Below are 112,773 nucleotides of genomic sequence, written 5' to 3' on the forward strand. Positions count from 1 at the left end.
CGTAATGAAAATGTGCTGATGAGGGCTCTGTTCGGCTACTCCGTGCGCAGTGCCGTCGCGGTGCGGGCCCGCGCCGCCCAGCTCGCCGGGAGCAGCGCGCCTAGTGCGGCGATGAGGAGGCCGGCGCAGCCGAGCAGGAGCAGTTCCGGGGTGTCGTACACGTCGAGGACGGCCTTCGGCAGTCCGGTGTCGGCGGTCTCCGCCATCTTCGGCAGGATGTACCCGTGCAGCGCGTACCCGAGTGGCACCCCGATGAGTCCGCCGACCACGCCGATCCCGGCCACCGAGGCCAGCACCAGGCTCACGGTCTGCCGGGGTGACATGCCGAGCGCCTTGCACACGCCCAGGTCGTGGACGCGTTCGCGGGTGTCGAGGACGACGGAGTTGAGCACGCCGAGTCCGGCAACGGAGACCAGCATCAGGGTGAGCAGCGCCGCCATCGCGTCCAGGACGAGGATCAGGTTGTCCTGCCGGGAAGAGGAGTTGGCGAATGCCTCGCCGCCGAGCGCGCTCACCGTCTCGCCGAGCGTGGTGGCGTACTGCGTGGCCTGGACGCCCGACTTGAGTTCGACGAGGAACATCTGCGGCTCGGCTTCGGGGAAGTCGGCGAGGCTCGCGTGGAAGCGGAGTCCGTCGTCGGAGGTGTCGAAGGCCTCACCGACGATCGTCAGGGTCCGCGTCTGCTTGCCGACCGTCACCCGTAGCGTGTCGCCGACCTCGGTCTCGGTGGTGTTCAGGAAGTGGGTGGAGACCACGACCTGGCCGGGGCCGGTGATCCAGTGGCCGGAGATCATCTCGTAGGAGGCGGAGCGCAGGTCGCCGTCGTAGAGCACCGCCTGCACGGCACCCGAGACGCCGACCGCGGTGCCGTCCGCCTGGGTCCTGCCGTAGTACGTGTCGGTGCCCGACTGCTGCGCGATGGCGGCGGCCACCCGCGCCGGATCGGCCGTGGCGGTCCCACCGCCGCCGGGTCCGGAGCGGGCCTGACCGGTGAACACGGTGACCGGGGCGCGGTCCTCCGGGTCCTGGGCCGACCCGACCGCGTTGAGGGACGCGGTCAGCCCGAGGGCGAAGGTCGCCGCGACGGTGCCGAAGGCCACCGCGAGCAGCATCGCGAGGGTGCGCACCGGATGCGCGAAGGGACCGGCGAGGCCGTAGGTCACCGCGCGCGGCAGCGGCAGCCGCCCCGCCGCCCGGTGGGCCCACTGCCCGCGCCCGGTGCGCGGCGCCCGGCCGACCGCGATCGCCTCCACGGTCGGCAGCCGTCCGGCCCGCAGCGCGGGCACCAGCGCGGCGACCGCGACGACGAACAGCGCGGCCCCGGCCACCAGGACGTCCACCCACCAGGCCACCGACAGGGACGCGCTCCCGTAGACCGTCTCGGTGTCCTCCAGGAGCGGCATGGCCATCAGGTTTCCCAGTACGACGCCCAGCGCGATCCCGGCTCCGGCGGGGACCAGCGCCTGGGCGACGTAGGCGCGCACCACCTCGCGCGGGGTGAAGCCGAGGGCCTTGAGGATGCCGATCCTGCGCAGGCTGGTGCCGACGGCGCCGCTGATGACGCTGCCGACGATGATGACCGACATGACGATGCCGAGGACGCCGAACGCCATGAGGAAGGGGATGGTCGGCGCCGCGTTCTGGTCGGCGGCACGCTTGGTGTCCAGCCAGGACTCGGTGCCCATCAGCGCGCCGGAGGGCAGGGCGGCGGTGAGCTTGCGGCGGTCGGCGGCGAGCTGTGCCTTGGTGTCCGCGGAGTCGAAGCGGTAGAGCATCTGGCTGCTGACCCGGGTCTCGTCGGAGGCGAGTGAGGTGACCTGCGCGGGGGTCGCCCAGGCGTCGGCGCTCTCGCCGACCGAGTGGGCGAAACCGACGACCGTCAGGGCCGTGCTGTCCGCGGCGTCCGAGGTGTTGAGCGTGGCGCCGAGCCGGAGGGCCGGGCCGTCGAACTCGCTGGAGAGCACGACCTCGCCCGCCTTCGTCGGCCACCGGCCGGACTTCAGGTTCAGCCGGTCGACGTCGGTGTCCGGTGCGGACCGTCCCACCAGCGTCACCGGCGGCAGGTGGCCGCCTCCCTCGTCCACCGGACGGATCGTAGTGACGGGGTACGGTCCCGCGCTCCCCGTGACCCCGTCCAGCCGTCCGGTGGCCTTCAGTTGGGCGGCGCTCGCCTTGGCCGGGTCGAACTGCGCGACGAGGTGCGCCCCGTTCTGCGCGGCGAAGGCGTGGTCGAAGGGCGCGTTGGAGGCGACCATCAGCGATCCGGCGACCACGGCCGAGGCCACGGCCATCATGGTGGCGAGGGCGATGACGATCGTCTGCACCCGCCGCCGGCCCACCCCGGACCGTACGACGCGGCTCAGCGCGCTCATCGGACCGCCTCCGCCTGGGTGTCGAGGGCGAGATGGCCGTCGACCAGATGGATGGTGCGGCTCGCGACCGCCTCGGCGAGGGCCGGGTCATGGGTGACCAGCACGATGGTCTGCCCTCCCCGGTGCAGGTCCACCAGCAGTTCCCGTACGTCATGGCCCGAGGCGCTGTCGAGGGCGCCGGTCGGTTCGTCGGCGAGGAGGAGTGCGGGACGGTTCACCAATGCCCGTGCCACCGCGACCCGTTGGCGCTCACCGCCGGACAGGCGGCCCGGGTAGGCGCGGGCGTGCTTCTGGATGCCCAGCAGCTCCATGAGCTCACCGGCCCGGGCCGCGGCCTTGCGCCGTGCGGTGCCGGTCAGTTGGGCGGGGAGCTGGATGTTGTCGGCGACGGTGAGGTCGTCGAGCAGGTTGAAGAACTGGAAGACCATACCGATCCGTTCGCGGCGGAACCGTGCCGAGGCGTGCTCGCTCAGCTGGTCGACGCGCTCACCGGCGACGGTCACGGTGCCGGTGGTCGGCCGGTCCAGGCCCGCGACGAGGTTCAGCAGCGTGGACTTGCCGCTGCCGGACGGGCCGGTGACGGCGAGGGCCTCGCCCTGGGCGACACCGAGGTCGATCGGTCCGAGCGCGGGTGCGCCGGAACTGTCGTAGCGCTTGGCCACGCCCGCCAGTTCGATCACTTGAGTCATGGGAGTCGTCCGTCCTTGTGAGTGGAGTGGGCCTGTGCTGTGCACCGGCCCAGCGAACGTAGGGGCGGGCTCGGGTGCGGCGCGTCGGCCGGGGCACCGACTTGCCGCCCTTCGCGCGGACGATCCGGGTGCGGGGTCCTCCCTGCGGAGTACGCCTCGGGGACGGTCCCGTGGTCGTCGGGACGGACGCGGGCCGGGAGGAGTGGGTCGCACAATGTGCGGATGGAGACGGAGGGCGTGCCGCGACAGCGCACGGAGGACGGGCGTGGTTGGCGTCGGCAGTTGCGTCAGGCGCTGCGGCCGGAGCCGAGGCGGGAGCCGTTGTCCCGGCGGGCCGTGTGGGCGGACGTGGTGCTGGCGGTGCTGCTGACCGCCGTCGCGGTGTTCGTCGCGGCGCGCTATCCCGGCGACGGGCCGATCAACGTGGCGCCGGTCGACCCCGGCGCGCCGATCCCGCCCCGGCCGCCGGAACCGGGCCGGTGGATGGTGGCGGAGGAGCCCGCCGCCCCGCCCTTCGTCCTGGTCGTGCTCTCCGCGCTGCCGCTGGCCCTCCGGCGGCGGTATCCGTTCCTGGTGTTCGCCGTGGTGATGGCCGCGGTCCTGGCCATCGGCGACAACGCCTCCTGGATCAATGTGCTGACCTGTGTCGTCGGCGCGTACAGCGCCGTCATGTACAGCAGGCACCGGGCGGGGTCGCTGGCCGGCCTGTTCGTCGCGGCGGTCCTCGCCGGGCTGGCGTTCCGGGACACCGACCCCGTCCTGCCGGGCTGGTCGAGTCCGGCGGTGGTGCTGCTGATCGCCGGGGTGCTGGCCGGGCTGGCCCGGGTGTGGCAGCGGCAGTTGGCGGCGGGGCGGGAGCGGCTGGCCCGCCTGGAGCGCGACCAGGAGGAGGCGACGCGCCGGGCGGTGGAGGAGGAACGGGCCCGCATAGCCGCCGAGTTGCACGACGTCGTGACCCACAATGTGAGCGTGATGGTGATCCAGGCGGGGGCGGCACGCAAGGTGATGGACGCGGCGCCGGAGCGGTCGAAGGAGGCGCTGCTGGCCGTGGAGGCGGGCGGCAGGGCCGCGATGGCCGAACTACGGCATGTCATGGGGCTGTTGGCGGCTCCGGACCCGGACCAGCCCGAGGCGCTGGAGCCGCAGCCGGGGCTCGCACAGCTCGACGCGCTGATCGTCCGCGTGCGGGCCGCCGGTACACCGGTCGGCGTCGCGGTCTCCCTGCCGCCCGAACCCCTCATGCCCGGCGTCGACCTGACGGCGTACCGCGTGGTGCAGGAGGCATTGACCAACACGATCAAGCACGCGCCCGGCGCGGAGGCCTCCGTCACGATCGGCTACACCGGCGACCGGCTGGAGATCGAGGTGGTCGACACCGGCGCCGTCCGCGACGCCCCGCCGGCGGACGGCAACGGCCGCGGGCTGATCGGGCTGCGCGAGCGGCTCGCCGTCTACGGCGGTGAGGTGACGGCCGGTCCGACGCCGGCCGGAGGCTACCGCGTCCGAGCCGGCATCCCGTGGCGGACGGCGTGAGCGGGCCGGCGCTGCGCGCCGTCATCGCCGACGACCAGGCCCTCGTACGCACCGGCTTCGGCATGATCCTCGCCGCCGACGGCATCGAGGTGACCGCCGAGGCCGCCGACGGCGCCGAGGCGGTCGCCGCGGTCCGGCGCACCCGCCCCGACGTGGTGCTGATGGACATCCGGATGCCCGGCATGGACGGCATCGAGGCCACCCGGCGCATCCTCGCCGACGACGCGGCCGAGGGCACCCGCGTCCTCATCCTCACCACCTACGACCTCGACCACTATGTGTACGCGGCGCTCACCGCGGGCGCCTCCGGCTTCCTGCTCAAGGACGTCACCCCCGAGCACCTGGTCGCCTCCGTCCGTCTGGTGCAGTCCGGCGACGCCCTGCTCGCACCGGCGATCACCCGCCGGCTGATCGAGCGGTTCGCCCAGCGTGAGGAGCCCCGCCCGGCCCCTCCCCTGCACCGCGACCTCTCCGGCCTCACCCCGCGCGAGCTGGAGGTGCTGCGCCTGCTCGCCACCGGCCTGAGCAACGCCGAACTCGCGGAGCGCCTCTTCCTCAGCCCCACCACGGTGAAGACGCACATCGGCCGCATCCTGTCGAAGCTGGACCTGCGCGACCGGGTCCAGGCGGTCGTCCTCGCCTACGAGTCGGGGCTGATCACCCCGGGAAATCCGGAAGACGTGCCGGACGTCGATCGTTACCGTTGACCCATGGAGGTCACCCAGCACACTCACACCGCAGCCGCGCGAGCGACCAGCTCCCCGGCTGCCACCGTCTGACCTCACCACTCCACTCCCCGGCGGCCGGAAACGGACCGCCGGTGCAGTGGGCTCCACCTCCCTGCGCCCCGTCGCGGTTCTTTCCGGTCGCCCGACCCGAAGGAAGACCGTCATGGACACGGACCGGACCCTGCGCACCTTCACCGACTTCTACGTCGAGCGCGGCCACCACCTGATCACCGGCAGCACCCTGCTCCCGCCCCCTTCGGACCCGGTGCTGTTCACCACGTCCGGCATGCACCCCCTCACCCCGTACCTGGAGGGCCGCCCGCACCCGCGGGGCCGGCGCCTGGTCAACGTCCAGCGCTGTCTGCGCACCACCGACCTCGACGAGGTCGGGGACTCCACGCATCTGACGGTCTTCGAGATGCTCGGCTCGTGGTCGCTGGGCGACTACGGCCATTCACAGAGCCTGCGCTGGGGGTTCGAGCTGCTGCGCGACGGATTCGGCATCCCCGAGGGGCAGTTGTACGTGACCGTCTTCGGCGGCGACGACCAGGTCGGCCCGGACACCGAATCGCTGTGCACCTGGGAGGAGTCGGGGGTGCCGGTGGAGCCGACGGTGGAGGACAACTGGTGGTCCAACGGTCCCGTCGGGCCGTGCGGTCCCGACTCGGAGATCTTCGTCTGGACGGGCGGCGACGACACTCCGCCGGAGGGCACGCCGACCACCGATCCGCGCTGGGTGGAGGTCTGGAACCACGTCAGCATGCGCTACCGCCGTCACGAGGACGGCAGCCTCACCCCGCTCTCCCAGCCGAACATCGACACGGGCATGGGCCTGGAGCGTCTGCTGACCGTCCTCCAGGGCCGTGACTCGGTCTACGAGACGGATCTGTTCGAACCCTGGACACGGCTGCTCCCGCGCCTGTGGGACCTGGACGAGCCGTCGTTCCGCGTCGTCTGCGACCATCTGCGCTCCGGCGTCGTCGTCATCGGCGAGGGCGTACGGCCGACCAACACCGGACGCGGCTACGTCCTGCGCCGCCTCGTCCGCCGGCTGCTCACCACCCTCTGGCAGCGGGACCCCACCCGCACCCTCTCCGACCTGCCGCGGGAGCTCGTCGAGCACACCCTGGACCACTTCCGGCTGTCCGGCGGCACCGACCCGGTCCTCGGCGTCCTCCTGGACGAAGAGGACCGCTTCGGCAAGCTGCTCGACCGGGGCCACCGTGTCCTCTCCCAGCCGCGGTACCGGGGGCGGCTGACGGAGGAGGACTACCACTACCTCCACGACACCCACGGCCTGCCCCGCGATCTCGTCGTCGGAATGCGGAGCCTGCGCCGGTGAGCCGCCGTACATGATCGTGACCAGGTCCCGGCCGCGTTAACCCTCGTGCGGCCGGGGCACTCGGGGGCCGCGGCGGCTTCCCTTCCGGAGTCGCCCGGTCCAGTCGGAGGTGGAGAGCATGGGGCACGGTGGAAACGTGATCGACGAGCTGGTCGCCGATCACCGCGAGGTCGAGGAGTTCTTCGGTCGCATCGAGGCGCTGCCCCCCGGTGACAAGAACCGCAAGGTCCATGCCGACCAGGCCACCATCGAGCTGGTCCGGCACTCGGTAGCCGAGGAGGCCTATCTGTACCCCGCCGTGCGGGAACATCTGGCGAACGGGAACACCCTCGCCGACCGGGAGATCGAGGACCACTCCAAGGCGGAGCAGCTCATGAAGGACCTTGAGTCCTGTGAGGCGGACGATCCGGAGTTCGACCGGATCGTCGGCGAGCTGATGACCGAGGTGCGCTCGCACATCGCCGACGAGGAGGAGAACCTCTTCCCCCAGCTCCGCGCGGTCTGCCCCGCGGAGCGGCTGGACGAGCTGGGCGAGAAGATCCGTATGGCCAAGAAGGTGGCGCCGACCCGGCCGCACCCGTCCACCCCGAGCGAGCCCCCGGCGAACAAGCTGCTCGCGCCGGGCCTGGGTCTCGTCGACCGGATGCGCGACGCGCTGACGGGCCGCGGCAAGGAGGACTGACCCCAACCTTCCTCAGGCGACCAGCGGCTCTCGTTGGTCGAGAACGTCCAGGAGCCGCGCACGATGCAGTTCCGCCACGGGCGCGACCAGGTCGGGATGGCGCAGCAGAGCCGCCGCCCCCTGGTCGCGCCCGTCCGGCGCGACCAGCCGCCTGAACTCCACCGGCGCCCCGGCCAGGTGCTCCCCCTCCCCGACCGCGGCCGCGGCGAGCCGGGCCAGCTCCGGGTCGGCGAGCAGACAGGCGGCCCAGCTCGCGACGACCTCGTCCACCCAGGTACGCCAGGCGTCCTCCTCCCGGTACGGCCCCGCGCCGGCGACCCCGTCGAGCCGCGCCGAACCACCCGGTCCCGCCAGCTCGACCAGCCCGGCGTCCATCGACGTCGGGTAGCACAGCCATGCCGCCACCGTGACGGCCTGCCGCGCCTGCGCCTCGCACAGCGCCGAGGCCAGAGCGCCGCCCGGCGCGGGATAGGCGCGGGTCAGCCACTGGGCGGTCGCCGCGATGACCGGGGAGAGATCTGCCTGCACTGCGGGACCGTCCGAACTGCCGTGTGTGTGGGGGGGTGCGGAAACGGTAGCCCGCGCGGCGACGCCACGGGGAAGTTGTGACCTCCGTGAAATCTCCAGCCCATGTCTTGACATACGAATGAAACGATTCGTAGCTTGGGCGATCATTTAGATTCGTGAAGCCAGTTCACGGATATGAACGGAGACAGTTCATGGGCGATCGCCGACGAAGTCGCCGCCTGGCCGCCGTGCTCGCCGTCACGGCGCTCGGGTTCGGGGCCGCCGCCTGCGGAGCCGGTTCCGACAGCGCGGGCAGCGGCGATCCGAACACGCTGGAGGTGTGGACCCGGAGCAACCCGGACCCCGCCGCCACCTACGAGCGCGTTTTCACCGCCTTCACCAAGAAGACCGGGATAAAGATCGACTACCAGCCGGTCATCAACTTCGACCAGCAGCTCCAGAGCCGCGCGTCCACCAAGGACCTGCCGGACGTCATGATCAACGACACGGCCCTGATGGGCAGTTACCAGCGCCAGGGCCTGCTCAAGCCCATCGACCGCGCCTCGATCACGGGCGGCGACCAGATCACCGACAAGACCTGGTCGTCCACCGTAGGCGTCGACGGCAAGCACTACGGCATCCCGTACTCCCGCCAGGCCCAGACCCTGATGATCCGCACGGACTGGCTCAAGAAGCTGGGCCTCGAGGCGCCCACGACCTGGCAGGAGATGCTCAGCGTCGCCAAGGCCTTCGCCACCCGCGACCCGGACGGCGACGGCAAGGCCGACACCTACGGCATGGTCGTGCCCGGCAGCGCCCAGAACGGTTACGCCGCCTGGTGGGGCGCGAGCTTCCTCTGGCAGGGCGGCGCGCAGATCATCGAGCCGGACGGCAAGGGCACCTACACCCCGGCCATGGACTCGACGGCCGCCGTGCAGACCGTGACCTGGCTGAAGGACAACCTGTTCTGCGGTGACAACGCTGTCATCCAGCCCGGCGCCGTCACCGCGATCACCGGCACGGCCACCAACTTCCAGGACGGCAACGCCGGGATGTACCTGACCGGCCCGTACAACATCGCCACCTACGACACGACCCTCGGCAAGGACAAGTACGAGGTCGTCCCGGCCCCGGCCGGGCCCGCGAGCGGTGATGTCCTCGCGGATGGCGAGAACATCTACTTCGGCGCCAAGACCGGCAAGACGAAGCAGGAGCAGGCACTCGCCGCGTTCCTGATCTCGCCGCAGGGCCAGAAGCTGGCCATGACCGGCAAGAACCAGCCCGTGGTCCGCATCCCGGTGAACTCCACCCTGGACGCGGCGAAGGTCCGCGGCGACGCCCGCTGGAGCGTGGTGCAGAAGGCCTACGAAGACGCCTCCGAGCAGTTCCCCAACGCCCCGGACTTCGCGCCGATCAAGCAGGACACCGCCGACGCCCTCAACTCGATCTTCACCTACTGCGGCGGTGACGTCCGCTCCCAGCTGAAGGAGCTCAACGAGACCCTCGCCGGCGACCTCAAGGACCAGGACCTGCTGAAATGACCGCTACCGTGACCCCGCCCGCGGCACGCAGGGCCTTCGACCGGCGGGCCGTGATCCCGTGGCTGTTCCTGGCCCCCGGACTGCTGCTCGCCCTGGTCTTCAAGTTCTGGCCGATGGCCAAGGGCATCTGGCTCAGCTTCTTCGACGTACGGCCCTTCCTCGGCGACCGGTGGATCGGCCTCGACAACTACACCCGGGTCCTGACCGACCACCGCTTCCAGGACGCCATCGGGCACACCCTGATCCTGGGGCTCGGCCAGGCGGTCGGCGCGATCCTGCTCGGGTTCGCCCTCGCCCTGCTCCTGGAGGGCCAGGCCCGCTCGCTGAAGATCCTGCGGACCGCCGTCTTCCTGCCCGCCGTCACCGCCACCGCGGTCGTCGGCGAGCTGTGGCGGCTCCTGTACTACCCGACCTCCGACGGCCTGCTCAACAGCGGACTGCACTTCTTCGGCCTCGGCACCGTCCAGTTCCTCGACAACCCGAACATCGCGCTCTACTCCACGATGGTGATGGGCATCTGGATCTGGGCCCCGTACAACATGGTGATCTTCCTCGCCGGCCTCGCGGGCGTCGACCGCTCGCTGTACGAGGCGGCGGCGATGGACGGCGTCTCGCTGTGGCAGCGGCTGCGGTACGTCACGCTGCCCGCGATCCGGCCCGCCCTGATGATCGTGCTCACCCTCGCCACCATCCGCGGGCTGCGCGTCTTCACCGAGGTCTACGTCCTCACCGGCGGCGGCCCCGCCGGGTCGACGGACGTCTGGATGACCCGCGCCTACACCCTCGGCTTCACCCGCAACGACATCGGCGGCGCCTCCGCGGCCTCCGTCGTGCTGCTGTGCGTGACGCTGATGCTCACCGTCCTGGTCAACCACCTCCGCAAGAGGGGAGAAGCGCGATGAGCGCCCCCGCGATCGACCCCGTCCGGCCGGCGGCCCCTGACACCCCGGCCGGACGGAGCTCCAAGGCGCAGCGGGCCACCCCGGCCCGCTTCGACACCGCCCTCGGCTGGAACGACAGGCCCGGTCCCGCCTGGGTTCTGCGCGTCCTGCTCTGTCTGCTCGCCCTCGGCATCTTCGCCGCGCCCTTCCTGACGATCTTCTCGGGCGCCTTCACCACCAACCCCAGCGGCTCCTCGCTGTCGTTCCTGCCGCACGACAGCACGCTGACCAACTTCACGGTGGCGGGCGAGCGCGGCATCTGGGACTACCTCGGCAACTCGCTGGTCATAGCGGGCGGCGGGCTGCTGCTCCAGCTCGTGGTGTGCACGCTCGCCGCGTACGCGCTGGCCCGGCACCGGTTCCGCGGCCAGGCGCTGATCATGATGCTGTTCATGATGACGCTGATGCTCCCCGAGGAGGTCATCGCCATCCCGCTGTCCCTGGTCCTCGGTGATGTCCCCGTCGTCCACCTGGATCTCAAGGGCACGGTGTGGGGTGTCATCCTGCCGCTGGGCGCCTGGGGCTTCTCGGTGATGATGCTGACCGAGTTCATGCGGGACATCCCCACCGAGATCGAGGAGGCGGCCCGTCTCGACGGTGTCGGTGAGCTGCGGATGCTCTGGCAGGTCGTCCTGCCGCTGTGCAAGCCCGCCCTCGGCGTGGCGGGCGTGCTCGGTTTCATCATGATCTGGGACCAGTACCTGCTGCCCCTGATCGCCGCCAAGGACCCCACCGACTACACGGTCACCGTCGCCCTGTCCGTCCTGCGCACCGACCCCGAGGTCGGCTCCGGGGTGGTCCTCGCCGGTGCGGTCATCGCCCTGATACCCAGCCTGATCGTCTATCTGCTCCTCCAGCGCTCGCTGGTCACCGGCATCGCCGCCGGTGCCACCAAGGGCTGAGCACACCGTAGTTACGAGGGAGACATGAAGTTCCAAGGAGTGCTGTTCTTCCCGGTGACCCCGTTCGCCGCGGACGGGTCACTGGACGAGGAACGACTCGCCCGGCACATCGAGTCGGGTGTCTCGGCGGGCGCGGGCGGCGTGTTCGTCGCCTGCGGCACCGGCGAGTTCCACGCGCTGACGTCCGACGAGCTGGAGCGGGCGACCCGGGTCGCGGTCGAGACGACCGGGGGCCGGGTGCCCGTCCTCGCCGCGGCGGGCGGTCCGACACCGGTCGCCCGGGACCAGGCCGAGCGGGTGGCCCGCGCGGGCGCCGACGGCATTCTGCTGCTGCCGCCCTATCTGGTGACGGCCCCTCAGCGGGGCCTGGTGCGGTACGTCGAGGAGGTCACCGCCGCCACCGACCTCCCGGTGATCTTCTATCAGCGGGGCACCGCCCGGCTGACGGAGGAGACGGCAGCCGAGATCGCGTCCCTGCCGAGGGTCGTCGGCCTCAAGGACGGCCTCGGTGACATCGAGCGGATGCACCGCATCGTCCGGGCGGTGCGCGCGGTGCCCGAGGGCCGGGACTTCCAGTTCTTCAACGGCCTGCCCACAGCCGAGATGACCGCGCCCGCCTACCAGGGCATCGGCGTCGACCTGTACTCCTCGGCGGTGTTCGCCTTCGCCCCCGAGATCGCCCTGGCCTTCCACGGCGCGCTCGCCGAGGGCAACCGGTCCCTGCTCGACAGGCTCCTCGACGAGTTCTACGGCCCGCTCGTCCGCCTGCGCGACGAGGTACCCGGATACGCGGTGTCCCTGGTCAAGGCCGGGGTGACACACCGCGGCCTGGATGTCGGAGGCGTCCGCGCACCCCTCGTCGACCCCACCCCCGACCATGTGGCCCGCCTCGCGAAGCTCATCGACCACGGCCTGGAGGTGGTCCACGCATGAACCCCACCCGGATCAGGGAGCTGATCGTCACCCCGATCGCCTTCCGCGACCCGCCGCTGCTGAACTCCAACGGCGTCCACGAGCCGCTGGCCCTCCGAGTCATCCTCCAACTCGTCCTGGAAGACGGCACGGTGGGCCTCGGCGAGTCGCCGGGCGGCACGGCCCGCCTGGAACGACTTGAGGCCGCCGCGAAGGCGGTCCCGGGCATGGACATCTTCGACACGACGTCCATCGCGGCGGCGATCGACGCGGCCCTCCTGCCCACCGTGCCGAGCTCCCATGAGCGCGGCTGGACCACCTCCGCCGTGGAGGTGGCGTGCCTGGACGCACAGGGCAAGCTGCTCGGCCGCCCGGTCAGCGACCTGCTCGGCGGCACGGTCCGTGACACCGTACCCTTCGCGGCGTACCTCTTCTACAAGTGGGCGGAGCACCCGGCGCTCGACGGCCGGGCGGCGATCGGCGACGACTGGGGCGAGGCCCTCGACCCCGCCGGGATCGTCGAGCAGGCCCGGCTGATGCAACAGCGGTACGGCTTCAGCTCGTTCAAGCTCAAGGGCGGCGTCTTCCCGCCCGACGAGGAGATCGCCGCGATCAGGGCACTCGCGGAGGCGTTCCCCGGCCGGCCGCTGCGCCTGGACCCCAACACGGCCTGGACGCCGGAGACGTCGCGATACGTCGCCCGCGAACTGGACGGCGTACTCGAGTACTTGGAGGACCCGACCAAGGGCATCGAGGGCATGGCGGCGGTGGCGGCGGACTCGCCACTCCCCCTCGCGACGAACATGTGTGTGATCGCCTGGGAGCATCTTCGGCCCGCGATCGAGCAGAACGCGATCCAGGTCCTCCTCACCGACCACCACTACTGGGGCGGCCTGCGCCGCACCCGTGAACTCGCCGCCGTCTGCGAGGCGTTCGGCATCGCCCTGTCCATGCACTCCAACTCCCACCTGGGCATCAGCCTGGCCGCCATGACGCATGTCGCCGCGGCCATCCCCCACCTCGACCACTCCTGCGACACGCACTACCCGTGGAACTCCGCCGACGACGTCATCCGCCCCGGCGTGCTGGAGCTGCGGGACGGCGAGGTGAAGGTCCCCACCGGCCCCGGCCTGGGCGTCGAGCTCGACCACGACGCCCTGGACCGGCTCCACCGCCTGTACGTGGACTCCGGTGTGCGCACCCGTGACGACACCGGCTACATGCGACGCTTCGACCCGTCCTACGAGTCGATGCTGCCGCGCTGGTGACGTCAGGTCCGCTCCTGGAGGCGCACGAACAGTGGTTCCGCCTCCGGGAGCGTGCCGTCGACGGGGGTGACCTGGCGGGCGATGCGTTCCGCCGCTTCCGGGACGAAGGGCCGCAGTTCGTCGCCCAGGACCCGGCACGCCCCGACCAGCGCGGCGAGCACCGCGTCCAGGCGTTCTCCCGCGTCGGTGTTGCCCTGCCGTTCCGCCCGGGCCAGTTCCCAGGGCCGGGTGGTGTCGATACAGCGGTTGGCCTCTTCCACGATGTCCCAGGCGGCGTCGACGGCCCGCCGGAAGTCGAAGTCGGCCAGCGCGGTGTCGATCCGTCCGGGTGCCGCCCGGCACACGTCGAGCAGTGGCGTCACCGCGAACCGGTCGGTGCCGAGCGCCGGTACGGTCCCGTCGCGATAGCGGTGGACCATGGTCACGATCCGGTGGACCAGGTTCCCGAGGCCCCCGGCGAAGTCGGCGTCGGCGCGGGCGGTCAGCCGCTCGACGGTGAAGTCGGCGTCCCCGACCCGGGGTACGTCACGCAGCAGCCACCACCGCACCGCGTCGGTGCCGTACGCGGTGGTCAGGGCGACCGGGTCGACGGTGGTCCCGTTTCCGGACTTGCTGATCTTCCGTCCGGCGACGGTGAGGTAGTCGTGGACGAGGATGTCGGTCGGCAGCGGCAGGCCCGCCGACAGCAGCATGGCCGGCCAGTACACGGCGTGGAACCGTACGACGCCCTTGCCGACGAGGTGGACGCGGCGGTCCCCGGCGGCCCACCATCGCGCGTACGCGGGGTCGTCGGTGCCGTAGCCGAGGCTGGTGACGTAGTTGCCGAGGGCGTCCCACCAGACGTAGACGACCTGCTGGGGGTCGTCGGGGACGGGGATGCCCCAGCCGCGGGCGCGGGTGTGGGAGCGGGAGACGGAGAAGTCGTGCAGGCCGCTGTCGATGAGCGCGAGGACCTCGTTGCGGCGGGCGGCGGGCTCGATGCGCAGCCCGCCGCTGGTGATCAGATCGCGGAGCCGGTCGGCATGGCGGGAGAGTCTGAAGAACCAGTTCTCCTCGGCGACGCGCTGCGGCTCGGTGCCGTGTTCGACGCAGCGCCCGTCGACCAGTTCGTCCGGCGTGTAGAACTGCTCGCAGCCCACGCAGTACAGCCCCTCGTACTCCTTGCGGTACAGGTCGCCGGCCGCCGCGCACCGGCGCCACAGCCGTTCCACTCCCGCACGGTGCCGGGGGTCGCTGCTGGTGCGGATGAAGTCGTCGAAGGAGAGCGCCAGCGGGTCGCGCAGGGCGGCGAACGCGTCGGCGTTGCGGTCCACGAACTCCCGCACACCGACGCCCTCTGCCTCCGCGGCAAGCACGTTCTTGAGCGAGTTGTCGTCGGTACCGCTCAACAGGCGCACATCGTCGCCCCGCCCGCGTCGATGCCGGGCGAGTGTGTCGGCCTGCACCAGCTCCAGGGCGAAGCCCAGGTGCGGGCGGGCGTTGACGTACGGAATGGTCGTGGTGATGTAGTGGCGTGATGCGGTCATCGGTCCTCCCGCCGGTACCGGGACCTGCTCCGCACAACGCGACGAGGCCCCGTCCCGGGGCCTCGGATTCGGTACGCGTCCGTGCTCAGCAGCCCCAGTGCGGGGGCATCATCCGGTGCTGAGTCGAAGGCGTGATCATGGGGCGAGCGTAGCAAGCGGATCCGGCGGCGGGCATCTGCTTTGTTCTGCGCGTCCCCTAGGGTCGATCGCCAGCGGGCGCGTGCTGACGGGGCCGACGGCAGGCCGGACGAGGTGCAGTTGATCGAGTTCGCCGCGCGGGCCGGATACGAGGACTTCATGGCCGACCCGCGCCGAACGGCTCTGGCGGACGAGCGCGACGCGGCGATCGCCCGCACCGAGCTCTATCCGGTCGAGCTCGTCTGACCTCATCCCCGTCAGCTGCTGACGTGCGGGAGACGGCCGGTCAGTGGCCGTCTCTGTGGGTGTGCGCCTCGGCCAGCAGCAGATAGCTGGCTGCGGTCCAGGTGTAGGCGCGGTCCCGCAGGCCCGTTCCGGTGACGGCGTCGAAGTTCTCGGCGAAGCCGTGCGTCTCGCAGAGGGTGCGGAAGCGGGCGCTGATGTCGTCGGCGAGCCGGTGATGGCCGGCGCGGCGCAGACCGTCCTCGATGAGGATGGTGGCGGGGGCCCAGATGGGGCCGCGCCAGTAGCCGTCGGCGAGGTAGTGCGGGGAGGTGGTGAGCTCGGTGGCCAGGCCGTACGGCGTGAGGTGGGCCTTGATGTGGTCGGCCAGCGTACTGCCGATCTCCGCGGGCAGATGCTCGCCCAGCACGACGGGCATCAGGTCGAGGAGACTGGCGGTGCTCCAGGTGTCCCCCGAGGCGGCGCCCCGGGTGACGAACCGGTCGCCGGTCCAGAGCTGCTCCAGGAGCGTGGCCTGCATCTCCTCGGCCGCCCCGGTCCACCGGAGTACGTCGTCATGTTCGTCCAACTCCGCTGCGAGGGCGGCGAGTTCACGCATCTGGAGGATCAGGAAGGCGGCCAGGTCGGCGGTGACGACCACCCGCTCGGGGTCGAAGGTGGTGGCGTTGTCCCAGCCGCTGTCGTTGCCGTGCTGGTAGTACGGCAGTGCGGTGCCGGGGGCGCGGCGGGCGGTGAGCCAGAAGTCGGTCCAGCGCTCCAACCGCTCGTAGACCTCGGCCAGTTCGGCCCGGCTCGGCGGCGTCGGCAGGCGGCGGCGAAGGTGGCCGAAGGCCCAGCCGTGGATGGGCGGTTTGACGAAGTTGTGGAGCACCTCGGAGTGGGTGACCGAGTCGGGCAGGGCTCCGCTGCCGTCCTGGTGGTCGAACGGCAGCTGGAACTGGTCGAGACCGAGCTCGGGACAACCCGGCGCCAGGGCGAGGGCGTTGAAGCAGTGGTCCCAGCTCCACACCTTGTCCATCCAGTGCTTGGACATCAGCACGCCGGGCCGGGTGACCAGACCGGCCGGGCGGACGGTCGCCGACCAGATGACGTATGCGGCGAGTTCGGCGGCCGGGGTGTCGGCCGATCGCCAGGGGGCCACCGCGTCGACGAAGTCGGCGAAGGCGTCTCGCGCGGACTCCACGACGTCGTCGAAGGCGGTCGAGGCCGTGTACGGCGGGCGGGCGGTGTCGAGTTCCTCGACCGCGATCTCCCAGCCGCCGTACCCCTCGCCGCCCACGGTGAGACCGCGGTCGTCGCTGCCCAGGACCTGGTCCCCGGTGGTGTCCGTGATCGTGCCGGACAGCACGGTGACGCGGTACCGGCGTCCGGTCTCGTACGACGTGAACACATACGCGTCCGCCGCGGGGTCGTGGAAGAAGTACGTGCCGCTGAACGGGGTCAGGGCCCGCGCCGCGGCGAACACCCCCATGTCCAGGCCGCTGCCCCGCAGCCGTACGGTGTCGGGCGACTCGTAGGCGAGATCGACGTGGCCCTGTTCGCCCGCCCAGGTGAGGAGTCCGGGGGTGGCCTGCCAGGTGGTCCGGGCCCGCTCGCCCTGTGTCAGGGGGGCCAGACGCAGGACGGCGTGCATGCCGTTCTGGTGCGAGACGAGGTGGAGATCGTCGGCGTACGTCTTCTCGGCCACGACGGGCGAGATGTCGAACCAGGATCCGTACGTGCTGAAAGGGATGTCGGAGAGGGAGAAGGCCGGGCCGGTTCGGGCGACGGTCATGAAGGGGCTACTCGTTTCTTCAGCAAGGGCGTTTCTTCAGCGAGGGCATGTCTTCGGCAAGGGCGTGTCTTTGGCAAGCGCGTGCGGAGGTGGCGTCAGTCCTTGACCGCACCGGCGGTCACGCCGGCGGCGACATAGCGCTGGGCGAGGACGAGGATGACCGCGGCGGGCAGGGAGGCCACGACGGCGGTGGCCATGATGGCGTTCCACTCCTGGTTGTTGTTGCCGATGTAGTGGTAGATGCCGAGCGTGATCGGCTCGTGGGCACCGCCGTTGACGAGGGTGCTGGCCAGCACGAAGTCGGACCAGGACCACAGGAACGCGAACAGCGACACCGTGACGACGGCGTTGCGGCTCATCGGCAGCACGACGGACCAGAAGGTGCGCAGCGGTCCGGCGCCGTCGGTCCGGGCGGCCTGGAGGAGTTCGCCGGGGATGCCGGACATGAAGGCGGTGAAGATGAGCACCGCGAAGGGCACGGCCAGGGTGGAGTCGGCGACGATCAGGCCGGGGACGGACTGGAGCAGGTCGAGCTGGAGGTAGATGGCGTAGAAGCCCATCGCCATGATGATGCCGGGGATCATCTGGGCGGCCAGCAGGACGAAGCTCAGCACGCCGCCCCCGCGCGGGCGCAGCTTGGCCAGGGCGTAACCGGCGGGCGCGGCCAGGGCCACGGTCAGCAGGACGGTGCCGAGTCCGACGACGAGGCTGGTGCCGAGGTAGGGCAACTGGTCGTCGAGGACGGCTCGGTAGCCGTCGAGTGTGCCGTGGAGCGGGAACAGGTCGGGCGGGCTCTTGCGCATGTCCTCGTCGCGGGTGAAGGACACGTTGACCATCCAGTAGACCGGGAAGAGCATGATTCCCGTCAGCAGCACACCGAGGGCCGTCTTCCAACCTGTCTTCATGACAGCGCCTGCTTTCTCTGCACCCGGACGTAGACCAGGCCGAAGACCAGCGCGGCGACCACGAGGAGGTTCCCGACGGCCGCGCCCGGGCCGAAGGCGGGCACCAGGTTGCCGAAGCCGAGCTGGTAGGACCAGGTGGCGAAGGTGGTGGACGAGTCCGCGGGACCGCCCTTGGTCATGATCCAGATGATGTCGAAGACCTTGAGCGTGTAGACGAGGCCCAGCAGCAGGGTGATCGCGGAGACCGGGCGCAGCAGCGGGAAGGTGATCCGCCAGAACCGCTGCCAGGCGCCCGCGCCGTCGAGGGCGGCGGCCTCGTACAGCGAGGTCGGGATGGACTGGAGGCCGCTGTAGAGCACGACCAGGTTGAAGGGGACGCCGATCCAGACGTTGGCGATGATCACCGAGGTCAGTGACCAGTCCGGCGAGGTCAGCCAGTTGACCGGGTCGATGCCGACGGCGCTCAAGAGGGCGTTCACGATGCCCGATTCGCTGTTGAGCATCCAGGACCAGGTGGAGGCCGACACGATCAGCGGCAGCAGCCACGGCACCAGGAACAGGGCGCGCAGGGTGGCCGAGAGCCGGAAGTGCTGGTTGAAGAAGACCGCGAGGGCCAGACCGAATGCGTACTGGAAGACCAGGCACACGGCGGTGAAGACCACGGTGTGCAGCAGGGCGGGGGCGAAGGTCGGGTCGTCCAGGACCGTGCGGTAGTTGGCGAGGCCGGTGAAGGGCGCGTCACCCTGGACGAAGGAGCGGACGGTGTAGTTGCGCAGGCTCAGGTCGAGGTTGCGGTAGAGCGGATAGGCGTAGAAGAGGACGAGGTAGAGCGTGACCGGGGTGAGGAACGCCCAGGCGGCCCACTGCTGGGAGGTGGGGCGGCGGCGCGGTGCGGCGGGGGCCGGGCCGCCGAGCGTGGCCCGGTGGTCCGACTTCTGGAGGGTGGCACTCATCAGATCGCCCTGACGTGGGGTCACTTGACGGCGGACTGGGCGGCGGACAGTGCGTCCTTCGGGGAGTTCGAGCCGCTGAGGGCGGACTGGACGGCCTTCCACAACTGCTCGGAGATCTTCGGGTACTTGGTGCCCAGGTCGTCACTGGTCCGCCCCCGGGCCGCCTTGACCGCGTCGACCCACGGCTTCAACTCGGCGTTCGCCGCGACCTGCTTGGCCTGGACCTCGCTGGTGGGGGCCACGTAGGACAGGGTGGTGTCGGTGTCGTAGAGGTGGTCGGTGTTGGTCAGACAGGCGACGAGCTTCTGCGTGGTGGCGTAGCGGCCGGTGTCGCTCTGGACCGGGAGGGTGACGAACTCGCCGCCGGTCGGGGCCGCCGCGTTGCCGCCCTTGGCGCCGGGTATCGGCAGGACGCCGTACGCGAATCCGGCCTTCTTGGCGTTGGCGAGCTGCCAGGTGCCGTTCTCGGCGAAGGCGTAGTCGCCGCTGGCGAACTCCTGCCAGCTGGTGGTCTGGGTGTTGTTGATGACCGAGTTGGGCGCGTACCCCTTCTTCAGCCAGTCGCTCCACAGCGCGAGCGCCGAAACGCCTTCGGCGGAGTCGAGTTGGGTCAGCTGGGCGCCCGATCCCCAGAACCAGGGCAGGAACTGGAAGCTGCCCTCCTCGGTGCCGATCGCGGAGAAGGTGATGCCCTTCTTGCCGGCCTTGTCGACCTTGGCCAGGGCCGCCGTCAGCGAGGCCCAGTCCTTGATCGAGGTGATGTCGACGCCGGCCTTCTTCAGGATGTCCTTGTTGTAGTAGAGGGCGAGGGTGTTGGCGCCGATCGGGGTGCCGTATGTCTTGCCGCCGGTCTGGCCGGCCGCCAGCAGGTTGGGGTCGACCTTGGAGGTGTCCAGCTTGTTGTCGTCGGTCGTGGTGAGCACACCCGCCTCGGCGAGGGTCGACACCACCGGGTTGTCGACGATGAGGACGTCCGCGGAGTTGTCCTGCTGGGCCGCGAGCAGCGCCTTGTTCGACAGGTCGCTGGTGTCGAAGGCGGTCCGCTTGACCTTCACACCGGCCTCGGTGCCACAGGAGTCCAACAGCTTCGACCAGGCCGAGCTCTTGTCGAACTGGGGGTAGGGGTCCCAGATCGTGTACGTCCCGCTGTCCGCCGTGTTCGATCCACCGTCCGAGCCGGAGCCACAGGCGGTGGAGGTGACGGCGACGGCCAGGGCGGTGAGGGCGGCGGCGGTCAGGCGACGGCGCCTTGAGGTGCTGTTCATCGCGGGTTCCTTCGATTCTGGGCATGCGGGTGCCGAGGCACGGGCGTTTCGGGCAGGGAGGTGCCGAGGCAGTGGGGTGCCGGGCGAAAGAGGGCACGGCGAACGGCGCCGTGGTGCGGTTGCGCTGAGAAGGGATTTCGGGAGGGGCGGGGTCAGACGGTGGCGCTCCCCGCGGGCCCGGTGCTGGCCCGCAGCGAGATCGGCGGCGTGAGCAGATGATGGCGGGGCGGCGCGTCAGGATGGTCGAGCCGCTCCACCAGCAACTCGACGGCGAGACGGCCCAGTTCGGCCGCCGGTACGTCCGCCGCGGTGAGCGGCGGGGTCACCGTCTCCGCCCAGCGGCCGGCCACGACGCCGGTGACGGAGAAGTCGCGGGGGACGTGGCGGCCCGCCTGGGCGAGCCCCCGGTAGATACCGCCGAGGGCGGCCTCGTTCAGGGTGACCAGGGCGGTGGTCTCCGGGTCGTCGCGCAGGATGCGTTCCACACAGGTCTGGCCCGAGGCCGCGTCGTCCCCGCAGCAGTACGTCCGGACCGTCAGCCCGCGCTCGGCGGCGGCCTTGGTGAAGCCGTCCAGGCCGCGGTGGGCGGACTCGTACCCGGCCCGCAGCAGCTGTTCGGGCCGGTTGACGAAGGCGACCCGGCGGTGGCCGAGGTCCGCCAGGTGGTGGACGCACGCCGCCGCGAGGGCGGTGTGGTCCAGGGCCACCCACCAGCCGCCCTCGGGGTGGGCGGTGCGGCCGATGGCGACGGAGGGGAAGTCCAGCTCGGCCAGGTGGTCGACCCGGTCGTCCGCCAGCCTGATCTCCATCAGGATCGCGCCGTCCACCCGCCGCTCCCCCAGCAGCCGCTGGAAGGAACGGTCGCTGTCGACGCCGCTGGGCGACAGCAGCACGTCGTAGTCGTAGGCCGCGGCGGCCTCCACCACGCTGCCGATGAAGTCGAGCTGCATGCCCGTGTAGTGGTTCCCGGCCGGCGGGAAGACCAGCCCGATGGTGCTGGTCCGCCCGTTGGCCAGGGCGCGGGCGCTGGCGCTGGGCCGGTAGCCCAGTTCGTCGACGACCTGCTGGATCTTGCGGCGGGTGTCCTCCGAGACCGGGCGCTTGCCGCTCAGCGCGTAGGACACGGTGCTGCGCGAGACACCGGCCCGCCGGGCGATCTCACCGATGTTCACGGGGGACTCCTTCGTCGCGTACGCCGTACCGGTTCGCTTGCGGACCGCTGTCGAACCGGTTCGCGTGAAGTGACGGTAAGAACGGCCGGAGCGGCTGTCAACACCTGCGTCGGTATCGAGATTTCCTGGTGTCGAGGGGATTGCCCGCCTGATGCCCCGGTGCTAGCTTGCCGAACCGGTTCGACAGGAAGATCCGAAGGGACGGCTGGGCCTCCTCCTTGGCGCTGTCGAACCGGTTCGCCTTGCTGTTACTCAAGGATTGAGGACGCAATCCATGGCATCCCCCGAAAGACCAGCCCTGCGCCGCGCCCCCGCCGCCGTCGCCCTGACCCTCGGCGCGGGCCTGCTGGCCGCACCCGCCGTGCCCGCGCAGGCGGCCGACACCCCGCAGCCCACCGCCCACTACACCTTCGACCAGGACGACCTGGCCTCCGGCCGGATCACCGACAGCTCCGGCAACGGCCTCACCGCGACCCTGGTCAACGGCTCCACCGCCCGGTCCGTCGACGGCACGGGCGGCGGCAAGGCCCTCTCCCTGCCCGGCGGAGCGCCCACCTCCGACGGCGCCTACGTCCGCCTCCCCCGTGACGTGGTCGGCGACTCCAGTGACCTGACCGTCTCCGCCCGCGTGAAATGGAGCGGCGAGAAGTCGTCCTGGCAGCGCCTCTTCGACCTGGGCACCGACACCACGAAGTACCTGTTCAGCACCCCCTACAACGGCAACGGACTGTTCCAGACCTCCGTGACCACCGGCGGGGGCGGCGCGGAGACCCAGGTCCGCGGCTATGCGATGCTCCCGGCGGACGAGTGGCGCACGGTCACCGTCACCCTCGACACCGCGGCCGGCCGGCTCACCACGTACCTCGACGGTGTCGCCGTCTCCTCCTCCGCGACCGGCATCAAGGCCAAGGAACTGCTGGACAGCTCGGCCACGGCCGCCGGGTACATCGGCAAGTCCTTCTGGCCCGACCCCCTCCTCAAGGGCGCGATCGACGACTTCACGGTCTGGCACGCGGCGTTGAACGCCGACCAGGTGGCCGGCCTGGTCGACGCGGTCCCGACCGTCGGCGAGCTCGCGCAGTCCTCCTTCGACGTCCGTACGACCACCGGCACCGCCCCGTCCCTCCCCGCGGCCGTGCGTTCCGCCTACTCCGACGGCTACGACCGCGACACCCCGATCGCCTGGGACGCCGTGCCGTCCGAGAAGTACGCGCGGCCCGGCACCTTCAGCGTGGCGGGCAAGGCGGCCGGACGCGCCGTCGAGGCGAAGGTCACCGTGGTCCGCGAGGGCGCCCTCACCGTCGACCTCGGCTCGGACACCGGGGCGTTCCACGGCGGTGCCTCCGGCACCCTCTACGGGGTGTACGGACCGGACGTCCCGACGAACAACCTGATCGAGGGCATGGGCCTGCGCACGGTCTCCACCAAGGCGCAGGACGGCCCCCAGCACCCGGGTGCCGATGCCCTGGAGGTGGTGAAGCCGCTGGCCGACTCCACCGACGGCGATGTGTACATCTACATGACGGACATCCACCGCGGCTTCCCCTACGAGTGGCCCGGCGACACCCCGGCCGAGAAGCTGAAGCTCTACGAGGAGAAGCTGGCCAAGCAGGTCGACCAGGTGCTCCAACTCCCCGAGGAGTACCGGGACAACATCGTCTTCGTGCCGTTCAACGAGCCCGAGGGCAATATGTTCGGTACCGGTCAGTGGAGTTACGACAAGGTCAGCTGGCTCAACGACCCCGCCGCCTTCTTCGCCGCCTGGGACTCCGCGTACAAGCTCATCAAGGGCAGGATGCCGGACGCCCGCATAGCCGGCCCCAACACCAGTGTCCTGTACGACCAGGTGAAGGGCTTCCTCACCCACACCCTGGCCGCCGACACCCTCCCCGACGTCATCACCTGGCACGAGCTGAGCCACCCGGAGGCGGTGCGCGAGAGCGTCGCCAAGTACCGGACCTGGGAGAAGGACCTGTTCAAGGGCACGGCCCGCGAAGGGACCCAACTCCCCGTCAACATCAACGAGTACGCCTTCAACTACCACACCTCGGTGCCGGGCCAGATGATCCAGTGGGTGTCCGCGATCGAGGAGTCCAAGGTCGACGCCGACATCGCCTACTGGAACATCGACGGCAACCTCTCCGACTCCGCGGTGCAGTCCAACCGCGGCAACGGCCAGTGGTGGCTGCTCAATTCGTACGCCTCGATGACCGGGCACACGGTGTCGGTGACCCCGCCGTTCCCCGGCGAGAACTACACCATGCAGGGCGTCGCCACCGTCGACGCGAAGAAGAAGCAGGCCCGGCTGCTCTTCGGCGGCTCCACCGGCAAGGGCCACATCACCTTCGACAACGTCCCGAAGAAGGTCTTCGGCTCTCAAGTACACGCCTGGGTACGGGAGATCGAGTGGAGCGGCCAGGTCGGCGACAACTCCGGCCCGAAGCTGCTCACCGAGACGAACCTCAAGGTCGGTGACGACGGCAAGGTGGTCGTCGACTTCGGCGACGGCACACTGCCGACGCTGAAGGAGTCCTCGGCGTACGAGATCGTCCTCAGTCCGGCGGGCAAAGCCAAGGCCACGCAGAGCGCACCCGTCCGCTGGCAGGGTTCGTACGAGGCGGAGGACGCGGCCCACACCGGGTCCGGCTGGTCCAAGAACGGGCCCGAGGGCTCACCGCGTGACGTGTCGAAGTTCTACACCTCCGGCGGTTACGACGTCGGCGGTCTGCGCACCGGCTCGGACGTCACGCTCGACTTCACCGTGGACGTGCCCGAGGACGGCACCTACGACCTGAGCGTCTTCGCCAACTCCCTCAACACCTACGACAAGGTGAAGGAGCAGGGTCCCACCAACGTCTTCCTGCGGGTCGACGGCAAGGCGGACGGCGAGCAGGAGGTGAACCTGCCCCTCGGCTACAAGTGGGTGGTCTGGGACCACACCGACACCCAGGTCCACCTCACCAAGGGCAAGCACACCCTGACACTCGCCGCGAAGAGCCTCGACGGCAAGCGGGTCACCAAGGGCGACGCCATCGTCGACCGCCTCACCCTGACGCTGCCGGCGGCCTCGGCGGGAACGCGGGTGTACGAGGGCGAGCTGGCCTGGCTGGGCGGTGGAGCGCAGCCCGTGTACGACCTGCCGAAGCGCGCGGCCACGGGCTCGGGCGCGGCCCGGCTCGCGAAGGGCCAGACGGCCACGTTCTGGGTCTACTCCCCCGCCGAGGGCGAGGCCACCCTCAAGGTCGACAGCCTCGGCGGCACCGGCGCCCGCCTCGCCGTCAACGGCCACGACGTCCTGCGCCTCGCCAAGGACCGGACCAGTGTCGCGGTCTCCCTCTCCGGCGGCCTCAACAAGGTGACGCTGACCGGAAGTTCGTCCCCCGTGCTGGTCGACCGCCTCTCGGTCACGCCCACCGAGGGCACCCTGCCGGTGCGGACGTACGAGGCCAAGGACGCCGTCCTCGCCGGCTCGACCACGCTGACCCCGCTGTCCCTGGCCACCGACGGAACGGCGATCACCGGGATCGGCGGCGCCCCGGGCAACGCCAACACCGCGAGGTTCACCGTCTCCGCGGACCGGGCCGGCCTCTACGCCCTCCGTGTCCGCTACTCCAACCCCGAGCAGTCGGAGGCCACCCACTACAACCCGGACCCGCTCGCCCGCCACGCGGACATCAGCGTCAACGGCGGCGATGCCCGGCGGGTCGGTTTCCCGCACAGCTTCCACCAGAACAACTTCTGGGAGCTGACCGTCCCGGTCCAGTTGAAGAAGGGCGAGAACACCGTCACCTTCCGCTCCGAGGAGCTGCCGAACTTCGACGGCACGACCTACGCCTCGGACACCTTCCCCGGCGTACTGCTCCGCTCCCGCTACGCCCCGCTGATCGACCGGATCACGGTCGCGCCGTACGCGAGGGAGGTCCGGTGAGCTGATCAGCGCGGGCGCACGGCACCGGGCGTACGGCCGTAGTGGTCGCGGTGGACCCGGGTGAAGTGCGCCTGGCCGGCGAATCCCCAGCGGTGGGCGATCTCGGCGACCGTCATATGGCGGGAGCCGGGGTCGCCCAACTGCTCGTGGGCCCGGGCCAGTCGCCGTGCGAGGAGGTACCGGGCCGGGCTGACGCCGCTCGGTGCGAACACGCGGCTCAGGTGCCGGGGGGACACCCCGACGGCCGCCGCGACTCGCTCGGCGCTCAGCCCGGGGTCGGTCAGATGCCGGTCGATGTACGAGCGGGCCATCGCCAGCAGGGCGGACCGGCCGCCCGCGCGGGGCGCCGTCAGCGTGCGGACCAGGTCCAGCACCGTCTCCTCGGTGGGCGCCGGGTCCTCGCCCGCGGCTCCGGCCGCCCAGTCGGACAGCGCCGACTCCAGGGCGGTTGCCGCGGCTCCCCGGTCGAACAGCAGGGGCGCCGACACCTCCCGGTCGGCACATCGTTCGGCGAACAGCTCGCGCGGGATGTCCATGAGGAGCTGGCGCATCCGGGTGGGGAAGCCGAACAGGTACGAGCGCCGGGTGTCGTAGAGGACGATGTCGCCCGCCCGGACGGTGAGACAGCCGCCCTCGTGGAAGAAGACCGCCTGGCCGTCGGTCAGCAGGCTGACGAACACCGCGTCCTTGGGGAGGTCCTCGCAGGTCCGCCGGGTGCGCTGGATGACATGTTCGTTGCCGCTGATCTCGGCGAGCCGCAGGCCGCCCAGCCGGTAGTTGGTCTGCGTGGCCAGCAGGCCGTCCTCGGAGTACGACGAGCAGGTCAGGCCGACCAGTTCCCGCCGGTTGTACTCCTCCCAGAAGGCGATCCGGTCGGCGCAGTCCATGGCGAGCGTGGACACCCGGGAGACGAGGGGCACGCTCACCCGGTCCTCCTGCCCCTCGCCGACCGGACTAGCGGAACAGCGAGTTCACGTATGCGGCTCCGATGCCGACCTTGTCGTAGTGCGTGCGGCACATCTCGATGTAGTCGTGGACGTCGAAGTATCCGTCCGGCTCGCCGTTCTCGTCCAGCCAGATCAGCGGCCCCTTCACGATGAAGAACGTCTTCATCGGCTCGTCGCTCTCATAGGCCACGAGCGTGTGCCCCTCGCCCGGAGCCTCGTAGACGAAGTCACCGGCGTGTGCGGTCCAGGGCCGCTCCAGATAGCGGTGAAGGGCACGTAGTACCGGTCGTCGTCGGTGGCCGCCTGGGACAGATGGACCTCGGGCAGGGCGTCGGGCTTGAAGGAGTTCGTGATCGGCTTGAGGTTCTTCCAGAACTCTCCGCCGGCGACTTCGGGCATGGTCGGCTCCCTCGGGGCGCGGGTGAATGGCCGCCAGTGAACCCGCGCGACGGGGTCAGGTCTTCTCCCTGGCGGCCATGCCCTTTGCCTGTTCGGGACCTACACCCCGGCCGTCGCGTAGAAGTGCGCGCGCACCCGCCGCAGCCATGCCTCGACCGGCGCCTCGTCGGGCTGCTCCGGCAGTGCCGGGCGGGACTCGGCGAAGGCCGACTCGTAGTGCGCGAGGAGCGGGCGCGCGGCCGTCGGGTCGGCCTTGACGCGCTCGCCGAACTCGACGTACTCCGCCGGGTTCTCGACGCGGATAGTGAGGTTTCCGGTGGTGTACAGCTCCAGGCCCTGGTGGCACAGCCGTTTGAGGTGGCGGGCGTGCTTCGCCGTGCGGGCGTCGGGCTCGCGGTTCTCCAGACGGCGGAACTGCTGGGTGGCGTACCCGAGATAGGCGTCCCGGACCCGCCTGGCGCTCAGGAACGCGGTGCGCAGGCCGATGAGTTCGTCGCCGAGCAGGGTGCGGACCTCGTACAACTCCGGCGGCAGCCAGGCGAGTTCCATCGCGGTGGGGTTGCCGCCCAGGGCGAGCCGGCACCACTTCGCGGCCTCGTGCAGGGTCCGGTCGGGGGCGGTGCTGACGTGTGACTCCTTCGGCGGGTGCAGGCCGTGCAGGGCTTCGGTGGGGGCGGCGAACATGCCGAGGCGGTCCACGTCGGAGTCCGCGTGGGCGAGGCCGTAGGCGGTGGAGCCGACGATGCCGGACAGCAGTACGTTCGGGACGGTCATGGCCGGTCACCTCTCCTCGGGGCGGGGTCGTCCGCCTCATTCTGGTGACCTGCGAGGATGCGGTCATCAGATTTATTCGGGGCAGGGATCCGAGGGAGTCGGCGCGGTGCTGGTCGGGGTGGGGAAGGCTTGGTGGCGGACGGCTGGAGCGGCCGTGCTGGTGAGCGTGTTGGCAGGCTGCTCCGGGACCGCGGAGACGGACGCCGGGTCGTCCCCGAGCCCGACTGCGAGCCCGTCCGTGAGCCCTGCCGAGGAGGTCAGGAGCGGTGGCAGGGTCGGCGCGGCCGGCTCCGCCTGTCTTCTGCCGGTCGGCTTCGACCTCGCCGCCGAGTGGAAGGCGGACGCCATCGACGGCTCGGCGGCGGACGCCGAGGCGGACGGCGGCGATGCGGCCGAGGTCGACGAGGACTTGGCGTCCCTGCTGCGCCAGGGGCCGGTCACGCTGGTGTGCGAGATCGACGCCAAGCCCGCCGGGCACCTCGGCTTCCTCCGCGTCTACACCGGCGAGTCCGGAAAGGGCGGCGACGCCCGGGCCGTACTCCAGGCGTTCGTCACGGCGCAGGACGGGGCGAAGAAGGCGCGGTACAGCACGTTCGAGGCGGGCGGCCTCCCCGGTGTCGCGGTCGAGTACCTCGCCACCAGCGAACTCCTGGACGGGACCAAGCAGGAGAGCGCCTTCGCCGTCGTCACCCCGGACGGCCCCGTCGTCGTCCACCTCGGCGGCGCGGACACCGAGGAGCACCAGGACATGCTCCCGGCGTTCGAGCTGGCGAGGAAGACGCTGCGCACCGGCTGAGCCGACGGCCCGGCGCGGTGGACTCGCCTGCCGCGCCGGGCCGTCGGTGATCGCGCGTCGGTCAGGACGCCGTACAGGATCCGACCGCGGGTGCCGCGGTGCTGCCGTTCTTCATGACGGTGAAGCCGAAGCTCGTGGAGGCTCCGGCGGCGAGGCTGCCGTTGCCGTTCGGCTTCATGGTCATGACGTTGCCGCTGCTGTCCCAGGTGGGGGTCCCGTTCCAGGTCGCGGAGATCTTCTGCGGGGAGGTCAGGGTGACGGTCGTGGTCCAGGCGCTGATCGCGGTGCTGCCCGCGGTGACGGTCACCTTGCCGTTGTAGCGGTCGCTCCACTCCTCCTGCTTGCTGTAGGAGACGCTGCAGGACGCCGTACCCCCGCCACCTCCGCCACCGCCACCGCCGGATCCGCTGCCGCCGAGTGCGGTCAGTACGGCGGTGTAGGCGGCCTTCTTGGTGTAGTTGCCGTCGAAGAGCAGCGGGGTGCCGCTGGCGCGCCAGGAGTACTTGTCGGTGATGCCCCACACGGTGATGCCGGTGCAGCGCGAGACGGCGAGGCAGGCCTTGACGACGTTGCTGTAACTGGTGGCCTGGGAGCTGCCGGAGCCCTCGATGTCCAGCTCGGTGATCTGGACGTCGACGCCGAGGTCGGCGAAGCGCTGGAGGTTGGCCTGGTAGTCGGAGGGGACCGGGGAGGCGCTGTTGAAGTGGGACTGGAAGCCCACGCAGTCGATGGGGACGCCGCGCGCCTTGAAGTCCTTGACCATGTTGTAGACGGCGGTGCTCTTCGCGTTGACACCGTCGGTGTTGTAGTCGTTGTAACAGAGCTTGGCCGCGGGGTCGGTGGCGCGGGCGGTGCGGAACGCCTCCTCGATGAAGCCGTTGCCGAGCTTGTCCTGGAAGGGCGAGCTGCGCCGGGCGCCGCTGCTGCCGTCCTGGAACGCCTCGTTGACCACGTCCCAGGAGTGGATCTTGCCCTTGTAGTGGGTCATGACCTGGGTGATGTGGTTGTTCATGGCCGTTCTGAGGTCGGACGCGGCGAGACCCGACACCCAGCCGGGCAGCTGGGAGTGCCAGACCAGGGTGTGGCCACGGACCTTCATGCCCTTGCTCTGCGCATGGCTGACGATCTGGTCGGCGGCGCTGAAGTTGAACGAGTTGCGGGTGCTCTCGACGGCGTCCCACTTCATCTCGTTCTCGGGCGTGACCGAGTTGAACTCGGTGTCGAGCGTGGAGGCGTACGCCGATTCGCCCAGATGACTCGCGGCGACCGCGGTGCCGAAATAGCGGCCCTGCTCGGCGGCCGAGGCCCCCAGCGTGGAGGCCGCGTCCGCCGTGCCCGAGAGCACGGCGACGCCGGCCATCGCCAGTACGGTCAGGAGGATGGGTGTGCGGGTGACCATCTCGCCCCTTCCATTCGAAAGTTTCGATGACTTTCCGGAATTTCGCCGAGACGGTAGGGGCCAGCTGTCACAGCGTCAACAGGGTGCGCACCCACCTCTCGCGATTGGCCGAAGACCGCCCCCTGCCGCTCAGGCATGCGATCGGGAACTCGAATGTTTCGGAAAGTTGTACCGGGACAAGGTGCAACCTTTTCGCGAACCGGGTTGTCTCATCAGATAACAGACACATGAATCCCGGGGGACATCATGCGACGCAGCAGAACGACATGGGCCACCGTCGCCCTCATGAGTGCGACGCTCGGCGTGGCCGCGGTACCCGCACAGGCCACCACCAGCTGCCCCACCGGCTGGGGCAGCCTCGACAAGAGCCGCGCGGTCGGCTCCACGGACTCGGTGACGAACGCCAGGACCGGCCACCACACCTGCTACGACCGGCTCGTCGTCGACATACCCGGCGCCGAGAAGGCCGGCCTCGGCTATTCCGTCCGGTACGTCGACCAGGTCCACCAGGACGGCTCGGGCCGGCTCGTCCCGGTCGCGGGCGGAGCGGTCCTGGAGGTGCGGGTGGCGGCACCCGCGTACGACATCGACACCGGCGCCCCCACCTATCCCGGCCGGGTGGGCCGCCCGCTGCCCGGCGTGGACCTGGACGGGTACCGCACCTTCCGGGACGCCCGCTTCGTGGGCAGCTTCGAGGGCGACACCCAGTTCGGCCTCGGCGTCCGCGCCCGGCTGCCGTTCCGGGTCCTGCGCGTCGACGACCGGGTGGTGGTGGACGTCGCCCATAGCTGGAGGTGAGTTACTGAGCGCCTGTGTAGAAGGCGATCGTCGCCGCGGTCGTGGACTCGACGGTCCCGGTGTCCGCGCCCGACGCGCGGTACGCCGCGCCCCAGGCCTCGCCGGAGCGGGTCGCGCATTCCTTGCCCTCGTCGGAGAGCTGCCAGGCCACCGCCTCCTCCTGGGTCATGGCGCCACCGGCGAGGTGCAGGGCGAGACCGAGGGACATCAGGTCCCAGCCGACGCCGGTGGCGCCCGGGCCGTACTGGCCCCAGAACGCGTCCGGTACGACGGCCACGTGCTCCAGCACGAACACGGTCCGCCCCTCGCCCTCGGCGGTCAGCCGGACCTCGACCTCGCTGAAACCCGGGTCAGGCCCGAACAGCCAGCTCACCCTGAGCCGCTCCGGCGCCACGCACTCCAGGATCTCGCCGCCTGCCTGGCCCTCCAGCTGATAGCGGCCGCCGACCTTGAACTCACCGCTGACCGGCAGGAACCAGCGGCTGATGCGCTCGGGCGAGGTCACCGCGTCCCACACGTCGGCGATGTCGGCCTCATAGGTGCGCCGCAACAGCACGGTGCGGGCGTCGCCCGCGTCGACCTCGCGCGTGCCGACCTCCCGGTGCAGCCGCTTGATCTCCTCGACGAAGTCAGTCATCTCCGCTCGTTTCCTCTCTCGGTCTGCGCTCACGCTTGCCTCGCGCGAGCTCCGTCCCCAGCGCGTCGAGGCGCTGCTCCCAGAACCCCCGGAACCGGTCCAGCCAGGCGTCCACCTCACGGAGGGGCTCGGCCTGGACGGCGTACAACCGTCGCGTTCCCTCGGCCCGCACGGACGCGAATCCGCTCTCCCGCAGCACCCGCAGATGCTGTGAGACGGCCGGTTGGGAGATCCCGAACTCGCTCCGGATCACCGCGCTGACCTCGCCCGACGTCTGCTCACCCGAGGCGAGCAGCTCCAATATCCGGCGTCTGACCGGATCTCCCAGTACGTCGAAGGCGTGCACGTTCCCGACTATGCCATGAGCCACTTATATAAGGCAACACTTAAATAAATCCCCTGGGCATGCCCCACCGGTCCGCCGATCAGGTCGTCGTGGCGAGGGCGATCGCCGTGTCGAAGGCGGGGTCGTCGTCCGCCGCCCGCACCTCATGTGCGGTCATCACCGTGAAGGCGCCCAGCAGGACGGCGCCCGTCCCCCACACCCGACGCCACCCGGCCCGTCGGCGGCGGTGGATCTCCTGGTGCGTCAGCCCCTCCGCACGGCGCCGCTCGGCATGCTCCCGCGAGCGCCTGGCAGCCCGCACCCGGGCCCGGCGCATCCGGATCTCGTGCCGCCTGCGCCGTTCGGCCGTGTCACCCCAAGGTCCGGGCATCATCGGACTCCCCCCGTCGTCCCCTGGGGAGGAGCGTTCGGGGCGGCCGGTGATTCAGGCCGGGACGCGCACGAACCGGTCCAGCGCCCGGGTCAGCTCCTCCGGCTTCTCGACCGGGAGTTCATGACCGGCGTCGAGGATGCGGACCTCGGCGTCCCGATAGGCCTTCGCCATCCGCAGCATCTGCCGTACCGGCAGCTGGATGTCGTGGTAGCCGTGGATCATCAGGGTGGGAACGCCGATCTCGCCGACCCGGTCCAGGACGTCGAAGGCGCGCATGGCGCCGTACAGGGTCATGACGACCTCGCGCGGGGTGTCCGCCGAGGCCCTGACGTAGGCGCGGATCTCGTCGCGCGGGTAGCCGGGAGCGAACGCGCGCTGGATGTTGGTGGCGACGAACAGCTTGAAGGGGACGAGCGTCGAGACGCCCAGCAGCAGTCCCCTGCCCCGGCTGTAGGTCATGCGGCCGATCGAGTTGACCAGCACCAGGCGCTCGACGCGGTCAGGGTGGGCCAGCGTGATGGTCTGCGCGATCATGCCGCCCATCGAGTGGCCGACCAGGACACAGCGCTCGATCTCCAGATGGTCCAGGAGCGCGAGGACGTCGTCCGCCAGCTCCGCGATCGTGCGCACCCCTGCGCCGCCGCTCTCACCGTGGCCTCGCAGGTCGAGGCGGATCACCCGGCGCTTCTCGGCGAAGTGCGCGAGCTGGTGGTCCCAGCGGTGCCGGTTGGCCGTCCAGCCGTGCACGAACACCAGGGGCACGCCCTCGCCGTCGCGGGGGCCCTCGTCGTCGTACGTCAGTGCTGCGCCGTCGACTTCGAGCTGCGGCATGGCGGCCTCCCTGCGGTCCCGTGGGTTACTGACCGGTACGGTAGCCGCCCGCGGGGCCGGCGTCACCGTGCGGTGGGCCACTGCGCCGACCGCCCGGGTACGCCCATGACGAGGCGCCCGGCCGGTTGATCCGTGCCGGGCGCCGCCGTGGGCCGGGGTCAGCCGCCGTTCAGTCGCGCGCGCAGCAGGCCCTTGCCGATCTCGGCACCCTTGCGGCTGTCCGCCTGGGCCTTGCGGAAGAGGTCCGCGACCTCGCTGTCCTTCTCGCGTTCGGCGTCCTGGATGTACGACTCCAGACGCAGCGCGTTGTTGAGGCACGCCTCGACGTACCAGATGAGGTTGTAGTCCTTGTCCGGCGTACCGGTCACGCCGCCGGTCTCCGTGCTGCTGGTCATGGGGCTCCCTCCAGCGGTTGTCGTTCCGGGACTGGCCGGGTACCCGCTCCGCGCGGCTCAATCAGCTTCCGCGCGGGTCTGTCAGCCGACGTCCCACAGGAAGCGGTGCGTGTGGATGCCGAAGTAGGGGAACGAGCGGACCTCGCGGACCCCCTCGACGGCCCGTACGACGTCGTTGACGAAGTCCAGCAGGTCGCGCGGTCCGGGGGCGACGACCTCGACGAACAGGTCGAAGCCGCCGGAGGTGAGCACCGAGTAGATCACCTCGGTGCGCCCGGCGAGTTCGTCGGCGACGGCACGGGGGTCGCCGTCCACGCCGATGCCGAGCAGGGCCATGGCCTGGCCGCCCATCGCCATCGGGTCGGTGACCCCGACGACCTGAACGGCCTTGGCGTCCAGGAGGCGTTGCAGGCGCTGCCGGGCGGCGGAGGCCGAGAGGCCGACCTTGGGGCCGAGGTCGGCGTAGGCGATACGGCCGTCGGTCTGCAGTTCGCGCAGGATGGCTCGGTCGATCTCGTCCATGCTCAGCCCGCCAGTTCGGTGAGCGCGGCGGCGAAGACCTCGGTGTGGGTGTCGACGTCGCGTTCGGTGGTGTCGGGGCACATGAGCGCCATGTTGTGGAACGGGGTCAGCAGGATGCCCCGGTTGGCGAGGTAGAGGTGGAGGAGGTCTTCCAGCTCCTCGTCGCCGGCCGCCGCGGACTCGGTGCCGGTGCGGGGCGCCGGTGAGGCGAAGCGGTACTCGGTACGGGCGCCGAGCCTGCTCACCGACCAGGGCAGCGCGTGGGCGTCGATGCCCGCGCGGACGCCCGCCTCGAAGCGTTCGGACAGCTTCGCCATGTGGGCGAACGCGTCGTCGGTGAGGACGTGTTCGAGGGTGGCGCGCATCGCGGCGACCGAGAGCGCGTTTCCGGCCAGGGTGCCGCCGACGCCGCCCATGTCGACGAGGTCGAGGTCGGCGCGTCCGAGCAGCCGGTCGGCGAGTTCGGCGGACAGTCCGTACGCCCCGGCGGGGATGCCGCCGCCGATCGCCTTGCCGACGGTGAGGAGGTCAGGCTCCAGGTCCCAGGCGGCCGTACAGCCGCCGGGTCCGGCGGAGAGGGTGTGCGTCTCGTCGTTGATGAGCAGGGTGCCATGCTGTCGCGTCAACTCCCTGACGCCCGCGAGGTATCCGGGCTCCGGCAGCACGATGCCGATGTTGGTGAGGGCGGGTTCCATGAGGACGGCGGCCACGTCGCCGTGGGCCAGTTCGCGCTCCAGCTGCACCAGGTCGTTGAACTCGGCGACCCGGCTGGTGAGGGTGACGTCGCAGGGGGCGCCCACGTTGCCGGGGCGGGCGATGCCCGCGCCGTTGGGGCCGACGACGATGAGGGACTCGTCGACGCTGCCGTGGTAGCTGTAGCTGTTCACGAGGATCTTCGGGCGGCCGGTGACGGCCCGGGCCAGTCGGATCGCCCACCGGTTGGCGTCGGTCGCGGTCAGCGAGAAGCTCCAGCGGGCCAGCCCGAAGCGGCGGGTCAGCTCCGCGCCGACCCACTCGGCGTCCTCGGTGGGCAGCATCGCGGTCGCCCCGCCGAGCCCGGCGAACCGCCGCTGGACCGCCTCGGCGACCGGCGCGGGCGAGTGTCCGGCCATGGCGCCGGTGTCACCGAGGCAGAAGTCGACGTACTCGTGGCCGTCGATGTCGGTGACCCGGGCACCGCGGGCGCTGTCCAGGTAGCGGGGGAAGGGCCCGGCCGTCTTGTTCATCCAGGTCATCGGGACCCGCCCGAAGAGATGGTCGGCCCGCGCGTAGGCGTCCCTGGAGCGCGGACAACGCCGCCCGGCCTCCGCCTTCTCGCGGGCCAGCAGGTGGGGAAGGCGAGTGCGGTCCATGGATACCCCGAGCCGTGAGTGCCGACTGATCGACGGCAGCGTAAGGCGGAAATCGCACAGATCTCTAGATCTGAGAAGCGATTCGATTGTCGCCGCGATCGATTCGAGCGTCGTCGAGCCAGCAGGAGAACACGCGGCGATGCGGGTCCGGGTGCTGTGCACTCTTCGGTGTGCCGACCGCCTCGGCGCCCGACACGGGGCGGCTGACCGCGGGCATCATCGACCCCTGCGGGGCGCTCGGGAGAGCTCGGCTGGGAGACGAGCGTCGACGAGGAGCCGCGCCGCTGCCCCTCCCTCGCCCGGCAGCCGCCGCGGCGGGCGCCGTCCCTCATCCCGTTCGGCCGGCAGGCGCGGGTTGGGTCGGAACGGAAACAGGGGCCCGACCGGTCCCCCGTTCCGGTCGTGCCCCTGCGGCCCGACGAACTTACGTGAATGGCACCGCGGTTGTGAATCGCGTTCATGCCAGATGCGGCGTCACGGGCACTCACCTGTGCACAGGTGCGTCCGAATAGCGCGCTTTCGCACGCCGAGCGGCTACCCGGCGAGCCGCGGTTGCCGGACGTCCCCGGTGGCCAGATGGGCGAGGACGACCTCGTACAGGTCGCTGCCGCCGGCGAGGAGCTGGCGTTCCAGGACGGGTTCCGCGCTGCGGACGTGCTCACGCACGGTCTGTGCGTGTACGCCCAGCGCCTGTGCGGTGCGTTCGGAGTTGCCGCCGGCGGCGATCCAGGTGCGCAGGGTGCGGCGCAGGTCGCGGGCGTCCGGGGCGAGGCGCCCGACGAGGTCGTGCCCCCAGGTGCGCAGCGCGGGCCCGGACAGGACGTCGCCGAGCCCGGCGGGCGTCTCCTGCTCGGCCTCGGGAGCGGCGGGCACCGACTCCATCCCCACCTGCGTGTTCAGCGCCAGATGGACGACGGCCCGGGCGGTGAGGTCGGTGAAGGACACGCCGAGCAGCCCTTCGACGCGCTCCATCCGGGCGCGCACGGTGTTGCGGCTGACGCCGAGGACCTTGGCCGCGTTCACCGCGGTGAACTCCAGGCCGAGGCGGGTGGTGGCGAGGAGCTCGGCCCGGGTGTGGTGGGCCAACGCGTCGAGGGGGCGCAGCAGTTGGGCCGTCCAGCTGTGCAGGAGCACGGGGTCCATCAGGCGTTCGGGGTGGGTGCGTTCGGCGTAGACCGCCGCGTTGTCGGGCCGGAAGTGGGCGACCGCGAGGGCGCTGACGGCCTGTCCGTAGGCGGTGGCGGTGCGGGCGAGGCTCTGCCGGGCGCTGCCGCCGAGGAAGGTGCCGGGACGCCGTTCGACCACCGCCCGCAGCTCATGGGCGGCGGTGTCGCCGGGGATGACGACGATGACGTGCTGCTCCATGGCCGGACAGCGCACGACGAGGGCCTGTTCGGCGATGGCGTTCAGGCACTCCTCGAGCAGCCGGTCCCGGTCGGCGGCGGCGCTCTCGACGACGTAGACGCACGCCGAGTCCGTGTCCAGCAGCCCCGGCCACAGGCCCGCGGCGACCCGGCGGGCCGAGACGATGTCCTCGACCATCAGCAACTGGAGGATCGCCAGCCGCAGATCGGAGGTGGCCCGTTGCAGACGGCGTCCCGCGACCGTCGACTCACGGGCCCTGAGCAGGAGTTCGACGACCTGCGCGGTGTGCGTCACCATGTCGGAGGCGCGCCGGTCGAACGGGGTGTCGCGGGAGACCGCCAGGACGCCCGCCGCGGCCGAGTGCGGCTGTGCCACCCGGATCAGGCGCTGGTGCCGCCCCTCGCCCTCCCAGGCGGCGGAGGCGATCCGGCCCGTGACGAGGTCCGCGACCAGGTTCTCGTCCAGCGGAATGCGGGTGCCCGCGACGAGAGTTCCCGTGTCGTCCTGGAGCACGGCCGTTCCCCGGACGCCGTCCGCGAGCCAGGCCACGACACGGCGGACGTCCCGCCCCGTCGGCCGCAGATGCTCAAGCAGTTCCTGCGCCCACGCCCCCTCGGCGCCCGTCGTCCGCGCGCCGTCCTCGCTGCCCGCCACGTCGCCCTTCTCCTCGTCCCTCGCGTCGACCTCGCCCTGCCGGTGCAGGTGCCGGGACGTTACCTCACCCCGTGGGTTCATGGGCCGTACGGTGAACCGGTGGCCGCGGCCCTCCCCTCCCCCGTCCTGCGCGGCCGACACCCTCGTACGGCATAAGCTCGACGGATGGCGAAGTACTACGACGTGCACCCCGACAACCCCCAGCCGCGCACCGTCTCCCAGGTCGCGGACAGCATCAGGTCCGGGGCACTCATCGCATATCCGACGGACTCCTGCTACGCGCTCGGCTGCAAGCTGGGCAGCCGGGAAGGCATCGAGCGGATCCGCGCGATCCGCCGGCTGGACGACCGGCACCACTTCACCCTGGTATGCCAGGACTTCGCGCAGCTGGGCCAGTTCGTCCGGGTCGACAACGACGTCTTCCGTGCGGTGAAGGCCTCGACGCCGGGCAGTTACACGTTCATCCTGCCGGCGACCAGGGAGGTGCCGCGCATGTTGCAGCACCCCAAGAAGAAGACGGTCGGCGTCCGTATCCCCGACCATGTCGTCACCCAGGCCCTACTGGCCGAGCTCGGCGAGCCGCTGCTCTCCAGCACCCTGCTCCTGCCCGACGAGGACGAGCCGATGACCCAGGGCTGGGAGATCAAGGACCGTCTCGACCACGTCCTGGACGCGGTGCTCGACTCCGGCGAGTGCGGCACCGAGCCGACGACGGTCATCGACTTCTCCGGCGGCGAGGCGGAGATCGTACGGCGGGGAGCGGGCGACACCTCACGGTTCGAGTGAGCGGAGCCCGGGCCCAGGGGGCCCTCGCACCCCAGTTACGTGGTGCGTGAAACGATATTCCCGGCCCGACCCCGCCGGGCCGGCGAGCTGCTCGCCGTCATATGCACAGAGAGGCACCCCCATGACCTCGGTACAGGGAACCCCCGTCGACATCGCCACCGCGGACGGCGTCGCCGACGCCTATCTGGCCCGTCCCGACGACGGGCTCCCCCACCCCGGTGTCCTGCTCTACCAGGACGCCTTCGGGCTGCGCCCGCATCTGCGGTCCATGGCCGACCGGCTCGCCGGGGAGGGGTACACGGTCCTGGTGCCCAACGTCTTCTACCGGCACGGCCGTTCGCCGGTCTTCGACCTGCCGGAGTTCATCGACACCGACGCGCGGCCCGACCTGTGGAGCGCGATCGGCCCGGTCATGCAGTCGCTCACCCCCGAACTCGCGATGCGTGACGCCGGCGCCTATCTGGCGTTTCTGGCAGAGAGCCCGTATGTGACCGAGGGTCCGGTGGCGCTGACCGGTTACTGCATGGGCGCCCGGCTCGCCGTGCTGACGGCGGGCACCTACCCGGACCGGGTGGCGGCCGCGGCCGGTTTCCACGGTGGCCGTCTCGCCACCGATGCCCCGGACAGTCCGCACCGGGTGGCCGCACACATCACCGCCGAGCTGTACTTCGGACACGCCGACGAGGACCCCTCGATGCCGCCGGAGCAGATCCGGCTGCTGGCGGACACGCTGACCGAGGCGGGCGTACGGCACCACGGCGAGGTCTACCCGGGCGCGCACCACGGGTACACGCAGGCCGACACGGCGGCGTACCACCACGAGGCCACGGAGCGGCACTGGGCGGCACTCCTTGACCTGCTGAAGCGGACGTTCTGACGTTCTGAACGAAGACCCCGAGGCGGCACCCATGACCCGTGGGCGCCGCCTCGCGAGTGCATTCGGTCGACTTCATTGACATGCCCGCGTCGCAGCGCGAGTCTGAGAGCGCTCTCAAAACAGGTACGGACCAATCCCCGTACCTCTCCCATCCCCCCACGGAGGTGGAGCGTGCTCGGACTCGAACGACTCGGACGGCTCGGACGGCTGAGGCACCGACTGCTGACCGCAGCAGGCGCGGCCACCCTGCTCGGCTCCCTGCTCACCCTCGGCACACCGTCGACCGCGACCGCGGCGGTGCCCGCCACGATCCCCCTCAAGGTGACGAACAACTCGGGCCGCGGCGACGCGGTGTACATCTACAACCTCGGCACCAACCTGGCGACGGGCCAGCAGGGTTGGGCCGACGCGGCCGGTACGTTCCACGCCTGGCCGGCGGGCGGCAACCCGCCGACCCCCGCGCCGGACGCGTCGATCACCGGCCCCGCGGCAGGCCAGTCGAAGACGATCCGCATGCCCAAGTTCTCCGGCCGCGTCTACTTCTCGTACGGCAGGAAGCTCGACTTCCGGCTCACCACCGGCGGCCTGGTGCAGCCGGCGGTGCAGAACCCGAGCGATCCGAACCGCGACATCCTCTTCAACTGGTCGGAGTACACCCTCAACGACTCGGGTCTGTGGCTCAACAGCACCCAGGTGGACATGTTCTCCGCTCCCTACGCGGTCGGCGTCCAGCGCGCCGACGGCAGCACGGTCAGCACGGGACGCCTCAAGTCCGGTGGCTACAACGCCGTTTTCAACGCCCTGCGCGCACAGTCGGGCGGCTGGGGCGGCCTGGTCCAGACGCGCGCCGACGGCACGGTCCTGCGTGCGCTGTCCCCCGCGTACGGCCTGGAGACCGGAGCCCTGCCCGCCACCGTCCTCAACGACTACATCAACCGCGTCTGGCAGAAGTACGCCACCTCGACGCTCACCGTGACCCCGTTCGCCGACCAGCCGAACACGAAGTACTACGGCCGGGTCTCCGGCGGCGTCATGAACTTCACCAACTCCTCCGGCGCGGTGGTGACGACGTTCCAGAAGCCGGACGCGAGCAGTGTCTTCGGCTGCCACAAACTCCTCGACGCCCCCAACGACGCCGTACGCGGCCCGATCTCCCGCACCCTGTGCGCAGGCTTCAACCGCTCGACCCTGCTCACCAACCCCAACCAGCCGGACACCTCCGCGGCGGCCTTCTACCAGGACCCGGTGACCAACCACTACGCCCGCGTCATCCACGACCGCATGGCCGACGGCAAGGCCTACGCCTTCGCCTTCGACGACGTGGGCCAGCACGAGTCCCTGGTCCACGACGGCAACCCGCTCCAGGCGTATCTGACCTTGGATCCGTTGAGCTGAGCAAGGTCGTTCTGACAGGCGCACAGTGGAGCCATGAACGCACACGACGAGAACATTCTGGCCCGGGGTCGCGTGGCGACGAGGCTGCCCGCGCAGGATCTTGAGCGGGCGCGGCGTTTCTACTCCGAGGTGCTCGGGCTCGAGCCGGTCGACGAGCGGCCCGGTGGGTTGTTGTACCGGTGTGGTGGCACGGAGTTCGCCCTGTTCAGGTCGGCGGGGGCCGCCTCCGGCACCTTTACGCAGATGGGGTGGGAGGTCGACGACCTCGACGGTGTCGTGGCGCGGCTGCGGCAGCGCGGGGTGACGTTCGAGGAGGTCGACGTGCCGGGGCTCCGGACGAAGGACGGGATCGCCGACATCGACGGGAACTACCCGAGCAAGGGGGCCCGTGGGGAACGCGCCGCCTGGTTCCGGGACAGCGAGGGCAATCTGCTGGGTGTCGGGCAGCCGGTGGTCTGAGAGCGGCACTCCGCCGGAGGCGGCCCCGTGTCACTCTCAGCGCCGCAGGAACTCGCGGGCGCCGCGCAGCCTCGTCCGCAGGGTGCGCTGCGTCCGCTCGCTGTCCAGGCGGACGTCCAGCGCACCCGGGGTGTTCATCAGGTCGGCGTGTCGTCCGGTGGGCAGTCTCGTCGCGTCCAGTCCGTCGCGGGCGGCGATCAGGACGCCGAGCTCGTGGCGGCTGACCGCGTCGGGTCCGCCCAGGTGCACCACGCCCGTGCGGTCGGTGGCGGCCAGCTCCAGGAGTGCGGCGGCGAGGTCGGCGACATGGACGGGGCACCGGATGACATCGGTGAACAGCACGCCCTCGCGCCGCCCCTCGGCCAGCTCATGGACGAACTCCTCGTGGTCCGAGTCGCCGTCGCCGACGATCAGTGAGGTGCGGGCGATGACGGCGTCGGGGGCGAGCAGCGGGATCGCCGTCTCGGCGGCGGCCTTCGCGGCGCCGTACGGCGTGACCGGATCCGGCGTGGCGGACTCGTCGTAGGGGACGGCGGAGCCGGAGAAGACGGCGTCGCTCGACACATGCACCAGCCGGCACGCACGCGCGCCCGCCGTCCGCGCCAACCGGGCCGCCCCGTCGGCCGTCGTGGCCCAGTCGCCCTTGCGGTAAGCCGCGTTGACGACTACATCGGGCCCGGTCTCATCGAGCGTCGCGTCGATCTCGTCCGCCCGCCGCAGGTCCAGCGGCAGCCAGCGCACCCCGGTCAGGTCACCCGCGTGGGTCGCGAAGGTCGCCGTCACGGTGTGCCCGGCGGCCTTTGCCTGTTCGGCGACCTCCCGGCCGAGAAAGCCGCTGCCGCCGACGATCAGGATCTTCATGATCGGCCACGCTAGGGCCCGGCCGTGCCGGTGCGGAAGGATGCCGTCATGCCCAGCCACGTCTACCGCGTCACCAAGTACGACCCCGCCGACCGCGACGAGCGCGGCCATTACCACGGCCCCGAGGACGTCGTCAGCGACCACGGCGCGGTCGAGGCGGCCTATCTCAAGGCGGTGGCCGCCTTCGCCGCGGACACCGGCGTCGATCATCTGGTCGTACGGGAGCCGGAGGTTTCCTCGCTCGTCCATTTCGGTGCGGAGCCCGCAGGGGAGGACTTCGGTCTGGACGCGCTCTTCCCGTCGGGTCGCGGCGGCTTCCATGACGGGGCGCGGGTGCCGCTGGACGTCGGGCTGGGGCTGGTGCGGGTGATGCTGCGGGACGGCGGCGCGTGGTGCCGGCTGGAGGTGGAGGACACGTTCGCGGTCCACGTGGGGTGGGATCAGTACGTCTACGTCGGCTCCGACCGGGCCTGTGAGCAGGCGCTGGCCCGCACGCGTGCGCTCGGGCTGTTCCCGGAACGCCTGGCCGCCTCCCCGTACGCCTTCGGGGCCGGTGATGGACAGGAGGAGCGGGGCGTCCAGCGCCCCGCGGACGACGCCTTCTGGGCGGACGTGCGTCAGGCAGTCGCCGCCGGGCGTGCGGGGATCCTGGAAGAGATGTACCTGGAGGGCGCTTCGCGGTGGCATCACCTCACCGGTGACTCCGTCGACCCGGTCCGCGCGGGACTGGCTCCCCGGGCCCGGCTGGCGGTCTGGCCACCGCTGTCGACCGACGTCGAGGCCGTCCTGAGCGCCCTCCCCGCCGACGGCCTGGTCGAAGGGGTGTGGCAGTGCGAGGACGGACTCGTGCACAGCGCCGTCGCCCACGAGGAGGTGTTCCCGGAGCTGGCCGCCCGGATGTCCGGTGCCCGCGCCGCCGCGCTCCTTTCCGTGTACGCGGACGAACGCGTGCCGGTGTGCACGGCGGTCATGCCGGACCAGGACGGGGTCCTCCGGGCTCGCTGGCGCATCTGACCGTGCGCGAACCGGGGTCGCGAAGTCGTTCATGGCTCAAATGCATCGCCCCGTGACCGAAGTGAACACGTGGTACTCCAGAGTTCGCTGGTTACTGCCGGTAAATCCTTGCTTTACGCGGCCCTTACGGCGTAGACCTTGCCCCAGCACTAGCGGTGGCTCTGGGGGGAGTTGGCGTATGGAAGGCACCGTCGACGGATTTCGCTACGGCGTGGTGACGCCGATCGCGGCGTATGTGATGGCGTGTCTGGGTGGGGCCCTGGGGCTGCGCTGCATCGTACGGTCGCTGCTCAACGCCGAGTCGTGGAAGGCCGGTTGGCTCGCGCTCGGTGCCGCGTCGATCGGGTGCGGCATCTGGACGATGCACTTCATCGCGATGATCGGCTTCCAGGTCGAGGAGACCCGGATCCGCTACGACGCGGGGCTGACCCTGCTCAGCCTGGCGGTGTCGATCGTCGTGGTCGGCATCGGCGTGTTCATCGTCGGCTACCGCGGCGCCGGCACGGCGAACCTCTCCCTGGCCGGGATCGTCACCGGGATCGGCGTCGCGGCCATGCACTACCTGGGCATGTACGCCATGCGCCTCAACGGGGCGATCAGCTATGACGCGTTGGCCGTCGGCCTGTCGGTCGTGATCGCGATCGTCGCCGCCACGGCGGCCCTCTGGGCGGCCGTCACCATCCGGGGCTTTATGACCAGCCTCGGCGCCAGTCTCGTCATGGGCGTGGCCGTCTCCGGCATGCACTACACCGCGATGACCGCCGTCAGCGTCCATGTGCACGGCACGACCGGTGGCTCCTGGGCCGGTGACTCGGCGTCCTCGCTGCTGTTGCCGATGCTCATGGGGCCGGTCATCTTCCTCGTCCTGGCCGGAGTTGTCGTGATGTTCGACCCGCTGCTGGTGCTGGGCGACAGCGAGGGGAGCCGCCCCGCCGCACGCCGGGAGCCGACCGCGGACCGGAAGCCGACCACCTGGTCCGCCCAAGAGGCGCCCGCGCCGACGCACAGCTCTCTCTTCGAGACCCCCGCGAGCCCCGCACGGGCGCGCCAGCACCCCTACGACACCCCGCAGCGCGCCGGCGAGTGGTGACGACGCCTCCAACGCCCGTCGGCACCCGGCTCGTTCACGGGCATTGAGCGAACCCGCCGACCGGCGTCCTCTAGATCGTTGTTACGGTGCACCGGTGTCTGACTCCTCACGCGATACCGCCGAGGGCGCCGGCTGGGGTGCCGCCGAGCGCGGCGACTTCGAGCGCCTGATGCCGTCCGAGGTCAAGAAGATCTCGTGGCTCGACCCGAGGATGCTGTGGGCGGCCCGCAACGGCGTCCTGGCCTCCTGGTTCGGCGACCCGACGGGCCGCACCCGGAGCCGCTGGGTCGCCCAGCGGGCCGAGGCGGGCGCACCGACGGACAAGGTGATCCGACGGGACGACCCGGACCGCTTCTCCTTCATGGTCATCGGCGACACCGGCGAGGGGGACGCATCCCAGTACGCCGTCGTGCCAGGGTTTCTGAAGGTCAGTCAGGACACCCGTTTCACCGTCCTCGCCAGTGACGTCATCTACCCGGTCGGCAGCGCCGACGACTACGGCACCAAGTTCTTCCGCCCGTACCAGGACTATCGCGCGCCGATCTACGCGATACCCGGCAACCACGACTGGTACGAGGACCTCGGCGGGTTCATGCGCGTCTTCTGCGACGACGCCCCACCGCTCACCCCCGAACCCGCCCCACGCCCGCTCAGCGGCGCCTGGCTGCGCTCCCTGCTCTGGCACCGCCCGCGCCGCGACGACGGTCAACATCTCGATGACGTACGGCAGTTGCGGGCCGACCGGGCCCAACAGGCCGTCCAGCCCGGCCCCTACTGGGCGATCGACGCCGGACCGGTACGGATCATAGGCATCGACACCGGACTCCTCGGCACCCTGGACGCCGAGCAGGGCGCCTGGCTGCGCGAGGTCTCCCAGGGGCCGCGCCCGAAGATCCTGGTCACCGGCTCGCCCCTGTACGTGGACGGCGAGCACCACCCCTGCCCCATCGACGGCGGCGGCACCGTCGACGACATCGTCCGCGACCCCGCGCACCACTACGTCGCGGCGATAGGCGGCGACATCCACAACTACCAGCGCTATCCCGTCGACGTGGACGGCCGCACCATCCAGTACGTGGTCTCGGGCGGCGGCGGTGCCTTCATGCACGCCACCCACACCATCCCGCGGGTCGACATCGCCAACGTCACCGAGGACACCTTCCGCTGCTACCCCCTGCGCGGCGACTCCCTCGCCTTCTACAGCCGCCTCTACGGCCGCCGGCTGCGGCTGCGCCGCTTCTTCACGCTCACCGAGGCGGAGGCGACGGCCGTCGTGGCCGAACGGCTACAGATCCGGCCCGGCCGCTCGCACGACCCCGACGCCCGCGTCACCCGGCGCACCCGCCTGGTCGCCGGGCTGCTCGGCACCGGAAGCCGCCCCGACCGCGCCAAGCGGTTCCGGCTGCCCGTGCGCAAGATCTACACGCAGCTCTTCTCGCCCAGCTCGGCCACCTACAGCCCGCCGTTCTTCAAGTGCTTCCTGCGCCTGGACGTCACCCCGGACTCCGTCCGGCTGCGCTGCCACGCCGCGACCGGCAACCGCGCCCAGGAGGTCGACCCGCCGATCGAGGACGAGGTCACCATTGCCCTGACCTGAGGGGAACATCGGGGGACGCGCCCGGGTTGGCACTGCCGTACGACGTTGATCCATGACCCGTGGAGGGGCCCGTGCCACCCACCTCTCGTCCGCTGCGCAAGCTGGGCTTCCTCACCATCGGACTGTTCGACGAGGCGGACCCGCGCCGCGGTCACGAGTCCACGCTGGAGATCATCGAGCTGGGCGAGCGGCTCGGGTTCGACAGCGCCTGGCTTCGCCACCGGCACCTCCAGTACGGCATCTCGTCCCCGGTCGCCGTCATGGCCGCCGCCTCGCAGCGCACCCGGCGCATCGAGCTGGGCACCGCGGTCATCCCCCTCGGCTGGGAGAACCCGCTGCGGCTGGCGGAGGACCTGGCGACCGTCGACCTGCTGTCCGGGGGCCGGATCAACCCGGGCGTGAGCGTGGGCCCGCCGATGCACTTCGACCAGGTCAAGGAGGCCCTCTACCCGGACACGGCGGACACCGAGGACTTCTCCTACGAGCGGGTGCGGCGACTGCTGGACTTCGTACGCGGCAAGTCGGCGACCGACTTCAGCGGGGTCGAGGGCTTCGAAGTGTTCTCCGATCGCGTCCAGCCGCAGTCCCCCGGGCTCGGCAACCGCCTCTGGTACGGCGGCGGCAGCCTCGGCTCCGCGCGGTGGGCCGGCGAACACGGCATGAACTTCCTCACCAGCAGCGTCGTCAAGGCCGAACACCCCGAGGAGACAACGGACTTCGCGGAGATCCAGCTGTCCCACATCCGCGCCTTCCGCGCCGCCCACCCCGACGGCGAGGCCGCCCGGGTCTCCCAGGGGCTCGTCGTCATCCCGACCGACTCCGCCTCGCCCGAACAGCGCGCGAAGTACGAGGAGTACGCCGCCAAGCGCACCCCCCGCACCACGACCCCGCAAGGCCCCGCCCGTCTGATGTTCGCGCCGGACATCGTCGGCACCTCCGACGAGATCGCCGAACGGCTGCACGCGCACGCCGCGTTCCGCGAGGTGGACGAGGTCGCGTTCGCGCTGCCGTTCACCTTCGGGCACGAGGACTACGTCCAGATCCTCACGGACATGGCGACCAAGCTCGGCCCGGCGCTGGGATGGCGGCCCGCCGGCTGAGGTCACCAGCGGCCGGGGGCGGTCCCCACGACCGGCTGCGACGGCTTGCCGTCGACGCCCACGGGGACGTCGCCCGTCAGCATCACCCGGTGCATGGTGCGGGGGAAGTCCAGGTGGGCGTTGTCGCTGGGGGCGAGGTGGATGGTGGCCCGGTTGTCCCAGAAGGCCACGCTGCCCGGCTCCCAGCGGAAACGGACCGTGTACTCGGGCCGCACCGCCTGCTCCAGCAGCATGTCGAGGATCGCCCGGCTCTCGGGACGGGAGAGGCCGACGATCTGCTCCAGGTAGTAGCCGTTCACGAACAGCACCCGCTCCCCCGTCTCCGGGTGCACGCGGACCAACGGGTGCTCGGAGGCCACCTGGTGATCCAACAGGTGCCTCAGATAACGGTCGTCACCGGGCCGCGGCTGATAGCCGACACCGAGCCGGTGCTCGGCGCGCAGGCCGTCCACGAACTCCCTTACCGGGGCGGAGAGTCCGGCGTAGGCGGCGGCCAGGTTGGACCAGGTGGTGTCGCCACCGTAGGGCGGGACGGTCTCGGCGCGCAGGATGGTCGCGGCGGGCGGATCGACGCGGGCGCCGTGGTCGCAGTGCCAGCCGCGCAGCAGGGTATGGCGGCGGCGCTGGAGCCACTCGTCGTGCTCCATGCCGAACTTCCCGCCCAGTTCCAGCCGGTCGGCGGTCGTCTCGACCTCGGGGACGTCGGGAGGCGAGGCACTCCCCCGCTTCCGCAGCACCACCGGCTCACCGAACCGGCGCGCGAACGCCACATGCCCGGCGTGATCGAGCTTCTGGTCCCGGAAGAACACCACCTTCCACCGCAGTACGGCCGCACGGATCGCGGCGACCACGCTGTCCTCGATCTCTCCGGCCAGGTCGACGCCCGTGATCTCCGCCCCGATGTGTCCGGCGACCGGTTTCACCTCGATCCCGGACGCCCCTTCCGCTGCCGTCGCGTCCCTGTCCGCATTCGTCTTCATGACGAAGATCGTGTCAGCGATCACGGGCTCTGGCGACCGTGCCCGGCCAGGATCTCCTCCACCAGGTCGGGCACGGTCCGCCCGGTCGTGTCGACGCGGCACAGTCCGGCGCCGTCCACGGACTCCCGCACGAGTTGCTGAAAGCGCCGCGCGCGGGCCACGAACCGGTCCACCAGGAACCGCTCCTCGGCGCTCGCCTCCCCGTACCGTGCCGACGCGTGCATCCGGTCGGCCAGCACGCCCTCGTCCGCGGTGAACCAGACGGCCTCGACCCGCGGAACGTCGAGCGCGGCCACACGGCTGGGCCAGAGCGCGGAACCCTCCAGCACCAGACCCGGCCCGGTGCCTTCGGCGTGCTCGGTGATCAGCTCCTCGATCCGCGGCCACAGCCGTGCGTAGTGGTCGAGCACCGAGTCGATCAACTCGTCGACGCCGAGGGTGCCGTAGTGCTCGGCGACATGCGGTGGCACCTCCCGCTCCGGCGTCCGCCAGGGGCGTCCCGGGTGCCGGGCCAGCAGATCCGTCGGGCGGTAGCTGAACCCGAGCCGCTCGGCGGCGGCCCGGGCCACGGTCGACTTGCCGGTGTGGGAGGTGCCCCCGATGAGCAGTACGCGCATCCGACCGACCCTAGATGACCTCAGACGCTGAACTCCCGTATCACCGTGTTCCGGAAGACGGCCGTCCCGTCGATCGAGAACAGCGCGAGCCCGGTGTCGACCAGATACGGGAACGCCTCCGACGAGTGCACGTACCGCCCGTCGTCCACGAACATCTCGACGGACGTCCGGTCGACCAGGATGCGCAGCTTCACCGTGCGGGCGGACGGGTCGAAGGGGCTGTGGCTCTCCTGCCACCTGCCGGAGGTGTCGGGGTTCACGGTGTTACGGCGGTTGAGGAACGCGTAGTCGCCGTAGACGCCGGCGTCGATGTGCCGGCCCCCGTCGGCCGAGCGGCGCAGCTGGAGGCCGGCGCCGGTCAGCGACTGCCAGGTCACCTCGGTCGTCACCTCGTAGGAGAGGCCCGTGTAGTCGAGGACGCGCGTGCCCGTCACCGTCAGGTCGCCGAGTTCGATCGTGCGCGAGACGTGGTCGTCGAGGGCGGTGATCGGGCGCGAGGCCAGGTAGTAGGCGCCGGAGGCGGCCCGCTTCAGGGTGATCTCGCGGACGATCGAGTCCGTGCCGTTGAAGCCGTCGCAGTCGATGGTGGGGGTCGTGTTGGCGTAGTCCCAGTTGTTCAGCCAGCCGATCGCGTAGCGGGCGCGCTCGTCGAGGGTGCCGTTCGCGGCCCGCTTCTCGAAGGTGACGGCCCCGTACCAGTCCCAGCCGTGGTCCAGCCACTGCGGGTCGCTCGCGTCGGGGGTGAAGGTGGTGCCGTCGAAGGAACCGGTCCAGTAGGCGTACGTGTTGGGCAGCCCGGACCCCTTGCCGTTGGCGCTCACGCCCAGCACCCACTTCACGGTGCCGTCGGACGCGGTGATGCGGAACAGGTCGGGGCACTCCAGGACGCCGATGCCGTCCTTGACGAACCCGCCCACGTACGTCCAGGACTTGAGGTCCGCCGAGTGGTAGAAGCCGACCTTGGTGTTCTCGGCGAGGGCCATCACCCAGCGGCCGTGGTCCTCGTCGCGGATGACCTTGGGGTCGCGGAAGTCGCGGACTCCGGGGTTGGGGAGCACCGGGTCGGTGCCGTGCGGGCGGAAGGTGCGGCCGCCGTCGGTGGAGTAGTACAGAAACTGCTCCTGGTGGTCGGTGCCGCCGCCGGGCGACATCGTGACCAGGGCGATCACCGCGCCGGCGCCGAAGCCCGCGGTGTTGGCGCCGTCGACGACCACCGAGCCCGACCAGACGTCTCCGTTGACGGTGGTGTCCTTCGGGACGGCGATCCCCCGGTCGGTGAAGGAGACCAGGTCGCGGCTGGTGGCCAGCCGCCAGGCGGTGCCCGCCTCGGTGCCGGCCGTGAGGTAGTCCGGGTTGTAGAGGTAGTAGTAGTGGTACTCGCCGTCGATCCACACCGGCCGCTGCGGGTCGTTCTTCCACTGGTCGGGGACCGTGAAGTGGTACGCGGCGCGGTAACTCGCGCAGCTCCCCGCCGCTTTGGGCTTCGCGGTGGCCGGTGCCGTCGGCAGCAGCACGCCGGCCGCGCCGGCCGCCGAACCCGTGAGGAGCGCTCTTCTGGAAAGTCTCATGGCCTCAGGACTGTGCGGCCTAACACGTTAAAGGTCAAGGTTTCTAACTCGTTAAAGGTCGAGCCGTCACGACCCTTGACAGGGACGCGGCGCCCTTCCCATCATCTGGGGCATCAACCCTGAACTAACACGAGTTAGGCCCGTTGGATGACCGACTCGCACTTCTCCCGCCGCTCGCTGATGCGGTACGGCGCCTATGGCGCGGGTGCCGCCGCCCTGGCCGGCACCGCCGCGAGCTGGGACCGGCTCACCGGAGCCGACATACCCGGCCGTGACGACGGTTCCCTCGTCGTCGCCACCCTCGGCCCGGCCTACGGCCCGGAGGCCATCCGCACGCTCACCGAGGGCTTCAAGAAGGTCCACCCCGACATCAAGCTGCGCATCAACGCCGTACAGGCCACGGACTGGTCCGACTTCTTCGCGAAGATCCTCACCCAGATCGCCGCGGGCACCGCCCCCGACCTCGTCTACGTCGCCACCGAGGGCGTCCAGCTCTTCGCCCAGCGCCTCGGCGTCGCCCTCGACAAGTGGGTGAAGCGGGACGCGGACGAACTGCGCGAGTACTTCGCCGACGTCCACCCCTCGCTGGTCGAGTCGATGATGTACGAGGGCAGCCTCTACCAGCTCCCCGTCGAGTTCAACGCGGCCGACATCTACCTCAACAGCCAGGTCCTCAAGCGGGCGGGCGCCTCCTTCCCGGCCGCCGACTGGACCCGCGACGACTTCACCACGCTGCTGCGGGACATGAAGAAGTCCAGCGGTTCACAGTTCACGCCGTACTTCTGGACCAACCGCCTGTGGGGCGGGGTCGTGCCCTGGCTGTTCGCCAACGACACGAACCTGCTGAGCGAGTCCAAGGCGCCCGGCGGCTCCTGGCTGTGGGACTCCTTCTACCCGGCCGCCGACCGGCAGGGCCGCGGCGGCGGTTACCGGTGGACGACCCCACAGGCCGACCACGAGCGCGTCGAGGAGGCCTACGACTATCTGGCCTCACTGATCCAGGAGGACCTGTGCACCCGCCCCGAGGGCGGCAACGGCCAGAACCTCATCGGCGTGTTCTCCACCGGCCGGGTCGGTGTCACCCCGGCGGGCGGCTTCTGGGCGGGCGGCCTGAACCTGGCGGGCATGCAGCCCGGCAGCTTCGACGTGCAGTACTTCCCGCGCTGGCGCACCCAGCGCATGCAGTTCGGCGCCGCCGGCTACGCGCTGCTGCGCACCTCGAAACTCCAGGACGAGGCCTGGGAGTTCATCAAGTTCGCGTCCCGCAGGGACACCCTGATGCGCCTCTTCGAGACCAACCAGACCACCCCGGCCCGCCGTTCGATGCTCACCGCCGACCGCTACCGGACGATGGGCCCGAACCACTGGCAGGTCTTCTACGACACCCTCGACAAGTTCCCGGACACCGGGCCGATCCCCGCCCCGCCGCAGGTCGCCGAGGTCGAGCAGGTGCTGCTCAAGCACACCGGGACCGCCCTCGCCTCGCGCCGCTCGGTGGCCCCCGCGCTGCGCCGGATGCAGTCCGATCTGGAGAAGGCCATGGAGCGTGACGTATGACGAACACCCAGATACCCGCCGTACAGCCCAAGCAGCGGATGACCGAAGCCGCCCCCGCGCCCCGGCCGTCCGCCCGCGAGCGTGGCACCCGGCTGCTGGCCGCGCTGTTCCTGGCGCCGACGATCGTCGGGATCGTGATCTTCACGGTCGTCCCGATCGCCGGATCGGTCGTGCTGAGCCTCTTCCACTGGAACGTGATCGACTCGCCCACCTTCGCCGGAGCGGCCAACTACCGCGAGATGGTGAGCGACTCGACCGTTCTGGTCTCCTTCCGCAACACGCTCGTGTTCATGGTGCTCGCGGTGGCGCTCCAGTTGCTGATCGCGCTCACGCTCGCCCTGGCGGTGAACGGACGCATGCCGGTGTGGCTGCGGTCGGTGTTCCGCTCGGCCTTCTTCTTCCCGCTCATCCTGTCCGCCGCGTCGATCTCGGTGGTGATGAAGTACCTGTTCAACCAGGACTTCGGGGTCGTGAACTGGCTCCTCGGGCTGATCGGGATCGCTCCCGTGCCGTGGCTGACCTCGGAGAACTCCGCGATGGCGGCGGTCATCCTGGTCTATGTCTGGCAGCAGTTCGGCTTCTCCTTCCTGCTGTTCGTCGGCGGTCTGAACAACATCCCCAAGGAGATCCACGAGGCCGCCTCCCTCGACGGCGCGACCGGACTGCGCAAGCACCTCACCGTCACCCTGCCGCTGCTGTCGCCCACCCTCCTGGTCGCGTCGGTCGTCGGCATCATCAACGCGCTTCAGGTCTTCGAGCAGCCGTACGTGCTGACCAACGGCGGGCCCGGTGACTCCACCCGCACGGTCGTCATGGTCATCTACGAGACCGCGTTCGAGCAGCTCCGCTTCGGCGAGGCGTCCGCAGTGGGCGTGCTGCTGTTCGTCCTCGTCATGGCGGTCACCGCCCTCCAGTTCCGGCTCAGCCGGCGTTTCGTCCACTACCAGTGAGCCGGGTGAACTCCCCTATGAGCCAAGCGACCTTGACCGCGAGCCGGGCACGGCGCACCCTCGCGCCCTGGGCGCGGATCGCCGGCCTCGCGATCTGTGCCCTGCTGACCCTGGGACCGGTCATCTGGACCGTCTCGACCTCGCTGCGCACCCCGGCGGAGTCCTTCGACCTCCCCCCGAAGATCATTCCGACCAGCCCGACGATCGAGTCGTACCGTGGTGTCTTCGACCAGATCGATGTGTGGCTGCTGGCCCTCAACTCCACCCTGGTGACCGCTTTGATCGCGGTCGGCCAGATGATCACGGCCGGGCTCGCGGGGTACGCGTTCGCCCGCCTGGAGTTCCGCTTCAAGAAGCCGCTGTTCGGTCTCGTCCTGGCGACCATGATGGTCCCCTTGCAGGTCACGATCGTTCCGGTGTTCCTGGTGCTCAAGTCGATGGGTCTGACCGACACACTCCTCGGTCTGATCATTCCGGCGTTCCCGACCGCCTTCGGCACCTTCCTGATGCGGCAGTACTTCCTCGGCATGCCGAAGGACCTGGGCGAGGCGGCGATGCTGGACGGCTGCGGGCCCTGGCGGACCTTCCGTTCGGTCTACGCCCCGCTCGCCACGCCCGGCCTCGCGATCGTCGGCGTACTCGCCTTCAACTACCACTGGAACGAGTTCTTCCGGCCACTGATCCTGGAGACCTCGGGCCAGAACTACACCCTGCCGCTGGGCCTCGTCTCGCTCCAGGGCAACCTCGGCACCGGCTCCATCTCGGTGGTCCTCGCCGGTGTCGTCCTCTCCATGATCCCCGCCGTCGCCGTGTTCGTCGTCGGCCAGCGTCCTCTGCGCGAGGGCATCACGTCCGCAGGAGTCAACCGTTGAACACTGACCCCGACGCCCCGCGTTTCAGGGTCCGTCCGCCCGCCCACTGGATCAACGACCCGAACGGGCCCTTCCGTTGGCGGGACCGCTACCACCTCTTCTACCAGCACAACCCGGCCGCCCCCGTCCACGCGAACGTCCACTGGGGCCACGCCTCCAGCCCCGACCTCGCCCACTGGGAGCACCACCCGATCGCGCTCACTCCCACACCGGGCGGCCCCGACGAGGCGGGCTGCTGGTCGGGCTGCCTGGTCGACGACGACGGCACACCGACCGCCGTCTACACCGGCATCGACCGCCATCACACCGGCCTCGGCACGATCTGCCTGGCCCGGGCGGTGGTCCCGGACGACGAGACCCTCACCGACTGGAAGCCGCTGCCGACGCCCGTCGTGAGCGGCCCGCCGGACGGTCTGGACGTCGTGATGTTCCGCGACCCGTTCGTCTTCCGCGACGGCGGACGACGCTGGGCCCTGGTCGGCGCGGGCCACGCCGACGGCACGCCCTCCGTGCTGCTCTACGACTGCGACGACCTGGCCGACTGGCGGTTCGCGGGCGTCCTCCTGGACGGCAACGACCCCGTCGCGACCGATGTGTTCGGCGACAAGGCGGTGGGCTGGGAATGCCCGCAGCTGTACGCGACGGCGAGCGGCGAGTGGGTGCTGGTGGTGTCGCTGTGGGACGGCGACCCGATGAGCACCGGATATCTGACGGGCCGTCTGGAGCCCTCCACCGAGGACGGGTTGAGGTTCGTCGCCCGCGGCGGCGGCCAACTCGACCACGGACGCGCCTTCTATGCCCCCGCCGTGCTCCAGGAAGACGACCGGGCCCTGATGTGGGGCTGGTCGTGGGAGTCCCGCGGGCAGGGCGAGATCGACCGCGCGGGCTGGGCCGGCACCCTCACCGCACCGAGAGTCGTGGACGTCCACACGGACGGGGCCCTGAGCGTCGTACCGGCACCGGAGCTCCAACTGCTGCGCGCGCCGGAGCCGTTCGTGACCGAGCCGGACCGACCGACCCCGCTGCCGCGGTCGTACGACCTGACGGTCACCGCCCGCACCCGGACGACCGTCGGCCTGCTGCGGTCCGCCGACGGCACGGAACTGACCGTCGTGCTCGACCCGGACGAGGGCAGGGTGACCGTGGACCGCGGCGAGGGAAGCGCGGCGCCGGTCGTCGTACGGGCGCCCGCGCGCCAAGTGCGTGTCCTCGTCGACGGCTCCCTGCTGGAGGTGTTCGTCGACGACCGGGCGACGGTCACCGAGCGGGTCTACCGACGGGACGGCGACGTGGCGGAGCTGACCGTGACGGGAGCCGGGGCGACCGTCATCGGATGGGAGCAGGTCCCACCGACGCACGGCTGATCACCGGGCACGCGAGACGCCGTACCGTCGCGGGCGGCGTCTTGCCGGTGTCGATGGCGTCCAGGAGCAGCCGCGTGGCCGCCTCGCCCATCGCCCGGTGCGGCAGCGCGACCGTGGTGAGGGGCGGGGAGAGATGGGCGGCCATGTGCTCCTGGTCGTCGTAGCCGACCACGGACAGGTCCTCCGGGACGGCGAGCCCGAGACGGGTCGCGGCGTGCAGGACGCCCGCGGCGACCCGGTCGTTGTAGCAGAAGACGCCGGTGGGGCGACGGTCGGCGGGGACGCCGTCCAGGAGCCGCAGCGCTCCCTCGTGGCCGCCGGAGATCTCGCCGCCCGTCCGTACGACCCACTCCTTCGGGACGGTGATCCCCTCGGCGCGCAGCGCGTCGCGGAAGCCGCGCAGGCGTTCCACGGAGGCGATGTCGTCGAGGCCGCCGACATGGGCGATCCTGCGGTGCCCCTGCTCCAGGAGCAACCGGGCCGCCGTACGGCCCCCGGCGCGTTCGGCGGGGATGACGGCGGGCAGGGAGTCGTCCTCGGGGACGCAGTTGGCGAGGACGGAATGGGTGCGGTGCAGGCCCTCGGGGACCCGGACGCGGCGCAGGGAGAAGGCGGCGTAGATGATGCCGTCCACGCGCCGGTCGAGGAGCTCGGCGACCGCCGCGTCCTCCTTGGCCGGGTCGCCGCCGGAGTCGACGGTCAGGACGAGGTGCTCGCTGTCCCAGGCGGTCTCCATGGCGCCGCGCAGCAGCCGGCCCGCGAAGGGCGAGGAGGCGATCTCGTCGGTGACCAGGCCGATCACGGCCGTACGGCGGCGGCGCAGGCCGCGGGCCACGGGGTCGGGGCGGTAGCCGAGCTGGGCGGCGGCCTGGCGGATGCGTTCCTGGGTGGCGGGCGAGAGATTGCCCTCGGCGCGGCCGTTGAACACGAAGGAGACGGCGGTGTGCGAGACCCCGGCGAGCCGCGCCACATCCCGTGACGTGGGGCGTCCCTTGCCCGCCGGCTGCTTCTCCTCGGTGCTGCCCATGCCGTCCGCTGTCCTCATCCCCGCCCGTCCGCTTGATCACCGCTCACCCTATCCGTGACGCTGGAGGGACGACATGGTCGAGGGAAAGGTCCGGCAGTGATCAACATCCCGGAACACACGCTCAACGACGGCACACGCTTCCCGGCGATCGGCCTGGGCACCTGGCCCCTGGGCGACGCGGAGGCGGAACGCGCGGTGACCGCGGCCCTGGGCCTCGGCTACCGCCTGGTCGACACGGCGACGAACTACCGCAACGAGGCCGGTGTCGGTCTCGGCATCGCCCGTGCCGGGGTCCCCCGCGAGGAGATCGTGGTGACCACCAAGCTCCCGGGCCGCCACCACGGCTACGAGGAGACCCTGGCCTCCTTCGAGGAGTCCCGCCGCCGTCTCGGCCTGGACTACGTGGACCTGTATCTCATCCACTGGCCGCTGCCCCGCGTCGACAAGTACGTGGACTCCTGGCGGGCCATGATCAAGCTTCGGGAGGACGGTCTCGTACGGTCGATCGGGGTCTCCAACTTCACGCGCGAGCACATCGAGCGGCTGGAGAAGGAGACGGGCGTCCTTCCGTCCGTGAACCAGGTCGAACTGCATCCGCACTTCCCGCAGGAGGAGCTGCGCGCCTTCCACGCCGCGAAGGGCGTCCTCACCGAGAGCTGGAGCCCGCTGGGCCGTGGCTCCGGCCTGCTGGACGACCCCGTGGTGATCAGCGTCGCCGAGGCGCACGGGGTGACTCCCGGCCAGGTGGTGCTGCGCTGGCACACCCAGCTCGGCGCGGTGCCGATCCCGAAGTCGGCCGACCCCGAGCGGCAGCGCGCGAACCTCGACGTCCTCGGCTTCGAGCTGAGCCCCGGCCAGCTCGCGGCGATCGCGGACCGGGGCCACCGGCGGATGGGCGGCGACCCGCAGACGCACGAGGAGTTCTGAACGGGCCGGTCCTCGAAGTGAGGCTTTGTTGAAGGCGCCCCCGGCGCCCCTTCCCTGCCTCTATGGTCGCTGCGGCACCTCGCCGATCGTTCGTTCGAGACTCTGGAGGGCCCGTATGCGCACCTCACTTCGCGTCGGCATCGCCGGGGCGGTGGCCGTGGCCACCGTCCTCACCGGTGGCACCGCCCGGGCGACACCGCCGGGTCCCGGGGTCACCGCGAAGCTGATCAGCCAGAAGACCGTGGGCGACACGGACTACGTCGTCCGTGAGATCACCGTGCCGCCCGGTCAGGCCACCGGCTGGCACTACCACGACGGTCCGCTCTACGCCGTAGTGCGGCAGGGCACGCTGAGCCACTTCGACTCCGGCTGCGCGTCGGACGGCGTGTACGCCAAGGGTGACTTCATCCAGGAGCCGGCCGGTCCGGAGCATGGGCACATCGGGCGCAACCTCGGGGACACCCCGCTCGTCCTGGACGTGCTCTACGTGCTGCCGCACGGCTCGCCGTTCTCCGAGGACGCGCCCAACCCCGGCTGCCCCTTCGAATAGCGACTTCGCATGGCGGACCCGGGCCGTCAGTCCGGGGGCAGTGGCTGTTCGGCCCAGATCGTCTTGCCGGAGCCGGTCTGCCGGCTGCCCCAGCGCTGGGTGAGCTGGGCGACGAGGAGCAGTCCGCGGCCGCCCTCGTCGTAGGCGTGGGCGCGCCGCAGATGCGGTGAGGTGGAGCTGCCGTCGGAGACCTCGCAGATGAGGGTCCGGTCGCGGATCAGCCGGAGCTGGACGGGTGGTTCGCCGTATCGGATGGCGTTGGTGACGAGTTCGCTGACGACGAGTTCGGTGACGAACGCGGCCTCGTCCAGTCCCCACGCGGTCAGCTGCTCGGTGGCGGCCTGCCGGGCCTGGGCCACGTGCGCCGGATCGGGCGGGATGTCCCAGGTGGCGACGCGGTCAGCGCCGAGCGCCCGGGTGCGGGCCAGCAGGAGGGCCACGTCGTCGCTGGGCTCCTCCGGCAGCACCGCCTTGAGGACGGTGTCGCACAGGGCGTCGAGGGAGCTGGCGGGCGCGGTCAGGGCCCGGCACAGTTCGCTCGTCGCGTGGTCGATGTCGCGGTCGCGGTCCTCGACGAGGCCGTCGGTGTAGAGGGCGACGATCGCTCCCTCGGGGAGCTCCACCTCGGTGGCCTCGAAGGGCAGGCCACCGACGCCGAGCGGGGGTCCCGCGGTCATGGGGACGCATTCCGAGGTGCCGTCGGGCAGCACGAGGGCGGGCGGCGGATGGCCTGCGGCGGCGAAGTTGAGGCGCCGCGAGACCGGGTCGTAGACGGCGTAGAGGCAGGTGGCGCCCAGTTCCGCCACCTCGTCGTCGCCGTCGTAGGCGGCCAGGTGGGTGACCAGGTCGTCGAGGTGGGTGAGGAGTTCGTCGGGCGGCAGGTCGACGTCGGCGAGGGTGCGGACGGCGGTGCACAGCCGGCCCATGGTCGCCGAGGAGGAGATGCCGTGGCCGACCACGTCACCGACGACGAGGGCGACGCGGCTGCCGGACAGCGGGATGACGTCGAACCAGTCGCCGCCGATGCCGGCGAGGGAGCCGGACGGCAGATAGCGGTGGGCGACCTCGACGGCGGCCTGCCCCGGCAGTCCCCGGGGCAGCAGGCTGTGCTGGAGGGCGAGCGCGGTGGTGCGTTCGCGGGCGAAGCGGCGGGAGTTGTCGACGCAGACGGCGGCCCGGCTGGCGAGTTCCTCGGCGAGGGCCGCGTCGTCCGGTACATAGGGTTCGGAGTGGCCGATACGGACGGCGACGGCGACGCCCAGTGTGGTGCCCCGGGCCCGGAGCGGCACCGCGATCAGTGAGTGGGCGCCTTCCCGGTAGGGCTTGCCCTTGGGGGCGCGGGCGTTGCGTTCCCGTACCCAGCGGTCGAAGGAGGGCTCCCCGGCGCGGCTGAGCACGGCCCGCCCTTCCCGCATGGCCCGCGCGGGCGGCGAGTACGGCGGGTAGACGTCGGTGAAGCCGAGGTGCACGGCGGCCTCGGGGGTGCCCTCGGTGACCGAGCCGTGGGCGACCCGGCGCAGGACGAGGTCCTGGGGCAGCACGCTCGGGGGTTCGTCGGGGCCGAGCACCCATTCGAGGAGGTCGACGCTGGTGAAGTCGGCGAACCGCGGGATCACGAGCGAGACGAGTTCCTCGGCGGTGCGGACCACGTCGAGGGTGGTGCCGATGGCGTCCGCGGCCTCGTTCAGCAGGGCGAGGCGCTGGCGGGCCCAGTGCTGCTCGGTGCTGTCGAACGCGGCGAGGGCGACGCCGACGAGTTCGTCGAGGGCGTTGCGCACCGGCCACATCTCGATGTTCCAGGCGTGGTAGCGGCTGCCGGAGGGGGCGCGGGTGTAGCTCTCGTAGTGGATGGGCGCGCCGGTCTCGACGACGTGCCGCAGATGCCAGTTGAAGCCCCGGCTGTGCTCGGCCTCCTCCACGGTCTCGGGGAAGTGGCGGCCGAGCAGGGCCTCCTCGGGGACGCCCATCACCTGGCAGGCGACCTCGTTGAGCCGCAGATAGCGCTGGCCGGGGTCGAAGACCGACATGGACATGGAGGCCTGCTGGAAGGCCTGTCCGGCCAGGGTGGGCTCGGCTCCGCCGGGCTGCTCGGCGGTGATCACGAATCCGCCGGGCGTCCCGTCCGGGCCGAGGACCTCGCAGGCCCGCACCGGCAGGGTGACAGGCGTGCCGTCGCGGTGCCGCAGGACGACGGTGCCGGCCCGGGCGGCGACGGTCTCGGGCGGCGGGTCCTCGGCGAGCAGCTCACGCACCGCCCGCCCCACGACCTCCTCGGCCGGGTGGCCGGTCAGTCGCCGGGCACCGTCGCTCCACCCCGTCACCGTGCCGTGGGCGTCGATGATCGCCGCGGCGGAGGCATGCTCCATGTCGTCCAGGATGGTCCCTTTGCCGCACCGCATCAACCGCGGTACGGCCTCCCGGCCCCGGGCGTCACTTCCGGCGGGCCCGCAGGGCGGCGAGTGCCTTGTCGGCGTGGGTGTTCATCCGCAGCTCACTGCGGACGACCTCCAGGACGGTGCGGTCCTCGTCGATGACGAAGGTCACCCGCTTGGTGGGCGCCATCGAGAAGCCCCGGGCCACGCCGAACCGCTCCCGGATCGCCCCGTCCTGGTCGGACAGCAGCGGCATGCCGAGCGAGTGGGCGCCCGCGAACTCCTGCTGGCGCTCGACGGAGTCCCCGCTGATCCCGACGGGGCGGGCGCCGGCCGCGGCGAACTCGGCGGCGAGGTCGCGGAAGTGGCAGGCCTCGGCGGTGCAGCCGGAGGTCAGCGCGGCCGGGTAGAAGAACAGCACGATCGGCCCGTCGGCCAGCAGCGAGGTCAGGGTGCGGGGCGTGCCGGTCTCGTCCGGCAGCTCGAAGTCCTCGATCGTGTCACCGACCGCTGTCACCTTGCTCATGCCCGGCCCTTCCCGTTGTTCGCGACGTTGCGTGCCCACAGCACGAGGGGGAGTTGCAGCGGCAGCCGTCCCAGGGCGGCGGCCTTCTGCGGAGCGGGCCGGTCGCGCCAGTCGACGGCCATCTTGACGTTGGCGGGGAACACTCCGACGAAGAACGCGGCCGTGGCCAGCGCGGCCGTGCGCCGGGTCCGCGGCAGCGCCACCCCGGCGGCCAGGGCCAGCTCCACGGCGCCGCTGGCGTAGGTCCAGGTCCGCGGCGAGCCCGGCAGGGCGCTCGGGACGAGGGCGTCGAACTGGCGGGGGTTGGCGAAGTGGGCGACGCCCGCTGTGGCCAGCAGGCCGGCGAGCAGCAGGGGTGAGCGTGGGGACCGCGGCACGGTTCCTCCTTCGGGGGGCCTGCCGCGCGATATTACTGGACGGTACAAGCAGGTCGTACCGCGGCCTCCTCCCCTACGGGGAAAGCCGGTTGTGGGTCCCTGGCGTGTGGCCGAAGGAACGGCGGAAGACGTCGATGAAGGCACTGGTGGAGGACCAGCCGCAGCGGTGGGCGACGGTCGTGACGGGCTGGTCGTCGGCCAGCATGCGCAGGGCGTGGTAGAGGCGGCACTGGGTGCGCCACTGGGGGAAGGTCATGCCGAACTCGGTGCGGAAGAGCCGGCTGAGGGTGCGTTCGCTCGCGCCGGTGGCGGTGCCGAGGGCGGCGAGGGTGCGTGGGTCGGCCGGGTCGGCGTGGAGGATCGCGCAGACGGCGGCCAGGCGCGGGTCGGTGGCGGTCGGCAGGCGCAGGGGCTGCTGGGGTGAGGCGCGGAGCTGGTCGCGCAGGACGGCGAGCAGACGCCGGCGTTCGGGACCGTGGTCGTCGGGGTCGCGGGTGTAGGCGACGATCAGCTCGCGCAGCAGCGGGCCGACGGCGAGGACGGTGGGGGCGTCCAGGCCGAGCGGGTTGTCGTCGGCGGGCAGGCCGACCAGGTGGAGGTGGAGACGCCCGTGGGCGCGGTGCGCGTGGACGGTGCCCGCGGGGACCCAGATGGCCCGGTTGCCGGGCGCGAACCACGTACCGGCGTCGGTGGTGACCGCCAGGACTCCCGAGCCGGCGTAGACGATCTGGTGGTCGTCGTGCCGGTGGGCGTCGATGCGCTCGCCGGCGAGCAGGCTCTGCGCCCGGGTCGGCGCCTGGGGGGTATGGCGGATGTCCGGCACAAGTAGGCAGTTTATCGAAAGTGCGCCATGACCCGGGGTCGGGACGATCGACCCATGACCGCGATACGCCATCTCTCGCTGGGGCACGCCTGCGTCGACGTCTACCAGGGCGCCGTCGCCGCCCTGGTGCCGTACTTCGTCGCCGAGCGCGCCTACACCTACGCCGCAGCCTCGGGCGTCGTCCTCGCCGCGTCCCTGCTGTCGTCGGTGGTGCAGCCGCTGTTCGGGGCGCTCACCGACCGGTGGGCGATGCCGTGGCTGCTGCCGCTGAGCACGCTGACGGGCGGGGCCGGGGTGGCACTGAGCGGGGTCACCGACTCGTACGGGCTGACGCTGGCCGCGGTCGCCGTGTCGGGTGTCGGGGTGGCCGCCTACCATCCGGAGGCCGCCCGTGCGGCCCGTGCCGCCGCGCGGGGCAGTCACACGGCGATGGGCTGGTTCGCGCTGGGCGGCAACGTCGGCTTCGCGGCGGCGCCGCTGCTGGTCATGGCGGTGGTCGCCACGGGCGGTCTGCACGCCACTCCCCTGCTGCTCGCGCCCGCCCTGGTGGGCGCGGCCCTGTGCGCGGCGGCGGTGCGCGCCGCGGGCGTCCGTGCGGGGACGGCCGGTGGCGCCGACAGTTCCGGCCGCGACGACTGGCCGTCGTTCCTGCGGCTGTCGGGGGCGATCGTGTGCCGGTCGGTGGTCTTCGTCGGGCTGAGCGCCTTCGTCTCGCTCTACGTCCGTCAACGCGCCGGGGGCGGGGACGCGGCGGGCACGGCCGCGCTGTGCGTGCTCTACGCGGGCGGGGCCTTCGGCACGGTGCTCGGGGGCCGGCTGGCGGAGCGGTACGGGCGGCTGACGGTGGTGCGGCGGTCGTACGTCCTGACGGTGTCGGCCGTCGCGGGGGTGGTGCTCGTGCCCGGGCCGGGCGTCTATCTGTTCGTCGGGCTCGCGTCGGCCGGGTTGTACGTGCCGTTCTCGCTGCACGTCACGCTCGGCCAGGACTATCTGCCGCGGCGCGTCGGTACCGCGAGCGGGGTCACCCTCGGGCTGACCGTGAGCGTGGGCGGCCTCGCCGCCCCGGCGGTGGGGGCGCTCGCCGACGCGACGTCCCTCCAGGTCGCGCTCGCCCCGCTCATCGCGCTGCCCCTCGTGGGCCGACTCCTGCTGTGCGGACTGCGGGAGCCGGGCCCAAAGGCTCAGGTGGTGCCCGCCGGCTCCGTCTCCTCGTCGACGGCGTAGGCCAGGAAGTCGTCGACCATGCGGTGGAACAGCGTGGCGAGCTGGCCCAGCTCCTCCGGCGACCACTGCGACAGCGCGAGCATCATGCCGCGCGCGCCCGCGTCCCGGACCCGGTCGACGGCCTGCCGGCCGGTGTCGGTGAGCTCGATGCGCTGGGCGCGCCGGTCGTCGGGGTCGGGGACCCGGGTGACGTAGCCGGACTTCTGGAGCTGCTGCACCGTGCGCGTCACGTGCGAGGCCTCCACACCCAGCCGGTTGGCCAGCTCCCCGGGGCGCAGCGGCTCGGAGTCGGCGACCTGTCGCAGCAGCGCCACGGCGGCCCGGTCCAGCGGCACCCCGGCCAGGGCCATGAGCCGCTCGTGCTGCCGGGCGCGGGTGCTCAGGTAGGTGATGCGGTTCAGCGCCCGCTCGATCTCGGTCACCTGCGGGGACACAGGGCCGGCGGGGATCTCGGGCAGCGGTGGTGTGGCCATGGAAGCCACTTTACCATCTTGTTGCGTAACTCAAGTAAAATACTGCGTGCGTGTACCCGCTCTCCTCCCCAGGGACGACTACGGACGTAGGACGGGACGGTCGCCGGGGCTGACGGTCTCGTGCCACCCCGCCCCGGTCGCGACGGCCTGACGCCACCCCCGGATCGCCTTCGGCGCCATGCCCACGGCGAGCGCCCCGCTCACCCGCTCCCCCATGCGGTACACGGCGACGAACCGCCGCTCGGCCAACGCCCTCTCCACCACGGCGACTTCGTCATGGCCGCGCAGGAACCCGTACGCCTGCACCTTCATGTCGTACTGGTCGGACCAGAAGTACGGCACCGGCGCGAACGGCCTGCGCGCCTCGGGGGCGAGGAGGTTGCGGGCCACGGCCATACCCATCTCGGCGGCGTTGGTCCGGTGCTCGATCCGCATCGACGCTTCGAACAGCGGGTTGTACCAGCGGGCCACATCACCCGCCGCGTACACGTTCCGGGCCGCCTCGCCGTACGCGTCGCAGACCACGCCGTCGCCGACGGCCAGGCCGCTGCCGTCGAGCCACGCGGTGTTGGGCACCGAGCCGATCGCCACCAACACCTCGTCCGCCTCGACGACTTCACCGCTCGCGAGAAGCACCCCGTCCTCGGTCACCTCGGTGACGGTGGTCCCGCACCGCAGGTCCACGCCCTCGTCCCGGTGCACCCGCGCCAGCATCCGCCCGACCTCGGCACCGACGGCGTGGGCCAGCGGCACCGGGGCGGGTTCGAGCAGGGTCACCTCGGCCCCGAGGCGCCGGGCCGTCGCGGCGGCCTCCGCCCCGAGGAACCCGGCACCGACGACGACCAGCCGGCGCCCCCGACCGAGGCTGTCCCGCAGGGTCAGCGCGTCGTCCAGGGTGCGCAGCACATGCGCACCCTCGCCGGGGAGCCGGCGCGGCCGGACTCCGGTGGCGAGGATCAGCCCGTCGTACGGCAGCGCCGTCCCGTCGGCCAACCGGACCGTGCGCTCGGTGAGTTGGAGGCCGGTCGCGGCGACGCCGAGACGCAGGTCGAGGTCGAGGGCGGCGAGATCGGTGGGCGTGCGCAGGGGCAGCCGGTCGGGCCGCCATTGCCCGGACAGGATCTGCTTGGACAGGGGCGGGCGGTCGTACGGGGCGAGCGGTTCGTCGCCCACGAGGGTGAGCGTGCCCTCGTAGCCCTCGCGGCGGAGCGTCTCGGCGGCGGCGAGTCCGGCGGCCGAGGCGCCCACGACGACGATCCGGTTCAGCGGGTCGGGTCGGCTCACCGCTCGACCAGTCGGATGGCGGCGGCCGGGCAGACCGCGATCGCTTCCTCGACGTCGTCGAGGAGTTCGGGCGCGGGGCTGTCGTCCAGGAGGATCGCGATGCCGTCGTCGTCCTGGTCGAAGACGTCCGTCGCGGCGAGGACGCACTGCCCCGAGGCGACGCACTTGTCGGCTTCCAGTTCCACCTTCATGTCTTTCCTCTTCCTCACAGGTGCTTCGTCGTTGCTCGCGGGACGGTCGACCGTCACCAGGTGACGGGCAGTTCGTGCACGCCGTAGATGAACGCGTCGTCCTTGAAGCGCACGTCGTCCAGGGAGCAGGCGAGCTTCAGCGTGGGGACACGGCGGTAGAGGGTGCCGTAGACGACCTGGAGTTCCATGCGGGCCAGCGGCTGGCCGAGGCACTGGTGGACGCCGAAGCCGAAGGCGACGTGGCGGCGGGCGTCGCGGGTGAGGTCGAGACGGTCGGGGTCGGGGAAGACCTCGGGGTCGCGGTTGGCGATCTCGTTGGCCATGATGACGCCCTCGCCGGCCCGGACGATCTGGCCGGCGATCTCGATGTCCTCGGTGACCGCGCGGCGCCGGCCCAGGTGGGTGATGTGGAGATAGCGCAGCAGTTCCTCGACGGCGGAGGCGGCGAGCTTCGGGTCGTCGGTCTCGCGCAACAGGGCGAGCTGGTCGGGGTGTTCGAGGAGGGCGAGGGTACCGAGGGCGATCATGTTCGCCGTCGTCTCGTGGCCCGCGATGAGCAGGAGCAGGGCCATCTCGGTGGCCTGCTGGTGGTCGATCTCCCCGGCGGTGACACGGCCCGCGATGCCCGACAGCAGGTCGTCCCGGGGGGCCGCGATGCGCTTTGCGAGGAGCTCGGCGAGATAGCCGGCGACCTCACGGCTCGCCGCGCCCCGCTCCGCCGGGGTGGCGGTCGTACGGACCATGGTCTTGGTGCTGTCCTGGAAGAACGCGTGGTCGTCGTAGGGCACGCCGAGCAGTTCGCAGATGACCAGGGAGGGAAGGGGAAGGGCGAACGCCTCCACCAGGTCCACGGGTCCCGACCGCGCCAGCATGTCGTCGATCAGCCCGTCGACGATCCGCTGCACGGCCGGGCGCAGCGCCTCGACCTTCTTGACGGCGAACGGGGCCGTCACCATCCGGCGCAGCCGGGCGTGTTCGGGGTCGTCCATCATGATGAAGCTGAGCTTGCCCTCGCCCGCGTCGGGCGAGGCCTTGGTGGGGTAGCCGGGCCGGTCGGGGTCCGCGCTGACCCGGGCGTCGCCGAGGACGGCGCGCTGTTCCGCGTAGCGGGTCACGAGCCACGGCTCGCTGCCGTCCCACAACCGCACCCGGGTCAGGGGCGCTTCCCGCTGCAACTCCTGGAGGGCGGGCGGCGGGTCGAAAGGACAGCGGGCCGCGCGGGGCATCGGGAACTCGGGGGCGGTGTCCGGCTCCTGGGACACGGGGGCGGCCAGGATGTCGGCCATGGTTCTCCTCGGTGGTGGGGGGCTCCGCGAGCGGAGCGCCGGGGGGAAGGGGGCGAGGCCTCGATGCCTAGGCAAACAGAGGCGGCTGACGCCTTCCGGTCAGTTGCCTGACGGCTTCCTGACGTGACCCGGCTCACACACCGAGAGGTGCCCTCTCAGCGCTCGGGGGTCACCGGCGCCAGCCACAGCCCGATGACCGCGTCGGCCAGACCGGAGGCGGCGTCCTGCCAACTGGCGCGCGGCGTGGGGCTGTTGTCGGCCAGGGCGCGCTCGCGCTCGGCGGAGACGTGCAGGATGAGATGGCGGGCCATCTCCCCGCGTTCGGCGCGCACTTCGACCGGCAGTTCGGGCAGACAGCGCCGCAGCCCCTCGACGATCTGCCGCAGGGACGGCGAGGAGAGGGACTCCTCGACCATGATCTCGTGCAGGGCCGGGTCGGTCACGATCTGGGCGCAGAACCTCGCGTACCAGGTGGGGCTGCCGAGGGCCGCCAGGTGCTCGGGGACCGGACGCACCAGACAGTCCACCCAGTCCCGTACGTCCGTGGAGTCGCCGATGCCGGCCAGCAACCGGACCCGGATCTCCTCGATCCGCGCCGCGTGCTTGCGAATGATCGCGCGGACCAGGTCGGCCTTGGTGCCGAAGTGGTAGCCGACGGCGGCGTTGTTGCCCTGTCCGGCGGCCTCGCTGACCTGGCGGTTGGACACGGCGTAGACACCGCGCTCGGCGAACAGCCGCTCGGCCGCCGTCAGGATCAGCTCCCGGGTCGCGCTGACCTGCTCCGCCCGTACCGCCCTGCCTGCCGCCATCGTCGCCTTCCGTTCGCTGTCCCGTGATGCTGCCGCCCCGAGGACGGAAGCCTACGCAACCGCACGTCAGGGGCGGCTCAACGGTCCCGCGTCCGCAGCAGGCTGACCCCGGCCCCCAGCGAGACGACGCCCATGCCGACGCCTGTCAGGACGGCCTGCGCGCCGCTCACGACGAAGGGTGCCGCCGCGGCGACGGCGAGGTTGAACAGGAACAGGAACCACAGCACGGGACGCGAGGAGAGCAGGGGCTTCATCGGGGTGTCCTTCCGGGACGGTGAACGGCGTCGGCCTTGTGGCGTCCACGATTCCGGGGCGTGATCACCACGACGAGGGGGTGCGCTCCCGGACCGGTGGTGCAGCGGGCTACACCCCCGCGCCGCCCGTGCTACCCGGGAACGACCGGCACGGGGGCGCGTACTGCGTACTCAGTAGCGGGATGGTCGGCAGGCGGACGACGACGTGGGCCGCTCGGGCCGGAAGACTGGAGCGCGGGCGACCGCGCGCGTCCGGCTTTCCTCCGCCCGGAGAAGGGCGCCCGACACCGCCCGCTCCCGAGAGGGTCGCCCGACACGGGCGGCCCTCGCCCGTCGTTACCGGCGGGCATCGCCGACCATGTCCTGAGGACCCCGAGCGGAGAGCGCGATGAGCATCCCCTGGCAGCGTTACGCGGACGAGCACACCCGCACCGTCGACACGATGACGGCCGCGCTGCTGTTCGCGTGCTTCCTGCTCGGCAGCGAGATCCACTTCCCGCACGAGAAGCCACCGGACGCGGTCGGGCCCACCCTCGCCCTGGCCGCCCTCGCCTGCGGCTCCCTGTTCTGGCAGCGCGGCCGTCCACGGACGGTCGTCGCCGTCACCGCCCTGTGCACCGCCGGGGCCGGCGCCCTCGGGCACCTCCTCACGCCTCTGATCATGGGCCCGCTCATCATCGCTCTCTACCGGCTGGCCCTGGGCACCGACCGCCGGACCACCCGGTTCGCCTTCTTCGCCGCGCTCACCCTGCTGGCCGTCACGGCGTTCCTCGCCGATCCGGTCGGCCGTCCGTGGCCGCTGAAGACGATCGGCCCCGCCGCCTGGCTGCTGCTGCCGGTCGCCGTCGGCACCGCGGTCCGCCTCCGGGACGCCTACGTCGAGGCCGTTCAGGCCCGCGCCGAGTACGCCGAGGAGAGCCGGGAGAAGGAGGCCCGGCACCGCGTCGCCGAGGAGCGCATGCGCATCGCCCGAGAGCTGCACGACGTCGTCGCCCACCATCTGGCCCTGGCCAACGCCCAGGCGGGCACGGCCGCCCATCTGGCGCACACCCACCCCGAGCAGATGCGCCGGATCCTCAGCGAACTCTCCGGGACGACCTCCTCGGCGCTGCGCGAGATGAAGGCGACCGTGGGCCTGCTGCGCCAGACCGACGACCCCGACCTGCCGCTCGCGCCGAGTCCGGGCCTCGGTCAGCTCGCCGACCTGACCGGCTCGTTCGAGACGGCCGGGCTGTCCGTCGAGGTCGCCGTCGAGGGGATGCCGCGACCGCTGTCGCCCGGCGTGGACCTGACGGCGTACCGGATCGTGCAGGAGGCGCTGACGAACGTGACCAAGCACGCCGCGGCCGGGGCGGCCCGGGTGCGTCTGCGGTACGCCGTCGACCATCTGACGCTCACCGTCACCGACGACGGCACCGCGACCGCCGCCGCCTCCACCTTCGCCAGTCAGGGCTTCGGCCTGATCGGCATGCGGGAGCGGGCCAGGTCCGTCGGCGGCGCCCTCGACGCCGGTCACCGCGTCGAGGGCGGCTTCGAGGTGACCACCCGCCTGCCGCTCTACCCCATCGCCCCCATCGCCCCCACCGCACCGGAACCGGAAGATCGGAACCCATGACCATCCGTGTACTGCTTGCCGACGACCAGGCCCTGCTGCGGGCCACCTTCCGGATCCTGATCGACTCCTGCGACGACATGGAGGTGGTCGCCGAGGCCGCCGACGGCAAGGAGGCCGTCGCCCTGGCCCGCACCCACCGTCCCGACCTGGTCCTGATGGACATCCGGATGCCGGGCACCGACGGTCTCGCCGCCACCTCCGCCATCTGCGCCGACCCGGACCTCGCGGACACCCGGGTACTGATCCTCACCACGTTCGAGATCGACGAGTACGTGGCCGAGGCGCTGCGGGCCGGGGCGAGCGGCTTTCTCGGCAAGGACGTCACCGCGGACGCGCTGCTGTCGGGCGTGCGGACCGTGGCGGCGGGCGATGCGCTGCTCTCCCCGCTCGCCACCCGTACCGTGATCACCCGGTTCCTGGCCGCTCCGGCGAAGGGCGCCCGGCCTGCGGTACCGGAGGACCTGGCGGCGCTTACCGCTCGGGAGCGCGAGGTGATGGCGTGGGTGGCCGAGGGGCACTCCAACGAGGAGATCGCCGGGAAGCTGGTCGTCAGCCCGCTGACCGTACGCACGCATGTGCACCGGGCCATGACGAAGCTGGGCGCCCGGGACCGCGCCCAGCTCGTCGTCATCGCCTACCAGTCGGGGCTGGCGCAGGCCTCGCCGCGCGGCTGACTCAGCCGTCGGCGAGGGTGTCCAGCCACTGCTGGAGCAGCGCCGACTCCGCCGCGGTGAAGGTCTGCGGCGGGTCGGCGCGCAGCCGGGCCCCGAGCGTGGCGGCGGCGACGGGCACCCCGTCCGCCGACGGCGGCGCGGTGGCGCGGGTCAGCGAGTCGATCACCGCGTCGCGCAGCCGTGCCGCGAAGGCGGGGTCCGGGTACTGCTCCGGCCTGGTGAGCATCGACAGGGCCGCCCCGACGTTGGCGGACATGATCACCCGCGTGGCCACGGCGGGCGGCACGGTGAGGCGTCCGGCGGCCGCGCAGCGTTCGAGGATCGCGTGCAGCAGGGCATGGGCCTCGCGCGCCGCGGCGGGCGGGACGGTCAGCTCGGGCGAGTACATCAGGCGGTAGTGGTGGGGGTGCTCCAGCGCGAAGCGCAGATGGTTGTCCCAGCCGCTCCTGAGGTCCGCCACCGGATCGTCGCCGGGGCGGGCGGCCCGCTTGGAGGCGAGGTACTGCTCGAATCCCCGGTCCACCACGGCGGCCAGCAGCCCGGCCTTGTCGCCGAAGAGCCGGTAGAGCATCGGCGCCCCGACCCCGGCCGCCTCGCACACGGCTCGCGTCGAGACCTCGGCGGCCGGTGCCTCGGCCAGCAGTCGCGCGGCGGCTTCCAGGATTTTTTCCCTCGCGTCCATGGGTGCACGGTACGACATTCGTAGCGCCGATACGAAGCAGGAATAGCATCGCTACGCTTCCGTGTTATCGTCGCTACGAGACAGACGTAGCGTCGCTAACTCATGAGGGAGCCATCATGACCACCATCGACCCCGGCACCGGACAGCGCGTCGCGATCGTGACCGGCGGTTCGCGCGGCATCGGACGACAGGTCGCCCGCCGGCTCGCGACCGACGGTTTCGCCGTCGTGGTCGGCTACGCGGGCAACAAGGAGGCGGCCGACGAGGTGGTGGCCGCGATCGGGGCGGAGGGCGGCAGCGCCGTCGCCGCTCGCGCGGACGTGGGCGACGAGACCGAGGTCGCCGCGCTGTTCGACCGGGCGGAGACGGTGTACGGCGGGGTGGACGTGGTCGTGCACGCGGCGGGCCGGATGCCGCTGGCCCCGGTCGCGGAACTGGACCTCGCCGACCTCGACGCGCTGTACCGCACCAACATCCGCGGCACCTTCGCCGTCGACCAGCAGGCCGCCCGACGGCTGCGTCCGGGCGGGGCGCTCGTCAACTTCTCGTCCTCGGTCGTGGGTCTCGCCTTCCCCGGCTACGGGGCGTACGCCGCGAGCAAGGGCGCGGTCGAGGCGCTGACGCTGATCCTCGCGCGCGAGCTGCGCGGCCGTGACGTGACCGTGAACGTGGTGGCGCCGGGACCGACCGCCACCGACCTCTTCCTGGACGGCAAGGACGAGGAGACGGTCGCCCGGCTGGCCGCGCAGCCCCCGCTGGAGCGCCTCGGCACCCCGCAGGACATCGCCTCGGTGGTGTCGTTCCTGGTCGGCCCCGCCGGCCGCTGGGTCAACGGGCAGGTGCTGCGGGCCAACGGCGGCATCATCTGAGGCCGCCCTTCCCGCCGCCGTTCAGGGGAAACCGCGCCCCCGCGCGCGTGCGGGAGCGGGGCCGCGTCGACAACTGAGCCGTGAGCCTCCCCCTGATCCCGCCCATGCTGGCCACCCCCGGCACCCTGCCGCCCGCCACGCAGGACGACCGCTGGGCCTACGAGACCAAGCAGGACGGCCAGCGCGTCGTGGCCTATCTGACCGGGGACGGGAGCGTGCTGCTGCGCGCCCGGTCCGGGGAGGACATCACCGCCGCCTATCCGGAACTCGGCTCACTGGGCGGCGCCCTCGGCGGGGCCGCGGCCGTACTGGACGGCGAGATCCTGGCGCTCGACGAACAGGGGCGCGCCGACTTCCAGTTGCTCCAGTCGCGGATGGGGCTGGCCCACGCACCCGCCCGGGCCGCGCGGAAGGCCGCCGAGACGCCCGTCCATCTGGTGCTGTTCGACCTGCTGCACCTGGCGGGGCGGCCGCTCATCACGCGGCCCTATCTGCGACGGCGCGAACAGCTTCAGGAACTGGGCCTCGAGGGCCCGTTCTGGTCCACGCCCGGCGCCCTCGTCGGTCACGGCGCGCAGGCCCTGGAGGCGACCCGCGCGCACGGCCTGGAGGGCCTCGTCTGCAAGCGGCTGGACTCGGTGTACGAACCCGGGGTGCGCTCCCGCGCCTGGATCAAGATCCGGAACATGCACAGCGAGGACGTGATCGTCGGAGGTTGGCTGCCCGGCAAGGGACGGCTCACCGGGCTGCCGGGCGCGGTCCTGGTGGGGCAACGGGGCGCCGGGCGGCTGCGCTACGTCGGCAGTGTCGGTACGGGGTGGAGCGAAGCGGAACGGACGCAGCTCGCCGAGCTGTTGCGGGCCGCCGCCACGGACAGCTGCCCCTTCGACCCGGTGCCGCGCGTCGCGGGCGCCCACTGGGTCCTGCCCCGCCTGGTCGGTGAGGTCCGCTACAGCACACGGACCCGCGCGGGCCTGCTGCGCCAACCCTCCTGGTTGCGACTGCGTCCCGACCTCGCCGCGGAGGATTCGGCGGCCGATCTGCCGGACGATCCGGTCTGAGATCTCGAACAAGATCCAAGCGTTCGGACGCTTGTTACCTATGAGTCGCTTACGACCTCTTGGCGCGGACATGAAAAGCCGGGAAGCTGTCCTGGCCCGGGAAGTGGAACTTCCCTCTCCCCCACAGCCGTTGGGCTGCGCCCGCACCAAGAGGAGGACGCAGTGTCGTCGAAAACCTCCGGAACCCACCGCAAGAGATGGGCCGTCGGCGTGGCCGGCGCCGCCGCCCTCGTGCTCGGCTTCCCCAGTACGGCCCTGGCCGCCCCGCCCTCGGCGCTGCCGACCAACGCCGAGGCCGCCGAGTACACCTACCAGCCCGCCTTCGACTACGACACCGACGGCTGCTACTCCTCGCCGGCGATCGGCCCCGACGGGACCATCAACGGCGGTCTGAATCCGACCGGTTCGCTGAGCGGCGACTGCCACGACCTCTCGGACCTGAACAACACCAACAGCTACTCGCGCTACAAGTGCAACAACGGCTGGTGCGCCTACATGTACGGCCTGTACTTCGAGAAGGACCAGGCCCTCGCCAACAGCAGCATCGGCGGCCACCGGCACGACTGGGAACACGTCGTCATCTGGGTACAGAACGGCACGGTCCAGTACGTGTCGACGTCCAACCACGGCTCGTTCACGGTGAGCGCCGCCTCCGGTGTCCGTTTCGACGGCACCCACGCGAAGATCGTCTACCACAAGGACGGCATCAGCACCCACTGCTTCCGGCTCGCGGGCTCCAATGACGAGCCGCCGGAGAACGCCAAGGGCACCTGGCAGTACCCGCCGCTGGTCGGCTGGAACGGCTACCCGTCCACGGCCCTCCGCGACAAGCTCAGCGCCTACGACTTCGGCAGCGCCAACTTCGGTCTCAAGGACGCGAACTTCGCCGCGCATCTGACCTCGGCCAAGCCGTCCGGCATCGCGTTCGACCCCAACGCCTGACCCGTCACGTCCTCGGGCGCGGGACCTAGGTCCCGCGCCCGCGGGTTTCCGCCCCCCGCCCGATCACGACGCACCCCCGCCCGGCATACCGTCCGATCATGACTACGACCGGACACCTCGAAGAAGCCCTCGACCGCCTCCACGCCGCCGGCCCGGAGTTCGACGGCTGGCTCACGAACCACGCGCCGATGGTCGTCGAGGCAATGGCGGCACACGGGCAGGAGGGCGCGGTCCACCGCTGGGTGGACCTGTACCGGGACAGGCTGGAGGACTTCCCCGACCGCGCGGAGCCGGTCACCGAGACCAACTGGGCCGAGGCGCTGGGCGATCCGCGCCGGATAGCGGACTGGATCGACTTCTACTCCCGCACCCTGGCCGAACACCCCTGGCGGGACGTCCTCGCCACCTGGTGGCCACGCCTGCTGTCCGGCATGTACGGCGGCGCCACTCACACCATCATCCGCGTCGGCCACGCCGTGCGCGCCCTGGAAGCCGAGGAGAACGCGCCCCGCCTGACCGAGTTCGCCCACGCCCTCGGCTACTGGGCCGCCCGGCATCAGCCGGTGACCGGCGTCGCCACGCTGCCGGGCGCGCCGACCGCCGCCCAGGCCCTGGACGCCGTACCGGCCATCGCGCCCGGCACCGTGGGCTTCAGGAACCGACTGGCCGCCGTACGCCAACTGCCCCTCTGGGCGGACGACGTGAGCGACCCGGACACCGCCCGCGCCCGACTCACCGAGCTCGTCCACGCGGCGACCCATCGCTACGCCACCCACGGGCACGGCGAGCCGACCATGCTGGTGCACGCGGCCACCGCGCCCAACGCCGTGCTGCGCAGCCTGGATTCGCTGCCCCGCGAGCTGTGGGCACCCAGCCTGCACGCGGCATGGACCGCGTCCGCCGCGGTGACCGCGATGTACGCCCCGGTGGAACCGGTGCTCTACACGCCGCCCGCCCGTCTCACCGCGCAGGAGGTCCTGGAGCGCGCCCTCGCCCACGGCGACGAGCACGTCATCAAACTCACCGACACGGCCCTGGACGTCGGCGACGAGCAGGCGCTGGCGGCGGCGCTGCGCTCGGTGGAGATGAGCGATCCACTGGTCTGATCCCGCCGGTACGGCACGGACACTCCACCGGGAGGGTCTATCGTGTCCGCATGTCCGTGCCCGAACTGATCCGTATCGTCTCCCGTGACTCACCCATGGCGCTGGCCCAAGTGGAGCGTGTCCGCGCCGAGTTGACCGCCCTTCATCCCGGGGTTCGTACCGAGGTCGTGCCGGTCAGGACGACCGGTGACAAGTGGCTGGGCGACCTGTCCCAGGTCGAGGGCAAGGGGGCGTTCACCAAGGAGGTCGACGCTGCCCTGCTGGCCGGCCAGGCCGATCTCGCGGTGCACTGCGTCAAGGACGTGCCCGCCGACCGGCCGCTTCCGGCCGGCACCACGTTCGCCGCGTTCCTCAAGCGCGACGACATCCGCGACGCGCTGATCCACCCTGACGGGCTCACCCTGGACGAGCTGCCCGAGGGCACCCGGATCGGCACCTCCTCGGTGCGCCGGGTGGCCCAACTGGCCGCCACGCACCCGCATCTTCAGTGTGTGCCGTTCCGCGGCAACGCCAACCGCCGACTGGCGAAGCTGGCGGCCGGGGAGGCGGACGCCCTGCTGCTCGCGGCCTCGGGCCTCGAACGCATCGGCCGCGAGGACGTGATCAGCGAGATCCTGTCCCCCGAGACGATGATGCCGCCGATCGGCGCGGGGATCCTCGCCCTGCAGTGCCGGGAGGGCGACACCGCGCTCATCGACGCGGTGAGCGGCCTCGGCGATCCGGACACGCACCGGGAGGCCACCGCGGAGCGCATGTTCCTGCACGTCCTCCAGGGACACTGCAACAGCCCGATCGCCGGGTACGCGCGCGTGGACCATGGCGGCGAACTGTCGCTGCGGGCCTGTGTGTTCACCCCGGACGGCAAGACGCGGCTGACCGCCCACGAGTGGGCGGGCCGTCTCGACCCGGCGACGCTCGGCACCTCGGTGGCCGTGGCACTGCTGCGTCAGGGTGCCCGCGAGATCATCGACGGCATCCCGCACTGACCGCGGCGCCGGTACGCGGCACCGCCGTCAGGCGGTGCCCTCTTCCGCCTGGTCCCGCAGGAAGTTGCTGACCTGGCAGGCCAGGCCCTCCCGGGCGGCCCCCGGCTGCACGGCCCCTTCGAGCAGGCCGATCCCGCCGCTCCAGAGCCGGCGCTCGGCCCACTCCTCGTCGACCCGCAGCTGGATCTGCACGTCGACCTGGTTCAGGGACGTCTCGGGGCCGGCCGCGTAGAGCACCACGGTGGCCCGGCGCAGGGGGTAGACGTCGAAGCCCTCGATGAACTGCGAGTTGCGCCAGTCGATGAACGCGCTCTCGCCGTCGGGGCCGACCCGGACGTCGATCTGGCCGTCCTCCAGATGGATGGTGGAGTGCCGGCTGCCACGGTTCTCGACGGTCACCCGGACACTGAAGTACGTGAGCCCCTCAGCGGCGTCGTCCCGTCCGCGTGGTGGCTCCGAGGCCTCCAGACGGTGGACGCGGACACGCAGGCCGGCATGCTCGTCGTACTCCTGCCAGTCCCCGACCACGTTCGGCTCGTACACAATCCACCTCTCCACCCTCAGAGAGCTGCTTCCTATCTGTGTGCTCAGTGCACTGTCAAATGAGCAGAATGCGCTGTGGCCAGCCCATTCACCCCCTTTGATCAGCGATCATGCCGTGCGCAGGAAGAATCCGCCCGGAGCGGTGCTCGCGCGGTGGGCGGGGCGTGCCGCACATCACGTCCGTGCGCATGATCAGCGCGCGAGCCGGCCGAGCAGTGAGGAGGCCGCGGCGATGCCGAGCGCGGCGGCGACGAGGAGCACCGCGAAGTCGAGCGCGAGGTGTGCGGGCGTGCCGAGGAGAAGGCCGCGCAGGGCGTCCACCTGATAGCTGAGCGGGTTGACCTTGCTGACCGCCTGGAGCCAGCCCGGCATGACGGAGAGCGGGTAGAGGGCGTTGGAGCCGAAGAACAGCGGCATGGTGATGGCCTGTCCGAAACCCATCAGCCGGTCGCGGCTGAGGACGATGCCGGCGATGGTCATCGACAGACAGGAGAAGAAGGCCGAGCCGAGGACCACGACGGCGGCGACGCCGAGCAGCTTCAGCGGGTTCCAGGTCAGGGCGACCCCGAGCACGGCGGCGATGAGGACGACGACCACGGCCTGCACGAGCGACTTCACGCCGGCCGCGAAGGCCTTGCCGGTGATCAGCGCCGAGCGCGGGGTGGGGGTGACGAGGAGCTTGTTGAGGATGCCGGCGTCGCGTTCCCAGATGATCTGGATGCCGTAGAAGATGGCGATGAACATCGCGGACTGGGCGATGATCCCGGGCGCGAGGTAGTCGATGTAGGGGATGCCGTCGGTGGGGATCGCCTTGATGCGGGTGAAGGTCTGGCCGAAGATCAGCAGCCAGAGGGCCGGCTGGACCGCGCGGGTGTAGAGCTCGGTGCGGTCGTGGCGCAGTTTCTGCAGTTCTACGGCGCACATGGCGCCGACCCGGGCGGGCAGCAGCCGCCAGCCGGCCCGGGGGCGGGGGGCCTGGAGCAGCAGGTTGATGCCGTCAGCCGACGCGGCCTGCGGTACGGCGGGTGCTTCGGACATCGCGGAAGTCTCCTGACTCGTCGTCGAGACCGCTGCCCGCGACCTCGCGGAAGACGTCCTCGAGGGTGGGCAGGGTGGTCGTGCCGCGGCGTGCGGCGAGGCCCTGGCGCAGTGCGGCGGGGGTACCGAGGGCGCGGACGCGGCCGTGGTGCATGAGGCCGACCCGGTCGCAGTACTGGTCGGCCTCGTCCATGTAGTGGGTGGTGACGAGGACCGTCATGCCGGTGGCCGCGCGGACGGCGTTGATGTGTTCCCACACCCCGGTGCGGGCGATCGGGTCGAGGCCGATGGTCGGCTCGTCCAGGATCAGCAGCCGGGGTGCGCTGACCAGGGCCTGGGCGAGTTCGAGGCGGCGGACCATGCCGCCGGAGTAGGTCTTGGCGAGCCGGTCGGCGGCGTCGGTGAGGTCGACGGCGGCGAGGGCCTGTCCGACGCGTGCGGCGCGTTCCCGGCGGGGCACGTCGAAGACGCGGGCGAACAGGGCGACGTTCTCGCGGCCGGTCAGGCTCTGGTCGGCGGACAGCTGCTGCGGGACGTAACCGAGCAGCCGTCGTACGGCCATCCGCTCCGCGGCGGTGTCGTGCCCGAAGACCCGGACCATGCCCGCCGGTACCGGCAGCAGGGTGGTGATGCAGCGGATCGCGGTGGTCTTCCCGGCGCCGTTGGGGCCGAGCAGTCCGAAGACCTCCCCCTCGGCCACGGTCAGGTCGAGTCCGTCCACGGCGCGCGTGCCGCCGAAGGCGTAGGCGAGCCCGGTGCACGCGACGGCGTCCTGGGTCATGACTCCTCCCCTTCCTCACGCAGGTTCCCGGCCAGCAGCCGCAGGGCCGGCACGGCCGCGGCCAGCGCCTCCCGGTCCACCTCGTCGAGCCTGGCGACCTGTTGCCGTACGAGGTCGGCGCGGCGCCTGCGCCATTCGCCGAGCCGTGCCTCGGCCGCCGGGGTCGGCATCAGCCGGGCCGCCCGCCGGTCGGCGGGGTCGGTCTCACGGACCAGATAGCCCTGCCCGGCCAGCTGGTTGACCAGCGTCGACACCGAGTTGCCCGCCAGGTAGAGGTCCTTGGCGGCGTCCGAGATGCCGATGCCGGGCCGGGCCACCACGAGTCGCAGCAGCTCCACCTCGGCGCCGCGCAGCTGCGGGGCGGGCATCTCCCGGCGCAGCCGGCGCCGGATCAGCCGCTGGACCCCGACGAGCGCGTCGGCCAGCTCCTCCGGGAAGGTCTCCTGTTCCACATCGCCGAGATTAGCTCTGTAGCAGAGGTAATGAACCCAAGAGAGAGTCAAAGCGGTGGGCGGAATATTGTTTGGGAGGTTTTATGGCGGGAATTCGCATTTATGTGCTTCGGACAGGAGGCACGTCCATGGGAGCCGCTCCTCGGCCGCCCCGGCGTCCCCGCCTCTCGTCCGCGCAGCCCTCCTCCCATGGTGTCTGTCCCAGCCGACCCCCGCTGAGGGAGGTGCGCACGATGCCTGTCACGACCAGGACGAAGCCGCACCCGCACGACGACGCCCCCGACACCACCGAAGCCTTCGTACGTCTGGCCGGCCTTCCGGACGGACCCGAGCGCCGGGCCCTGCGCGACGAGCTGATCCGGCTGTGGCTGCCCATGGCCGAGCGGATCGCCGTCCGCTTCAAGGGCCGCGGCGAGTCCCTGGAGGACCTGTACCAGGTGGCCGCCCTCGGCCTGGTCAAGGCCGTCGACCACTACGACCCTGAGCGCGGGCACGCCTTCGAGGCGTACGCCGTCCCGACCGTGACCGGCGAGATCAAGCGCCACTTCCGTGACCACATGTGGACGCTGCACGTACCGCGCCGGGTCCAGGACCTGCGCAACCGTGTCCGGCGCTCCGCGAAGGAGCTGTCGCAGACGACGCCGGGCCGCGCCCCGACCGTCGCCGAGATCGCCGAGCACGCCCAGCTGAGCGAGGACGAGGTGCGCACCGGCATGGAGGCGCTGGAGTGCTTCTCCGCGCTGTCCCTGGAGGCCGAGATGCCCGGCACCGACGGGTACGCCCTCGGTGACGCGCTCGGCGACGCCGACCCCGGCTACGACGTGGTCGTCGACCGGGTCTCCGTCGCGCCCTGTCTCCTGGCCCTTCCGGAACGCGAGCAGACCATTCTCTACCTGCGCTTCTTCCGAGGCATGACGCAGAGCAGCATCGCGCGGCAGCTGGGTATCTCGCAGATGCATGTCTCCCGGTTGCTCACCGCCTGCTTCGCCAAGCTGCGCACCGAGCTGGAGGAGGAGGCGCGCTGAGCCGTCACTCCGAGGGGGCCTCGGGGATCTGGGTCGGGCCGTGCCGGTCGAGAGCGGCCTCCAGCTCGGCCCGGATCTCCGGGGGCATCTCCCCGTCGCGGCCCCAGATGAGGATCAGGTCCGCGACGTTGCGGAGCTTGATGTTCGTGCGCTGGGACACGTCTCTCAGGACCACCCAGCCCTCGTCGGGCGTCACCCGCCCCAGGGCCACCATCATGCCGATCGCCTGGTCCACCACGGCGTGCGAGGTGACGGCCTCCTTCAGCTGCTCGACTTCTTCCTGCAGCTCGAAGATGCGGTCGGTCTCGTCGGACGGGTCGTGCGGTCCTGGGGTCACACTCCCATCCTCGTCATTCGACCGGCCCAATGCCACTGGGCCCGCGAGGTCGTTTCGGGCGCGCCGCGAGGGTACTCGACAGGCGCCCGGCACAGTTCCGGTTGGACACTGGAGACAGACCGGTGGCTGCAGGCCGGCGAGGTCAGGACGCGACTGCCATGAATCACGACATGAAACATCCCGCTGGTACGACGGAGGTCGTCTCCACGCACTCCGTGTTCGGCGCACCCTGCTGGGTGAGCCTGACCAGCCGCGACCTGGAGGCCACCGAGGCGTTCTACTCCGCTGTCCTCGGCTGGGAGTGGCGGTCGGCCGAGCTCGGCGACCGGTTCCGGATGGCACTGGTGGACGGCACTCCGGTGGCCGGGATCGCCGCGGTCGCCTCGATGATGCAGATGGCGGTGGCCTGGACGCCGTACTTCGCCGTGCGCAGCGCGGACGAGACCGTGGCCCGCGCCCAGGAGCGCGGCGGTACGGCCGCGGTCGGGCCGCTGTCCCTGCCGCCCGGACGCGCGGCGCTGCTGGCCGACCGGGACGGGGCGACCTTCGGGATCTGGGAGGGCGAACTCTTCTCCGACTGGGAGAGCTGGCGCCGCGCGGCCCCGACCTTCATCCGGCTGCACACCCGCGACGCCTTCGACGCCGCCATCTTCTACGGCGAGATCCTCGACTGGGCCTCGAAGCGCCCCGGGTGCTGCGAGGTCACCTACGAGGGCGGCGAGGTGGTGCTGCGCAGCGAGGGCGACATCGTGGCCCGGATCGAGTCGGGCGCGCTGGGCGCCGCGCCCGATCCCACGATCCGCCCGCACTGGCAGGTGCACTTCTTCGTGTCCGACATCTCCGCCTGCACGCGCGCCGCGGAGGTCCACGGCGGCAGCGTCCTGTCCAAGTCCGGCGCCGAGGCCGTGCTGCGGGACCCCGACGGCGCCCAGTTCACGGTGACGGCGCGGCGCGCCCGCTGACCGGGGCGCCCGCGGCGGGCCGCGACAACAGCACCAGGCTGCGCGCCGCGACACTCACCACCGACTCCGCCTTGTGCTCCGTCTCGTCCACCCCTTGGGGTTCGGCGGTGTCGATCAGCGTCGTCCAGCGTTCGCCGTACGCGGCCTCCGGCAGCCGGAAGCCCACCGGCTCCCAGTAGCTGTTGAGCAGCAGCAGGAACGAGTCGTCGACCACGGGGCGGCCGCAGGAGTCCGGCTCGGCGATGGCGTCACCGTTGAGGAAGGCGCCGACGGAGTGCGCGTCGGGCCGCAGCCAGTCACCGTCCGTCATCTCGCGCGCGTCCGGCGCGAACCACACGAGGTCGGGCAGCGGCTGACCCGCGTAGGTCACGGTCTCGCCGCGGAAGAAGCGACGGCGGCGCAGCACCGGATGGGCGGCGCGCAGGGCGACCAGGCGGCCGGTGAAGTCGGCGAGGTCACGCTGCTCCTCGGTCAACCGCCAGTCGATCCAGGAGACTTCGTTGTCCTGGCAGTAGGCGTTGTTGTTGCCGCGCTGGGTGCGGCCCAGTTCGTCGCCGTGACAGAGCATCGGGATGCCCTGTGACAGCAGCAGGGTGGCGAGGAGGTTGCGCTGCTGGCGGGCGCGCAGTTCCCGGACGTCAGGGGCGTCGGTGTCGCCCTCGAACCCGCAGTTCCAGGACCGGTTGACGCTCTCGCCGTCCCGATTGCCCTCTCCGTTGGCCTCGTTGTGCTTGTCGTTGTACGAGACGAGGTCGCGCAGGGTGAAACCGTCGTGCGCGGTGACGAAGTTGACGCTGGCGCGCGGTCGGCGCCGGTTGCGCTGGTACAGGTCGGAGGAGCCGGTGAGCCGGGACGCGAACTCGCCGAGCGAACCCGGCTCGCCGCGCCAGAAGTCCCGTACGGTGTCCCGGTACTTGCCGTTCCACTCCGACCACAGCGGCGGGAAGTTGCCGACCTGGTAGCCGCCCTCCCCCACGTCCCACGGTTCCGCGATCAGTTTGACGCGGCTGATCACCGGGTCCTGCTGGATCAGGTCGAAGAACGCCGACAGCCGGTCCACCTCGTGGAACTGCCGGGCCAGGGTCGCCGCGAGGTCGAAGCGGAAGCCGTCGACATGCATCTCGGTCACCCAGTAGCGCAGCGAGTCCATGATCAGCTGCAGGACGTACGGGTGCCGCATCAGCAGGGAGTTGCCGGTGCCGGTGGTGTCGTAGTAGTGGCCCCAGTCGCCGTCCACCAGACGGTAGTAGGAGGCGTTGTCGATGCCGCGGAAGGAGAGGGTGGGCCCCCGCTCGTTGCCCTCGGCGGTGTGGTTGTAGACGACGTCCAGGATCACTTCGAGGCCGGCCGCGTGCAGCGCCTTCACCATCGCCTTGAACTCGGCGACCTGCCCGCCACGGCCGCCCTGGGCGGCGTAGGCGTTGTGCGGGGCGAAGAAGCCGATGGTGTTGTAGCCCCAGTAGTTGGACAGACCGCGGTCCTGGAGCACCCCGTCGTGCACGAACTGGTGCACCGGCATCAGCTCGACCGCGGTCACGCCGAGAGACGTCAGATGGTCGAGGACCGCGGGGTGGGCCAGCCCGGCGTAGGTGCCGCGGAGTTCGGCGGGGACGTCGGGGTGGGTGCGGGTCAGGCCGCGGACATGGGCCTCGTAGATGACCGTGTCCGCGTAGGGCCGCCGGGGCGGGCTGTCCGTACCCCAGTCGAAGGCGGGGTCCGTGACCACGCCGAGCAGGGTGTGCCCGGCGCTGTCCGCTTCGGGGTCGTAGAGCGAGGGGTCGTTGTCCATCCGGCCGTCCACCGCTCTGGCGTACGGGTCCAGGAGGAGTTTCGCCGGATCGCAGCGGTGGCCGAGTTCCGGCTGCCAGGGTCCGTGCACCCGGTAGCCGTACCGCTGGCCCGGACCGATCCCGGGCAGATAGCAGTGCCACACGAAGCCGTCGACCTCGGCGAGCGGAACGCTGTGGTGGCTGCCGTCGTCCTCGACGAGGACCAGCTCCACGCATTCGGCGACCTCGCTGAACAGCGCGAAGTTGGTGCCCTTGCCGTCGAACGAGGCACCCAACGGGTAGGGGTGCCCGTTCCAGACGGGCACCCCTACCGTGCGTCGGCGTTTCGCGGTCACCGGGCGTCCTCCAGGATGCCGCCGACGACCGGTTCCTCGCGCGGCACCTGGAGCACCTCGCGCAGGCTCGGCGCGGGTGCCGTCGGCACCAGCGGAACCCGCTCGCCGGCCCGGGCGCGCTGCGAGAACCAGATGACCTTGCTGCCGGTCTCGGTGGCGCAGCAGCCCCACCCGTCGCTCATCGCGGCGATGTGCGCCAGACAGCCGCGGAGGTCCTGGTCCGGGCGCAGATGGCGGTCGTTGTCACCGATCGCGGTGATCAGATGCTGGCCGTTCCACCACATCTCGATCGATGTCTCCTTGTCGGTCGCGTGCTCGTCGATGGCCTTCAACAGCATTTCGGCACCGCGACAGACGCGCTCGACGAGGGTGTCGAGATCCCAGTACCGGAGATGAGCGGCCAGAATGCGCTTGACCTGGCCGACCCGTTCCGGGGTGACTTCCACGTCGAGGTGGTAGTAGCAGGGCACTGCGGTCTTCATCTTCGTTGGCTCCTCACCGGCGAAGCTCCACTTCCGCCTCTCGCCCCTTTGGGACGAGCCCCGAACGCGTAGCGTGAGCAATGATCGCTCCTGAGTGACCTCAAGCGTGCGGGTGCTACGCCATTCGTGCAACACGAGCGCGTCGACCCAGGCCACGCCCGGTTCCACGGGCGATGGTTGAAGCTCCAACAAGACGCTGCGTCGCCACCCGTGCACCATGAGTGAAACTCCCCATGGAAGGTGAACCGCACCATGCTGCTACCGGCCAAGGCCGAAGTCGCCCGGCAACTGCGGCGGTACCGGGCCTGGGAGCGCGTGATGCTCGCCTCCCCCGCCGACCGCACCGTACGGGCGACCTTCGAGGACTCGGGCTACACCCTCTGTGTGCTGATGGGGAAGCGCTGTGCCCGGGAGGCCGCCGACGCCGCCGAACGCTATCTGCGGACCAGCCTCGTCACCTACCTCCAGGAGCAGGACGCGCACTGTGCCACCACCCCGGTCCACCGGGGGCCGCCGGTGCTGCTCACGCGTTCTTCCGCGGGAAGGTAGATCCCTTCCGGCGCAGCTTGGATCCCCGGCCGGGCCTCATGGCCCGGCCCTCGGCACGGCAGAGGCGAGCCCCATGAGGACGAGACGCATGAGCAGGTCCACGAGCGCGAAGGACATGAGCGCGAGGGACACCATCGGCCGTATCCCGGTCCGGGATGTCCGGCCCGCCGTCGACGGCGGCCGCAGCCCCGCCAAGGCGGTCACCGGTGAGACCTTCCAGGTCACCGCGACCGTGTTCCGCGAAGGCCATGACGCGGTCGCCGCCAACGTCGTCCTCACTGATCCCGAGGGCCGCCCCGGCCCCTGGACGCCGATGCGTGAACTCGCCCCCGGCACCGACCGCTGGGGCGCCGACGTCACCCCGGGCTCGACGGGACGCTGGACCTTCCACGTGGAGGCCTGGGGGGATCCCATCGCCACCTGGCGCCACCACGCCGGCATCAAGATCCCCGCCGGCATCGACGTGGGGCTCGTCCTGGAGCAGGGCGCCGACCTCTACCACCGAGCGGCCGCCGGGGTCCCCGCCGGCCCGGAACGGGCCCTGGTACAGGGCGCGGCGGACACCCTGCACGACGACTCACTGACCGTCTCCACCCGGTTGGCGGCGGCGTTGACGCCGGAGGTGGACGCGGTGCTGGCCGCGCATCCGCTGCGGGAGTTCGTCACCGCCTCCGAGCCACTGCCCCTGCTGGTGGAACGGGAACGGGCCCTGTACGGCTCCTGGTACGAGTTCTTCCCCCGTTCCGAGGGCACCCCCGAACGCCCCCACGGCACTTTCCGCACCGCCGCCCGCAGGCTCCCCGCGATCGCCGCGATGGGCTTCGACGTCGTCTACCTTCCCCCGATCCACCCCATCGGCACGACCTTCCGCAAAGGCCCGAACAACACCCTCTCCGCCGGCCCCCAGGACGTCGGCGTGCCCTGGGCGATCGGCTCCCCCGAGGGCGGACACGACGCCATCCACCCGGACCTGGGCACCATCGAGGACTTCGATTACTTCGTCGGCAAAGCTCAAGAGCACGGCCTGGAGATCGCCCTCGATTTCGCGTTGCAGTGCTCCCCGGACCACCCCTGGGTCCACAAACACCCCGAGTGGTTCCACCACCGCCCCGACGGCACCATCGCCTACGCCGAGAACCCGCCCAAGAAGTACCAGGACATCTACCCCATCGCCTTCGACGCCGACATGGACGGCCTGGTCGCCGAGACCCTGCGGGTGCTGCGGCACTGGATGGACCACGGAGTGCGGATCTTCCGCGTCGACAACCCGCACACCAAACCGGTCCTCTTCTGGCAGAGGGTGATCGCGGACATCAACACCACCGACCCCGACGTCATCTTCCTCGCCGAGGCCTTCACCCGGCCCGCGATGATGCGCACCCTGGGGCAGATCGGCTTCCAGCAGTCCTACACGTACTTCACCTGGCGCAACACCAAGCAGGAACTCACCGAGTACCTCACCGAGCTGTCCGGGGAGGCCGCCGCCTCCATGCGGCCCAACTTCTTCGCCAACACCCCCGACATCCTGCACGCCTACCTCCAGCACGGCGGACGCCCCGCCTTCGAGGTCCGCGCCGTCCTGGCCGCCACCCTCTCCCCCACCTGGGGCATCTACAGCGGCTACGAACTCTGCGAGAACACCCCCCTCAGGGACGGCAGCGAGGAATACCTCCACTCGGAGAAATACCAACTCCGCCCCCGCGACTGGGACACCAGCGACACCATCGCCCCTCTCCTCACTCTCCTCAACGACATCAGGCGCCGCCACCCCGCCCTCCAGCGCCTGAGGAACATCCGCTTCCACACCACCGACAACGACGCCGTGCTCGCGTACAGCAAGCGCACCGGCTCGGACACGGTTGTGGTGATCGTCAACCTCGACCCCCACCACACCCAGGAGGCCACGGTCTCGTTGGACATGCCGCAACTCGGCCTGGACGGGAACGCATCCATGTCCGTGCACGACGAACTGACGGGTGAGACCTACCGCTGGGGCAGGAGCAACTATGTGCGCCTGGAACCGGGACGGTCCCCCGCGCACGTGCTCCACGTCCAGCCATCGACACCGCAGAGCGGAGGGTCAAGCGCGTCATGACTGTCAACGAGCCCGTCCACGACACCTTCGAGGACACCCCGGCCAAGGACCGGGACCCCGACTGGTTCAAGCGCGCCGTCTTCTACGAGGTGCTCGTCCGTTCCTTCCAGGACAGCAACGGCGACGGCGTCGGCGACCTCAAGGGCCTCACCGCCAAACTCGATTACCTGCAATGGCTGGGCGTCGACTGCCTGTGGCTGCCGCCCTTCTTCAAGTCGCCGTTGCGCGACGGCGGTTACGACGTCTCCGACTACACCGCCGTCCTGCCCGAGTTCGGTGACCTCGCCGACTTCGTCGAGTTCGTCGACGCCGCCCACCAGCGCGGCATGCGCGTCATCATCGACTTCGTCATGAACCACACCAGCGACCAGCACCCGTGGTTCCAGGAATCCCGCGCCAACCCCGATGGCCCTTACGGCGATTACTACATGTGGGCCGATGACGACAAGCAGTACCCGGACGCGCGGATCATCTTCGTCGACACCGAGACGTCCAACTGGACCTTCGACCCCGTTCGCCAGCAGTACTTCTTCCACCGCTTCTTCTCCCACCAGCCCGACCTCAACTACGAGAACCCGGCGGTCCAGGAAGAGATCCTCGCCGCCCTCCGCTTCTGGCTGGATCTGGGCATCGACGGCTTCCGGCTCGACGCCGTCCCCTATCTGTACGCGGCCGAGGGCACCAACTGCGAGAACCTGCCCGCCTCCCACGAGTTCCTCAAGCGGGTGCGCCGCGAGATCGACCTCATGTATCCGGACACGGTGCTGCTCGCGGAGGCGAACCAGTGGCCCGAGGACGTCGTCGACTACTTCGGCGACTACCAGTCCGGCGGCGACGAATGCCACATGGCCTTCCACTTCCCCGTCATGCCCCGCATCTTCATGGCCGTGCGCAGGGAATCGCGCTACCCGGTCTCGGAAATCCTCGCCAAGACCCCGGCCATCCCCTCCAGTTGCCAATGGGGCATCTTCCTGCGCAACCACGACGAGCTCACCCTCGAAATGGTCACCGACGAGGAACGCGACTACATGTGGGCCGAATACGCCAAAGACCCCCGCATGCGCGCCAACATCGGCATCCGACGGCGCCTCGCGCCCCTCCTCGACAACGACCGCAACCAGATCGAGCTCTTCACCGCCCTGCTGCTGTCCCTGCCCGGCTCGCCGATCCTCTACTACGGCGACGAGATCGGCATGGGCGACAACATCTGGCTCGGCGACCGCGACGCCGTCCGCACCCCCATGCAGTGGACGCCGGACCGCAACGCGGGCTTCTCCACGGCCGACCCCGGGCGCCTGTATCTGCCGACCATCATGGACCCCGTCTACGGCCATCAGGTCACCAATGTCGAGGCGTCGATGTCGTCGCCCTCCTCGCTGCTGCACTGGACCCGCCGCATGATCGAGATCCGCAAGCAGAACCCCGCGTTCGGCCTCGGCACGTTCACGGAACTCCCCTCGTCCAACCCCGCCGTACTGGCCTTCCTTCGCGAGTACGAGGACGACCTGGTCCTGTGCGTGCACAACTTCTCCCGCTTCGCGCAGCCCACGGAGCTGGACCTGCGTGAGTTCGACGGCCGTCATCCGGTGGAGCTGTTCGGCGGGGTGCGGTTCCCGGCCATCGGTGAGCTGCCGTACCTGCTGACGCTGGCGGGACACGGTTTCTACTGGTTCCGGCTCTCCCGAGTGGCATCCCGCATCGGTCGCCGACTTTGAGCGTGTGCCGAGGAAAGGACGCGTCACCATGCCGAAGACAGCATTCCCGAGCCCGAGCGGCACGGCCGTCGCGGGGCCCATGGCCTCGCTGGCGGGACTACTGCGCGAGTGGCTGCCCCGGCAGCGCTGGTTCGCCGGCAAGGACCGGCCCGTCACGGACCTCACGCTGCTGTCCCTGACGGAGCTGTTCCCTGGCTGTCTGCATCTGCTGGTCCACACCGGACACGCGCCCGTCCCCGCCCCCGGCGGCACCACGGCCGGGTCCGGGGACTGCTACCAGCTGCTGCTCGGCGTACGCAAGCATCTGTCGCCGCGGCTCGGCCGGGCCCTGATCGGGCGGGCGGAGTCCGGACCGCTGGCCGGGCTGACGGTGTTCGACGCGTTGCAGGACCCTCGTTCGGCACAGCTGCTCCTGGAGCGGCTGCGGCATCCCGGCACGGCGGGCCCCCTGCGTTTCGAGGCCGATCCGTCGGTGTCCGTGCCGACCGGGCTGGTGCCGCGGGTGCTGGACGCCGAGCAGTCCAACTCCTCGCTGGTGTACGGCGACGCGTTCATCCTGAAGGTCTTCCGGCGCGTCCAGCCCGGCGTCAACCCGGACCTGGAGGTGCCGGGGGCGCTGGCCGGACAGGGGTGCCGCCGGGTGCCCGCGCCCGTGGCCTGGTTCCGGACGACGCATCCCTATCAGGCCACGCTCGGCGTGCTCCAGCCGTTCCTGCCCGACGCCTCCGACGGCTGGACCCTGGCCCTGGAGGCGCTGGCCCGCGGCGACGACTTCACGGCGCAGGCCCACGAGCTGGGCCGGGCCACGGCCGACGTCCACCTCGCGCTGGCCGCCGCCTTCCCCGACGGGACCGGCACCGAGACCGCCGGCGGTCCCGCCGGTGACCAGAACAGCCGCACGGCGGCGGCGATGACCGAGCGGCTGACGTCCGCCGCGCACTGCGTGCCCGCCCTCCAGCCTTTCGTCCCACGGCTGCGGACCGCGTTCGCGGCGCTGGAAGGCTGCGATTCCGGCCCACCCGCGCAGCGTATCCACGGCGATCTCCATCTGGGGCAGGTGCTGCGGGCCGGGCGTGAGTGGTTCGTCATCGACTTCGAGGGCGAGCCGTCCCGTCCGCTCGCCGAGCGGCGCAGCGCCCACTCGCCGGTGCGGGACATCGCCGGCATGCTGCGTTCCTTCGACTACGCGGCGCGGCAGCGCCGCCCCTGGCGTCCGGAGTGGGCACGCCGCTGCCGGGAGGCCTTCTGCGCCGGCTACGCCGCGCGGGCGGGCTGGGATCCACGAAAGAAGCACGGTCTGTTGCGCGCCTACGAGACGGACAGAGCCGTGTACGAAGTCCTGTACGAAGCCCGGCATCGCCCCGACTGGCTGCCGGTTCCGATGGCGGCGATCGAGCGTCTTGCCGTAAGGGGAGGCTGAAGCCATGGCTCTGCGTGACATCTCATCCCCCGAGGCGGGTGGCCCGGTTCCGTGCCGTGCCGCGCCCGCCCTGGACCCCGGCGACCGTGCCCGGCTGCTGGCGGGCGCCCACCACGATCCGCACGCCCTGCTGGGCGCCCATCCGGTGCCCGGCGGGATCGTCTTCCGGGCCCTGCGTCCCTTCGCGCGGTCCGTGAGCGTGGTCGTCGACGGGAGGCGCAGCCGGCTCGCCTCGGAGGGCGAGGGCCTCTTCTCCGGTGTGCTCCCGTTGGCGGCGATCCCCTCGTACACCCTGCTGGTGGCGTACGAGGACGGCGAGCACGAGGTCCACGACCCGTACCGCTTCCTGCCCGCCCTGGGCGACACCGATCTGCATCTCATCCGGGAGGGGCGGCACGAGCAGCTGTGGAAGGCGCTCGGCGCCGAGCCCATGACCCACCAGGGCGTGACCGGCACCCGCTTCACGGTGTGGGCGCCGAACGCCCAGGGTGTGCGAGTCGCCGGGGACTTCACCTGCTGGGACGGCACGGCGTTCCCGATGCGTTCGCTGGGCGCGGCCGGGGTGTGGGAGCTGTTCCTGCCGGGGATCGGTGAGGGTGCCCGGTACAAGTTCGAGATCACCTCACGGCACGGCGACCGCTTCCTGAAGGCGGACCCGATGGCACGTCGTGCCGAGGTCCCCCCGGACACGGCGTCGATCGTGAGCGTGTCGCGCTACGAGTGGGACGACGCCGAGTGGATGGCTCATCGGGGCGATGTCCCGGTGCACGTGGCGCCGTTCTCGGTGTACGAGGTCCATCTGCCGTCCTGGCGGCCCGGGCTGACGTACCGTCAACTCGCCGAGCAGCTCCCGGAGTATGTCAAGGACCTCGGCTTCACCCATGTCGAGCTGATGCCGGTCGCCCATCATCCCTTCAGCGGTTCCTGGGGCTATCAGGTGACCGGCTTCTACGCGCCGATGGCCCGGCTCGGCTCGCCCGACGACTTCAAGTACCTGGTGGACGCACTGCATCGGGCCGGTATCGGCGTGATCATGGACTGGGTGCCCGCCCATTTCCCCAAGGACGACTGGGCGCTCGGGCGGTTCGACGGGGAGCCGCTGTACGAGCCCGGTGACTGGCGGCGGGCCGAGCATCCGGACTGGGGGACGTACGAGTTCGACTACGGGCGGGTGGAGGTACGCAACTTCCTCGTCGCCAACGCCGTGTACTGGTGCGAGGAGTTCCACATCGACGGGCTGCGGGTCGACGCCGTCGCCTCGATGCTCTACCTCGACTACTCCCGTGACTCCGGTCAGTGGACGCCCAATGTGTTCGGCGGGCGTGAGGACCTGGACGCGATGCAGTTCCTCCAGGAGATGAACGCGACGGTGTACCGGCGGGTGCCGGGGGTCATGACGATCGCGGAGGAGTCCACGGCCTGGGACGGGGTGACCCGGCCGACCGAGAGCGGCGGTCTGGGCTTCGGCCTGAAGTGGAACATGGGCTGGATGCACGACTCGCTCGGCTACGTGGAGCATGAGCCGGTGCACCGCAAGTACCACCACCACGAGATGACCTTCTCGATGGTCTACGCCTACAGCGAGAACTACGTCCTGCCCATCTCCCACGACGAAGTGGTGCACGGCAAGCGGTCGTTGGTCTCCAAGATGCCCGGTGACTGGTGGCAGCAGCGCGCCACCCACCGCGCCTACCTCGGCTTCATGTGGGCCCACCCCGGCAAGCAGCTCCTCTTCATGGGGCAGGAGTTCGCCCAGGGCGCCGAGTGGTCCGAGCCCGACGGCCCCGACTGGTGGCTGCTCGATCCCGCCTACGGCGCCGAAGCCGATCACCGTGGCGTCCAGGACCTGGTCCGCGACCTCAACAACCTCTACCGTCGCACCCCCGCCCTCTGGCAGCGGGACACCACCCCCGACGGCTTCCGGTGGGTGATCGGCGACGCGGCGGACGACAACGTCTTCGCCTTCCTGCGCTACGACGCCCAGGGCGCCCCTCTCCTCGCCGTCTCCAACTTCTCCCCCGTCGTCCGCCACGACTACCGGCTCGGCGTCCCCGGCGACGTCCCCGCCTGGCGGGAGGTCCTCAACACGGACGCGGGACGGTACGGCGGCAGCGGTGTCGGCGGCTCCGATCCGGTCAAACCGGAGGACGGTGTCCTGCCGCTCACCCTGCCGCCGCTCGCGACGGTGTGGCTGACGCCCGTGTGATTGGCCGTCCCGTGGGCAGTCGGGGCGTACGGACCCCGTCGTCGCGACAGAAGGGCGGCCTCACGTGCGCACCGTCGGAGTGGAGGAGGAGCTCCTCCTGATCGATCCCGAGACCGGCGAGCCACAGGCTCTGTCCGCGGCCGTGCTCGCGCGCGCCGCGCTGGACGACGGGGACGAGCAGGTCTTCGAGAAGGAACTGCACACCGAGATGCTGGAGTTCGCCACGCACCCGCAGTCGGGCATGGCGGATCTCGGTGCGGAGATCGTCCGCTGCCGCAAGGAGGCGGCGCGGCTCGCCGAAGGCATCGGCTGCACGGTCGCGGCGCTGGCGACCTCGCCCCTGCCGGTCCGGCCGTCCATCGGAATGGGAAGCCGGTACCGGTGGATGGCCGAGCAGTACGGCATCACCAGCAGGGACCTCGTCCTGGGATGCCATGTCCATGTGTCCGTCGAGTCCGACGCCGAGGGCGTCGCGGTGATCGACCGGATCCGGCCATGGCTGTCGGTGCTCTCCGCGATCAGCGCCAACTCGCCGTACTGGCAGGGCGGCGACACCCGGTACAGCAGTTATCGCAGCCGGGTGTGGCAGCGCTGGCCGTCGGCCGGTCCGACCGAGGTGTTCGGCTCGGCCGAGTGCTATCACCGGCGGGTCGCGGACATGGTCGCGACCGGGGTCATCCTCGACGAGGCGATGGTCTACTTCGACGCGCGGCTGTCCCAGCGCTATCCGACGGTGGAGATCAGGGTGTCGGACGTCTGTCTGCACGCCTCGACCGCCGTCCTGGTCGCCACCCTCACCCGTGGTCTGGTGGAGACGGCGGCACGGGAGTGGCGGGCGGGGCGGGAGCCGCTGCCGCACAGTGTGAGCCTGCTGCGGCTGGCCGCCTGGCGGGCCGCCCGGTCCGGGCTGACGGAGGAACTGCTGCATCCGGCGACCATGCACCGGCTGCCCGCGGAGACCGTCGTACGGGCCCTGCTGGACCACATCGGCGAGGCGCTCGCCGACACCGGCGACCTCGACTGCGCGCGCGAGGCCTGTGCGGAGCTGCTGCGGCGCGGCAACGGGGCGCGGGTGCAGCGGGAGCTGATGGAGCGGACCGGCAGTCTGCGGGAGGTCGTCAGGGAGTGCGCGCGCCTCACCCAGGAGTAGGCGCCGCACGCGCAGCGGGCCCCTCGATCACGGCGAGATCAACAAACCGGCGCTACTTGTCGAATCCAGACACCGGCCGCTCTCGCCTGGGCTAGATTCAGGCACCGCCGATAACGGTTCTCATCGGTGGAGTCACACCCCGTACACATCAGGAGCAGCGCATGCGCGACGTCGCCCTCGCTCCCCCGTCCGTCTCCCCGTTGACCGGCGGGCTCGCCGACAGCGTCTTCGAGACGGCGGACCGCAACCCGACCCTGCCGACGCTCGCGCGCCGCTCCGGCCGCCCCTCCTCCCCCACCTGGGAGGAGGTGACCGCGGTGGAGCTGCGGGACGAGGTGGTGGACCTGGCCAAGGGGCTGGTGGCCTCCGGGATCGCGCCGGGCCACCGCGTGGCGATCATGGCGCGTACCCGTTACGAGTGGACGGTCATCAGCCACGCCCTGTGGACGGTCGGCGCCGAGGTCGTGCCGATCTATCCGACCTCGTCGCGCGACCAGGTGGAGTGGATCCTCCGGGACGCGGACTGTGTGGGCGTGGTCGTCGAGGACGAGCAGAGCGTGATGACGGTCGGGTCGGTGTGCGCCTCGCTGCCCCGGCTGCGGCACGTGTGGCAGCTGGACACGGGGGCGCTGGAACAGCTCGTGGAGCGGGGCGAGTTCATTCCGTTCACCACGGTGGAGTCGCTGCGCCGGATCGTGCTGCCGGACTCCACCGCCGCCGTCGTCTACACCTCCGGCACCTCGGGGCGGCCGCTGGGCTGCGCGCTGAGCCACCGCGGTCTGGCGAGCGCCTGCGACACGCTCCTGGAGGGCTGGGGCCACACGGTGGTGCCGCCGGGCGGCCAGGGCAGCGTCCTCGCCTTCCTGCCGTTCTCCCATGTGTACGGCCTGCTCGTGCAGACGCTGTGCCTGCGCGGCGGGCTGCTGATGGCCCATGAGCCGGAGCTGACCCAGGAGGCGCTCTCGGCGTCCCTGATGTCGTTCCGGCCGACGTACTTCTGTGCGGTGCCCTCGCTCTTCGAGAAGATCTACAAGACCTTCCTGCGCACAGCACAACAGGCGGGTCGCGGTGCGCTGTTCGAGCGGGCGGCGGAGACGGCCCGGGACTACGCGGCGGCCGTCGAACGACAGCGGCTGGGCCAGGGAGCGGGGCCCGGACTCGATCTGCGGTTGCAGCACGCCCTGTACGAACGGACGGTGTACCGCAGGCTGCGGGCCGCGCTGGGCGGCCGGGTCCTGCGGGCGACCTCCGGCGGGTCCCCGCTGGGCCGCGAACTGTGCCTGTTCTACGAGGGCATCGGCGTGTACGTGAACGACGGCTACGGTCTGACGGAGACGAGCGGCGGCGTCACCGGCCAGCCACTGGGCCGGGAGAAGTCCGGCACCGTCGGCCGGCCCCTGCCGGGCACCGACATCCGGGTGGCCGACGACGGGGAGATCCTGGTTTACGGCCCCTCCGTCTTCCAGGGCTACGTCAACGACGAGGCCGCGACCCGCACGGCGCTCGGCAGCGGCTGGCTGACCACGGGCGACCTCGGATATCTGGACCCGGAGGGCTATCTCACGATCACCGGCCGCAAGAAGGACGTGATCATCACCAGCAGCGGCAAGAGTGTCGTACCGGCGTTCCTGGAGCAGCGGCTGCGGATGCATCCGCTCATCCACCAGGCGGTCCTGGTGGGCGACAACCGGCCCTGCGTCGGTGCCCTGATCACCCTGGACCCCGACTTCCTGGTCCACTGGCGCGGCGGGCTCGCGCTGCCGGGGGACGCGCCGAGCCGGGAGGCGCGGGAGGAGAACGCGCTGCGGGAGGAGATCGGCCGGGCCGTCGCGGCGGCCAACAGTGCCGTGTCCCGGTCGGAGTCCGTGCGGGTCTTCCGGGTGCTGCCGCAGCCCTTCGACCACACCCGTGGCCTGCTGACCCCGTCGATGAAGCTGCGCCGGGACGCGATCGTCGAGCACTACGCGTTCGAGATCGACGCCATGTACCAGGCCCGCTCGCACGGCATCCGGCAGCGGGTGCCCGAGGAGCCGGCCGGCTGGGAGGACCCGGACGACGTGTTCCGGTGACAGAGAGTCCCGCTGGGGTCCGATTGACCTCAGCGTCCTCGGGAACTCGCACAAGCGTCGACGTCGAAGGACGCTGGACGAAGGACATGCCCGATGACCCGTAGGGACGACCTAGTGGCCTCCGTGGAGATCCCGAGCCGCACCACGAGCTTCGCGGGTGAGCCGCAGAGCGTGACGAGCGCTCGGCTCGCCGCGGAGGACTTCCTGTGTGTCCTCGCCGACGTCCGTCCGCCCGGCGCGCCCGAGTACTGGCACGACATCCTGTTGGTCGTCACCGAGCTGGCGGCCAACGCCGTGCAGTACGCGCCCGGGGAGTTCTCGCTGACCATGCGGCGGACCTTCGACGGTGTGCATGTGACCCTGCACGACTCCAACCCCACCCCGCCCGCCCCGAGGCCCTTTCACCCGAGCACCGGCGGCGGCGGTGTCGGCTGGCATCTGATCCACGCCCTGTGCGAGCAGGTGAGCGTGGTGACGGAGTCGCACGGCAAGGACGTGCATGTGTTTCTTCCCTGGTGAGTCACACACGACTTTCACGCGCTTTCGGTGCACTCGCGCACCAGTGCGGGCATGGTGGTGCTCACGCGTTCGTCTGCCTGCCGCACCCGGCTGGCGGAACGGCTGGAGGCACGGTGGGATCGGTGGGGTGGGCAGCAGCGATCCAGGGCAGACGATCGACGTTCGACTCGGACCGCCGGAGCCGCAGAAGGGAAGAAAGACCGTGACACGACCCAGGATCCTGGTGGTTGGCGCAGGCTTCGCCGGCGTGGAGTGTGTACGCCGGCTGGAACGCAAACTCGGTGCGGACGAGGCAGACGTCACGCTGGTGACACCGTTCGCCTATCAGCTCTACCTTCCGCTGCTCCCCCAGGTGGCCTCCGGGGTGCTGACACCCCAGTCGATCGCCGTGTCGCTGCGGCGGAGCAGGAAGTACCGCACCCGGATCATCCCGGGCGGTGCCATCGGCGTGGACCTCAAGGCGAAGGTGTGCGTGATCCGCACCATCACCGACGAGATCGTCGACGAGCCGTACGACTACATCGTGCTGGCCCCGGGCAGCGTGACCCGCACCTTCGACATCCCCGGCCTCACGGACCACGCGTTCGGCATGAAGACCCTCGCCGAGGCCGCCTACGTCCGTGACCACGTCATCTCGCAACTCGACCTCGCCGACGCCAGCCATGACGAGGCGGAGCGGGCGGCGCGGCTGCAGTTCGTGGTGGTCGGCGGCGGTTACGCGGGCACCGAGACCGCGGCCTGTCTGCAGAAGCTCACCCACGCCGCCGTCAAGCGCTACCCGCGCATCGACCCGGCGCTCATCAAGTGGCATCTGATCGACATCGCCCCGAAGCTGATGCCCGAACTGGGCGACAAGCTGGGCAGCACCGCGCAGAACATCCTCACCAAGCGCGGCGTCGACATCTCCCTCGGCACCTCCATCGCCAAGGCGGGCCCGGAGGAGGTCACCTTCACCGACGGGCGGGTGATCCCGACGCACACGCTGATCTGGACGGCGGGTGTGGTGGCCAGTCCGCTGATCGGGACGTTGGGGGCCGAGACGCTCCGCGGACGGCTCGTGGTCGGCGCGGACATGAGGATGCCGGGCCAGGACGGGGTCTTCGCGCTCGGCGACTCCGCCGCGGTCCCCGACGAGGCCAAGGGTGAGGAGGGCGCGATCTGCCCGCCGACCGCACAGCACGCGATGCGGCAGGGCAAGCACGTCGCGGACAACGTCATCGCCACCCTGCGCGGGGGGTCGACGACGCCGTACGTCCACAAGGACCTCGGTCTGGTCGTGGACCTCGGCGGCAAGGACGCCGTGTCCAAGCCGCTCGGCATCGAGCTGCGCGGGCTTCCCGCCCAGGTCGCGGCCCGCGGCTACCACTGGGCGGCGCTGCGCACCAATGTGGCCAAGGTGCGCGTCGCGACCAACTGGACGCTCAACGCGATCGCGGGCGACGATTTCGTCCGCACCGGCTTCCAGCACCGCCGGGCGGCCCGGCTCAAGGACTTCGAGTACACGAACGCCTACCTCACACCGGATCAGGTGCGGGCACACGTGGACGGAACGGAGCGACAGGAATAGGGCCCCGGCCACAGGAGCGAGCACAGCAATGCCGCACACACCACGGCCCGCCCCCTTCCGACCCTCCCGACCGCGGGCTGAGGCACCGTCGGGCAACCCCGGCATGCCGGGCACGCGGGCCGGGTTGCCGGTGGGGGACGGGCGCGTGGTGGACGGGCGGGCCGGGACTTCGATGCTGGTCGGGCACGCGGCGAACGTGCGCCCCGGGACGCCGATTGCATTCCGCCACGCGCCCGATGCGCAGGCCGAGGCGACTGCGGTCGTCGGGCGCGTGGTGGACGGGCGGGCCGAAGCCTCGAACGTACGCGCCAGGACAGCGACGGAAATCCACCGCACGCCGGGCACGCGGGCCGGGGCGCCGGCGGTGGGCCGGCGTGTGGGGAACGTGCGGGCCGTGGAGTCGGCGCGGATCGGGTGTGTGGCGCGCGTGAGCGGCCGGACAATGCCTCCCGTCATCTCCCCTGCGCCGGACGCGCAACCCGGAGCGTCCGCGGTGGATGGGCGTGTGGGGAACGCGCGGGCCGTGGAGCCGGCGCGGATCGGGTGTGTGGCGCGCGTGAGCGGCCGGACAACGCCTCCCGTCATCTCCCGCGCGCAGGCCGGGGTGTGTGGTTGGGGTGGGGGACGGCGGCCGGGTTTCGGCCGTGGGTCGTGACGGGGGCCGGGCGGGTGCGGCTGCGGGATTTCGTGGCGGCGTCCGACCCCGGGCTGTTGCGGCTGACGGCGGGGCTGCGGACGGTAGGGGCCATCGCGCTGACGCTGGCCGTGCTCGCCCCGCTGGGCGCCGACGTGCCTCATCTCGTGGCGGGGGCGATCGCCGCGATGGTCGCCACCTTCGCTATCCGCGACAAGCAGCGGTCCGGGCAGGCCGTCACCCTGGCGCTCGGACTGCCGGTGGCGCTGGCCGCCGTGACACTGGGGGCGCTGCTCGCCTCCCGGGTGGTCGCCGGTGACCTGTTCTTCGTCGCGTTGATCTTCTGCGCGGTCTACGGGCGGCGGTTCGGGGACCGGGGCACCGCGCTGGGGCTGATCGGGTTCCAGGTGTACTTCCTGTCCCTGTTCGTCGGCGCGACGGTCTCGGGACTGCCCCAGTTGTACGCGGCGATCGGCGTCGCCTTCGCGAGCAGCGCGCTGGTGCGGTTCGCCCTGGTGCCGGAGACGCCCGCGGGGACGCTGGAGCGGCTGCGGTCGGCCTTCCGGGCCCGGCTGGCCCGGCTGGTTGCCGCGCAACTGGAACTGCTCGACGCGGGTCCCGCGGAGGTGGACGGGGCCCTGGAGCATGTGCGGGAGGGCACCGCGCGGCTGCATGACACCGCCCTGATGATCCAGGGCCGCCTGGAGGCCGGGACCTCCGACGAGGGCGTGGCCCGGCTGGTGCAGCGGCGGGTGGCGGACGCCGAGGTGGCCGCCGAGCGGCTGGGGCTGTTGCTGCTGACCGCGCGCAGCGCCGAGCGGGCGGACACGCTGACCCTGCATCTGCCGGGTGCGCCGGTGCCCTCGGGTGGGCTGCTGCCCGTGCGGGACAAGGCGATCGACACCCTGCGCCGGGATCTGGAGGCGCTGCGGCTGCTCGTCCTGCGGCCGGTGTCGGCGCAGCACGGCACGGCGCTGTCGCATCTTCGCAACCGGCTCCTCGGCTACCGGGACGAGCAGAACCTGCCGCCCGCGCCGCCGGCCGTCCAGGACGTGTTCCGGGGTGTCGGTGAGGCCGCCCGCGCGGTGCTGGGGCTGCGGGTCGCGCTCGACGGGCCGCAGGACGAGTCGGACGACAGTCCGGCCACGGCGCGGTCACGGGAGGAACTGGACGCCGAGGACGCGGCCATCGACTCCGGTGAGGAGGAGGCGCAGGAGGAGCTCACGGGGCTGCGGCGGCCCACGACGCGGGCGGCCGTGCAGGTGGCGGTGGGGTCGTCGCTGGCCATCGCGGGCGGGGAGCTGCTGTCCAGTCAGCGCTGGTACTGGGCGGTGCTGACGTGCTGGATCGTCTTCATCAACACCGCGTCCACGGGCGAGATCCTGGTCAAGGGCTCCCGGCGGCTGGTCGGCACGGTGCTCGGGGTGGTGGCGGGCATCGGGCTGGCGGCGCTGGTCGGGCACCATACGTGGACGGCGTTCGCGCTGGTCCTGGTCTGCGTGTTCCTGATGTTCTACTCGGCGCCGCTGTCGTACACGCTCATGTCGTTCTTCGTGACCGCCGCGCTGGGCCTGCTCTACACCCTGCTGCACACCTACAGCTTCTCGGTGCTGGTGCTGCGCGTCGAGGAGACGGCGCTCGGCGCGGCCTGTGGGGTGCTGGCGGCGGCGTTCGTGCTGCCGGTGCGGACGGACCGTCGTACCAACGACCTGCTCGTCGCCGTGCTGGACCGGCTGGCGGAGGTCACCGAGACCGCCGTGGACCAGCTCAGCGGCGGGCCGCCGGCCGATCTGCTGGACCAGGCCCGCGAGCTGGACCAGGCGCTGGCCGATCTGCGGGCCGCCACCAAGCCGCTCACCCACCCCGTCACCCCGTTGCGGGCCCGGCGGGACACGGCGCGCTATGTCGTGGCCCTCCTGGAGACCTGTGCCTACCAGGCACGGGCCCTGGCGGCGACCGCCGAGCTCCTGCCCACACACCCCTCCATCGCGGCCGACCCCCGGCTGCGCGGCGCCGGTGAGCGCATTCTCCGGAACATCCGCGCCCTCGCCGCTCATGTCGCCGACGAACACTCCCCCGAGGAGCTCCGCACCGGCCCGAGCATCGCCGCGCTCCTGGACGCCGGCACCGCGGGCTCACCCCGCTTCGGCCGGGTCACGGACCGGGTGCTGCGCCATCTGGGACGACTGGACGAGGGGGTGACGGGCCTGGCCCGGCCCCTACGGGTACCGGTGGCCGGACCACGGGGCTGAACCCGGCCAGGCCCTCACCCTCGCCGCCGTACGACACGGTCCGCCGAGGGGGGCGACGGCCGGTCGTCGGGGCATGCTTCCGGGGGTCTTACACCCTCCTCCATCGCGCCATGGCGAACGAGAACAGGCCGAAGAGGACCAGGCCGGCTGCCACACAGGCCAGGAGCGAGGGGCCCAGGGGGGTGTCGGCGAAGGAGCGGAGGGTGTCGTCAAGGCCCTTGACCTTGTCGGGTTCGTAGTCGACGGCGGCCCGTACGGCGAAGGCGCCCGCGGTCGCGAAGATCAGGCCGCGGGCCGCGCCGCCGCCCACCCCGGTGATGTCCACCAGGCGCCGTGCCCCCGGCGACATCTCGCCGAGCTTCAGCTTGTCGTGGTACTTCCGTAGCACCGCCCGGGCGCCGATCCACACGCCCGCCACGGCGATCCCGACCCCGGCCAGCCCCACGAGCCACTGACCGGCCGGTATCTCCAGCGCCCTCGCCGTGACGTCACGCGACTGCTTGTCGCTGGAGCCCTTGCCGCCCCCGCCGGAGCCCGCCGCGAACGACAGCACGGAGTAGGCGACGAAGCTGTAGAAGACCAGCCGGACCACCGCCAGCAGCCGCTTCTTCGCGGTGCGGCCCTCCGGCCCGACCGAGCCGAACACCGCTTCCGACAGCCGCCACAACGCCATGCCGACGAGCCCGGCGCCCAGGGCCCACAGCAGGACGGCGCCGAAGGGCTTGTCCGACAGTTCGGCGAGGGCGCCGCCGCGGTCCGCCTGCTGTTTGCCGTCGCCGAAGGCGATCTGGAGCGCCAGCACGCCCACCAGCAGATAGATCACACCGCGGGCGGCGAGCCCCGCGCGGGCCGCGCCTTCGGTCATGGAGCCACGTGCCGCGCGTTCGGCGTCCATACGACCGTTGCGCGCGATGGCAGTCGGATTCATCTTGGCCTCCCGCCCTGCGGATGCCCCGGTCGCCGCACGGCACACCCCGCCGGTCGGGCGCTCAGAGCTTGGCCCGTTCGCCGAGCGCCTCGGCGCGTACCCGGGCGCAACTGCGGCTGATCAGACGCGAGACGTGCATCTGCGAGATGCCGAGCTGGTCGGCGATGCGGCTCTGCGTCATGTCCTCGAAGAACCGCATGTAGAGAATGGCGCGCTCCCGCTCCGGCAGCCTGCTCAGGCCCGCCTTGACGGACTCGCGGTCCACCACGACGTCGTAGGAGGCGTCGGAGGAGCCCAGGGTGTCGGCGAGGCTGTATCCGTCCTCGCCGGAGGAGAGTTCGGCGTCCAGGGACAGCGCGCTGTAGCTCTCGAGCGCCTCCAGCCCCGCGTTGACCTCGTCCTCGGTCAGGCCGGTGTGGGCGGCGAGGTCGGCCGCGGTGGGTTCGGCACTGCCCGGGGTCTGGGTGAGCTCACGGCGGGCGACACGCACCTTGTTGCGCAGTTCCTGCACCCGACGGGGCACCCGCAGCGCCCACATCCGGTCCCGGAAGTGCCGCTTGACCTCGCCGGTGATGGTCGGCACGGCGTAGCTCTCGAAGGCCCCGCGTTCGGGCTCGAAGCGGTCGACGGCCTTGACGAGTCCCAGGGCGGCGACCTGCCGCAGGTCCTCAAGGGACTCGCCGCGCTCGCGGAACCGGCCGGCGATGCGGTGGGCCATGGGAAGCCAGGCGGTGACGAGCTCGTCGCGGACGGCGTCCCGCTCGGGGCCCGGCTCCAGGGAGTTCAGAGTGGCGAAGAGCTGGGCGGTGTCGGGGGCGTCGTCGTGCCGCCGCCGGGGGGCGGTGGTCGGCGTACCGGTGGTCAGGCCGGAACGGCTTGTCGATTTGTCGATAAGCATGCGGGATCGCTCCTGAAGGAAGGTTTCAGGGTCATTGCCGCGGGAGGAGCGCTGTCCGGACACCCGGAGGGCCCGGGAGCAGTCGTACCTCTCCCGCCGCGCGCCTCCGGTCCGAAGCACGATGGTGCGTCTGCCCTGCTGCCCGGAGAGCAAACTCCGCTTCCCGGGGGAAGGCAGACGTCGTGTCAGGACAGGGGCACGACCGCGGTGATGCACTTGCCTCCGGAGGGCAGGCCGGTGACCCGGACGTCGCGTGCCAGCCGGCACACGATCGGCCAGCCGAGGCCGCCGATCCGTCGTCGGCCGCGCGGGTCGACGGGTTCCTCGGTCACCGGCAGTGCGTCGCTGCGGTCGCTGACCGAGACCCGTATCCCGGGTTCGACGAGGTCGATGCGGAAGTCGGTGATCCCGCCGCCGTGCAGGATGGCGTTGGTGGTGAGTTCGGAGGCGACGAGCAGGGCGTCCGCGACGGACTCCCGGTCGCATGTGGTCCCGGTGGCCCGGCAGCGCGCGTCCACCGCGCTCTCCACGGCCCGTCGTGCGTCGGCGGGCCGGCACGGGCAGCGCAGCCGGCAGCGGCCGACGGCCGACGCTTCGGGGGTGGATGCCGGTGAGGTGCCGGCGGATGTCGACGGTTTGGGGGCGGATTCGGTCGTGTGCTCCCTACACATGTTTCTGGGCTCCCTGAACGGTTTCGGGACGAGCCGGACCTCTCTGTATCCTCGGTCGCCGGCCGCCGCGATGGGCAGGCTCTCGGCGCCACGCCATCTGGCAGGCCGGCCGCGGCGGACTGTCTACGCCGCGTGAGCACCGCAGGTCTCTTCTCTTCGGCTGACCGATCCGGAGCCCGCCAAACCTGGAAGACACCTGCCTTCCGTCCCTTTTGCCGGGGTACCCGGTGCGTATGACGGATGTCGTGGACTCAGACGAGCTGTTGCGGCGCATTCAGCGGGCACGGGCCTGCGCCCTGGAGGAGGAGCGAGCGTGGCGGACCCGGAGCGAGGCCCTGCGCCCGACCGACCCGGAGGGCGCGCGGGAGGCCACCGTACGGACGCTGGCCTTCGAGTCGGTTCTCCGGGTGCTGGACGAGATCCTGACCCCGGGCAAGCGGGCCGGTGACCACTGACGGTCACGATTGACGACCTGGCTCTCGGGAACCCGGGGTCGCATGGCAGTCGATCACACGCGAGCACCGGTACTGGAAGCCCTGGAGGCCTATCACCGCGAGGGCCTTCTGTCGTTCACGCCGCCCGGACACAAACAGGCCCGGGGCGCCGACCCGTCGGTGCGCAGGGTGCTGGGCGACGCGGTCTTCCTCGGTGACGTCCTGGCGTCGGGCGGGCTCGACGACCGGCTGACCCGGAACCAGGTGCTGGAGCGCGCCGAGGAGCTGATGGCGGACGCGGTGCACGCCGAGCACACGTTCTTCAGCACATGCGGCAGCTCCCTGTCGGTCAAGGCGGCGATGCTGTCCGTGGCGGGCCCGCACGAGCAGTTGCTGATCGGGCGGGACGCCCACAAGGCGGTGGTCTCGGGGCTCGTCCTGTCCGGCATCGAACCCGTGTGGGTCGAGCCCCGTTGGGACCCCGAGCGGCATCTCGCGCATCCGCCGTCCGCCGACGCCTTCGAGAAGGCCTTCGCCAACCATCCCGACGCCAAGGGCGCGTTGGTGACCAGTCCGACGCCGTACGGGACGACCGCGGATCTGCGGGCCGTCGCCGAGGTGTGTCACCGGCGCGGACTGCCCTTGATCGTGGACGAGGCGTGGGGCGCGCACCTGCCGTTCCACCCCGATCTGCCGTCCTGGGCGATGGACGCGGGCGCCGACATCTGTGTGACGAGCATCCACAAGATGGGCAGCGGCCTGGAGCAGGGGTCCGTCTTCCATCTCCAGGGCGATCTGGTGCCGCCCGAGGTGCTGAAGCTGCGCGCGGATCTGCTCGGTACGACCAGCCCGTCGGTGCTGCTGTACGCCGGGCTCGACGGCTGGCGGCGGCAGATGGCCCTGCGCGGCGAGGAGCTCATGGGCGGCGCACTGGATCTCGTGGCCGAACTCCGGTCGGCCGTCGGACGGATCGAGGGGCTGCACGTCGAGGGCCGGGAGGACTTCTGCGGTCCCGGGCTCGCCGACGACATGGACCCCTTGCAGGTCATCATGGACCTGACCGGTCTCGGCATCACGGGGTTCCAGGCGGCGGACTGGCTGCGGGAGGAGCGGAGCATCGAGGCGCATCTGGCCGACCATCGCCGCCTGGGCGCCCAGCTCACCCACGGCGACGACCGGGAGACGAGCGCCGAGCTGCTGTCCGCGCTGCGGGATCTCGCGCGCGTCGCCCCGGAGCTGCGCCCCGCCCCACGGGTGGAGGTGCCTGCGCCGTCCGAGCTGCGGCTGGCGCAGGCCCGTTCGCCCCGCGACGCGTTCTTCGGGCCCGCCGAGAACGTGCCGGTCAAGAAGGCCGCGGGACGGATCGCGGCCGAGATGATCACGCCGTATCCGCCGGGGATCCCGGCCGTGCTGCCGGGCGAGCGGCTCACCGAGCCCGTGCTGCGGTATCTGCGGACGGGTAAGGACGCGGGGATGAACCTGCCGGATCCGAGCGACCCCGAACTGAAGACGATCAGGGTGCTGGTGGCCGACGAGGAGTGAAACCGGTCACGTGGCCCGCTTTGGGTTTCCCACAATCCCCCGGGATGGTTTACGGTTCATCCATACGTGGTCGTGGAGTTGACAACGACAGTCCTCCGCCGATCACCCCAGAACTGCCCTGGCTGGCCTCCCCCGTCCAGCCAGGGCTTTTCCTTGCCCGCGGGGCGCCGGTAGCGGAATCAGTGCCGTCCGCCGAGGTGCCCGAGGCGGCGGCAGCGGCTGAAATGGGGCGTAGGGAAAGCCCCCGAACCGAATCGCCGGCGAGGAGCCCCGCGTCATGACCAAAGCGACGAAACTGCTGACCGCCCTGCCCCCGCCGCAACGCCAGCGTCTGATGAGCCTCGCCCGGGAGGTCTCCTTCCCGGAGGACGCGCGGATCTTCGAGGCGGGCGGCACGGCCGACCGGTTCTGGGTCATCCGCTCGGGTGCGGTCTCCCTCGACCAGCGGGTGACGTCCCTGCAACGGGTGACCGTGGCCAGTCTCGGCTCGGGGGATCTGCTGGGCTGGTCCTGGCTGTTCCCGCCGCACCAGTGGGACTTCGGCGCGGTGGCCTTCAGCCCGGTGCGCGCCTACGAGTTCGAGGCGGAGGCCGTGCTGAAGCTGTGCGAGGAGGATCCGGCGCTCGGTCTGGTCCTGGTGCGCAACGTCGCCGAGATCCTCGCGCACCGGCTGGAGATGACCCGGGGCAAGCTCATGGAGCAGTACTCGATGCGGCGGCATGCCTTGTAGGGCTCGCCTCGCGGGTCAGACGCGGTAGCGCCGCAGCGCCGGCACCGCGGCGGCCAGCACCAGCATGACGGCGACCACGAGGAGCCCGCCGCCGGCCACGGCCACGCGGGGGCCGAAGGCCGAGCCCGCGGTGCCGTGCAGGACGTCGGCGAGCCGCGGGCCGCCCGCTACGACGACCGTGAAGACGCCCTGCATCCGGCCGCGCATCTCGTCGGTGGCCGCGGACAGCAGGATCGCCCCGCGGAACACCATGGAGACCATGTCCGCCACCCCGGCCAGGGCGAGGAAGGCGACCGCGAGCCACAAGCTGTCGCTCAGCCCGAAACCGGTGATGGCCACGCCCCAGGCGACGACCGCGCCGATGACCATCCAGCCGTGCCGGCGGGCCCGGGAGAAGGTGCCGGAGAACAGGCCCCCGAGCACCGCGCCGATGGGGATGGCCGCGAACAGCAGGCCGAGGGCGAGCCCTTCGCCGTACGGCGCGTAGGTCTCCGAGGCGAGCTGGGGGAACAAGGCGCGGGGCATGCCGAGGACCATCGCGACGAAGTCGGCGAGGAACGACAGCAGCAGCACCTTGTGCAGCGCGATGTAGCGGAACCCCTCCACGACCTCCCGCAGGCCCGCCCGGCGCTTGGCCTGCCCGGCGAGGGGCGGCAGAGAGGGCAGCTTGTAGACCGCCCACACCGTCACGCACAGCGCCAGGGCGTCGATCAGATACAGCTCGGGCAGCCCGATGACCGGGATCAGGGCGCCCGCCAGCAGCGGCCCCACCACCTGGCCGGTCTGCGCGACGGTCGAGCCGAGGGCGTTGGCCGCGGTCAGCTCCTCTGCGGGGACCAGGCGGGCGATGGAGGCGTTGCGGGCGGGCGCGTTCAGGCCCCAGAACGCCTGCTGCAGGGCGAGCAGCACCATCAGGGCGGCCACCGACTCCAGTCCGGCGGCGGCCTGGAGCCAGAACAGCAGCGAGGTGACGGCGATGCCGCAGTTGGTGACCAGGAGCAGCTTGCGGCGGTCCACGCTGTCGGCGACGGCGCCGCCCCACAGCGCGAACACCATCAGCGGCAGCAGCCCGGCGAGGCTCGCGTAGCCGACCCAGGCCGAGGAGCCGGTGATGTCGTAGACCTGCTTGGGTACGGCGACCGCGGTGAGCTGGCTGCCCACGGCCGTGACGACGGTCGAGCTCCACAGCCTGCGGTAGGCCGGGCGGCGCAGCGGGCGGGTGTCCATCGCCCAGCGGCGCCAGCCGCGCCGGGTCGGCGTCTCCTCGGCCGGGGCCGGTGTCTGCGGTTCGGTGCTGCTCTCGCTCGTGTCCACGGACTTCCTGGTTGCTCGTTACATCTTTCGGAACCAGGGTTCACTATGGCACTTCGGTCCGAGCATGCGGGACGCGCAATCTCAGCTTGTGGAACGGCCGTTGGCCCGGCGTCTGCTAGGCCCCGGCGATCAGCAGGGCGCCGAGGGCGATCATCGTCGCGGCCACGAGTCCGTCGAGCACGCGCCAGGCGGACGGGCGAGACAGGAAGCGGCCGAGCAGGCGGCCGCCGAAGCCGAGCGCCGCGAACCACACCAGACTCGCCAGCGCCGCCCCGAGGCCGAAGGTCCAGCGCAGGTCACCGCGGTCGGCGGCCACGGAGCCGAGAAGGAACACGGTGTCGAGGTAGACGTGCGGGTTGAGCCAGGTCAGCGCGAGGCAGGTCAGGACGGCCCGCCTGCGGGAGCCGGCCGCGTCGCCCTCCATGCGCAGCGCGCCACCGGACGGGCGGACCACGCGCCGGGCGGCGAGGGCGCCGTAGCAGAGCAGGAACGCGCCACCGATCCAGCCCACCGCGGTCAGCGCCCCCGGCCAGGCCACGACCACCGCGCCGACCCCGCCGACGCCGAGGGCGATCAGGGCCGCGTCGGACAGGGCGCAGATGCCGACGACGGCGAGCACCGCGTCGCGGCGGATGCCCTGGCGCAGGACGAAGGCGTTCTGGGCACCGATGGCGACGATGAGCGAGAGTCCGGTACCGAAGCCGGCGGCTGCGGCGGAGAGGGAGGCGGTCATGGCATCGACGCTAGTCAGGAGCCTGGCTGGAGTACAGCTAAAGATTCTTACGTATCATTAGCGCTCGTGATGTGGTCATGATGGCAGAGCTTCCCCTCGACCAGGTGCGGACCCTGCTCGCGGTGGTCGACGAGGGCACCTTCGACGCGGCCGCCGCGGTGCTGCGTCTGACGCCGTCGGCGGTCAGTCAGCGGGTCAAGGCGCTGGAGCAGCGCACGGGCCGGGTGCTGCTCGTGCGGGCGAAGCCGGTGCGGCCGACCGAGTCGGGCGAGGTGGTCGTGCGGTTCGCGCGCCAGCTGGCCCGGCTGGAGCGGGACGCGTGGTCCGAGCTGGGCGCGGGCTCGGACGGCGAGCCGACGCGCGTCTCGATCGCGGTCAACGCCGACTCGCTGGCGACGTGGTTCCTGCCCGCGCTGACCCGGGTGCCGGGCGTGCCGCTGCTCTCCTTCGAGCTGCACCGCGAGGACGAGGAACACACCGCGACGCTGCTGCGGGAGGGCCTGGTGATGGCCGCGGTGACGTCGTCGCCCGACCCGGTGTCGGGCTGCTCGGTACGTCCGCTGGGCCGGATGCGGTACGTCGCGGCGGCCTGCCCCGACTTCGTGGAGCGGTGTCTCGCCGGACCGCTGGGCGACGCGCTGGCCGAGGCGCCGGTGGTGACCTTCGACCGGCGCGACTCCTACCAGGACCGTTTCGTCCGGGAGTTGCGGCAGGGCGCCGGCGGAGCCAGCCCTGTCCGGCACGCCATCCCCACCTCCGAGGGGTTCGTGGAGGCGATCACCCTGGGACTGGGCTGGGGCATGGTCCCCGAGGTGCAGGCGGGCGAGTTGCTGCGCACCGGGCGTCTGCTCTCCCTGGCGCCGGAGCGCCCGTTCGACGTCCCCCTGTACTGGCAGCAGTGGAAGCTGGACTCCCCCGCCCTGGCCGCGGTCGCCGAGGCGGTGACGGCCGCGGCGGCGCAGGCGCTACGAAGCTGAACCCGAACCGCCGGACAGCGCGGCCAACTGGGCCTCCGCACTGTCCAGCAGCATCTCCAGCGCCGTCGGATAGGCGCTGTCGACCATGCGCTGCGCCAGCAGCGGCGCGGCCTCGGCGATGCGCGGGTGGGTGGCGCGGGGCAGGTGGGCGTAGGTCGAACTCCACATGTCCTCGTCGGCATGGAGCGCGGCGCTCGGCAGGGCGAGGGAGGCGGCGTCGAGCGCGGCGAAGGCGAGGGTCTGGTCGATGAAGGCGTGGTAGATCCGCACGGTGTCGGACAGCGGGAAACCCGCCGTGCGCAGCACGTCGAGGACCGCCTCGTCGGCCGCCAGTTCATTGGGGCGGCCGGTGACCCGGTTCGTGGTCAGCAGGGCGGCCTGCGGATGGGCGACGTACGCGGCGTGGACGCGGCGCCCGACGGCCCGCAGGTCCGCCCGCCACTGCCCCGTCGGCGCCCAGCCGCGCAGGGCCTGTCCGATGAGCGCGTCACCGATGGCGAGGGTCAGGTCGTCCATGCCGCGGAAGTAGCGGTACAGGGTGCTCGGGTCGGCGTCTAGGGCCAGGCCCAGGCGGCGGGCGGTCAGGCCCTCGGTGCCGTGTTCGCGCAGCATCCGCAGCGCGGTCCCGACGATCAGTTCCTCGGACAGGACCGTGCCGCTCTTGGTGGGCCGACGACGGCGCCGCTTCTCCTCGGGCACCACGGGCTTCGGCACGGCCAGGACCTCCCACGCTTATGCCAACGCCATTGACCTTAACGGAGCCGACGGCGTTGTATCGACCGCAGGGCCCCTTCACGTCGTAGACCTTCAGCCGTAGGAGTCTTGTCATGCGTGTACTGCTCGTGGGTGCCGGTGGAGTGGGTGGCGCCATCACCCGGATCGCCGCCCGGAGGCCGTTCTTCGAGGCGATGGTGGTGGCCGACTACGACCTGGCGCGTGCCGAGGCCGCCGTCGCGGCGCTCGGCGAGGGCGGGGCCCGGTTCCGGGCCGAGCGGGTCGACGCGAACGACGAGGCCGCGGTGGTGGGCCTGCTGGAGCGACACGCCTGCGACGTGCTCCTCAACGCCACCGACCCCCGCTTCGTGATGCCGCTCTTCCGCGCGGCCCGCACCGCCTCCGCCACCTATGTCGACATGGCGATGTCACTGTCGCGTCCGCACCCCGAACGTCCCTACGACGAGTGCGGGGTCAAGCTGGGCGACGCGCAGTTCGAGGAAGCCGTGGAGTGGGAGCAGGCGGGGCGGCTGGCCCTCGTCGGCATGGGCGTCGAGCCGGGTCTCTCGGACGTCTTCGCGCGGTACGCGGCCGATGAACTCTTCGACGAGATCGAGGAGATCGGCGTCCGCGACGGCGCTAACCTCACCGTCGACGGCTACGACTTCGCGCCCTCCTTCAGCATCTGGACCACGATCGAGGAGTGTCTCAACCCACCGGTGGTCTACGAGGCCGACCGCGGCTGGTTCACCACCGCGCCGTTCAGCGAGCCCGAGGTCTTCGACTTCCCCGAGGGCATCGGCCCGGTGGAGTGCGTGAACGTCGAGCACGAGGAGGTGCTGCTGATCCCGCGGTGGATCGGAGCGCGCCGCGTCACGTTCAAGTACGGCCTGGGCAACGAGTTCATCGAGGTCCTCAAGACCCTGCACAAGCTGGGCCTCGACCGCACCGAGCCGGTCGCGGTCCGCGACGCGCGGGTCTCGCCGCGGGACGTCGTGGCGGCCTGTCTGCCCGACCCGGCGACGCTGGGCGAGCGCATGCACGGCAAGACCTGTGCCGGCACCTGGGTGAAGGGCGTCAAGGACGGGGCGCCGCGCGAGGTGTACCTGTATCACGTGGTCGACAACCAGTGGTCCATGGCGGAGTACGGCAGCCAGGCCGTGGTGTGGCAGACGGCGGTCAATCCGGTGGTCGCGCTCGAACTCCTCGCCACGGGCGCGTGGAAGGGCGCGGGCGTCCTCGGTCCGGAGGCCTTCCCGGCCGGCCCCTTCCTGGATCTGCTCACCGCGTACGGCTCCCCGTGGGGTCTGCGCGAGCAGTGATATCCGGATTTCCCCAATTCCGTTGTTTCACATGCGCATCGACAGGTGACCCGAAAGCGAGTAAGCCATCCGCGAGGGCACGGACGACTTCGAGCGCAGGTGACATCGATGGACAACTGGCGAAACCATGCCGCATGCCGCAACGAGGACCCCGACCTCTTCTTCCCGATCGGCAACACCGGTCCGGCCCTGGTCCAGACGGAACAGGCGAAGGCCGTCTGCCACCGCTGCCCCGTACGGGAGCAGTGTCTGGAGTGGGCCATGGAGTCCGGGCAGGCCATCGGGGTCTGGGGCGGTACGAGCGAGACCGAACGACGTTCACTGCAACGGCGCCGGGCCAGGGCCGGGCGCTCCTCCCACTAGACCCGGCACGCGCAGGGTGAACACGCTCCCGGCGCCCGGTTCGCTCGCCACCTCCACGGTGCCGCCGTGCGCGGCCATCAGATGGCGGACGATCGGCAGACCGAGACCGCTGCCTCCGGTACGACGGCTGCGGGACTTCTCGGCGCGCCAGAAGCGGTCGAAGACCTGCGGGAGGTCCTCGGGTGCGATACCGCTGCCGGTGTCGGTGACTTCGAGGACCACGTCGTCGCCCTCGCACCGTGCCGCGAGGGTGACGGTTTTGCCCACGGGTGTGTGCCGCAGCGCGTTGGAGACGAGGTTGCCGAGGGCCTGCCGCATCCGGACCGGGTCGGCGTCGAGCCACGGCTCCCCGTCCGTCCCGGTGCGCAGGGTGACGCCCGCGGTGTCGGCCGCCACCCGGTGGGCCGCGGCGACCTGCACAAGCAGTTCGTCGGCGCGGACGGGCTCCCGTTGCAGCCGCAGGGTGCCGGCGTCGGCGGCGGCCAGGTCCTGGAGGTCGTCGATGATCCGCTGGAGGACGAGCGCCTCCTCGTGCAGGGAGGCCAGCAGTTCGGGGGCGGGCGCCACGACGCCGTCCTTGGTCACTTCCAGCCAGCCGCGGATGTTGGTGAGCGGGCTGCGCAGTTCGTGGGCGATGTCGCTCACCATCGCCTTGCGCTGGTCCTCAAGGCGTTCCCGGCGTTCGGTGAGGTCGTTGAAGGCCGCGGCGAGGATGCCGGTCTCGTCCCGCGTGGTCACGGGCACCCGCACATGCAGCTGAGGCGGCTGCTGGGCGGCCGCGGTCAGCGCGCGGAGCGGCCGGACGAGGCGCGTGGCGACGACGGCGGTCACGGCGACGGTGACAGCGAGCACCAGCCCGGCGACACCGACCACCTTGGCCTTGTTGGCGGGTGACATGTCGAACCGTACGGCGGTACGGTCCCCGCCGCCCAGGAACAGCTCGGCGGTCGGCGCGACATAGGGGTCGAGCTGGGCGCGGCGTGCGCTGTCGACGCAGTTCTGCAGGACGCGGGCGGTCTCCGAGCCGGGCGGCACGTCGATCTTCCCCAGCTCGTAGCGGCCTCCGAGGCTCCGCTCGACGAAGTCGAGGTGGACGAACAGCGCCTTCGCGGACTTCACGTCGTGCCGGCCCAGACAGTCGCGGGCCCGTTCCGTCAGGTCCGTGAGGGCCTTCTCCTCGCTGGGGGTGGGGGTGTTGAGCCGTCCGTCGGCGCAGTCGGTCGGCACCTCGTCGTCGTTGCTGAGGACCGGCCGCCCGCTGGGTGTCTCGACGATGCTGGTCTCGATGCCGAACCGGGCGAAGCACTTCTGCCGCACCAGGGCCAGTTTCCCCAGCTTGACGCTCTCCTGCTCGGTCACCAGGTACGGCCCGACCACGCGGGGATCGACGCCGCTGCGCTGCGCCCCGCGCTCGGTGTAGGTGTCGGTGCGCAGGGGGTCGACGGTGGCGGCGGCGCGCGGCGGCAGGGAGGTGCCGGCCGGCGCGGAGTCGGCGAGGGTGGTGCGGTCGGTGGTGGTCAGGGCGATCCGGCGGCCGGTCTTCTCGGACAGGGACCGCACGAGCGCGTCGACCCCCTGCCACGTCGGGTGGGTCGCCGCGTATCCGCTCAGCCGGGCGAGGACATCCATGTCCTCGGCGAGCACCTGGCCCTGTTCGGCCCGCAGCGCCCGGGTGGTCGTCTCCACCGCCAGCCACGCGGTCGCCGCCACCGAGCACACGGCGATCAGCACCGAGGCGACGAGCAGCCGGACCGACAGGCGTTTGCGCAGGGGTATGCGGCGGCTCATCCGCGGCCGCCGCTGAGCTTGTAGCCGACGCCGAACACGGTCAGCAGCCGGACCGGTTTGCGCGGGTCGGCCTCGATCTTCCGGCGCAGGTTCATGATGTGGACGTCGACGGCCCGCTCGGTGGACGCCCGGTCGATGCCTCGGGTGCACTCCAGCAACTGCCGCCGGGAGAAGACCCGTTCGGGTTCGGCGGTCATGGCGAGCAGGATGGCGAACTCGGCGGGCGTGCACTCCACCGCCTCGCCGTCGCAGCGCACTTCGTGCCGTACGGGGTCGACCTGGAGCCCGGCGGCCCGTACCGGTCCCGTCCCGTGTCCGCCGCGTCGCAGCACCGTCCGGATCCGCGCCATCAGCTCACGCGGGCTGTACGGCTTGGTCATGTAGTCGTCGGCGCCCACGTCCAGGCCGAGCAGGATGTCGTCCTCGGAGGCACGCGCGGTGAGCATGAGCACCGGGACGTCCCCCTCCCGCCGCAGCGCCCGGCACACGCCGAGCCCGTCGAACACGGGCAGCATCAGGTCGAGCACGACCAGGTCGGGCCGCAGCCGCCGTACCGCGTCGAGGGCGGCACCGCCGTCGTGCACGACGGTGGCGGTGTGGCCCTCCGCCAGCAGGGAGCGGCGTATGAGTTCGGCCTGCATCTCGTCGTCCTCGGCGACCAGCACATGTGCGCACACGTGGCGGATCCTAAGCGGCTCAGCGGGCGAGGGAGTCGGCGTCGCCCATGACGACGACCGGATGCCGGTCCGGGTCCAGGGCGAGGAGGAGCTTCTTCATGTGTTTCTCGGCGATGCTGACGCAGCCGTGGGTGGGGCCGCCGTGGTCGACGTGCAGCCATATGCCGCCGCCGCGGCCGGCGCCGAGGGGGCGGGTCCAGTCGAGGGGGGAAGTGCCGGGCCTGCGGTTGTAGTTGACCGCGACGACATAGTCGAAGGAGCCCGCAAGGGGCTCGCCCTCGAAGCCGGTACCGGACACGGTGAAGCCGCCGCCCTGGTCGTAGGGCAGGCGGGTGCCGGGGTCGCGGAGCAGTCCGCCGGCGTCGGTGAGGCCGAAGACACCGATGGGCGAGTGCAGGTCGCCGGCGTGATGGGCGTCGGTCCAGCCGCGCAGCGCGTTGTGCGCCGCCCAGGTCTCCCCGGCCTCCCATCCCGCGGCGGTGCGCTCGTACAGGACGACCGTGGATCGCGAGGACTTCTTGCCGCGTCCGGTGACGACGACGGCCTGCCGGGCGTCGTCCGGCACCTGCGCCCAGGTCTTCGGTCCCAGGCCGGGCAGTTGCTGCGGGGCGACGTCCAGGGAGATCGGGGGCGCGGGCCGGATCGTCGTGGTGACCGGCGGGCGCTCGGGGGTGGCCGGCGCGTGTCCGGTGGTCGCCGCGGCCCCTCCCCCGCACCCCGTGAGCACGAGGGAGGCGGTCAGCAGCGCGACATGGGGTCTGCGAATGATCATGCGTCGACCTTCGCCGACACTTGTTTGGAACTCGTCAGGTCGGGGGACGGGTTCGGCTGCGCTACGGTGCGCTCGGCTTGCCCTGTCCGTACACCCACGTCCGGAACAGACCGTCCAGGTCCTTGCCCGACGCACGCTCCGCGAGCGCCACGAACTGCGCGGTCGTCCCGTGTCCGTCCCGGTGTTCGGCGGCCCAGGCCCGCAGAATCCGGAAGAACGTCCGGTCGCCGACGGCGGTGCGGAGCTTGTGCAGGGCCATGGCGCCGCGCGCGTACACCGGTGTGCCGAAGATGTTCGCGCCGCTGCCCGGGTCGCCCGGCGGGAACTCCCACAGGTCGTCGCCCGCCGGTCGCGCGTACAGCGCGTCGAAGGTCTTCTGCGCGCTGTCGCCGCCGTGCTGCTCTTCGTAGAGCCACTCGGCGTACGTCGCGAAGCCCTCGTTGAGCCAGATGTCCTTCCAGGAGGTGAGGCTGACCGAGTCACCGAACCACTGGTGGGCGCTCTCGTGCACCAGGGTGCTCAGGTCGGGCGCCTGGTCGTACACCGGCCGGGTCTGGGTCTCCAGGGCGTAGCCGACGTTCGGGGCCCGGTCCACGATCGAGCCGGCGGCCTTGAAGGGGTACGGCCCGAAGAGCTTGCTCTCCCACTCCAGGACGGACGGCAGCTTCTTCAGCACGGGGTCCGCCGCAGCCGCCTCGCGCGGGTCGACGGCGTTGTAGACCTGGATGCCGTCGCGGGTGGTGTACTGCGTCACCTTGAACTTCCCGACCGTGGCCGTGGCCAGGTAGGCGGCCATGGGCTCGCTCTGCCGCCAGCGGAAGGTGGTCTTCCCGTGCGCGCTGTGCCGGCCGAGCAGCACGCCGTTGGCGACGGCGGTGCGGCCGTCGGGGACGGTGATCGTGAAGTCGTACGACGCCTTGTCCTTGGGGTGGTTG

General features: G+C 71.2%; 108 protein-coding genes (1 of these 108 running past the window's edge). 53 read left to right on the forward strand and 55 right to left on the reverse strand.

Annotated elements, in window-relative coordinates:
- Positions 1-35: 35 nt before the first annotated feature.
- Positions 36-2,372 (reverse strand): ABC transporter permease, encoded by a 2,337-nt coding sequence (locus tag OG885_RS04040; protein ID WP_405726064.1) that lies wholly within the window; start codon positions 2,370-2,372, stop codon positions 36-38.
- Entirely contained in the window at positions 2,369-3,061 is a 693-nt protein-coding gene (locus OG885_RS04045) for an ABC transporter ATP-binding protein (protein WP_399955386.1), read from the reverse strand. The genes OG885_RS04040 and OG885_RS04045 overlap by 4 nt, the downstream gene beginning before the upstream one ends.
- A gap of 222 nt (positions 3,062-3,283) precedes the next feature.
- On the opposite strand from OG885_RS04045, the gene OG885_RS04050 reads away from it, so the two are divergent.
- The 4 genes from OG885_RS04050 to OG885_RS04065 all read left to right on the forward strand — a co-directional run bounded on the left by OG885_RS04050 (position 3,284) and on the right by OG885_RS04065 (position 7,346).
- Positions 3,284-4,594, forward strand: a complete 1,311-nt coding sequence (locus OG885_RS04050; protein ID WP_405726068.1) for a sensor histidine kinase — start codon at positions 3,284-3,286, stop codon at positions 4,592-4,594.
- A complete protein-coding gene (locus OG885_RS04055) occupies positions 4,579-5,301 on the forward strand; it encodes a response regulator (protein WP_405726071.1) in 723 nt (240 codons plus the stop codon). The genes OG885_RS04050 and OG885_RS04055 overlap by 16 nt, the downstream gene beginning before the upstream one ends.
- Before the next feature lie 184 nt (positions 5,302-5,485).
- The gene (locus tag OG885_RS04060; protein WP_405726074.1) at positions 5,486-6,664 is read left to right on the forward strand and encodes an alanine--tRNA ligase-related protein; all 1,179 of its coding nucleotides are present in this window, start codon (positions 5,486-5,488) and stop codon (positions 6,662-6,664) included.
- A gap of 118 nt (positions 6,665-6,782) precedes the next feature.
- Positions 6,783-7,346 (forward strand): hemerythrin domain-containing protein, encoded by a 564-nt coding sequence (locus OG885_RS04065; RefSeq protein WP_405726077.1) that lies wholly within the window; start codon positions 6,783-6,785, stop codon positions 7,344-7,346.
- Positions 7,347-7,358: 12 nt separating this feature from the next.
- On the opposite strand, the gene OG885_RS04070 is transcribed toward OG885_RS04065, so the two are convergent.
- Positions 7,359-7,874 (reverse strand): hypothetical protein, encoded by a 516-nt coding sequence (locus OG885_RS04070; protein ID WP_405726080.1) that lies wholly within the window; start codon positions 7,872-7,874, stop codon positions 7,359-7,361.
- Positions 7,875-8,065: 191 nt separating this feature from the next.
- Between OG885_RS04070 and OG885_RS04075 the strand changes: the two genes are divergently transcribed.
- Genes OG885_RS04075 through OG885_RS04095 form a run of 5 tightly spaced genes read left to right on the forward strand, consistent with a single transcriptional unit; the run spans position 8,066 to position 13,417 of the window.
- The gene (locus OG885_RS04075; protein ID WP_405726083.1) at positions 8,066-9,394 is read left to right on the forward strand and encodes a sugar ABC transporter substrate-binding protein; all 1,329 of its coding nucleotides are present in this window, start codon (positions 8,066-8,068) and stop codon (positions 9,392-9,394) included.
- Positions 9,391-10,296 (forward strand): carbohydrate ABC transporter permease, encoded by a 906-nt coding sequence (locus tag OG885_RS04080; RefSeq protein WP_405726086.1) that lies wholly within the window; start codon positions 9,391-9,393, stop codon positions 10,294-10,296. The genes OG885_RS04075 and OG885_RS04080 overlap by 4 nt, the downstream gene beginning before the upstream one ends.
- Complete coding sequence (locus tag OG885_RS04085; RefSeq protein WP_405726089.1) at positions 10,293-11,237, forward strand: carbohydrate ABC transporter permease; 945 nt, start codon at positions 10,293-10,295, stop codon at positions 11,235-11,237. Before OG885_RS04080 ends, OG885_RS04085 begins: the two co-directional genes overlap by 4 nt.
- Positions 11,238-11,261: 24 nt before the next feature.
- Complete coding sequence (locus tag OG885_RS04090; protein WP_405726092.1) at positions 11,262-12,170, forward strand: 5-dehydro-4-deoxyglucarate dehydratase; 909 nt, start codon at positions 11,262-11,264, stop codon at positions 12,168-12,170.
- Complete coding sequence (locus OG885_RS04095) at positions 12,167-13,417, forward strand: glucarate dehydratase family protein (protein WP_405726095.1); 1,251 nt, start codon at positions 12,167-12,169, stop codon at positions 13,415-13,417. The genes OG885_RS04090 and OG885_RS04095 overlap by 4 nt, the downstream gene beginning before the upstream one ends.
- 2 nt (positions 13,418-13,419) lie before the next feature.
- Here OG885_RS04095 and OG885_RS04100 read toward each other — a convergent pair whose 3' ends face one another.
- On the reverse strand, positions 13,420-14,943 hold the full coding sequence (locus OG885_RS04100) for a methionine--tRNA ligase (protein WP_405726098.1): 1,524 nt from the start codon (positions 14,941-14,943) through the stop codon (positions 13,420-13,422).
- A gap of 252 nt (positions 14,944-15,195) precedes the next feature.
- Between OG885_RS04100 and OG885_RS04105 the strand changes: the two genes are divergently transcribed.
- Positions 15,196-15,327, forward strand: a complete 132-nt coding sequence (locus tag OG885_RS04105; protein WP_405726101.1) for a hypothetical protein — start codon at positions 15,196-15,198, stop codon at positions 15,325-15,327.
- Between the two features lie 40 nt (positions 15,328-15,367).
- Here OG885_RS04105 and OG885_RS04110 read toward each other — a convergent pair whose 3' ends face one another.
- The 5 genes from OG885_RS04110 to OG885_RS04130 form a co-directional block, all read right to left on the reverse strand.
- Positions 15,368-17,098 carry an amylo-alpha-1,6-glucosidase gene (locus tag OG885_RS04110; protein ID WP_405726104.1) on the reverse strand — a complete coding sequence of 577 codons (1,731 nt, stop codon included), beginning with the start codon at positions 17,096-17,098 and terminating at the stop codon, positions 15,368-15,370.
- A 95-nt stretch (positions 17,099-17,193) separates the two neighbouring features.
- Complete coding sequence (locus tag OG885_RS04115; RefSeq protein ID WP_405726107.1) at positions 17,194-18,003, reverse strand: carbohydrate ABC transporter permease; 810 nt, start codon at positions 18,001-18,003, stop codon at positions 17,194-17,196.
- Complete coding sequence (locus tag OG885_RS04120) at positions 18,000-18,956, reverse strand: carbohydrate ABC transporter permease (RefSeq protein ID WP_405726110.1); 957 nt, start codon at positions 18,954-18,956, stop codon at positions 18,000-18,002. The genes OG885_RS04115 and OG885_RS04120 overlap by 4 nt, the downstream gene beginning before the upstream one ends.
- A gap of 20 nt (positions 18,957-18,976) precedes the next feature.
- Positions 18,977-20,221 (reverse strand): extracellular solute-binding protein, encoded by a 1,245-nt coding sequence (locus OG885_RS04125; protein ID WP_405726113.1) that lies wholly within the window; start codon positions 20,219-20,221, stop codon positions 18,977-18,979.
- Between the two features lie 152 nt (positions 20,222-20,373).
- A complete protein-coding gene (locus OG885_RS04130; RefSeq protein ID WP_405726116.1) occupies positions 20,374-21,393 on the reverse strand; it encodes a LacI family DNA-binding transcriptional regulator in 1,020 nt (339 codons plus the stop codon).
- Between the two features lie 274 nt (positions 21,394-21,667).
- Between OG885_RS04130 and OG885_RS04135 the strand changes: the two genes are divergently transcribed.
- A complete protein-coding gene (locus OG885_RS04135; protein ID WP_405726119.1) occupies positions 21,668-25,321 on the forward strand; it encodes a LamG-like jellyroll fold domain-containing protein in 3,654 nt (1,217 codons plus the stop codon).
- Between the two features lie 5 nt (positions 25,322-25,326).
- Here the strand turns inward: OG885_RS04135 and OG885_RS04140 are convergent, their stop codons facing one another.
- From OG885_RS04140 to OG885_RS04155, 4 genes are all read right to left on the reverse strand, one after another.
- Entirely contained in the window at positions 25,327-26,247 is a 921-nt protein-coding gene (locus OG885_RS04140; RefSeq protein WP_405726122.1) for a helix-turn-helix domain-containing protein, read from the reverse strand.
- A gap of 28 nt (positions 26,248-26,275) precedes the next feature.
- Positions 26,276-26,434, reverse strand: coding sequence for a hypothetical protein (locus OG885_RS04145; protein ID WP_405726125.1), 159 nt, complete (start codon positions 26,432-26,434; stop codon positions 26,276-26,278).
- Positions 26,431-26,667 (reverse strand): hypothetical protein, encoded by a 237-nt coding sequence (locus OG885_RS04150; RefSeq protein ID WP_405726128.1) that lies wholly within the window; start codon positions 26,665-26,667, stop codon positions 26,431-26,433. The genes OG885_RS04145 and OG885_RS04150 overlap by 4 nt, the downstream gene beginning before the upstream one ends.
- 99 nt (positions 26,668-26,766) lie before the next feature.
- Positions 26,767-27,441, reverse strand: a complete 675-nt coding sequence (locus tag OG885_RS04155) for a DNA polymerase beta superfamily protein (protein ID WP_405726131.1) — start codon at positions 27,439-27,441, stop codon at positions 26,767-26,769.
- 166 nt (positions 27,442-27,607) lie between these two features.
- Here OG885_RS04155 and OG885_RS04160 point away from each other — a divergent pair, with 166 nt between their 5' ends.
- On the forward strand, positions 27,608-28,237 hold the full coding sequence (locus OG885_RS04160) for a lipoprotein (protein ID WP_405742567.1): 630 nt from the start codon (positions 27,608-27,610) through the stop codon (positions 28,235-28,237).
- 61 nt (positions 28,238-28,298) lie between these two features.
- Here OG885_RS04160 and OG885_RS04165 read toward each other — a convergent pair whose 3' ends face one another.
- Positions 28,299-29,636 carry an endo-1,4-beta-xylanase gene (locus OG885_RS04165; RefSeq protein ID WP_405726133.1) on the reverse strand — a complete coding sequence of 446 codons (1,338 nt, stop codon included), beginning with the start codon at positions 29,634-29,636 and terminating at the stop codon, positions 28,299-28,301.
- A 285-nt stretch (positions 29,637-29,921) separates the two neighbouring features.
- Here OG885_RS04165 and OG885_RS04170 point away from each other — a divergent pair, with 285 nt between their 5' ends.
- Positions 29,922-30,434 carry a hypothetical protein gene (locus OG885_RS04170; protein WP_405726136.1) on the forward strand — a complete coding sequence of 171 codons (513 nt, stop codon included), beginning with the start codon at positions 29,922-29,924 and terminating at the stop codon, positions 30,432-30,434.
- Between the two features lies 1 nt (position 30,435).
- Here OG885_RS04170 and OG885_RS04175 read toward each other — a convergent pair whose 3' ends face one another.
- The 8 genes from OG885_RS04175 to OG885_RS04210 all read right to left on the reverse strand — a co-directional run bounded on the left by OG885_RS04175 (position 30,436) and on the right by OG885_RS04210 (position 36,909).
- Positions 30,436-31,071 (reverse strand): SRPBCC family protein, encoded by a 636-nt coding sequence (locus tag OG885_RS04175; RefSeq protein ID WP_405726139.1) that lies wholly within the window; start codon positions 31,069-31,071, stop codon positions 30,436-30,438.
- Complete coding sequence (locus OG885_RS04180) at positions 31,064-31,417, reverse strand: ArsR/SmtB family transcription factor (RefSeq protein ID WP_405726142.1); 354 nt, start codon at positions 31,415-31,417, stop codon at positions 31,064-31,066. Before OG885_RS04180 ends, OG885_RS04175 begins: the two co-directional genes overlap by 8 nt.
- A gap of 79 nt (positions 31,418-31,496) precedes the next feature.
- On the reverse strand, positions 31,497-31,790 hold the full coding sequence (locus tag OG885_RS04185; protein ID WP_405726145.1) for a hypothetical protein: 294 nt from the start codon (positions 31,788-31,790) through the stop codon (positions 31,497-31,499).
- Positions 31,791-31,841: 51 nt separating this feature from the next.
- On the reverse strand, positions 31,842-32,621 hold the full coding sequence (locus OG885_RS04190) for an alpha/beta fold hydrolase (protein WP_405726147.1): 780 nt from the start codon (positions 32,619-32,621) through the stop codon (positions 31,842-31,844).
- A gap of 158 nt (positions 32,622-32,779) precedes the next feature.
- Positions 32,780-33,016, reverse strand: a complete 237-nt coding sequence (locus OG885_RS04195; RefSeq protein WP_405726150.1) for a hypothetical protein — start codon at positions 33,014-33,016, stop codon at positions 32,780-32,782.
- Positions 33,017-33,097: 81 nt separating this feature from the next.
- Positions 33,098-33,538, reverse strand: a complete 441-nt coding sequence (locus OG885_RS04200; RefSeq protein WP_405726153.1) for an Lrp/AsnC family transcriptional regulator — start codon at positions 33,536-33,538, stop codon at positions 33,098-33,100.
- Between the two features lie 2 nt (positions 33,539-33,540).
- Positions 33,541-34,890, reverse strand: a complete 1,350-nt coding sequence (locus OG885_RS04205; protein ID WP_405726156.1) for a transaminase — start codon at positions 34,888-34,890, stop codon at positions 33,541-33,543.
- 534 nt (positions 34,891-35,424) lie between these two features.
- Positions 35,425-36,909, reverse strand: a complete 1,485-nt coding sequence (locus OG885_RS04210; protein WP_405742569.1) for a helix-turn-helix domain-containing protein — start codon at positions 36,907-36,909, stop codon at positions 35,425-35,427.
- A gap of 165 nt (positions 36,910-37,074) precedes the next feature.
- Here OG885_RS04210 and OG885_RS04215 point away from each other — a divergent pair, with 165 nt between their 5' ends.
- The 4 genes from OG885_RS04215 (at position 37,075) to OG885_RS04230 (ending at position 40,426) form a co-directional block, all read left to right on the forward strand.
- Entirely contained in the window at positions 37,075-37,695 is a 621-nt protein-coding gene (locus OG885_RS04215; RefSeq protein ID WP_405726159.1) for an L-threonylcarbamoyladenylate synthase, read from the forward strand.
- 121 nt (positions 37,696-37,816) lie between these two features.
- Positions 37,817-38,572: a dienelactone hydrolase family protein gene (locus tag OG885_RS04220; RefSeq protein ID WP_405726162.1), complete on the forward strand. Its 756-nt coding sequence runs from the start codon at positions 37,817-37,819 to the stop codon at positions 38,570-38,572.
- A gap of 171 nt (positions 38,573-38,743) precedes the next feature.
- Entirely contained in the window at positions 38,744-39,967 is a 1,224-nt protein-coding gene (locus OG885_RS04225) for a glycoside hydrolase family 64 protein (protein ID WP_405726164.1), read from the forward strand.
- 33 nt (positions 39,968-40,000) lie between these two features.
- The gene (locus OG885_RS04230) at positions 40,001-40,426 is read left to right on the forward strand and encodes a VOC family protein (protein ID WP_405726167.1); all 426 of its coding nucleotides are present in this window, start codon (positions 40,001-40,003) and stop codon (positions 40,424-40,426) included.
- 36 nt (positions 40,427-40,462) lie between these two features.
- Here the strand turns inward: OG885_RS04230 and OG885_RS04235 are convergent, their stop codons facing one another.
- Positions 40,463-41,287, reverse strand: a complete 825-nt coding sequence (locus OG885_RS04235; RefSeq protein WP_405726170.1) for an SDR family oxidoreductase — start codon at positions 41,285-41,287, stop codon at positions 40,463-40,465.
- 48 nt (positions 41,288-41,335) lie between these two features.
- On the opposite strand from OG885_RS04235, the gene OG885_RS04240 reads away from it, so the two are divergent.
- From OG885_RS04240 to OG885_RS04255, 4 genes are all read left to right on the forward strand, one after another.
- Entirely contained in the window at positions 41,336-42,301 is a 966-nt protein-coding gene (locus tag OG885_RS04240) for an RNA-binding protein (RefSeq protein ID WP_405726173.1), read from the forward strand.
- A gap of 178 nt (positions 42,302-42,479) precedes the next feature.
- Positions 42,480-43,391 (forward strand): MHYT domain-containing protein, encoded by a 912-nt coding sequence (locus OG885_RS04245; RefSeq protein ID WP_405726176.1) that lies wholly within the window; start codon positions 42,480-42,482, stop codon positions 43,389-43,391.
- A 94-nt stretch (positions 43,392-43,485) separates the two neighbouring features.
- Positions 43,486-44,988 carry a metallophosphoesterase family protein gene (locus OG885_RS04250; protein ID WP_405726179.1) on the forward strand — a complete coding sequence of 501 codons (1,503 nt, stop codon included), beginning with the start codon at positions 43,486-43,488 and terminating at the stop codon, positions 44,986-44,988.
- A gap of 71 nt (positions 44,989-45,059) precedes the next feature.
- Complete coding sequence (locus tag OG885_RS04255; RefSeq protein ID WP_405726182.1) at positions 45,060-46,088, forward strand: LLM class flavin-dependent oxidoreductase; 1,029 nt, start codon at positions 45,060-45,062, stop codon at positions 46,086-46,088.
- A gap of 2 nt (positions 46,089-46,090) precedes the next feature.
- Here the strand turns inward: OG885_RS04255 and OG885_RS04260 are convergent, their stop codons facing one another.
- From OG885_RS04260 to OG885_RS04270, 3 genes are read right to left on the reverse strand one after another with little or no spacing between them, the layout of a single operon-like run.
- A complete protein-coding gene (locus OG885_RS04260; RefSeq protein WP_405726185.1) occupies positions 46,091-47,068 on the reverse strand; it encodes a TauD/TfdA dioxygenase family protein in 978 nt (325 codons plus the stop codon).
- A 20-nt stretch (positions 47,069-47,088) separates the two neighbouring features.
- The gene (locus OG885_RS04265; RefSeq protein ID WP_405726188.1) at positions 47,089-47,685 is read right to left on the reverse strand and encodes a hypothetical protein; all 597 of its coding nucleotides are present in this window, start codon (positions 47,683-47,685) and stop codon (positions 47,089-47,091) included.
- 20 nt (positions 47,686-47,705) lie between these two features.
- Positions 47,706-49,253 (reverse strand): glycoside hydrolase family 32 protein, encoded by a 1,548-nt coding sequence (locus OG885_RS04270; protein ID WP_405726191.1) that lies wholly within the window; start codon positions 49,251-49,253, stop codon positions 47,706-47,708.
- 147 nt (positions 49,254-49,400) lie between these two features.
- Here OG885_RS04270 and OG885_RS04275 point away from each other — a divergent pair, with 147 nt between their 5' ends.
- Genes OG885_RS04275 through OG885_RS04290 form a run of 4 tightly spaced genes read left to right on the forward strand, consistent with a single transcriptional unit; the run spans position 49,401 to position 53,996 of the window.
- Entirely contained in the window at positions 49,401-50,810 is a 1,410-nt protein-coding gene (locus OG885_RS04275) for an extracellular solute-binding protein (RefSeq protein ID WP_405726194.1), read from the forward strand.
- Entirely contained in the window at positions 50,807-51,760 is a 954-nt protein-coding gene (locus tag OG885_RS04280; protein WP_405726197.1) for a carbohydrate ABC transporter permease, read from the forward strand. Before OG885_RS04275 ends, OG885_RS04280 begins: the two co-directional genes overlap by 4 nt.
- A 17-nt stretch (positions 51,761-51,777) precedes the next feature.
- The gene (locus tag OG885_RS04285; protein ID WP_405726200.1) at positions 51,778-52,632 is read left to right on the forward strand and encodes a carbohydrate ABC transporter permease; all 855 of its coding nucleotides are present in this window, start codon (positions 51,778-51,780) and stop codon (positions 52,630-52,632) included.
- Positions 52,629-53,996 carry a glycoside hydrolase family 32 protein gene (locus OG885_RS04290; RefSeq protein ID WP_405726203.1) on the forward strand — a complete coding sequence of 456 codons (1,368 nt, stop codon included), beginning with the start codon at positions 52,629-52,631 and terminating at the stop codon, positions 53,994-53,996. The genes OG885_RS04285 and OG885_RS04290 overlap by 4 nt, the downstream gene beginning before the upstream one ends.
- Here the strand turns inward: OG885_RS04290 and OG885_RS04295 are convergent.
- On the reverse strand, positions 53,959-55,023 hold the full coding sequence (locus tag OG885_RS04295) for a LacI family DNA-binding transcriptional regulator (protein WP_405726206.1): 1,065 nt from the start codon (positions 55,021-55,023) through the stop codon (positions 53,959-53,961). The two genes, OG885_RS04290 and OG885_RS04295, sit on opposite strands and share 38 nt — an antisense overlap.
- Positions 55,024-55,119: 96 nt before the next feature.
- Here OG885_RS04295 and OG885_RS04300 point away from each other — a divergent pair, with 96 nt between their 5' ends.
- Together OG885_RS04300 and OG885_RS04305 are read left to right on the forward strand one after the other, a co-directional pair.
- The gene (locus tag OG885_RS04300; protein WP_405726209.1) at positions 55,120-55,950 is read left to right on the forward strand and encodes an aldo/keto reductase; all 831 of its coding nucleotides are present in this window, start codon (positions 55,120-55,122) and stop codon (positions 55,948-55,950) included.
- A gap of 115 nt (positions 55,951-56,065) precedes the next feature.
- Entirely contained in the window at positions 56,066-56,500 is a 435-nt protein-coding gene (locus OG885_RS04305; RefSeq protein ID WP_405726212.1) for a cupin domain-containing protein, read from the forward strand.
- Between the two features lie 26 nt (positions 56,501-56,526).
- On the opposite strand, the gene OG885_RS04310 is transcribed toward OG885_RS04305, so the two are convergent.
- From OG885_RS04310 to OG885_RS04325, 4 genes are all read right to left on the reverse strand, one after another.
- The gene (locus OG885_RS04310) at positions 56,527-58,866 is read right to left on the reverse strand and encodes a SpoIIE family protein phosphatase (RefSeq protein WP_405726215.1); all 2,340 of its coding nucleotides are present in this window, start codon (positions 58,864-58,866) and stop codon (positions 56,527-56,529) included.
- Positions 58,867-58,930: 64 nt separating this feature from the next.
- Positions 58,931-59,398, reverse strand: a complete 468-nt coding sequence (locus tag OG885_RS04315) for a peroxiredoxin (protein ID WP_405726218.1) — start codon at positions 59,396-59,398, stop codon at positions 58,931-58,933.
- Positions 59,395-59,775, reverse strand: coding sequence for a MauE/DoxX family redox-associated membrane protein (locus OG885_RS04320; RefSeq protein WP_405726221.1), 381 nt, complete (start codon positions 59,773-59,775; stop codon positions 59,395-59,397). Before OG885_RS04320 ends, OG885_RS04315 begins: the two co-directional genes overlap by 4 nt.
- 73 nt (positions 59,776-59,848) lie before the next feature.
- The gene (locus tag OG885_RS04325) at positions 59,849-60,598 is read right to left on the reverse strand and encodes an AraC family transcriptional regulator (protein WP_405726228.1); all 750 of its coding nucleotides are present in this window, start codon (positions 60,596-60,598) and stop codon (positions 59,849-59,851) included.
- Positions 60,599-60,625: 27 nt separating this feature from the next.
- On the opposite strand from OG885_RS04325, the gene OG885_RS04330 reads away from it, so the two are divergent.
- On the forward strand, positions 60,626-61,822 hold the full coding sequence (locus OG885_RS04330) for an MFS transporter (protein WP_405726231.1): 1,197 nt from the start codon (positions 60,626-60,628) through the stop codon (positions 61,820-61,822).
- Here OG885_RS04330 and OG885_RS04335 read toward each other — a convergent pair.
- The 6 genes from OG885_RS04335 to OG885_RS04360 form a co-directional block, all read right to left on the reverse strand.
- Positions 61,780-62,295, reverse strand: coding sequence for a MarR family winged helix-turn-helix transcriptional regulator (locus OG885_RS04335; RefSeq protein ID WP_405726234.1), 516 nt, complete (start codon positions 62,293-62,295; stop codon positions 61,780-61,782). The two genes, OG885_RS04330 and OG885_RS04335, sit on opposite strands and share 43 nt — an antisense overlap.
- 78 nt (positions 62,296-62,373) lie before the next feature.
- Positions 62,374-63,561 carry an NAD(P)/FAD-dependent oxidoreductase gene (locus tag OG885_RS04340; protein ID WP_405742571.1) on the reverse strand — a complete coding sequence of 396 codons (1,188 nt, stop codon included), beginning with the start codon at positions 63,559-63,561 and terminating at the stop codon, positions 62,374-62,376.
- 14 nt (positions 63,562-63,575) lie between these two features.
- Positions 63,576-63,770 carry a ferredoxin gene (locus tag OG885_RS04345; RefSeq protein WP_405726237.1) on the reverse strand — a complete coding sequence of 65 codons (195 nt, stop codon included), beginning with the start codon at positions 63,768-63,770 and terminating at the stop codon, positions 63,576-63,578.
- A 53-nt stretch (positions 63,771-63,823) separates the two neighbouring features.
- Entirely contained in the window at positions 63,824-65,056 is a 1,233-nt protein-coding gene (locus tag OG885_RS04350; protein ID WP_405726240.1) for a cytochrome P450, read from the reverse strand.
- Between the two features lie 155 nt (positions 65,057-65,211).
- A complete protein-coding gene (locus OG885_RS04355) occupies positions 65,212-65,865 on the reverse strand; it encodes a TetR/AcrR family transcriptional regulator (RefSeq protein WP_405726243.1) in 654 nt (217 codons plus the stop codon).
- A 77-nt stretch (positions 65,866-65,942) separates the two neighbouring features.
- Complete coding sequence (locus OG885_RS04360; protein WP_405726246.1) at positions 65,943-66,119, reverse strand: hypothetical protein; 177 nt, start codon at positions 66,117-66,119, stop codon at positions 65,943-65,945.
- A gap of 388 nt (positions 66,120-66,507) precedes the next feature.
- On the opposite strand from OG885_RS04360, the gene OG885_RS04365 reads away from it, so the two are divergent.
- Positions 66,508-67,734 (forward strand): sensor histidine kinase, encoded by a 1,227-nt coding sequence (locus tag OG885_RS04365; protein WP_405726248.1) that lies wholly within the window; start codon positions 66,508-66,510, stop codon positions 67,732-67,734.
- The gene (locus OG885_RS04370) at positions 67,731-68,408 is read left to right on the forward strand and encodes a response regulator (protein WP_405726251.1); all 678 of its coding nucleotides are present in this window, start codon (positions 67,731-67,733) and stop codon (positions 68,406-68,408) included. The genes OG885_RS04365 and OG885_RS04370 overlap by 4 nt, the downstream gene beginning before the upstream one ends.
- A 1-nt stretch (position 68,409) precedes the next feature.
- Here OG885_RS04370 and OG885_RS04375 read toward each other — a convergent pair whose 3' ends face one another.
- The gene (locus OG885_RS04375) at positions 68,410-69,090 is read right to left on the reverse strand and encodes a TetR family transcriptional regulator (RefSeq protein WP_405726254.1); all 681 of its coding nucleotides are present in this window, start codon (positions 69,088-69,090) and stop codon (positions 68,410-68,412) included.
- A gap of 116 nt (positions 69,091-69,206) precedes the next feature.
- Between OG885_RS04375 and OG885_RS04380 the strand changes: the two genes are divergently transcribed.
- The 5 genes from OG885_RS04380 (at position 69,207) to hemC (ending at position 74,054) form a co-directional block, all read left to right on the forward strand.
- Positions 69,207-69,959 (forward strand): SDR family oxidoreductase, encoded by a 753-nt coding sequence (locus OG885_RS04380; protein WP_405726257.1) that lies wholly within the window; start codon positions 69,207-69,209, stop codon positions 69,957-69,959.
- Between the two features lie 80 nt (positions 69,960-70,039).
- Positions 70,040-71,020 carry a non-homologous end-joining DNA ligase gene (gene ligD / locus OG885_RS04385; protein WP_405726260.1) on the forward strand — a complete coding sequence of 327 codons (981 nt, stop codon included), beginning with the start codon at positions 70,040-70,042 and terminating at the stop codon, positions 71,018-71,020.
- 162 nt (positions 71,021-71,182) lie between these two features.
- Positions 71,183-71,962, forward strand: a complete 780-nt coding sequence (locus OG885_RS04390; RefSeq protein ID WP_405726263.1) for an NPP1 family protein — start codon at positions 71,183-71,185, stop codon at positions 71,960-71,962.
- Positions 71,963-72,060: 98 nt separating this feature from the next.
- Positions 72,061-73,068, forward strand: coding sequence for a questin oxidase family protein (locus OG885_RS04395; RefSeq protein WP_405726266.1), 1,008 nt, complete (start codon positions 72,061-72,063; stop codon positions 73,066-73,068).
- Between the two features lie 50 nt (positions 73,069-73,118).
- Positions 73,119-74,054, forward strand: a complete 936-nt coding sequence (hemC, locus tag OG885_RS04400) for a hydroxymethylbilane synthase (RefSeq protein ID WP_405726269.1) — start codon at positions 73,119-73,121, stop codon at positions 74,052-74,054.
- Between the two features lie 27 nt (positions 74,055-74,081).
- Here hemC and OG885_RS04405 read toward each other — a convergent pair whose 3' ends face one another.
- From OG885_RS04405 to OG885_RS04420, 4 genes are all read right to left on the reverse strand, one after another.
- Entirely contained in the window at positions 74,082-74,597 is a 516-nt protein-coding gene (locus OG885_RS04405) for a hypothetical protein (protein ID WP_405726272.1), read from the reverse strand.
- 192 nt (positions 74,598-74,789) lie between these two features.
- Entirely contained in the window at positions 74,790-75,635 is an 846-nt protein-coding gene (locus OG885_RS04410) for an ABC transporter permease (protein WP_405726275.1), read from the reverse strand.
- Positions 75,595-76,416: an ABC transporter ATP-binding protein gene (locus tag OG885_RS04415; RefSeq protein WP_405726278.1), complete on the reverse strand. Its 822-nt coding sequence runs from the start codon at positions 76,414-76,416 to the stop codon at positions 75,595-75,597. The genes OG885_RS04410 and OG885_RS04415 overlap by 41 nt, the downstream gene beginning before the upstream one ends.
- Positions 76,413-76,868: a MarR family winged helix-turn-helix transcriptional regulator gene (locus OG885_RS04420; protein WP_405726281.1), complete on the reverse strand. Its 456-nt coding sequence runs from the start codon at positions 76,866-76,868 to the stop codon at positions 76,413-76,415. Before OG885_RS04420 ends, OG885_RS04415 begins: the two co-directional genes overlap by 4 nt.
- A 233-nt stretch (positions 76,869-77,101) precedes the next feature.
- On the opposite strand from OG885_RS04420, the gene OG885_RS04425 reads away from it, so the two are divergent.
- Entirely contained in the window at positions 77,102-77,893 is a 792-nt protein-coding gene (locus OG885_RS04425) for a SigB/SigF/SigG family RNA polymerase sigma factor (protein ID WP_405726284.1), read from the forward strand.
- 4 nt (positions 77,894-77,897) lie between these two features.
- Here the strand turns inward: OG885_RS04425 and OG885_RS04430 are convergent, their stop codons facing one another.
- Positions 77,898-78,230, reverse strand: a complete 333-nt coding sequence (locus OG885_RS04430; protein WP_405726287.1) for an ANTAR domain-containing protein — start codon at positions 78,228-78,230, stop codon at positions 77,898-77,900.
- A gap of 158 nt (positions 78,231-78,388) precedes the next feature.
- Between OG885_RS04430 and OG885_RS04435 the strand changes: the two genes are divergently transcribed.
- Positions 78,389-79,192 (forward strand): VOC family protein, encoded by an 804-nt coding sequence (locus OG885_RS04435; RefSeq protein WP_405726290.1) that lies wholly within the window; start codon positions 78,389-78,391, stop codon positions 79,190-79,192.
- Here the strand turns inward: OG885_RS04435 and glgX are convergent.
- Both glgX and OG885_RS04445 read right to left on the reverse strand, forming a co-directional pair.
- Positions 79,164-81,287, reverse strand: coding sequence for a glycogen debranching protein GlgX (gene glgX, locus OG885_RS04440; protein ID WP_405742573.1), 2,124 nt, complete (start codon positions 81,285-81,287; stop codon positions 79,164-79,166). The genes OG885_RS04435 and glgX overlap by 29 nt on opposite strands.
- Positions 81,288-81,313: 26 nt before the next feature.
- Complete coding sequence (locus OG885_RS04445; protein ID WP_405726293.1) at positions 81,314-81,799, reverse strand: pep a2; 486 nt, start codon at positions 81,797-81,799, stop codon at positions 81,314-81,316.
- Positions 81,800-82,051: 252 nt separating this feature from the next.
- Here OG885_RS04445 and OG885_RS04450 point away from each other — a divergent pair, with 252 nt between their 5' ends.
- The 10 genes from OG885_RS04450 to OG885_RS04495 all read left to right on the forward strand — a co-directional run bounded on the left by OG885_RS04450 (position 82,052) and on the right by OG885_RS04495 (position 97,975).
- Positions 82,052-82,348: a DUF5133 domain-containing protein gene (locus OG885_RS04450; protein ID WP_405726296.1), complete on the forward strand. Its 297-nt coding sequence runs from the start codon at positions 82,052-82,054 to the stop codon at positions 82,346-82,348.
- A gap of 115 nt (positions 82,349-82,463) precedes the next feature.
- On the forward strand, positions 82,464-84,443 hold the full coding sequence (locus tag OG885_RS04455) for an alpha-1,4-glucan--maltose-1-phosphate maltosyltransferase (protein WP_405742575.1): 1,980 nt from the start codon (positions 82,464-82,466) through the stop codon (positions 84,441-84,443).
- A complete protein-coding gene (gene treS / locus OG885_RS04460; protein WP_405726299.1) occupies positions 84,440-86,158 on the forward strand; it encodes a maltose alpha-D-glucosyltransferase in 1,719 nt (572 codons plus the stop codon). Before OG885_RS04455 ends, treS begins: the two co-directional genes overlap by 4 nt.
- Before the next feature lie 28 nt (positions 86,159-86,186).
- A complete protein-coding gene (locus OG885_RS04465; RefSeq protein WP_405726302.1) occupies positions 86,187-87,578 on the forward strand; it encodes a maltokinase N-terminal cap-like domain-containing protein in 1,392 nt (463 codons plus the stop codon).
- Positions 87,579-87,582: 4 nt separating this feature from the next.
- A complete protein-coding gene (glgB, locus tag OG885_RS04470) occupies positions 87,583-89,784 on the forward strand; it encodes a 1,4-alpha-glucan branching enzyme (protein WP_405726305.1) in 2,202 nt (733 codons plus the stop codon).
- Between the two features lie 64 nt (positions 89,785-89,848).
- On the forward strand, positions 89,849-90,934 hold the full coding sequence (locus tag OG885_RS04475) for a glutamate--cysteine ligase (protein ID WP_405726308.1): 1,086 nt from the start codon (positions 89,849-89,851) through the stop codon (positions 90,932-90,934).
- A gap of 161 nt (positions 90,935-91,095) precedes the next feature.
- Positions 91,096-93,003: an AMP-dependent synthetase/ligase gene (locus OG885_RS04480; protein ID WP_405726311.1), complete on the forward strand. Its 1,908-nt coding sequence runs from the start codon at positions 91,096-91,098 to the stop codon at positions 93,001-93,003.
- 93 nt (positions 93,004-93,096) lie between these two features.
- On the forward strand, positions 93,097-93,522 hold the full coding sequence (locus tag OG885_RS04485; protein WP_405726314.1) for an ATP-binding protein: 426 nt from the start codon (positions 93,097-93,099) through the stop codon (positions 93,520-93,522).
- A 202-nt stretch (positions 93,523-93,724) separates the two neighbouring features.
- On the forward strand, positions 93,725-95,089 hold the full coding sequence (locus tag OG885_RS04490; protein WP_405726317.1) for an NAD(P)/FAD-dependent oxidoreductase: 1,365 nt from the start codon (positions 93,725-93,727) through the stop codon (positions 95,087-95,089).
- Positions 95,090-95,740: 651 nt separating this feature from the next.
- Positions 95,741-97,975: an FUSC family protein gene (locus OG885_RS04495; RefSeq protein WP_405726320.1), complete on the forward strand. Its 2,235-nt coding sequence runs from the start codon at positions 95,741-95,743 to the stop codon at positions 97,973-97,975.
- 88 nt (positions 97,976-98,063) lie between these two features.
- On the opposite strand, the gene OG885_RS04500 is transcribed toward OG885_RS04495, so the two are convergent.
- The 3 genes from OG885_RS04500 to OG885_RS04510 all read right to left on the reverse strand — a co-directional run bounded on the left by OG885_RS04500 (position 98,064) and on the right by OG885_RS04510 (position 100,472).
- Complete coding sequence (locus OG885_RS04500) at positions 98,064-98,903, reverse strand: DUF1206 domain-containing protein (RefSeq protein ID WP_405726323.1); 840 nt, start codon at positions 98,901-98,903, stop codon at positions 98,064-98,066.
- Between the two features lie 61 nt (positions 98,904-98,964).
- Positions 98,965-99,801, reverse strand: a complete 837-nt coding sequence (locus OG885_RS04505) for a SigB/SigF/SigG family RNA polymerase sigma factor (RefSeq protein ID WP_405726326.1) — start codon at positions 99,799-99,801, stop codon at positions 98,965-98,967.
- 185 nt (positions 99,802-99,986) lie between these two features.
- Positions 99,987-100,472, reverse strand: a complete 486-nt coding sequence (locus OG885_RS04510) for an ATP-binding protein (protein WP_405726329.1) — start codon at positions 100,470-100,472, stop codon at positions 99,987-99,989.
- 233 nt (positions 100,473-100,705) lie between these two features.
- On the opposite strand from OG885_RS04510, the gene OG885_RS04515 reads away from it, so the two are divergent.
- The 3 genes from OG885_RS04515 (at position 100,706) to OG885_RS04525 (ending at position 103,178) form a co-directional block, all read left to right on the forward strand.
- Entirely contained in the window at positions 100,706-100,927 is a 222-nt protein-coding gene (locus OG885_RS04515; protein ID WP_405726332.1) for a hypothetical protein, read from the forward strand.
- A 42-nt stretch (positions 100,928-100,969) separates the two neighbouring features.
- On the forward strand, positions 100,970-102,448 hold the full coding sequence (locus OG885_RS04520) for an aminotransferase class I/II-fold pyridoxal phosphate-dependent enzyme (RefSeq protein ID WP_405726335.1): 1,479 nt from the start codon (positions 100,970-100,972) through the stop codon (positions 102,446-102,448).
- A gap of 277 nt (positions 102,449-102,725) precedes the next feature.
- Positions 102,726-103,178, forward strand: coding sequence for a cyclic nucleotide-binding domain-containing protein (locus OG885_RS04525; protein WP_405726338.1), 453 nt, complete (start codon positions 102,726-102,728; stop codon positions 103,176-103,178).
- A 15-nt stretch (positions 103,179-103,193) separates the two neighbouring features.
- Here the strand turns inward: OG885_RS04525 and OG885_RS04530 are convergent, their stop codons facing one another.
- A complete protein-coding gene (locus tag OG885_RS04530) occupies positions 103,194-104,492 on the reverse strand; it encodes an MFS transporter (RefSeq protein ID WP_405726341.1) in 1,299 nt (432 codons plus the stop codon).
- Positions 104,493-104,607: 115 nt separating this feature from the next.
- Entirely contained in the window at positions 104,608-105,225 is a 618-nt protein-coding gene (locus tag OG885_RS04535) for a LysE/ArgO family amino acid transporter (protein WP_405726344.1), read from the reverse strand.
- A 77-nt stretch (positions 105,226-105,302) separates the two neighbouring features.
- On the opposite strand from OG885_RS04535, the gene OG885_RS04540 reads away from it, so the two are divergent.
- The gene (locus OG885_RS04540; RefSeq protein ID WP_405726347.1) at positions 105,303-106,202 is read left to right on the forward strand and encodes a LysR family transcriptional regulator ArgP; all 900 of its coding nucleotides are present in this window, start codon (positions 105,303-105,305) and stop codon (positions 106,200-106,202) included.
- Here OG885_RS04540 and OG885_RS04545 read toward each other — a convergent pair.
- Positions 106,191-106,916 (reverse strand): TetR/AcrR family transcriptional regulator, encoded by a 726-nt coding sequence (locus OG885_RS04545; RefSeq protein ID WP_405726350.1) that lies wholly within the window; start codon positions 106,914-106,916, stop codon positions 106,191-106,193. The genes OG885_RS04540 and OG885_RS04545 overlap by 12 nt on opposite strands.
- Positions 106,917-107,029: 113 nt before the next feature.
- On the opposite strand from OG885_RS04545, the gene OG885_RS04550 reads away from it, so the two are divergent.
- Positions 107,030-108,238, forward strand: coding sequence for a saccharopine dehydrogenase family protein (locus OG885_RS04550; RefSeq protein ID WP_405726353.1), 1,209 nt, complete (start codon positions 107,030-107,032; stop codon positions 108,236-108,238).
- A 108-nt stretch (positions 108,239-108,346) separates the two neighbouring features.
- Entirely contained in the window at positions 108,347-108,601 is a 255-nt protein-coding gene (locus tag OG885_RS04555; RefSeq protein ID WP_405726356.1) for a WhiB family transcriptional regulator, read from the forward strand.
- Here OG885_RS04555 and OG885_RS04560 read toward each other — a convergent pair.
- The 4 genes from OG885_RS04560 to OG885_RS04575 all read right to left on the reverse strand — a co-directional run.
- Complete coding sequence (locus OG885_RS04560) at positions 108,557-110,389, reverse strand: sensor histidine kinase (RefSeq protein ID WP_405726359.1); 1,833 nt, start codon at positions 110,387-110,389, stop codon at positions 108,557-108,559. The genes OG885_RS04555 and OG885_RS04560 overlap by 45 nt on opposite strands.
- Complete coding sequence (locus OG885_RS04565; protein ID WP_405726362.1) at positions 110,386-111,066, reverse strand: response regulator; 681 nt, start codon at positions 111,064-111,066, stop codon at positions 110,386-110,388. Before OG885_RS04565 ends, OG885_RS04560 begins: the two co-directional genes overlap by 4 nt.
- 19 nt (positions 111,067-111,085) lie before the next feature.
- Positions 111,086-111,838, reverse strand: coding sequence for a hypothetical protein (locus OG885_RS04570; protein ID WP_405726365.1), 753 nt, complete (start codon positions 111,836-111,838; stop codon positions 111,086-111,088).
- Between the two features lie 61 nt (positions 111,839-111,899).
- Positions 111,900-112,773 carry the 3' portion of a M1 family metallopeptidase gene (locus tag OG885_RS04575; protein ID WP_405726368.1) on the reverse strand. 512 nt of this gene lie beyond the right edge of the window, so the window shows 874 of its 1,386 coding nt (coding positions 513-1,386); its start codon lies off the right edge, out of view; its stop codon occupies positions 111,900-111,902.

Source organism: Streptomyces sp. NBC_00028, from assembly GCF_045041065.1.
Classification (GTDB): domain Bacteria; phylum Actinomycetota; class Actinomycetes; order Streptomycetales; family Streptomycetaceae; genus Streptomyces.

Coding starts and splice junctions, on each gene's coding strand:
- OG885_RS04040 (WP_405726064.1), bottom strand. CDS start 2,372: ATGAGCGCGCTGAGCCGCGTCGTACGGTCCGGGGTGGGCCGGCGGCGG.
- OG885_RS04045 (WP_399955386.1), bottom strand. CDS start 3,061: ATGACTCAAGTGATCGAACTGGCGGGCGTGGCCAAGCGCTACGACAGT.
- OG885_RS04050 (WP_405726068.1), top strand. CDS start 3,284: ATGGAGACGGAGGGCGTGCCGCGACAGCGCACGGAGGACGGGCGTGGT.
- OG885_RS04060 (WP_405726074.1), top strand. CDS start 5,486: ATGGACACGGACCGGACCCTGCGCACCTTCACCGACTTCTACGTCGAG.
- OG885_RS04065 (WP_405726077.1), top strand. CDS start 6,783: ATGGGGCACGGTGGAAACGTGATCGACGAGCTGGTCGCCGATCACCGC.
- OG885_RS04075 (WP_405726083.1), top strand. CDS start 8,066: ATGGGCGATCGCCGACGAAGTCGCCGCCTGGCCGCCGTGCTCGCCGTC.
- OG885_RS04080 (WP_405726086.1), top strand. CDS start 9,391: ATGACCGCTACCGTGACCCCGCCCGCGGCACGCAGGGCCTTCGACCGG.
- OG885_RS04085 (WP_405726089.1), top strand. CDS start 10,293: ATGAGCGCCCCCGCGATCGACCCCGTCCGGCCGGCGGCCCCTGACACC.
- OG885_RS04090 (WP_405726092.1), top strand. CDS start 11,262: ATGAAGTTCCAAGGAGTGCTGTTCTTCCCGGTGACCCCGTTCGCCGCG.
- OG885_RS04095 (WP_405726095.1), top strand. CDS start 12,167: ATGAACCCCACCCGGATCAGGGAGCTGATCGTCACCCCGATCGCCTTC.
- OG885_RS04100 (WP_405726098.1), bottom strand. CDS start 14,943: ATGACCGCATCACGCCACTACATCACCACGACCATTCCGTACGTCAAC.
- OG885_RS04110 (WP_405726104.1), bottom strand. CDS start 17,098: ATGACCGTCGCCCGAACCGGCCCGGCCTTCTCCCTCTCCGACATCCCT.
- OG885_RS04115 (WP_405726107.1), bottom strand. CDS start 18,003: ATGAAGACAGGTTGGAAGACGGCCCTCGGTGTGCTGCTGACGGGAATC.
- OG885_RS04120 (WP_405726110.1), bottom strand. CDS start 18,956: ATGAGTGCCACCCTCCAGAAGTCGGACCACCGGGCCACGCTCGGCGGC.
- OG885_RS04125 (WP_405726113.1), bottom strand. CDS start 20,221: ATGAACAGCACCTCAAGGCGCCGTCGCCTGACCGCCGCCGCCCTCACC.
- OG885_RS04135 (WP_405726119.1), top strand. CDS start 21,668: ATGGCATCCCCCGAAAGACCAGCCCTGCGCCGCGCCCCCGCCGCCGTC.
- OG885_RS04145 (WP_405726125.1), bottom strand. CDS start 26,434: ATGAAGACGTTCTTCATCGTGAAGGGGCCGCTGATCTGGCTGGACGAG.
- OG885_RS04150 (WP_405726128.1), bottom strand. CDS start 26,667: ATGCCCGAAGTCGCCGGCGGAGAGTTCTGGAAGAACCTCAAGCCGATC.
- OG885_RS04155 (WP_405726131.1), bottom strand. CDS start 27,441: ATGACCGTCCCGAACGTACTGCTGTCCGGCATCGTCGGCTCCACCGCC.
- OG885_RS04165 (WP_405726133.1), bottom strand. CDS start 29,636: ATGGTCACCCGCACACCCATCCTCCTGACCGTACTGGCGATGGCCGGC.
- OG885_RS04170 (WP_405726136.1), top strand. CDS start 29,922: ATGAGTGCGACGCTCGGCGTGGCCGCGGTACCCGCACAGGCCACCACC.
- OG885_RS04175 (WP_405726139.1), bottom strand. CDS start 31,071: ATGACTGACTTCGTCGAGGAGATCAAGCGGCTGCACCGGGAGGTCGGC.
- OG885_RS04185 (WP_405726145.1), bottom strand. CDS start 31,790: ATGATGCCCGGACCTTGGGGTGACACGGCCGAACGGCGCAGGCGGCAC.
- OG885_RS04190 (WP_405726147.1), bottom strand. CDS start 32,621: ATGCCGCAGCTCGAAGTCGACGGCGCAGCACTGACGTACGACGACGAG.
- OG885_RS04195 (WP_405726150.1), bottom strand. CDS start 33,016: ATGACCAGCAGCACGGAGACCGGCGGCGTGACCGGTACGCCGGACAAG.
- OG885_RS04200 (WP_405726153.1), bottom strand. CDS start 33,538: ATGGACGAGATCGACCGAGCCATCCTGCGCGAACTGCAGACCGACGGC.
- OG885_RS04205 (WP_405726156.1), bottom strand. CDS start 34,890: ATGGACCGCACTCGCCTTCCCCACCTGCTGGCCCGCGAGAAGGCGGAG.
- OG885_RS04215 (WP_405726159.1), top strand. CDS start 37,075: ATGGCGAAGTACTACGACGTGCACCCCGACAACCCCCAGCCGCGCACC.
- OG885_RS04220 (WP_405726162.1), top strand. CDS start 37,817: ATGACCTCGGTACAGGGAACCCCCGTCGACATCGCCACCGCGGACGGC.
- OG885_RS04230 (WP_405726167.1), top strand. CDS start 40,001: ATGAACGCACACGACGAGAACATTCTGGCCCGGGGTCGCGTGGCGACG.
- OG885_RS04235 (WP_405726170.1), bottom strand. CDS start 41,287: ATGAAGATCCTGATCGTCGGCGGCAGCGGCTTTCTCGGCCGGGAGGTC.
- OG885_RS04240 (WP_405726173.1), top strand. CDS start 41,336: ATGCCCAGCCACGTCTACCGCGTCACCAAGTACGACCCCGCCGACCGC.
- OG885_RS04245 (WP_405726176.1), top strand. CDS start 42,480: ATGGAAGGCACCGTCGACGGATTTCGCTACGGCGTGGTGACGCCGATC.
- OG885_RS04260 (WP_405726185.1), bottom strand. CDS start 47,068: ATGAAGACGAATGCGGACAGGGACGCGACGGCAGCGGAAGGGGCGTCC.
- OG885_RS04265 (WP_405726188.1), bottom strand. CDS start 47,685: ATGCGCGTACTGCTCATCGGGGGCACCTCCCACACCGGCAAGTCGACC.
- OG885_RS04270 (WP_405726191.1), bottom strand. CDS start 49,253: ATGAGACTTTCCAGAAGAGCGCTCCTCACGGGTTCGGCGGCCGGCGCG.
- OG885_RS04275 (WP_405726194.1), top strand. CDS start 49,401: ATGACCGACTCGCACTTCTCCCGCCGCTCGCTGATGCGGTACGGCGCC.
- OG885_RS04280 (WP_405726197.1), top strand. CDS start 50,807: ATGACGAACACCCAGATACCCGCCGTACAGCCCAAGCAGCGGATGACC.
- OG885_RS04285 (WP_405726200.1), top strand. CDS start 51,778: ATGAGCCAAGCGACCTTGACCGCGAGCCGGGCACGGCGCACCCTCGCG.
- OG885_RS04295 (WP_405726206.1), bottom strand. CDS start 55,023: ATGGGCAGCACCGAGGAGAAGCAGCCGGCGGGCAAGGGACGCCCCACG.
- OG885_RS04305 (WP_405726212.1), top strand. CDS start 56,066: ATGCGCACCTCACTTCGCGTCGGCATCGCCGGGGCGGTGGCCGTGGCC.
- OG885_RS04310 (WP_405726215.1), bottom strand. CDS start 58,866: ATGGAGCATGCCTCCGCCGCGGCGATCATCGACGCCCACGGCACGGTG.
- OG885_RS04315 (WP_405726218.1), bottom strand. CDS start 59,398: ATGAGCAAGGTGACAGCGGTCGGTGACACGATCGAGGACTTCGAGCTG.
- OG885_RS04330 (WP_405726231.1), top strand. CDS start 60,626: ATGACCCGGGGTCGGGACGATCGACCCATGACCGCGATACGCCATCTC.
- OG885_RS04335 (WP_405726234.1), bottom strand. CDS start 62,295: ATGGCCACACCACCGCTGCCCGAGATCCCCGCCGGCCCTGTGTCCCCG.
- OG885_RS04345 (WP_405726237.1), bottom strand. CDS start 63,770: ATGAAGGTGGAACTGGAAGCCGACAAGTGCGTCGCCTCGGGGCAGTGC.
- OG885_RS04350 (WP_405726240.1), bottom strand. CDS start 65,056: ATGGCCGACATCCTGGCCGCCCCCGTGTCCCAGGAGCCGGACACCGCC.
- OG885_RS04355 (WP_405726243.1), bottom strand. CDS start 65,865: ATGGCGGCAGGCAGGGCGGTACGGGCGGAGCAGGTCAGCGCGACCCGG.
- OG885_RS04360 (WP_405726246.1), bottom strand. CDS start 66,119: ATGAAGCCCCTGCTCTCCTCGCGTCCCGTGCTGTGGTTCCTGTTCCTG.
- OG885_RS04365 (WP_405726248.1), top strand. CDS start 66,508: ATGAGCATCCCCTGGCAGCGTTACGCGGACGAGCACACCCGCACCGTC.
- OG885_RS04370 (WP_405726251.1), top strand. CDS start 67,731: ATGACCATCCGTGTACTGCTTGCCGACGACCAGGCCCTGCTGCGGGCC.
- OG885_RS04375 (WP_405726254.1), bottom strand. CDS start 69,090: ATGGACGCGAGGGAAAAAATCCTGGAAGCCGCCGCGCGACTGCTGGCC.
- OG885_RS04380 (WP_405726257.1), top strand. CDS start 69,207: ATGACCACCATCGACCCCGGCACCGGACAGCGCGTCGCGATCGTGACC.
- OG885_RS04395 (WP_405726266.1), top strand. CDS start 72,061: ATGACTACGACCGGACACCTCGAAGAAGCCCTCGACCGCCTCCACGCC.
- hemC (WP_405726269.1), top strand. CDS start 73,119: ATGTCCGTGCCCGAACTGATCCGTATCGTCTCCCGTGACTCACCCATG.
- OG885_RS04410 (WP_405726275.1), bottom strand. CDS start 75,635: ATGTCCGAAGCACCCGCCGTACCGCAGGCCGCGTCGGCTGACGGCATC.
- OG885_RS04415 (WP_405726278.1), bottom strand. CDS start 76,416: ATGACCCAGGACGCCGTCGCGTGCACCGGGCTCGCCTACGCCTTCGGC.
- OG885_RS04425 (WP_405726284.1), top strand. CDS start 77,102: ATGCCTGTCACGACCAGGACGAAGCCGCACCCGCACGACGACGCCCCC.
- OG885_RS04435 (WP_405726290.1), top strand. CDS start 78,389: ATGAATCACGACATGAAACATCCCGCTGGTACGACGGAGGTCGTCTCC.
- OG885_RS04445 (WP_405726293.1), bottom strand. CDS start 81,799: ATGAAGACCGCAGTGCCCTGCTACTACCACCTCGACGTGGAAGTCACC.
- OG885_RS04450 (WP_405726296.1), top strand. CDS start 82,052: ATGCTGCTACCGGCCAAGGCCGAAGTCGCCCGGCAACTGCGGCGGTAC.
- OG885_RS04455 (WP_405742575.1), top strand. CDS start 82,464: ATGAGCGCGAGGGACACCATCGGCCGTATCCCGGTCCGGGATGTCCGG.
- treS (WP_405726299.1), top strand. CDS start 84,440: ATGACTGTCAACGAGCCCGTCCACGACACCTTCGAGGACACCCCGGCC.
- OG885_RS04465 (WP_405726302.1), top strand. CDS start 86,187: ATGCCGAAGACAGCATTCCCGAGCCCGAGCGGCACGGCCGTCGCGGGG.
- glgB (WP_405726305.1), top strand. CDS start 87,583: ATGGCTCTGCGTGACATCTCATCCCCCGAGGCGGGTGGCCCGGTTCCG.
- OG885_RS04480 (WP_405726311.1), top strand. CDS start 91,096: ATGCGCGACGTCGCCCTCGCTCCCCCGTCCGTCTCCCCGTTGACCGGC.
- OG885_RS04485 (WP_405726314.1), top strand. CDS start 93,097: ATGACCCGTAGGGACGACCTAGTGGCCTCCGTGGAGATCCCGAGCCGC.
- OG885_RS04500 (WP_405726323.1), bottom strand. CDS start 98,903: ATGAATCCGACTGCCATCGCGCGCAACGGTCGTATGGACGCCGAACGC.
- OG885_RS04505 (WP_405726326.1), bottom strand. CDS start 99,801: ATGCTTATCGACAAATCGACAAGCCGTTCCGGCCTGACCACCGGTACG.
- OG885_RS04510 (WP_405726329.1), bottom strand. CDS start 100,472: ATGTGTAGGGAGCACACGACCGAATCCGCCCCCAAACCGTCGACATCC.
- OG885_RS04515 (WP_405726332.1), top strand. CDS start 100,706: ATGACGGATGTCGTGGACTCAGACGAGCTGTTGCGGCGCATTCAGCGG.
- OG885_RS04520 (WP_405726335.1), top strand. CDS start 100,970: ATGGCAGTCGATCACACGCGAGCACCGGTACTGGAAGCCCTGGAGGCC.
- OG885_RS04525 (WP_405726338.1), top strand. CDS start 102,726: ATGACCAAAGCGACGAAACTGCTGACCGCCCTGCCCCCGCCGCAACGC.
- OG885_RS04535 (WP_405726344.1), bottom strand. CDS start 105,225: ATGACCGCCTCCCTCTCCGCCGCAGCCGCCGGCTTCGGTACCGGACTC.
- OG885_RS04540 (WP_405726347.1), top strand. CDS start 105,303: ATGATGGCAGAGCTTCCCCTCGACCAGGTGCGGACCCTGCTCGCGGTG.
- OG885_RS04550 (WP_405726353.1), top strand. CDS start 107,030: ATGCGTGTACTGCTCGTGGGTGCCGGTGGAGTGGGTGGCGCCATCACC.
- OG885_RS04555 (WP_405726356.1), top strand. CDS start 108,347: ATGGACAACTGGCGAAACCATGCCGCATGCCGCAACGAGGACCCCGAC.
- OG885_RS04560 (WP_405726359.1), bottom strand. CDS start 110,389: ATGAGCCGCCGCATACCCCTGCGCAAACGCCTGTCGGTCCGGCTGCTC.
- OG885_RS04570 (WP_405726365.1), bottom strand. CDS start 111,838: ATGATCATTCGCAGACCCCATGTCGCGCTGCTGACCGCCTCCCTCGTG.